Raw genomic sequence first — 113,754 nt, 5'->3', positions numbered from 1 at the left:
TGCATTCCAAAAGGATTCGCTTCGGCTATTGCGGGCGCGCCAGCCAATGACCCGATCACCACCGCCCCCAAGGCTGATGAAATAGCGGTTGTTTTTACATTTTTCATATTTAATTCCTCAAGGGTGAATAAATAAGGTGATCGTGCTCACCTATTTATCAAGACCCTCAATCGACATATATAATTTCAGGCTAATGTAAAAAACATTAATAAATGTAAATATTAATATCGCCAACAATATAATCGAGCGGTTGTTAGCTATTGAGGCGTGAAGAAAAAATATAGTGTTGAATGGCTGTTGCACAGCGAATCGAATCTGCAGGTAAGTGCCCTCATAGACCATCATCTGCCGGTTTTTGTTGAAAAAGGCCAATTGCACTGTGGTTGTTTTTCTACCTGGCCGCTTTATGACCATCAAAATAGTGTCTGGCATTAACTTCCGATGCTTAACTACCGCTGTTGAAGTTACCCAGTTATGGCTAGTTTACGGACGTCAAAAAGCGTCTAAAAGTGACTGTCCATTACTACCCTGGTCCATTACTACCCTGGTGAAGTTACCCAGCACTGGCTGGTTAACGGACATCAAAAAGTGACTGTCTTTACTCAAGGGAAGAACTGCTTTTAGAATGGGCGCTTCTCGCAACAAGTTGTAGTGATTCACTATGTGACGAGAGCTATTTCTGGCAACCACGTTGTGACTTGGGCTTGAACCCACACTGGGTCAAGAATGGTGAGCGTAGCGAGCGAAGGGTGTCAGTGGCACGCCAAGGGTGATGAACGCGAGGCATGGGTGAACACGGTTAAAAGTAAATGAATAGTTTCCTTTGCAGCGTGCGAACGTCCAGAGCTCTGCAAGGGGCTGGACCAGCTTGCTGGCCGAGCTGGACATTACACCAGGAATGGGTGAGGCTCCGGTTTGCAACGCAAATTTAAGGTGACTTAACGTCACCTTAAAAGGCACGAACGCGAGCATAGGAAGTGCGAGCTGGCACTACGCCACATGGAAGTGTACGCCTGCATCAGCCCCAGCTAGAGTAAAGTATCAACACTATTTAGGATGGGGCGCATATACGAAAAAAGCCCACTCAAATGAGTGGGCTTTTTCGTGTAATGAGGAGCTTGGCGGTGTGCTACTCTCACATGGGGGTAAATCACGCCAGGGCGAGGATTAAGTATCCTCGTCAGTGATTTACGGCTCGCCAGGGAGGGCGAGACTGGTGGCAGCACCAGGGATGGGTTGTTACCCCTGCGCCAATGCAGTGCTTGCCGCTTCGTTCCCCACGATGGGTTGGGTTACCGTTGAAGTAGCATCGAAAGATGCTGCTTCTTAAAACAAAAAACCCCGCATGCGCGGGGTTCTTTGTTTTCGAATGAGGAGCTTGGCGGTGTGCTACTCTCACATGGGGAATCCCCACACTACCATCGCCGCTAACGTGTTTCACTTCTGAGTTCGGAATGGGATCAGGTGGTGCCACGTCGCTATGGCCGCCAAGCAAAAAACTATCGTGCAGAATATCTTTTCATATTCTGCGCAAGGAGGACTATCAGTACGCTCAGTTGCGCGTCAAGTCAGCCTTACTTTAATAACATAACAATTTGGGAAATCTGATATTCAATCAATCAATGAGTAACATGCTACTCTGACTTACACTTTCAATATTTAGCTTGTCTTCTTTACAACCCTGAGCTCTACCTCCTCTTTAGCGAGGATAAGATTTGTCAGCAAGCTCGCAGCTTGCGATAAAACAAATCTTCACGACCACTTGCAACGCAAGTGTCTGTAGGTAAAAAGCCGCTTCGGGCTGTATGGTTAAGCCTTTCGGGCAATTAGTACAGGTTAGCTTAACGCCTTACAACGCTTCCACACCCTGCCTATCAACGTTGTCGTCTTCAACAACCCTTCCAGACCTTAAAGGTCAGGGATGACTCATCTTGGGTTCGGCTTCCCGCTTAGATGCTTTCAGCGGTTATCCGTTCCGAACGTAGCTACCGGGCAATGCTATTGGCATAACAACCCGAACACCAGCGGTTCGTCCACTCCGGTCCTCTCGTACTAGGAGCAGCTCCCCTCAATCATCCAACGCCCACACCAGATAGGGACCGAACTGTCTCACGACGTTCTAAACCCAGCTCGCGTACCACTTTAAATGGCGAACAGCCATACCCTTGGGACCGACTTCAGCCCCAGGATGTGATGAGCCGACATCGAGGTGCCAAACACCGCCGTCGATATGAACTCTTGGGCGGTATCAGCCTGTTATCCCCGGAGTACCTTTTATCCGTTGAGCGATGGCCCTTCCATACAGAACCACCGGATCACTATGACCTACTTTCGTACCTGCTCGACGTGTCTGTCTCGCAGTTAAGCTAGCTTATGCCATTGCACTAACCTCACGATGTCCGACCGTGATTAGCTAACCTTCGTGCTCCTCCGTTACTATTTGGGAGGAGACCGCCCCAGTCAAACTACCCACCAGACACTGTCCACAATCCCGATAAGGGACCTATGTTAGAACATCAAACATACCAGGGTGGTATTTCAAGGTCGGCTCCACGCAAACTGGCGTCTGCGATTCAAAGCCTCCCACCTATCCTACACAAGTAGGTTCAATGTTCAGTGCCAAGCTGTAGTAAAGGTTCACGGGGTCTTTCCGTCTAGGTGCGGGTACACAGCATCTTCACTGCGATTTCAATTTCACTGAGTCTCGGGTGGAGACAGCGTGGCCATGGTTACACCATTCGTGCAGGTCGGAACTTACCCGACAAGGAATTTCGCTACCTTAGGACCGTTATAGTTACGGCCGCCGTTTACCGGGGCTTCGATCAAGAGCTTCGCTTACGCTAACCCCATCAATTAACCTTCCGGCACCGGGCAGGTGTCACACCCTATACGTCCTCTTTCGAGTTTGCAGAGTGCTGTGTTTTTAATAAACAGTCCCAGCCACCTGGTCACTGCGGCCCTCATCAGCTCAAGAAGCAAGTTCTATCACCAACAAGGGCGTACCTTCTCCCGAAGTTACGGTACTATTTTGCCGAGTTCCTTCACCCGAGTTCTCTCAAGCGCCTTAGTATTCTCTACCTGACCACCTGTGTCGGTTTGGGGTACGGTTCACATAATCATACGTTTAGAAGCTTTTCCTGGAAGCATGGCATCAACAACTTCACTCCCTTGGGAGCTCGTCTCGTGTCTCGGCCTTGAAGAACCGGATTTACCTAATTCTTCAGCCTACTCACTTTCACCTGGGCTACCAACGCCAGGCTTGCTTAGCCTTCTCCGTCCCTCCATCACTGATTATACAAGTACGGGAATATTAACCCGTTTCCCATCGACTACGCGTTTCCGCCTCGCCTTAGGGGCCGACTTACCCTGCCCTGATTAGCATGGGACAGGAAACCTTGGTCTTCCGGCGTGGGGGTTTTTCACCCCCATTATCGTTACTCATGTCAGCATTCGCACTTGTGATATGTCCAGCAAACCTCTCGGTTCACCTTCATCCACTTACACAACGCTCCCCTACCCAGAGGACATCCTGAATGCTACTTCTTCGTTCTTTATCTTCACCACCTTGTGATGAACGCTTTACCAGCGGCTGGCTTTGCCAGGTCGCTGTTAGCTTAAATAGCATTGAGTGATGTCCTCTGCCGCAGCTTCGGTATATTGCTTAGCCCCGTTACATCTTCCGCGCAGGCCGACTCGACTAGTGAGCTATTACGCTTTCTTTAAAGGATGGCTGCTTCTAAGCCAACCTCCTAGCTGTCTGTGCCTTCCCACATCGTTTCCCACTTAGCAATATTTAGGGACCTTAGCTGGCGGTCTGGGTTGTTTCCCTCTCCACGACGGACGTTAGCACCCGCCGTGTGTCTCCCGGATAGTTCTCATCGGTATTCGGAGTTTGCAAAGGGTTGGTAAGTCGGGATGACCCCCTAGCCTTAACAGTGCTCTACCCCAATGGAATTCGTCCGAGGCTCTACCTAAATAGATTTCGGGGAGAACCAGCTATCTCCCGGTTTGATTGGCCTTTCACCCCCAGCCACAAGTCATCCCCTGACTTTTCAACGTCAGTGGGTTCGGTCCTCCAGTTGATGTTACTCAACCTTCAACCTGCTCATGGCTAGATCACCGGGTTTCGGGTCTATACCTGGCAACTCAACGCGCAGTTAACACTCGCTTTCGCTACGGCTCCGCTATTCGCTTAACCTTGCTACCAAATATAAGTCGCTGACCCATTATACAAAAGGTACGCAGTCACCCCATCACTAAGCACCCTGCTTGATTGGTGGCGGTTTACCGTTGGCTGCTTCGCAGGTCAACGTTAATCGTCATATCAAGGGTTAGCACTTTGTGAGTCACATCACTAAAGGCACTTAGTGATGGGGCTCCCACTGCTTGTACGTATACGGTTTCAGGTTCTATTTCACTCCCCTCACAGGGGTTCTTTTCGCCTTTCCCTCACGGTACTGGTTCACTATCGGTCAGTTAGGAGTATTTAGCCTTGGAGGATGGTCCCCCATATTCAGTCAAGATAACACGTGTCCCGACCTACTCGATTTCACATTTAATTCGTTGTCGTGTACGGGGCTATCACCCGGTATCGCGCCACTTCCCAGAGGCTTCCACTAACTTATAAAATGCTTAAGGGCTAATCCCCGTTCGCTCGCCGCTACTAGGGGAATCTCGGTTGATTTCTTTTCCTAAGGGTACTTAGATGTTTCAGTTCCCCTCGTTCGCCTCGTTACACTATGTATTCATGTAACGATACCTGTACCTCTAACTTACCTTTTCGACCTACAACACGTTATGTCATTGTGGGCTTTTACCGTTACCTTCGGTAACGTTATTAAAGTAGGTTAGAGGTACAGGTGGGTTTCCCCATTCGGACATCTGTGGCTCAAATGCGTTTTGTCAGCTCACCACAGCTTTTCGCAGACTTACACGTCCTTCATCGCCTCTAACTGCCAAGGCATCCACCGTATACGCTTTGTCACTTAACCATACAACCCCAAGCAGCCTTTTGACTTCTGCGTTAGGCGGTGAGTTAACACCTGCTGTATGATGACAAGCTAATCGATAAATTGCCTTGCTATCTCATTGACAATCGGACTTGCCGATTGGCACGCTTTTCAGCGCTTTTCGATAACAAGTAATTTAAGTCAAGTAGAGTAGCTTACTTGAAAGAACATCTTTCGATATTCAATCTCAGTTACTCAATTTTGATTGATTACTAATTAATATCAGCTTTCCAAATTGTTAAAGAACATATCGTGGTTGTATCAACCACTTCTAAAGACACTTTATAAAATGTGCTTAGAAGTGGTGGAGCTAAGCAGGATCGAACTGCTGACCTCCTGAATGCAAATCAGGCGCTCTCCCAGCTGAGCTATAGCCCCAAAACCATCTATTGCGCTTATTAGCGCATTTCTTTCTCAGGCAAGGCGGTGGCGCGCGTAGTGTGCGAAAAGCACATAAGCGTGACACTAACGAAGCATAAGGAAGAAATTGGTAGGCTTGGGCAGACTTGAACTGCCGACCTCACCCTTATCAGGGGTGCGCTCTAACCAGCTGAGCTACAAGCCTATTGCTTGGTCTTTATCGCTCATGCTGCCTTGCTGCGAAATTTGCTTGGTCACAATCAGACGATTGCTCCCTACGACAAATTTCTCGCAGCGTTGCCTGACCGACAAATCCGCTACGCAATACCCGGTTTAGTCCGCGCATTACGCTAAACGTTCTTTTAATATAACAAGACTATCTGTGTGGACACTACGCTAAGAGTGCTCGTCGATTCTTTTGGTAAGGAGGTGATCCAACCGCAGGTTCCCCTACGGTTACCTTGTTACGACTTCACCCCAGTCATGAAACACAAAGTGGTGATCGCACTCCCGAAGGTTATGCTAACCACTTCTTTTGCATCCCACTCCCATGGTGTGACGGGCGGTGTGTACAAGGCCCGGGAACGTATTCACCGCAGTATTCTGACCTGCGATTACTAGCGATTCCGACTTCACGGAGTCGAGTTGCAGACTCCGATCCGGACTACGACATTCTTTAAGGGGTCCGCTCCACATCACTGTCTCGCTTCCCTCTGTAAATGCCATTGTAGCACGTGTGTAGCCCTACACGTAAGGGCCATGATGACTTGACGTCGTCCCCACCTTCCTCCGGTTTGTCACCGGCAGTCTCCTTAGAGTGCCCAACTAAATGATGGCAACTAAGGACAAGGGTTGCGCTCGTTGCGGGACTTAACCCAACATCTCACGACACGAGCTGACGACAGCCATGCAGCACCTGTGTCTGAGTTCCCGAAGGCACGAAACCATCTCTGGTAACTTCTCAGCATGTCAAGTGTAGGTAAGGTTCTTCGCGTTGCATCGAATTAAACCACATGCTCCACCGCTTGTGCGGGCCCCCGTCAATTCATTTGAGTTTTAACCTTGCGGCCGTACTCCCCAGGCGGTCTACTTATCGCGTTAGCTTCGCTACTCACAACTTAAAGTCGCAAACAGCTAGTAGACAGCGTTTACGGTGTGGACTACCAGGGTATCTAATCCTGTTCGCTACCCACACTTTCGCACATGAGCGTCAGTCTTTGGCCAGGGAGTCGCCTTCGCCACTGATGTTCCTCCAGATATCTACGCATTTCACCGCTACACCTGGAATTCCACTCCCCTCTCCAAGACTCTAGTCTGCCAGTTCTAAATGACCGTCCCAGGTTGAGCCCAGGGCTTTCACATCTAGCTTAACAAACCGCCTGCGTGCGCTTTACGCCCAGTAATTCCGATTAACGCTTGCACCCTCCGTATTACCGCGGCTGCTGGCACGGAGTTAGCCGGTGCTTCTTCTGTGGGTAACGTCACAGCTAACGGGTATTAACCGTTAACCTTTCCTCCCCACTGAAAGTGCTTTACAACCCGAAGGCCTTCTTCACACACGCGGCATGGCTGGATCAGGGTTGCCCCCATTGTCCAATATTCCCCACTGCTGCCTCCCGTAGGAGTCTGGGCCGTGTCTCAGTCCCAGTGTGGCTGATCTTCCTCTCAGAACAGCTAGAGATCGTTGCCTTGGTGAGCCTTTACCCCACCAACTAGCTAATCTCACTTGGGCCTCTCTTTGCGCAAGAGCCCGAAAGCCCTCGTTTGGTCCGTAGACATTATGCGGTATTAGCCACCGTTTCCAGTGGTTATCCCCTCGCAAAGGCAAGTTCCCAAGCATTACTCACCCGTCCGCCACTCGTCATCACCTAGCAAGCTAGACATGTTACCGTTCGACTTGCATGTGTTAGGCCTGCCGCCAGCGTTCAATCTGAGCCATGATCAAACTCTTCAATTAAATATATCGAAAACTTTTTATGAATCGTCGGTTGACACTCTTAACGAGTGCCCACACAGATTGTCTTGTTATAAATTGTTAAAGAACATTTTGACAGCCGGCATGCCGGCTGGCACGCTTTTCGAAGTAAACTTATGTTTATTCCTACTTCACGCTTTGCTTCGTTTCTCCCCGAAGCGGGATGCGCATTCTACGCGTTTCGTTTTTTGCGTCAACCCTTTTTTGAAAGTTTTTTTCTAAAAGCGGTTGAGGCTTAAAACCGTTACCAGCGTTGCTCTGTAGCCTGACTGATAACCCTTCTTCAGTGTTGCCGTTTGGCCTGTCCCGTCGAAGTGGAGCGCATTCTACAAACCTCAGAATTATTGGCAAGCTTTTTTTTGAAAAAACATAAAAAAAGCGACCTTTCGGTCGCTTTTTAAACGAAACGCCTATATTAGCTGTTTTTATGTTCAGCTTCAGGGTCATTTTTATGGGGTTGAGAAGCATCGGATGCTTTTGGAGCTTCGTCTTCCTCTTTAAAGTCGGCATCGTTTTCTTCGTGATCACCCACGACATCATCTAAGGTTACCTTGTCCACGGTGCGGAAGGTATTGACCGGGCCAGCCAGAGCATACAAAGCAAATACAATGAACAGAACCAATGCGGGTTCAGTTGCCACGATAACAAATACCATCAATATAATAAGTATGGCGACAAAGGGCACTTTGCCATGCCAGTTCACTTCTTTAAAGGAGTTGTATTTGAAGTTACTTACCATGAGTAATCCCGCTGCTGATGTTATTATAGCTACCAACCAGCCATAATCATCACCGTTAGCACCGTATTCTACACCTACCCATACCAGGCCAGCTACCAACGCAGCGGCTGAAGGACTTGCCAGTCCCTGGAAAAACCGTTTGTCGGCAATGCCGATTTGGGTATTAAAACGCGCCAAACGTAATGCTGAGCCTGCTACATATATGAAGGCTGCTAACCATCCAAGCTTCCCAAGTTCGGTCAACCCCCAGTTATAGGCCACTAACGCGGGCGCCATACCGAAAGAAACCATGTCGGCCATTGAGTCGTACTCGGCGCCAAAATCACTTTGGGTATCAGTCATTCGCGCTACCCGTCCATCCAGTCCATCAAACACCATAGCTACGAATATTGCGATGGCGGCAGCCTCGAAGCGACCGTTCATCGACGACACTACGGCAAAAAAACCGGAGAACAGACCCGCTGTGGTCAGCAGGTTAGGTAAAAGATAAATACCTTTTCGCTTACTTTTAGACATAGTTCCTCATTTGTCAGATACGCTTACAATCGTAGTATTTCATAAACTCGCATACGCAGCATAGTGAAAAATGGGGCAATAGCCCGTTATAACAGGGTATTGCCACATATACGCGCTCACAAATTAAACTACGCTATAATAATTGTCCCCGTTTCAGCTAGTTACATTGTCGATTTTTTTTACACACCCTTTCTTTCACACACTGTAAAAATTACAAGTCACTGAAAAGGTTATATTATCAACATTGGCACTTATCTTGAATAGCCTAACTTTGACTTGGCTTGGGTATTTAGGAAGATAATCATGAAAGCACTATTAAAAACATTAAGCATCGTTGGCGTGCTAGCTACAGGGATCACCGGCGCGCAAGCAGCGGATACGACCTGGACTTTTGACGGTTCTAATATGACAACCACTGGTTGGCATTACGGGAACACATTAACAAAGACTGTCAACGGCTCTACAGTGACGATTAACTCTTTTTCTGATAGTTTATGGGGCGCAGGCGGCCCTGTCCATTTGGCTAAGGCCGCTAGGTATAGCGGCGGTTTGGGAGTAACTGGGATTGGTGATTCTCAACATACCACAGATAACTATAGTGGAACCGACATGTTGCTGTTTGATTTCGGAAGCGCGGTTAACCTCGCAGGGATAGATATAGGCTATGTCAGTTCAGGTTATAACTCAGATGTGTCGGTAGCCGCATTTGATAGTTTAGCAGGTACAGATAATAGTTCATGGGGAACTGTATTAAATAACGCTATATTTAAAACAAGCTTTGCTGATGTTGAAAATAACCCTATAACCACGATAGCCACAGAAGCTCGTTATTGGTTAATAGGAGCTTATAATAGCGTGTTTGGTGGCGACAGCGAGTCTGGATTCGACAAATTCAAAATCTTAGCTTTGCACACCAATGACCCTGTCGACGTTCCCGCACCGGCTACCGCCTTATTAATGCTATTAGGTTTGGGTCTGGTTGGTTTGCGTCGCCGTCAGAAGTAAGTCTTAACATATATACCTAAAGCCTCGCTCTGTGCGGGGCTTTTTTGTGTAAACTGATTTTATAGCATGATGAACCAGGAGAGCACGCCGTGCGCAGTCAAATAAAAGGATGTCTGTTAGGCTTAATGTTAACAGGTAGCAGTGTAGCATTTGCTGATGAAGCGCAAACCTATGATGAAGCGTTAACCGCTTACACACAGGGTCAATATCAAGACTCGTACATGCTGTTGAAGCAGGTGTTAAACACCAACCCTGATCATCTTCCTTCTAAGCTATTGATGGGCCGGGTGTTGCTGCTTGATGGGTATGTGCGCGAAGCCATCGATGAATTTGAAGAAGTGTTATTAGCTGGCGGTGATGAAAATCTGGTGCTTCCTTACCTATCCAGAGCCTATTTGTACGCGGGCAAATTCAATAAAATATTTGCGATGCTCAGTCAATATGAGCTTGATGAGGATGCCCGCCTGACGGTCACCCTGATGGCCGGCAATGCTCATATTCGGTTAAACGAAAGGCAGGAAGCGGCGCGTTTATATCAACGTACCTTGAATGACTTTCCTCATTCCGTAGCTCTGCTTATCGCCCAGACCAATTTGCTTATAGATTTAAATCAGCTGGAAAAAGCCCAACAATTGCTGGACCGCGCCATTCAGTTGCACGGCCAGGCCCCGTTCACACTGCTGGCAAGCGGCAAGCTGGCTGATGCCCGCGGGCAGCAAAGCCTCACCCATTATGAACAAGCGTATTTGATGGCCCCGGACAACCCGGCCACCATGCGGGCCTATGCTGGTGCCCTTGCCGAAGCTGGCCAGTATGCCAAAGCCGAAGAGCTGGTTAAAGCTATCGAACGTCAGTCTCCGAACGATGTACAGAATCAGTTGTTAAAAGCTCGTCTGTTGGCGCTTACGCAAAACCAGCTTGAAGCAGATAAAATTTTACGGGAGCTGACCGAACGTCTGAGCTTATTATCCGATGAACAGCTTAATGAGCAAATTGAGCTTAGCCTGATAGCCGGCATTGTGGCCTATCTGAATAAAAACTACGAGATGGCCAGCACCGAACTGAGCCGCTATCTGGGCCAGCGTGATGCCACCCCGGAACAACTAGGCATGTTAGCCGACTCGCTGCTACGCACCGGTTCTTATAAAGATGCGGTAAAGCTATTGGAAAAACATGAAGCGCTGGTTGTACAAAACCTCAGTCTGGCAAGACTTAACTGTGAGCTGTTTATCACCCTGAATCGTTCATTCAAATGTGAACAGTTGCTCCCGGAGCTAACCCGGCGCTACGAAGGTGACCCTCAGTTTGCGATATTAAAAACCAAGCTCTACATGAATATTCGCAAACTGGATAAGGCAAAGGCACTGCTTAATTCACAACTGCGCGACTCTGAAGATGAAGAAGTCATAAAGCTGAAGATCGCACTTTTAAGCGATGAAGAAAATTTTTCCCAAGCACTGACTTTAGCCCAGCAGCTACTCACTGCGAATGAAGCAAACCCGGATTATCAGGCGCTTAACGCTGACTTGCTTATCCGCACCAGTCAGCTCGACCAGGCCGATGAACTGGTGGGGAAATTGTTAAACAACAACCCCCAGTCGGTAGCCGGTCTGGTGGCCAAATCACGAATTGCGTATTACCAGAAAAATCTGGAGCAGGCCCGGCTTGCCATCGATGAGGCCCTCAAGCACGATAAAACCAGTGTGGCCGCGCGCATCCTGGCCGCCCAGATATATCTGGCCGATGAGCGCAATGAAAGCGCCATAGAGCATCTGGTGTCAGCCAAAACCCTGGATAAAAAAGATACCCTTTCGCGAGAATTACTGGTGAAAGTGTACCGGGAGGAAGGCGATCTCAAAGCTGCGCTGAGCGAAGTAAATGCGTTGTTAGGACTAGACCGGCTGTCAGCAGATTACCATATTCAAAAAGCGGCGATTTTGTATGATATGCAGGATCATAAAGGGGCTAAAACGCAGCTGAATATGGTGTATGGTCTATGGGCCAATGATGCTCAGAAGCTGGTTTCTCTGGCTGACCTACAGTATAAGTCCGAAGATATTGCAGGAGCTGAAAAGTCATACCGGGCTGCGATTAAACTGGCACCAGACAGTCTTCTGCCCTATTTGGAGCTCACTTCTTTTTTAATCAATCAAAATCAGCTCAGCGCGGCGGCTCAAACCATCGAGACTATCCACCAGCGTTTTGGCGCATCATCCAACCTGGTGATGTTGCAAGGGGATTTGGCGGTGGCTAAAGATAACCCTCAACAGGGTTTTGCGTTGTACCTTGAGGCCTTACGGGCCGATCCAAACTTTGGTGCGCCGTTATTCAAAGCATTCGAGTTGGCGCGCAAAAATATCCAGCGCCCGGCCATGATGACCTATCTGCAACAGGCCGTTAAAACCCATCCCGGGGATACACTCAAACAGCATTTGCTGGCCGACCTGTATTATCTCAATAATGACCTTTCACAGGCGACTACTCTGTATCAGGCTTTACTGGAAATGCCAGAGCTGCCCCGACGCGCCTTTGTACTCAACAATCTGGCCAATATCTATGCCCACACCAACAGTGAACAAGCCATGACGCTTATTGAGGAAGCATTAGCTCTTGCGCCTCGTTCAGCGGCGCTACTGGATACCAAAGGCTGGATTTTAGCATTAAATAAGGACTATCAGGGCGGGCTGGGTGTATTGCGACAAGCCTATACCCTGGATGCGTCGGACCCTTCTGTGCAATATCATATCGCCTATACACTCGCCCAGCTCGAACGGACTGAAGAGGCAAAAGCGCTGCTGTCTAAACACAATACATTGTCCAAACAGTTTCGCGAAAAGCCCCGGGCAGAAGCTTTGGCGGCCACCCTATAAAAACTATAAAAAAGGAGGCAAGTCGCCTCCTTTTTATTTTCAGGGCATTAACTTCAGATAGCGGCCCTTAGCGAATTACAATCTGGCCATTTTCCGCGTCAATGCGCACGGTCGTATCGGGCATCAGGTTTCCCGACAACAGCTGTTGAGCTAAGGGATTTTCTATCTGTGTTTGTATCGCCCGCTTCAATGGTCGGGCACCAAATACCGGATCAAATCCGGCCTCGGCCAGTTTATCCATAGCCGCAGCAGACAATTCCAGTTTAAATCCCTTCTCAGCCAGCCGCGCACGTAACGCAGCCAGTTGGATTTTAGCAATGGATTTAATCTCTTCACGGCCCAGGGGATGAAACACCACCATATCATCAACCCGATTAATAAACTCCGGCCGGAAATGCTGACCTACCACCCCCATCACCCGTGCTTTCATTTCCTCGTACTGACTTTGCTGGTGTTGGTCCTGAATAATATCCGAGCCCAGGTTCGAGGTCATTATGACCACGGTATTCTTAAAATCCACCGTTCTGCCGTGCCCATCGGTTAAGCGTCCGTCATCTAAAACCTGCAGCAGAATATTGAACACGTCAGGGTGGGCTTTTTCTACTTCATCGAGCAGGATGACAGAATAAGGCTTTCTGCGCACCGCTTCGGTAAGATAACCGCCTTCTTCGTAACCGACATATCCTGGTGGTGCGCCCACCAATCGGGATACTGAATGTTTTTCCATAAACTCTGACATATCAATGCGAACCATGGCGTCTTCAGTATCAAACATAAATCCGGCCAGAGTTTTGCACAGCTCCGTTTTACCCACTCCGGTGGGACCTAAGAATAAAAATGAACCGATAGGCCGGTTGGGATCGGCCAGGCCCGCTCGAGAACGACGAATCGCATTAGAAACCGCTGTAACCGCTTCTGACTGCCCCACAACCCGTTTCTGCAGCACCTCTTCCATACGCATCAGTTTATCTCGCTCACCTTCAAGCATTTTATTAACCGGAATGCCAGTCCAGCGAGATAGCACCTCGGCTATTTCGGTCTCTGTCACATTGTTTTTAAGCAGGACCGTTTCCCGGGTTTCATTTTCCGCAGCCTTTTCAAGCTTCATTTCCAGTTCCGGGATACGACCGTACTGTAGCTCAGACATCCGGTTAAGATCAGAGGCCCGCCGGGCAATGTCCAAATCAAGCCGAGCCTGCTCTAATTCTGACTTAATGGTTTGGGTGCCCTGCATCGCAGCTTTTTCTTCACGCCAGATGGTTTCAAGCCCAGAATACTTTTGCTCGGCCTGTTCGCGTTCAAGCTCAATCATTTCAAGCCGCTTATGGCTGGCCTCGTCGGTCTCCTTTGCCAATGCCTGCTCTTCAAGTTTCAGCTGAATTATCCGACGCTCAAGTCTGTCCATATCTTCAGGCTTTGAATCGATCTGCAGGCGAATACTGGAGGCAGCCTCATCTATCAGGTCTATGGCTTTATCTGGCAATTGCCGATCACTGATGTAGCGATGGGATAATGTTGCCGCAGCAACAATGGCGGGGTCGGTAATATCAACCGAATGATGCAATTCATAGCGTTCTTTGAGTCCGCGCAAGATAGCAATCGTGTCTTCTACTGAAGGCTCTTCCACCAGCACTTTTTGAAAGCGGCGCTCCAGGGCGGCATCTTTTTCAATGTACTGACGATATTCATTAAGCGTAGTCGCTCCCACGCAATGCAGCTCACCACGGGCCAGGGCGGGTTTAAGCATGTTCCCGGCGTCCATGGCACCTTCGCCCTTGCCCGCACCCACCATAGTATGCAGCTCGTCAATAAACAGAATTACCCGACCTTCTTCTTTGGACAGTTCTGTCAATACCGCTTTTAAGCGTTCTTCAAATTCGCCCCGGTATTTAGCGCCAGCCACGAGGGCGCCCATATCCAAAGACAAAACCCGCTTATTTTTTAAGCCTTCGGGTACTTCTCCATTTACAATCCGTTGCGCAAGCCCTTCTACGATGGCGGTTTTACCCACTCCGGGTTCGCCAATCAATACCGGGTTGTTTTTGGTTCGGCGCTGAAGAACCTGAACCGCGCGACGGATTTCCTCGTCCCGGCCAATGACGGGATCCAGCTTGCCCTGCTCTGCTCGTTCGGTTAAATCTGTCGTGTATTTTTCCAACGCCTGGCGGACATCCTCGGCATTGGGATCGGTGACTTTTTGTCCGCCACGCATCTTATTGATAGCATCTTCGATTGCCTGACGGGAAATATTCAGCTCACGAAAAATCTCACCCAGCCGTCCCTTATCTTCGAACGCGGCCAACAAAAAAATTTCTGAAGTTATGTATTCGTCTTTGCGCTGCTGAGTAATCTTGTCACACAGGTTGAGCATAATACTGCTGGCCTTGCTCAGCTGTACATCGCCACCAATTCCTTCTACCTGTGGCAACCGTTCAATGGCCTGGCTTAACGCCGAGCGCAAGGCATTAACATTAATACCGGCCTGGTCCAGCACTGGCCGCACCGAACCGCCCTGCTGATTCAGCAGCGCCGTCATTAAATGTACAGGTTCAATAAACTGATGATCGCGGCCCAGAGCCAGCGATTGTGCATCAGAGATAGCAATTTGAAATTTACTGGTAAATCGGTCTAATCGCATTTCCGTGTCCTCACCTCATCAATACTTATTTTATGGGTGCACCGCGGGCTTTATTCAAGTCAGACAAAAGACTAATGCGCGTAAAAATGGATTCAGATCAACGAAGTCCGATAACCGAAACCATACGGCCCGTGGGCAGTGCTTGCTGATGCTGGGCAAATCGGTGGGAATAAAAACGATTGGGATCTGCATAAGTACACAATCGGCTGTGATAGATCGCATTGATCCCAGCCTTTTTGAGCTGATGTTGTGCAACAGCAGGAAGATCCAATAAAAACTTTCCGGCGATGGTATCCGGTACTACCGCCCCGTCCACATATTCAAAACGCGCCGCCAGATTGGCATCGACCTGATAATGTTGCTGGCAAATCGCCGGCCCAACCCACGCCATCACATCCGCCGGTTGTGCGCGCAGTTCGGTTACCGTACGGGCAATGACCTGTTGTTCCAGCCCCTGCCAGCCAGCATGAATCGCCGCCACCTCACTCCCCTGCCTATCGCACAGTAGTACCGGTACACAGTCAGCGGTCATCACCGCACACCACCACAACCGATTGCAACTGGTACTGGCATCTGCCTGCCGTGACTCCGCAGGCAACCGTACACAACGATTTTTGTGAACCTGTTCGAGCCAGGCAATACGCTGCGCCTCAGGCAGCAAGGCTCGGTTCGCCGCCACGGCCTCAGGGTCGTCGTTGACGTGCATACCCACATTTAAGCCGGCGTAGCGTCCCTGACTAAAGCCGGCTTCCCGGGTGGTGGTAAAAGCCACCACCGAAGACGGAGCGGGCCAGTCTGGCTTAATTAACTGAGCTTCAAAGCTCGTCAAAACCATGTTCCTGGGTATCTTTTCGAACCACGTCGATAAGTTGCTGCATATCCTCAGGCAATGGCGCCTGCCAGCTCATCCATTCTTCGGTTTCCGGATGAAACAGGGATAACTGTACCGCGTGCAAGGCCTGGCGACGAAAATTACGCAAGGTTTGCACAAACTCATCGCTGGCCCCTTTCGGCAAGCGTGGCCGTCCGCCATAAACCGGATCCCCGGCCAGTGGGTGCTTGATATGCGTCATGTGAACACGAATCTGATGCGTACGCCCAGACTCCAGTTTCAGGCGGATGTAAGTGTGGGCCCGAAACTTTTCTTTGACCCGAAAATGGGTGGTGGCCGGCTTGCCGTTTTCGCGCACCGCCATCAGGGTGCGTTTAGTGGCATGACGCCCGATAGGTTCATCCACCTTGCCGCCACCGACCATGGTCCCCATAGCCAGCGCTTCATACTCGCGGCTCATGGTGCGCTCCTGCAACTGCGCCACCAAATGGGTTTGAGCGGGTAAGGTCTTGGCTACTACCATCAGGCCGGTGGTGTCTTTATCCAGACGATGCACAATACCCGCCCGGGGGACTTTATCAATATTCGGCACATGCGCTAAAAGCGCATTAAGCATGGTGCCGTCACTGTTACCTGCCCCTGGATGTACCACCATATCGGCCGGTTTATTAATGATCAGAATATGTTCATCTTCATAAAGAATATCCAGCTCAATGTCCTGTGGCTCACTACGGGTCTGAATTTCCATTTCGGCTTCAACCCGAACCACTTCTTCCAGTTGCATTTTATGGCGCGGGGTGGTGTTAACTTCCCCATTCACCGTAACGTTGCCGTCTAAAATCCAGCTTTTTAACTTAGAACGTGAATATTCAGGGAACAAATCTGCAAGAACCTGATCTAACCGCTGACCAAAATGCTGAGATTCAGTAACCGCCTCAAGTTTCACGGTATTGGATGTTTGGGTCATAAGTACTATTTTATTGTCTTAAAACCGTCATTATAACAAGCTTTGCCGCTGGTTCAGTCAAACTTTGAGGATTTCTATGGTGTTTGTCTGAATGAGTACGTTAGAATGCGGTGTATACAATGCATAGAAACAACACCAAAGACGAATTTGGGGAATGAGTAAAGTATTATGAAGTCATTTCGTTATATGGCGCCACTGGTAGTTGGCGCTATGATCTCTCTGGCTGGCTGCAGCTCTTCAGAAGATACTGAAGAAAAAGCCGCACTGGCCAACATGGGCGCGCAACAAATGTATGAGCGTGCAAAAGAAAATATGGAAACGGGTAATTTCACCGCTGCGGCGAATACCCTGAGTGCGTTGGACTCCCGCTATCCTTTTGGGCCCTTGTCGCACCAGGTTCAGCTGGATCTGATCTACAGCTATTATAAGTCTGGCAAGATTGATGAGACCATCGCCACCATCGATCGGTTTATCCGGTTAAACCCTAACCATTCGGATGTCGACTATGCCTTTTATATGCGCGGGCTGGTGAACATGGAAGCCGATAGCAATTTATTCCAGGAACTGATGAACATCGACCGGGCTGATCGCGATCCGGCGAAGTCCAGACAGGCGTTTGATGACTTTCGGCGACTCATCCAGCAATATCCTGACAGCAAATACGCAGCTGACGCCCGCAAGCGTATGATTTTCATAAAAAATCGTTTGGCGCGTTATGAGATTGCCATCGCCCGATTTTATATGCGCCGGGAAGCTTTTGTCGCGGCAGCAAATCGCGGACGCTATGTGATTGAGCATTACCCCGACTCAGATCAGGTCCAGCATGCACTGGAAATTATGGTTTCAAGCTATGAACAACTTGGTCTGGATGAACTTCGTGATAATGCCATGAAAACCCTGAAGCTGAATTATCCCAATAGCGAATATATTGGTTAACTCATAGCCTGGATATCTTAATCACGACAAAAACCTGAATCATTGATTCGGGTTTTTTTGTATCTATAGGGAGAGTTTATAGTGTCTGGTAAGGTTTACCGAAAAAACACATGACTGAAGGGGTTCAGTAATCGGGCAATACCCGCGGTAAAATGCAGTGGCTGATCAAGGACACTGAAAACCAGACAACCATTTACATCATCTGATTTGGGGGCATGCACATTAGACTCATTCATTTGAATAAAATCCCCGGTCCGGTAATGATCAATGCCATCATGAAATTCGCCATTTATCACCAGCGTGAACTCCGTGCCCCGGTGGGTATGTTCGGGCACACTGCCGCCGTGACCCATATAGATAAAATTCGCCACTCCGGAAGAGCCTATGTCTACCGGTGCCTGCCAAAGTTTACCAACAAGGCTCGACCAGTTCCCCATATAGGGCACATATTTTCGTAACGTTCGTGGGATGGTGAACACCCGTCCGTCCAGCTCGATAATTTTACGAGCGGTGGAGCGCACAGACTTTGAAGGAGCCGCCCGGGGAAGACGGGTGATAGCATCAAGCATTGCGTCAAGCTCAAAACTACCAGAATCAGACGCTTCTGTAGACGTATCGACAAGCGCATGCTCAGCCTGTAACACAGTCTGCTGTGCTACAACCTGCTGACATCTGGCGCACATATCGCAATGTGCTGAAACCATTATAGATTCCACAGACGTCAGTGCACCTTGAGCAAACTGTAACAGCTGCTCAGGTGCAGGATGAAACTTAATCATGGTCCTGAAGCATACCCTTTAATCTTTGTAGTGCTAACCGTGTACGGGATTTCACTGTGCCAAGAGGAATACTCAACTCGTCAGCAACTTCTTGCTGCGACTTGCCATCAATATAAATGGCTTCAATAACCGCTTTTTGTTTGACCGGTAATGACTCAAACATAAAGCCGATTTGTTCTAAAGTAATCTGTTCATCCAGCGAGGTTTCGTTGGCATCGGCTGTCTGTTCACACAGCACTGGCCACAAATCATCGGAGCAGACATCTTCTTTACGATTTTGCAATTTGCGTAGCATATCAAAACGGATATTACGGGCGATGGTGAATATCCAGGTAGAGGGACTACCTTTTTCAGCATTAAATAAGTGCGCTTTTTGCCAGACATTAGACATAGTGTCTTGAACCAGCTCCATTGCCAGCGCTTCATTACCCATTTGTTTTAATGCGTACGAGCGTAAGCGTGGGGCAAAGTAGCTAAAGACTCTGGCGAAAGAACGTTTGCAACGCCCTTCAGCAACGGCCACGATGTATTCTGACATCTCTGTGGCACAATCTTTGGGCTTGATTACACTATTGCTTTGTTCCAATGGAATTCCAACTAACATAAGCTTCGTCCGCGTTCTTGTCTCGTGATAATTATCTATAGGAAAAAGGTCAGCGAGTGTCAAAGAATTCTGCAATATGATCTTTATGCTCAGTTCGAATGTAAACTTTACATTGTGGCTAAACCAGTGCACTTAAATAATTGAATAACGCAGTACAATCTTGCTGAGCCAGAAAATATTGCTTTTGACGTGCATCCACCGGAAGTAACTCAAGCCAGCGCATCAATACCCAGTAAGGGTTATCAAATTCAGGCTGCGCATAAAGCGAGTGAAGCTCCGGGTAACGCTCAAATATCTCGTGTAACTTTTCCACCATAGGTGAAATTTGTTCGGCGGGGATATCGCACTGCCATGACTCCATGGTGTGACATTCACCAACCCTTAATCCATCAGATTCGGTGGTAATATCCTTAACCTCTACACTAGATAAGCCAGCAACCTTTATGCCAAGCAATCCATCTTCGAGTAATTCGAAGTCAATAACTTCTGCGTACGTACCGATTTTATAAATATGCTGGTTATTATTTTTATCGCCCTGGGCATCTAACATACACACCACAAAACCAGAATTGTTAGCGCACGCTTCCTTCACCATCCTTATATAACGGGGCTCAAAGATACGCAGCGCCATATTACCACCAGGTAGTAAATGTGCAGATAAAGGAAATAGTGGACAGTGTTGCAGCGACATTGCACGATAAAAATTAACGGGATAATGACCGTGGTTACGCCGGGTAATATAAATTGGATCGTAGATAAACATTAAGATGAAGTGGGTAAATTTTCTACAATGCTGATCTTATGTGTGAAAAATTGGGTAACGCTTTTATACATTTTACAAAAAGCCACTTATGCTACTTATCGATTCGTTTTGCTCTGCGTTTCGCGACCTTACAAATACTTCATCTGAAGATTTAGCCCAAATATACACCGCAGATGTAGAATTCATTGATCCTATTGATCATCATCGCGGGTTATCAGAGGTTCAGGCTTATTTTGCAAAGTTAACCAAACATGCGCAGGCCTGTGAATTTGATATTCATCATGTCGCGCCCTGTGCAGATAACTCCGGTGATATTAGCTATGTGTTGATCTGGACCATGACACTGACCCTGAAACAGGGTAATCGCGTTATCCACACCCAGGGCACCACCTTATTGAAACAAAACGATAGCGGCTTTTATTATCATCGCGACTATTATGATTTGGGCGAGATGGTATATGAACATATTCCGGTTCTGGGCTGGGTTATCGCTAAGATAAAAAGGAAACTGCGCTCATGACAACCATGCTTATTACCGGAGCAACGTCGGGCATTGGCTATGCACTGGCCCAACGAGCGGTCGAAGATGGCTACCAGGTTATTGCCTGCGGCCGCAATCAGGACAAGCTTGATGAATTGAGCAGCCACAGTCAGATTACGGCCTTGCAATTCGATGTGTCTGATGCCGAAGCCACAGCCGCCGCCTTGAAAGACGCTAACTACGATATCGCCGTATTAAATGCAGGCACCTGTGAATATGTGGATATTGACGACTATGAGCCTGAGATGTTCCGCCGGGTCTTCGAAGCGAATTTCTTTGGGGTGGTGAATTGCGTCAATGGCTTGCTGCCATCCTTGCGCAAAGGAAAAAAGCTGGTCATTGTTGATAGTATGGCAAGATTGTTTCCGTTTACCCGCAGCGAAGCCTATGGGTCCAGTAAAGCCGCCCTGCACTATTTTACCAAGTCTTTGGAAGTGGATTTGTGGGATCGCGGGGTTAAGGTACAAAGTGTTTCGCCAGGCTTTGTCGAAACCCCGCTTACCAAGCAGAACGACTTTGATATGCCAATGATGATCAAAGTAGAAAAAGCCGCTGAGGAGCTGCTGCACGGAATTAAAAAGAATCGGCAGAGTATTTTTTTCCCAACCCGGTTTGGCCTGATTATGCGCTTTTTGCATATTTTACCGGTGCCGTTACAAAGAAAACTGTCGCTATCAATGCGTAACAAGCAGTAAGAGAAATTTGAATGAAAAAACAGAAGGTTGCTATTATCGGAACAGGAATTTCCGGTTTAACCTGTGCACATTTGCTGCACCCCCATCATGCCATCACCGTTTTCGAGGCTAATGATTATATCGGCGGCCATACTGCTACCAAAACTGTTGAAGTCAACAACAAGCCATATCAGATTGACACCGGCTTTATTGTATTCAATGACTGGACCTATCCTAACTTCATCAAGTTGATGGATAAGCTGCAGGTTGAACGCCAGGCTACGGAAATGAGCTTTTCGGTGCACGCGAAACAATCTGATATCGAGTACAACGGCAATAACTTAAATACCCTGTTCGCTCAGCGCCGAAATATTTTTCGCCCCCGTTTCTGGCGCATTGTTAAAGACATTCTCACCTTTAATAAAGCTTGTAAAAAACTGGCTGCCAGCAATGCCGAGGTGGCCGGTAAAACTTTGTACGGCTATATTCAGGAGCTGGGACTGAGCGATGATTTTGCTAACTTTTATATATTACCCATGTGCGCGGCCATCTGGTCTGCCAGTATTGAGCAAACCCGCCAGTTTCCGCTGCAGTTTTTTCTGAAATTTTTCAATAATCACGGCTTGCTAAATGTGAATAACCGGCCTCAGTGGTTCACCCTCAATGGTGGTTCCTCTTCTTATATTGGGCCGCTTATCAAAAATTTTGAATCTCGTATTCACACCAACACGCCGGTTATCCGGGTGGCACGGATCAATTCAGGGTGGCTGGTCGACTCTGCGCGCGGCGAAGAACAATTTGATGCTGTGATCTTCGCCTGCCATAGCGATCAGGCACTGGCTTTGCTCCAGGCACCCACCGCTGCTCAAGAGGAAATCCTGTCTTCGATTCCGTATGCGCAAAATGAAGTCGTGATGCATACCGACACCCGCCAGCTACCTGAGCGTCGCTTAGCGTGGGCCAGCTGGAATTATGAATTAAGTGAAGCTCAGGACGAAGACCAGGCGCCAGCGGCAGTAACCTATAATATGAACATATTACAATGTTTGGAAAATGCGCCGGCGACATTCTGTGTGACGCTGAACAATAGCGCCAACATCGATAAAGCCAGTATTCTGGGTACCTACCATTACGCTCATCCTCAATATAGCCATAACATGGTCGATGCCCAGCAACGACGTGCAGAAATATGTGGGGTCAACAATCTGCACTTTTGTGGGGCGTACTGGTATAACGGCTTTCATGAAGACGGGGTAAACAGTGCCCTGGATGTTACCCGGCGCTTCGGGATTGAATTGTGACCAGCAGTGCAATTTACCATGGCAAGGTGTATCACGAGCGATTTCGGCCGACTCGGCATGCATTTGCTTATCAGATATACCTGTTCTGGCTTAATCTGGACGAACTGTCTGATCTAGATGAAAAAATTAAACATTTTTCATCCACTCATCGGTCTTTTATAGAGTATCGTAGAACAGATTATGTAGGTGATAAAAACAGTTCGTTAAAACAGGCAGTGCTGGATAAAGTAGAACAACTACAAGGGATTTCGATTCCTGCAGCCGAGGTTTTTTTGCTTAGCCAGCTGCGGACGCTGGGGTTGCATTTTAACCCGGTCAATTTCTACTTTATCAGGCCCCATAAGCTGTCGGCTTTTACCTATATGCTGGCAGAGGTATCTAACACGCCGTGGAACGAGCGTCATTACTATGCGGTCGACTTAGCGATGCAGACTGATACCGATAAGGCCTTTCATGTTTCGCCATTTAATCCGATGGATATGGTCTATAAATGGCGTATTCAACAGCCGGGGCCATCTTTATCACTGGCGATGGAATGTCACCAGCAACAAAAGCATTTCACTGCAGGATTGCAGTTAAGCAGAGAACCGCTGACCAGTAAAAATGTACGGCAGGCTCTTATAAAAATACCCAGTATGACGGTGAAAACCGTTTGCGGTATTTATTGGCAAGCGCTCAGGTTATGGCTTAAACGCACGCCAATTTATACGCACCCGAATAGTTAGGAAAATGTTATGTCACATGGTGAAACATTAGCATCGGTCACCGATTCAGGTTCAGTTGTCGATAAGACTTGCCGTACCGCCTTTTTAAAACTGATGTCGTTACTGCCCCAGGGGATCATGGAAATTCGTGAGAACGGGGTACAGGTGGCGAGCTATGGTAAGACCGACGAGGATTTGCATGCCATCATCGACATCCAGCATATTAAAGCGTATCGCCAGCTATTACTGGGTGGCAGCATTGCAGCCGGTGAAACCTACATGGATAAGTTATGGACCACCCCGGATCTTACCTCAGTAATACGCATTTTTGCCCGGAACCTGAATTTTTTAGATACCTGGGAAGACAAGTTTAAATGGATTAGCCTGCCCGTGCATAAGATACAACACTTCTTGCGGCGCAATACCTCGGATCAGGCGAAAAAGAATATTGAAGCCCACTATGATCTGGGAAACCGGTTATACACCCGTTTTTTAGATCGCAGTATGATGTACTCATCGGCCATTTATCCTGATCCCAATACGACTTTGGCCCAGGCGCAGCAGCACAAGCTACGAACGCTTTGTAATAAACTTCAGCTGACCGAGCACGATCACCTTATTGAAATCGGGACCGGCTGGGGCGGCCTGGCAGTGTTTGCGGCTAAGCATTATGGCTGTCGGGTTACCACCACCACCATTTCTGAAGAACAGTATGCCTATGCCCAACAATGGGTGGCCGAAGAAAATCTGCAGGATAAAATCACGCTGTTGAAAAAAGACTATCGGGATCTGACCGGCACCTACGATAAACTTGTTTCCATTGAAATGATTGAAGCGGTAGGCAAACGGTATCTGGGTAACTTTTTTCAAAAGTGCAGCGCCCTGCTAAAAGACGATGGGTTAATGGTGTTGCAGTCCATTACCATTGATGACCGGCGTTATGAGGGCTACGCCAACAGCGTCGATTTTATTCAAAAATACATTTTCCCGGGTGGCTTTTTACCCTCGCAACTGGTGATCAATCAACAGTTGAAACAGCACAGTGATTTAGCCATCCGCGATAGCCAGGATATCGGCCTTGATTATGCCAAAACCCTGGATGACTGGTACCAGGCCTTTATGCACGCCAAAGAGATGCTTTTGAATGATGGTTACGACGAACGGTTCGTAAGAATGTGGACCTATTATCTTAAGTATTGTGAAGGTGGTTTTCTGGAACGCGCTATCAGCACGGTGCAGCTGGTAATGACCAAGCCTGCCTGTCTGAGTCCCATCGTCAGAGGCTAAGTATTAAGGCGGTTAAGACTAAATCGTCTAGCGTATCTTGCTCTATAAACACAGCTAAATTGTTAAGCCCTTCCTAATAGCCGGGCTTAGCATACCAATAACGCCGCAGTAATGCGGCGTTATTGGTTCGGCTTAGTTGTCAATCACCGAGATTGGTTTGGACAGCATCGGCTTGCCCTGATTGATATTTATTTCTACCCGGCGGTTTCTGGCGCGCTCCTGCGGCGTTTTGGCTTCTTTGACCAGGGGGCTGGTATCGGCTTTACCCACCACCGACATTCGACTTTCGTCGAACCCGGGCGCCCGTCTCATCTCTTCGGCCACCGCCACCGCTCGCTGAGAGGATAAGTCCCAGTTTGAACGATAGAGTTCGTTGGCAATATGCTGACCGTCACTGTGTCCTGCAATTTCTATTTCCCCCGGCATATCCGCCAGTAAGGTACCAATTTTTTTAACAATAGGCTTAAATTGCGGCTGTAAGAATGCCGAGCCTGCTGAAAATGAGCCATTTTCACGAATCCGGATTGTCAGCTGCTGGCCAAGGCTTTCCAATTCTACAGAGCCATCCAGAATTTGTTTTTGTAGCTGTTCAGCCACTTTTTTCATCATCTCTTCCATTTCAGCATGCTCGGCACTTTGGGCCGCCGATGATGCCTGGTCGCTGGAAGTTTGCTGGGCTTGGCCACCGCGCTGATCACCGCGTTGTTTTTGGCGGCCCCCGGCATCATCCTCATCTCCGGCCTGAAATTCCAGCATCTGCTGCGTCATATCGATGGTTTGTTGCTGAATGGTTTCAATGGGAGTGGGTTCAGGTTTGCCGGGTCTGAATTCCATGGCGATGACACTGGTGCCTTTTGGAATGTCCTTCACTTCTATTTTGTTTTGCACCCCGAAGGCATATTTCATTGAACCGGCTATCTGCTTAAACTTCAGGACATCCATTTCCGAAAACGCCAACAGCAAAACAAAAAAGCACATCAACAGCGACATCAAATCTGCAAAAGTACCCATCCAGGCCGGTAAGCCTTCGGGTGGACACTTCGGACATTCTTCCTGCTGCGCCATAATGGGTTACTCCTCGTCGGCGCTGCCGCGCTTGCTGGAGGCCAGATAATTTTTCAGAATACCTTCTATGACTCTGGGGTTCTGGCCATCGGCGATGCCCACAATCCCATCTAAAATAAGCTTCTGGTTGAGTTTTTCTTCTTCAACACGATTCGTCAGTTTGGAGGCAATGGGTAAGCAGATAACGTTGGCAAAAAACGCCCCATACAGCGTGGTTAACAACGCCACGGCCATGGCCGGGCCAATGGCTTTAGGGTCATCCATGTTCGACAACATGGCGACCAGACCTATCAGAGTACCAATCATGCCCATCGCCGGCGCCACATCACCCATCCCTTTGAAAATTGAGGCGCCGAACTCGTGCCGCTCGGTCGTCATGGAAATATCTTTTGCCAGTGTTTCGCGAACCACATCAATATCGTGGCCGTCTACCAGCATGTCTACGCCCTTTTGCATAAACGGGTTGCCTATTTCGGCTTCTTCCAATGCCAAAAAGCCACCTTTTCGGGCGGCATCTGCCATTTCCACAATTTTTTCTATCAGTTCGTCAGGGGTATCAATTTTGAACATGAAGGCTTTGCCCGCCACTTTTCCAGCTCCGAAAAACTGGACAAGCGTAAACTGCGACAAAACGACAAATAATGTACCGCCAAATACAATAAGTACCGACGGAACGTCGAAGAACATGCCTAGTTCACCACCCAGGATCATAGCCATCACTATGAACCCGATACCTCCTAACATGCCTATGACGGTTGCTAAATCCACACGTAAATCCTCGTTATACGAAATCGTTGCTGGTGTTCAGTCTTGATTATTGTTTGCTTTGTAAATGCACAGCCTGTGCTGCAACTTCTTTGACGACACTTATACTATCGGCTTCGTAGTAGAATTCTATAACCAAATTACTGCTTCGCCAGTTTGTTTTTCCATAGTCAGGTATTTTTAGGTAAACTTAACCCCTCCCGATAATGTTATGCGCTGATGAACTGGACAAACCATTTGACCGGCTCAGACCTGTCGGTTAATGTGCGCCTATCTGAAACAACCGTGGATATACGATTGTGACTGACACCAAATCTGCACCGTCCTTTGAAGAAAGCTTGTCAGAACTTGAAGCGATTGTAACGCAAATGGAAAGTGGTGACCTGCCTCTTGCCGATGCCTTGCAAAAATTTGAGCGCGGGATTGCGTTATCTCGTCAAAGTCAGCAGGCCCTGGAACAGGCCGAACAAAAAGTAAAAGTATTACTCACTGAACAAGGTGAGGACAAGCTGGTTGATCTGGACGACACCCAGACCAGCTGAATCCGGTAAATATTCACCTGGCACCCTATTACGCCGCTGTGTAACCTCAAACAGGCATTGTTATGAATTTTGACGCGCTTCGTCAGCAAATAAAACAACAAACTGATGAACATCTGCTTGGGCTGATTTCACAGCTACCGGATCACGCCGAGCATTTAAAAGCGGCCATGCAACATGCCTTACTGGTAGGCGGTAAGCGCATGCGCCCGGTATTAACACATTTGGTAGGTAACAGCTTAGATATTCCGCGTCAGGATCAACTGACCATCAGCATGGCCATTGAATGTATTCATGCTTATTCGCTGGTACATGATGATTTGCCGGCCATGGATGATGACGCCCTGCGACGTGGCCAGCCGACCTGTCATATTGCTTTTGATGAAGCCACCGCCATTCTTGCCGGGGATGCGTTACAAACCCTGGCGTTTAGCATTCTGGCCGATCAGCCAATGTCAGATTATGGTGCCTCCTGTCGGGCCCAGCTGGTTTCCATACTGGCCCGGGCGTCTGGTTTTAATGGGATGTGCGGAGGTCAGGCAATAGATTTACAAACTACCGGGGAGGCCATTGATATCGCCACCCTGACCCGCCTTCATCGTCTCAAAACCGGTGCCTTATTAAGTGCCTGTGTGCAAATGATTACGATGGTAAGCGCCAACATCAGCGACTCTGATCGTCAACAGTTCATTCATTTTGCCGATATTGTGGGCCTGGCATTTCAGGTGCAGGATGATATTTTGGATGTTGAAGGCGAAGCCAGCCAAATTGGCAAACCGCAGGGCTCAGATGCTGCGCAAGGTAAAAATACCTTTCCTGCCTTATTAGGTATGGACGCTGCCAAACAAGAATTGGCAAGGCTACATCAGGAGGCGCTTCAAGCGCTCGCGACTTTGCCCTACAATACAGACTATCTGACGGCATTTACTGATCTGATGGTAAACCGCAATCATTAGTATTGCCGCCCTTTTAAAAGACATAGAATAATAATCAATGAGTTTAGATTTAACCCATTACCCGACACTGGCCACGGCCCAAACGCCCGAGCAGTTGCGTAAGTTGCCCCAGGACAAACTTAAGACACTGGCTGATGAACTTCGCCAGTATCTGCTCACCTGCGTAAGCCAAAGCAGTGGGCATTTTGCTTCTGGCCTGGGCACTGTAGAACTGACCGTGGCACTGCATTATGTATACAACACGCCCTTTGACCGGCTGGTCTGGGATGTGGGCCATCAGGCTTATCCGCATAAAATCATTACCGGCCGTGCCGGACGGATGTCGACCATTCGTCAGAAAAACGGGCTGCATCCCTTTCCGTGGCCGGGTGAGAGTGAATACGACACCTTTGCGGTAGGCCACTCCTCTACCAGCATCAGTGCGGGTCTGGGAATGGCGGTGGCAGCCGATAAAGAAGGCCGAGGCCGTAAGGTGGTGTCGGTTATCGGCGATGGTGCGATGACCGCAGGCATGGCGTTTGAAGCCATGAACCATGCCGGGGATATTAAAAAAGACATGGTGGTTATTCTGAATGATAACGAAATGTCGATCTCTGAGAATGTGGGGGCCCTGAATTCCCATTTAGCCCGTCTGCTCACCGGTAATTTTTTCAATAAGATCCGCGACGGCGGTAAAAAGCTGCTCAGCAATATGCCACCCATCAAAGAATTTGCCAGCCGCGCCGAAGAGCACCTTAAAGGCATGGTGGTACCGGGCACTATCTTTGAGGAGCTGGGTTTCAACTATATTGGCCCCATCGATGGCCATGATGTCGATACGGTGGTCGATACATTGCGCAATATGCGTAACTTTGACGGACCGCAGCTGCTGCATGTGGTCACCCGCAAAGGCAAGGGCTACCCCCAGGCTGAAAAAGATCCGATCAAATTTCATGCGGTGCCTAAATTTAATCCCGCTGACCATGCCTTACCGGCAGCTAAAGCCAGTGCTCCGTCTTTTTCTGCTATTTTTGGGCAGTGGTTGTGTGACATGGCCGCCGAGGATCCAAAGCTTATGGCAATCACCCCGGCTATGCGTGAAGGCTCAGGGATGGTGGCATTTTCGCAAAGATACCCGGACCAGTATTGTGATGTGGCTATAGCCGAACAGCATGCGGTGACCTTTGCTGCCGGGCTCGCCAAAGATGGTATGAATGCGGTGGTGGCAATCTATTCCACCTTTTTACAACGTGGCTACGATCAGCTTATCCACGACGTGGTACTGCAGGAACTTCCGGTGTTATTTGCAATCGACCGGGCCGGCATTGTGGGGGCCGATGGTCAGACCCACCAAGGCGCCTTTGATTTGGCCTATCTGCGCTGTCTGCCGAATCTGATTATCATGGCCCCTGCGGATGAAAATGAGTGCCGACAAATGCTCTATACCGGCCACCTCAGCAACAGACCGGCGGCGGTGCGTTATCCCCGTGGTGCGGGTAAAGGCGTAGCGCCCCAGACCACCATGCGTGCCCTCGAGATAGGTAAAGCGCGAATGATTCGCGAAGGCAGTAAGGTAGCCATTTTGAACTTTGGCACCCTGATGCCGTTTGCCGAAGAGGCCGCCGAACAGCTTGATGCCACCCTGGTGGATATGCGCTTTGTAAAACCGCTGGATGCCGAGATGCTTAAGCACGTCAGCAGTAATCATGAGGTACTGGTAACGCTGGAAGATGGTTGTATCGCCGGCGGTGCGGGCTCCGGTGTGGTTGAGTTTTTACAACAGCAAAAAATACTGGTGCACACCCTACAGCTGGGTCTGCCTGATCGCTTTATTGAGCAAGGCACGCAGCAGGAGATGTATACCGAATTGGGACTGGATGCAGAAGGTATTGTGCAGCAGATAAACACCTATCTGAAGCAGTAGCAAAGCCCGTTTCAATTAAAAAAGCCTGTCAATCGACAGGCTTTTTTATTGGCTACGTGTCTGTTTGTAAAACCAACGGCAGCGAAGCCAAGCTTACAGTGTGTAAATCGCCTTTAAAAAGGCCACAGCAGCAAAATAGCATGCAGGCTAACACAGGCCATCAAACCTGCGACTACATCATCGAGCATGATGCCTGTGCCGCCGTGCCAGCGTTTATCGATAATATAGATAGGCCAGGGCTTGAGGATATCGAAAAAGCGAAATAGGACAAGCCCGGCAACCAGATGCGCAGGGGTAAGGGGAATAAGTAGAAAGGTACAAAACATGCCTGCCACTTCGTCCCACACAATAGAGCCATGATCATGGACCTGCATGTCTTTCGCGGTTTGGCCGCAAAAATAGATACCGGCTACTGCCACCAGCAGGGTAATACTGACATACATCCACAGCGGCGCGCTCCAGGTCATCAGTAATAAGGGGATGGCAGCCAGGGAGCCAAACGTACCCGGCATTACCGGCACCAAGCCGCTACCAAAACCCAGCGCACAAAAATGCACCGGATTTTTTAGCGAGACCCGTTCACGATACTGACGTTGCATTAAAACTGATGCTCATAGCCACGCCCATCAAACTCAAACGGTTTATTGTGGCATTTAAGTTCCAGCTTGTCGGTATGGCCGGTAACCTGCCCTACGCAGGTCACCTTAACACCGGTACTGGCCAGGGCGGTGTCCAGATTGCCCTTTTGCTCTTCGTTGACCGTAAAAATAAGCTCGTAATCATCGCCGCCTGCAAGGGCGTAATGATAAGCCTGTTCCAGGCTTACGGTATCGGTCAGCTGACTCGACAGGGGCAGACGGTCTACCTGAATATTCGCGCCACAACCTGAACTACGCAGAATGTGGCCCAAATCCGAAATAAAACCATCCGATACATCGATACAGGCACTGGCCACCCGCCGTAAGGCGGTGCCGGTGGCGACTCTTGGCGTAGGATACCAGTGACGGTCCACCAGGTAGTCACGCACGCCTTCAGCCACCTCCAGTTCATTGTTTAAGATTGCCAGCCCGGCAGCGGCATCGCCTAACGAACCGGTCACAAAAATCCAGTCGCCAGGCCTGGCCGTGCTGCGTTTCAATTCGTTACCAGCCGGAATAAATCCCTGGGCGGTAATCGTCATTGACAGCGGCCCCCTCACGGTATCACCGCCAATCAGCTGCACCGAATAATAACGAGTGAGGTCATACATGCCTTCAGCAAAATCTGCCATCCAGGCTTCATCAATTTCTGACATCGACAACGACAGGCTGATCCATGAAGGCTCAGCGCCCATGGCCGCCAAATCACTCAGGTTAACGGCTACTGCCTTGTACGCCACTGAGCGGGCCGGGGCATTTTCTAAAAAATGGACGCCCCCGACCAGAGTGTCGGTCGTTACCGCCAGCTGTTGATTAGAAGGGACAGTGGTCACGGCGCAGTCATCGCCAATGCCTACCACAACATCCTTGCGTTGGTAGCCGCCATCCTGAAAATAGCGGCCTATCACATCAAACTCTTTCACAATAATCTACAATGTCTGAACCATGTCAGACAGCCTGGGTCCAGGCTGCCACCGGGGGTTAGCGTTCGCTTTCGCGAAGTTTTCGCACCGCTTTATCTAACGCACCATTGATAAACTTATGGCTGTCTTCGGCACCGAATACTTTCGCCAGTTCAATGGCTTCATTGATGATTACCCGATACGGTACATCCATGCGTTCAACCAGCTCATAGGTTGCCACCCGGATAATCGCTTTTTCGATTGGATCCAGCTCTTCGGGTAACCGGCCTAAATAGGGTTTAATTGCGGCATCCAGCCTTGAGGCATCATGGGCAACGCCACGCAACAGAGCCTGAAAATAGACCATATCGACCTGATGCATATTGTTACTGGTGGCCAGTGACAGCTCTACCTGAGCGATGTCATTTTTGCTCATCTGCCAGGAGTAAACTCCCTGCACGGCGAGTTCACGGGCTTTGCGTCTTGCTGAAACTTTCACAAAAAATCCTTAATTAAAGGCTATCCAGAGCACTAACTACATTCACCATTTCCAGCGCGCCAAGGGCAGCTTCTGCACCTTTGTTTCCGGCTTTGGTTCCTGAACGCTCGATGGCTTGTTCGATTGAATCGGTGGTGATAACACCAAATGACACAGGAATATTATATTCTAAAGAAACCTGGGCCAGACCTTTGTTGCATTCACCAGCAACAAAATCAAAATGCGGTGTTCCGCCGCGAATTACTGCCCCTAAGGCAATAATGGCGTCGAATTTTCCTTTCTCAGCGATTTTCTTCGCCGCTACCGGCAGCTCATAAGCCCGGGTACACGTACCAGCGTGATGTCGCTGTCGCTGACTTCGCCATGGCGTTCCAAAGTATCCAGCGCCCCTTCCAGCAAGCTTTCAACAACAAAACTGTTGAATCGGGAAACAACAATTGCAAACTTTTTACCTGTGGCGCGGATATTACCTTCAATAACCTGCATGGTTTTAAACCCCTGAGAAAAAACGGCGCGCAGTATAGCACAACTGCGCGTAAACTAAATGGAATGATTGTACGGTTTATAGCCGGGCAATACGTAGATGATTAACTTATGGGTGCACGTATTCCACTACTTCCAGACCATAGCCCGATAGTGCGTGATACTTAATCGGCTTGCTCAGCAAGCGCATCTTCTGTACGCCCAGTGATGCCAGAATCTGCGAGCCGACCCCAATCGTACGCGAGGATCCCTGCCACTCTTTACCGGCAGCGCGCTGGCCGGCATCTTCAGCTTCAAAACGTTTTATCTGACTGATTAGATCTTCTTCTTTGCCTAACACCACCAGCACCCCACCATGCTCGGCAATCTCCTGCATGCCTTCAGGCAGGGTCAGCGACCGATTAATTGACCGGGTAGAGCCCAGTAAATCGCTTAACGTGTTATGCAAATGCACCCGAACCAGGGTCGGAGAATCTGGGTTTATCTCGCCTTTTTTAAGCGCAAAATGAACCTGATTATCAATAACATCTTTAAATGTGTGCAGCTCAAAATCCCCATATTCGGTAGGCAAATGACATTGCGCCACTTTTTCTATGGTGGTTTCATTCAGGTTGCGATACTCAATAAGATCGGCAATGGTGCCAATTTTCAGATTATGCTTTTGGGCAAACTTTTCAAGTTGCGGCCGGCGGGCCATGGTGCCATCTTCGTTCAATATCTCGACGATAACAGCAGCAGGCTCGCAGCCGGCCAGTCTGGCCAAATCAACACCCGCTTCGGTATGCCCGGCACGGTTAAGCACTCCACCTTCTTTGGCAATAAGCGGAAAAATATGACCCGGCTGGACTATATCTTCGGCGCGGGCATTCGGGTTTGAGGCGGCGCGGACGGTGGCCGCCCGATCGGCTGCAGAAATGCCGGTGGTCACGCCTTCTGCCGCTTCTATAGAAACCGTAAAGTTGGTAGTAAACTGCGCACCATTTTTGTCTACCATTAATGGCAGGTTCAGGCGCTTACACCGCTCCTGAGTCATCGGTAAGCATACCAGCCCGCGAGCATGGGTGACCATAAAGTTAATGGCTTCAGGGGTGATATGTTCGGCGGCCATAATAATGTCGCCTTCGTTTTCTCGGTCTTCATCATCCATCAGGATAACCATCTTGCCCTGACGGATATCTTCGATGATGTCTTTGGTATTATCTAAGGCCATAAATATTCTTTTGTAGGGTAAGTTATTTTCGTAAAAAGCCGTTTTCGGCTAAAAATGCCATATCGATATTGCCGGCTTTAGGCTCTGCCGCCTGGTCGCCTAGCATCAGGCGTTCAAGATACCGTGCTACCACATCTACCTCCAGATTCACCTGGGTACCCTTTTGATAGGTACCGATGACCGTTTCCTGTAGCGTGTGAGGAATGATCCACAGCATAAATTCTGCGCCGTTAACCTCGTTTACTGTAAGGCTTACACCATCTACAGTAATACTGCCTTTATGGGCGATATAACGGGCTAATTCGGCCGGTGCCCTGACCCAGATTTCAACATAGTCAGTGTGACGATTGATGGCAGAGATGGTACCCATACCATCCACATGGCCCGACACGATATGACCGCCAAAACGATCAGTGGGGCGCATGGCTTTTTCCAGGTTCACTGAAGAACCATTGCCATAGTGTGCAAATCCGGTATAGCGGATGGTTTCGGCCGACACATCTGCACAATAATAATCCGCGCCGAATTCTACCACAGTAAGACAGACGCCGTTGGTAGAGATACTGTCACCCAGCGCGACATCGGACATGTCTAACTGGCCTGCTTTAACGGTCAGACGAATGTCTTCACCGCGTCGGTCAAGCTTACTTATAGTGCCCAGTGCCTGCACAATGCCTGTAAACATAGTCTTGTTGTTTCCGTTATTAAAATGCTTTGATCTTAAAGGTCTGTTTTAGATCCTGCCCCAGTTGTACCTGTTCCACAAGCACCAGATCAATAGCTTGGGATAATTCGCTAAAGGCGGGCAGCGTTACCATGCTTTGGGCGGTGTTTCCCAAAAGTTTGGGTGCCTGATAGACAATAAGCTCATCCACTTCGCCGCTCATCAACAGCGCACCGGCAAGTGCCGGGCCGGCTTCTACCCAGACTTCGTTGAGGTTACGGGCGCCCAACACCAGCATCAGTTCAGTTAAATTAATATGCTTGCCGCTGGTTGCCACCGGCAGCTGGCCCGACTGAACCGGCAGGTCATCACCCACCACCTGGATGGTCGGATGCTGGTCAGTAAACAGCTGTAAGGCAGGATCGAGCTTATTGCTGCGATCTACAACCACCCGTAAGGGCTGGCGTATATCTGGCAGCGGGTAATGGTCAAACTGAGCCTCTTCAGGCCGCACCAGCAGACTCGGATTATCGGTGCGCGCGGTGCCGGTGCCGGTTAACACCGCGCAGCTGGCAGCCCGGTGCCGTTGCACATTTTTACGTGCCTGGGGGCCGGTGATCCACTGGCTAACCCCATTGCCCAGGGCAATTTTACCATCCAGGCTTACCGCCAGTTTTACCGTCACATAGGGCTTGTTCGTTACCATGCGTTTGATAAAACCACGGTTCAGCTTTGCCGCTTCAGCCGCCAAAATGTCACAACTTACCTGAATCCCCGCTTGTTGCAGCTTAGCAATCCCGCGTCCACTTACCTGCGGATTAGGATCAGTCATAGCAATAACAACCCGGCGCACACCGGCATTTACCAGCGCGTCAGCGCAAGGCGGGGTCCGGCCGTAATGACTACAAGGCTCCAGGGTGACATAAGCGGTGCCATTTCTGGCCTTTTCTGCGGCCATGGCCAGGGCATGAACCTCGGCGTGGGGGGTGCCGGCCTGGACATGATAGCCCTCGCCAACTTTCGCCTGGTTTTCATCCACTATCACACACCCTACCCGTGGATTGGGAGAGGTAGTGTAGAGTCCCCGTCTGGCCAGGGCTATCGCCTGAGCCATCCAGCGGTAGTCATCGGCAAGTGATTCGGTCAGGGTTGCGCAGGTTTTCATGTGCTATTAATCGCCCAGCCTCGCAATTTCTTCGCCAAACTCCCGTATATCCTCAAACGAGCGATACACCGAAGCAAAACGAACATAAGCCACTTTATCTAATTCTTTTAATGCATCCATTATAAGATTACCAAGGAATTCACTGGAGACCTCTCGTTCGCCTGTAGCGCGAAGCTGTGATTTAAGCGATAGGATACATTGTTCGATTTTTTCAGTACTGACCGGGCGTTTTTCCAGCGCCCGCTGAAGCCCGGCCCGTAATTTGTCTTCATTGAAAGGTTCCCGCGAGCCATCGCGTTTGATGACCCGCGGCATGACCAGCTCAGCGCTTTCAAAGGTTGTAAAGCGCTCGTGGCAAACCAGACACTCACGACGGCGGCGTACCTGTTGCCCTTCTGTGACCAGGCGAGAATCGATGACTTTTGTTTCCTGCTCTGAACAAAACGGGCAAAACATGGGTACTCCTTAGCCTTGGTAGCGCTGCCCCCACGATATTGAGTACAGCACTACAGTGTGGTTTATGCGTAAACCGGAAATTGTTTACACAAGTCGGTCACTTCCTGCTTCACCCGGGCAGCAACACTGTCATCATTCAGGTTGTCCAGGATGTCACACATCCAGGTGGCCACCTGACGCGCTTGTTCTTCTTTGAAGCCACGACGGGTAATGGCCGGGCTACCAATGCGCAAACCACTGGTAACAAAGGGTGAACGCGGATCATTAGGAACCGAGTTTTTGTTTACGGTGATGTTGGCATTACCCAGGGCCGCATCGGCTTCTTTACCGGTAATGTCTTTATCGATAAGGTCAAGCAGGAACAAATGGTTATCGGTGCCGTTAGACACAATCTTGTAACCACGATCTTGCATCACCGCCACCATGGCTTTGGCGTTGGTGACGACCTGTTGCTGGTATTGTTTGAACTCAGGCTGCAACGCTTCTTTAAAGGCTACTGCTTTGGCGGCAATCACATGACACAGCGGGCCACCCTGCATACCAGGGAAAACAGCGCTGTTCAGTTTTTTGTAAATCGTTTCATCGCCACAAGATGACAAAATCAGACCGCTGCGCGGGCCCGCCAGGGTTTTGTGCGTGGTGGTAGTAACCACATGAGCATGGGGCAACGGATTTGGATAAACACCGGCAGCAATCAGACCGGCCACATGGGCCATATCGACCAGCAGGTACGCGCCTACCTTGTCGGCAATCTCACGAAAACGGGCCCAGTCCACAATGCCTGAATAAGCCGAAAAACCACCAATGATCATCTTTGGTTTGTGTTCTTCAGCCAGCGCCTCAACCTGAGCATAATCAATCTCGCCGGTCTCATCACTTAAACCATATTGCACGGCATTATAGGTTTTGCCCGAAAAGTTGACATGCGACCCGTGAGTCAGGTGACCGCCATCGGACAGGCTCATACCCAGTACGGTATCGCCGGCATCTAATAATGCCATAAATGCTGCTGCATTAGCCTGAGAACCTGAATGGGGCTGCACATTGGCAAAGTCAGCACCAAATAGCTGTTTGGCGCGATCAATGGCCAGTTGCTCCACCACATCTACATGTTCGCAACCACCGTAATAACGCTTGCCAGGATAGCCTTCAGCATACTTGTTGGTCAGTTGCGAACCTTGTGCTTCCATCACACGTGGGCTGCAATAGTTTTCAGAAGCGATCAGTTCGATATGATGCTCCTGTCGGGTGGTTTCGTTGTCCATGGCTTCTGCCAGCTCTGGATCAAAATCCGCAATCGTCATTTCGCGAGGTAACATTAAGGCTCCTTAACAGCGTTAGAAATGGCAATAAAGTAAACGCTTATTCTAGTCAATTTGGGCAGCATGTATACTGCTTTGTCCGAGATTCCACAGAATCCCGCATGGTACGATGTGTTGCTTATGTATCGGTGTTTTCACGGGCTGCTTTCTCCAGCGCCTTGACCCGATCGAACAGGCTGCCAATCTGATTCAGACGCACCGTATTTTTGCGCCATACCAGATTTTTCATCGCCGGCTGTCCCGACGAATACAGCCCGGGCTCAGTGATATCCTGCACAATCATGGTGTAGCCGGTGACCTGCACCTTATCACAAATGCTGATATGACCATTGATGCCAACCCCGCCACCAATCACAACATATTTTCCAATATTCACCGACCCGGCAATGCCGGTAGCGCCGCAAATGCAGGAGTGATCATCGATAATACAGTTATGCCCTATCTGCACCTGATTATCGATAATCACATTTTTACCAATTATGGTATCTTCCATCGCGCCGCGATCAATGCTGCTGGATGCGCCAATCTGGCTATCATCGCCAATTTGGACCGAGCCGGTCTGGGGAATCGGTAACCAGGTTCCTTTATCATTGGCATAGCCAAAGCCTGCCGCCCCAATCACGGTCTGGCTGTGGATGGTGATACGCTGGCCAATATTAACACCGTGATAAATCGTAACATTGGGGTAGATTGTGGTGTCTTTACCAATACGCGTATCTTTACCAATAACGGTATTTGCTCCCACCACCACGTTGTCTTCTAATACCGCCCCGGACTCAATAATAACATGATGACCCAGACTCACATTAGTGCCCAGCTGAGCATCGGTGGCGATTTGGGCAGTACTGGCAATACCGGTGGCCAGCGTCGGGGTGGTATCAAATAACTGCGCAATCCGCGCAAAGGCGGCATGGGGGTTATCATGCAGTAGCGCCGGCCCGGGGGCATCAGCCGCCGCCTTGGGATGTACAATCACCGCGCCGGCCGCGGTATCTGCCAGTTGCGGTTTGTATTTAGTATTGGTCAAAAAGGAAATGTGCCCGGCAGTGGCATTGGCCAGCGTCCCTACCCCAGTGATACAGACACTCTCGTCACCTTGCACGGTGGCGCCAGCATGACTGGCAAGTTCGGCCAGCGTATAGTGTTTTTTTGGGGCAGTGGTGGTCATACAGTCCTCTAAGTGAATTACCTGCTTTACCCCATTATGCTACTGCAAAAACCGGCTGGAGTCGTTACCCGGCCTTCACTATTTGTAACTGTTCATTGACATACGCTGCTTTTTTAGTCAAAAGCAGATATTCCGGCCCAGTTTCCTGATGAAAATTTTTCGAAAAGGCTTACAATGGCTTCCTTTCTTCAGGGCAAGGACTAAGCATGTCACAGTACGTTTATTCTATGCATCGGGTAGGCAAAATTGTTCCGCCTAACCGTCACATTCTTAAAGATATTTCACTTAGCTTTTTTCCGGGCGCTAAAATCGGCGTACTGGGTCTCAACGGCGCGGGTAAATCTACGCTGCTGCGGATCATGGCCGGTCTGGATACCGAGATTGAAGGTGAAGCACGACCCCAGCCTGGGATCAACATAGGTTATTTGCCCCAGGAGCCACAACTGGATGAGTCTAAAGATGTGCGCGGTAATATCGAAGAAGCCGTCGCCGATGTGGCCCATGCACTAACCCGGCTGGATGAAGTGTATGCCGCCTATGCCGAAGCCGATGCCGATTTTGATGCGCTGGCAAAAGAACAGGGCGAACTGGAAGCGATTATTCAGGCCAAAGACGGCCACAACCTGGAAAATGCCCTTGAACGCGCGGCCGATGCCCTGCGCCTGCCGCCCTGGGATGCTGATGTGTCAAAGCTGTCAGGGGGTGAACGTCGCCGCGTCGCCTTATGCCGTTTGCTGTTAGAAAAGCCTGATATGTTGCTGCTTGATGAGCCCACTAACCACCTTGATGCCGAATCCGTAGCCTGGCTTGAACGCTTCCTGCACGATTATGAAGGTACCGTGGTAGCCATCACCCACGATCGTTATTTTCTGGATAACGTGGCCGGCTGGATCCTGGAGCTTGACCGTGGTGAAGGCATTCCCTGGGAAGGCAACTACTCTTCCTGGCTGGAACAAAAAGAACAGCGTCTGGCGCAGGAAGAGCGCACCGAAAACGCCCGCCAGAAATCCATCAAGCAGGAACTGGAATGGGTGCGTTCAAATCCAAAAGGCCGTCATGCTAAATCCAAGGCCCGGATGAACCGGTTTGAAGAGCTATCGACCTCAGATTATCAAAAGCGCAATGAAACTAACGAACTGTTTATTCCACCCGGCGAACGGTTGGGCGATAAGGTCATCGATGTAGAGCATCTGAGCAAATCTTATGGTGAACGGTTACTGATTGATGATTTAACTTTCTCGGTGCCCAAAGGCGCGATTGTTGGTATTGTCGGTCCTAACGGCGCGGGTAAATCTACCCTGTTTAAAATGCTGACCGGCAGCGAACAGCCCGATAGCGGCGAGATTGATTTAGGCGAAACTGTGCAGATTGCCAGTGTTGATCAGTTCCGAGATCATATGGATGAAAACAATACCGTCTATAAAGAGATATCAGGCGATCAGGATATTATCCGCATTGGTAATTTTGAAATTAACAGCCGCGCTTATTGCAGCCGGTTCAATTTCAAAGGCAATACTCAGCAAAAATACATCAAAGATTTATCCGGTGGTGAGCGCAACCGGGTGCATCTGGCTAAGCTGCTGAAAGCCGGCGGAAATGTGTTGCTGCTCGATGAGCCAACCAATGATTTGGATGTTGAAACCCTGCGGGCCCTGGAAGATGCGTTACTGGAATTTCCGGGCTGTGCGCTGGTTATCTCGCACGATCGCTGGTTCCTTGACCGTGTCGCTACCCACATCCTGGATTATCGTGACGAAGGTAAAATCAACTTCTTCGAAGGCAACTACACCGATTACGATACCTGGATGAAAGAAACCTATGGTCAGGATGTGGTCGAGCCGCACCGCCTGAAGTACAAACGCATGACTAAAAAGTAAGATTAACAATAATTGAAAATACCCCCTCCTCGCAGGGGGTATTTTTTTTGTCATCACAGCCTGATCAAAAAACAGATAACTGCTCATTGCTTTTTTCTGCATGAATTGGCATGGTCATCAAACAAACAGCCCTCACCGCCCTTACCGGAGCGAACCATGTCAGATAAACGGCAGTTTCAGCGCGTGGCGCTTAACATCCCCGGGACCTTAGCCCACGGCCCACCTCTATTGATGTTGTTATTGAAGATGTCTCGCTACAGGGGTTACGGCTAAGTGCCGAGGAACAGGCACTTGATACACTGCCCTTCGACTCCCATGACCCTTACAAAATTGCGTTTTTAGCGGATGAACAAGCCCCGCGCATCGAGGCCTGGGTCGAACAGCTTTATCGCCATAACCACCGGCGTAAACCGGCCGTGGCCATGGGCTGCAAAGTGGATCATATTGATGTCCATAGCCTGGCGGCGCTGCGTCAGCTTATCCTGTTTAATAGCGGCGATGAAAAACTGTCGCAGGACGATCTTGATGCCCTGACCGAGGCAATTTACGGCAAGGCATCCAAAGCCTCACTAAGCTGAGCTACCGGTACAATTTCTATGCCTTCAAGGCGGGCTTTGGGCGCGTTGGCTTTAGGCACGATGGCGCGCCTGAAGCCATGTTTGGCCGCTTCGGTGATGCGCTCAGAGCCATTGGGCACCGGGCGAATCTCGCCGGCCAGACCAACCTCTCCAAATACAATCAAATCGCGGGGCAACGCCCGGTTCCTGAAACTTGAAATCATGGCCAGCAATAACGCCAGATCGGCGGCAGTTTCACTTACCTTCACGCCACCCACCACGTTTACAAAGACATCCTGGTCATTCATTTGCACATTGCCATGGCGATGCAAAACCGCCAGCAGCATGGCCAGTCGGTTTTGCTCCAGCCCCACGGCCACCCGGCGCGGATTCGCCATTTGCGAATAATCTACCAGCGCCTGAATCTCCACCAATAGCGGACGGGTGCCTTCCCAGATTACCATTACCGAGGAACCGGGAGCCTGATTTTCACCCCGGCTTAAAAAGATAGCCGAAGGATTACTGACCTCTTTCAGACCTTTCTCGGTCATGCCAAACACACCCAGTTCATTGACTGCACCGAACCGGTTTTTATGGCTGCGCAGGGTGCGAAACCGTCCGTCACTTTCGCCTTCAAGCATCATTGAACAGTCGATACAATGCTCAAGCACTTTAGGTCCGGCCAGATTGCCGTCTTTGGTGACATGCCCCACCACGAACATGGCAATGTGGTGTTGTTTGGCGAAGCGGGTCAGATAGGCGGCGCTTTCACGAACCTGAGACACACTGCCTGGCGCCGACTGCACATCCGCCACATGCATGACCTGGATAGAGTCAATAACCATAATTTTGGGAGCCTGAGCCAGCGCCAGCTCACAAATAGTTTCGACACTGGTTTCTGCCAGCATCATCAGCTTGTCATCGGGCAAGCCCAGGCGTCGGGCGCGCATCGCCACCTGCTGTAACGATTCTTCGCCGGTAACATACAGTGCATTTTGGTGTCGCGCCAGCGTACACATAACCTGCAATAACAGCGTAGATTTGCCGGCCCCCGGCGAACCGCCAATGAGCATAGCCGCACCCGGGACGATACCGCCACCCAATACCCTGTCGAGTTCTTTAAACCCCGATGAAAAACGGGGCAAGGCTTCCAAATCGATGGCATTCAGGGTTTCAATTTTTGCTTGGGTCTGCCCGGCATAACCGCTGGTGGTCTGGCGGGGCGAACTGGCTGGGCTAACCACAAATTCGGTTATGCTGTTCCATTCTTTACACTCGCTACACTGGCCCTGCCAGCGGGGAAACTGCGCTCCACACTGGGAGCAGACATACGCGGTTTTTCGTTTTGCCATAAACTATTTTCACTTCTCACAATTCAGGGTATTCTACATGGTTCCGACTATGCCTGCATACTGAACTCAGGTTTTCAGGTCACAACTAATTTAGAGTTTGCATGCGCTGCCGATAACTACTATTAGCACGCCTGCCCGACACCATAATAATAATTGCCTATGAATGATGATTTGCGCCAGTACGCTGAGATAATCAATCAGCTAAAGCCTTATGTGGCCCGGCCCGACTTTAGCCAAAAGCTTAATGGACTTACTGCGAACCTGCCTAATGAGCGCCGTTTTTTGATAAAAATGGAAGTAAAGCGCCTGGCCCGGCCGTGTGTTCGGTCTATTGATTTGCGAGGTCATGTTCAGGGCAAATGCCGCCTGTATGAGTTTGGTGGGATTAAACACTACCTTGATGATGTTGCGATTAAAGAGTTTGAAAAACAGGTTTCGGTATACGGCAGTTTTACCTTTGGCGTCTACGAGTCAGTCATGGAAACCGAAAACAATTTTCGGGTAATGCGCGAAAAAGCCAGCGACAGCACTAAGGGACAAGCACGCACGTATCAGGCGATGCCTATAGAACGCTACAACGTGCCGGTGGTCAATTTGCTTTCCTATGCCCGACGTCAGCATGAACGCATGAACTTTGCCGTCACCGTGGAAGTTAATACCGCCGATGGCTATTCCTGGCGCGGCAACAGTATTGATATTTCTGCAGATGGTTTACAAATAAAATTGCCACCGGAGTCGCATGTCCGGGCCGGGGCTTTTATTGATGTGTATTTTCGGGGGCTGGAGGAAGAGTTCTCGCTGGATAAGAATCATGGTATCAGTTATGAGGTGTTAAAAACGCTGCATAAAAATGAGTTTTTGTATCTGATGCTCAAGCGCAGTAGCGACGCCCCGACCACACCATTTGACGAGTTTTTAGAAAACTTTATTCACGGCAATAAACGCCGTTATAAAGTCAATATGAACAACACCATTGATGCCATTTTCAATAAAACGGTTGAGCAGTTTTTATCGCCTCGCAGCCCTTCTTTGCCGGTCTTTGTGGCGGTTGAGAATAGTAAACCGGTACCCCGGTATGCCATGAGTAATGAGGTTAACACCGATATTCTGGAGTACTGGACAAACGAACAAGATTCACTGCAGGTAGGCTATCTGGTAAACCCCGCGCGCTTGTCGCGGCTGGTCAGGCTGCCAAAAAATGAGCGTGAGTTATATGTGTTTGCTTTCACCCACCTGCAAAATGATCGGGTCTACTTTTATTCTGCTTCCAGCGATGAGCTGGATAAGCACCCCGAACTAAAATCGGTGTACCTGGGCTTTGGGGCTCGCAAGGCCAGCTGGCGGGTGTTTAAGCTGACCATGACCGATATGTCACCGGAACAGGCGCATGCCCCGCTTTCGCTTCCGGACAATGTCAGCAGCAAGATTAAACAACAAAATCAGGCGCCCTCGCCGCGTTTGATGGCCCGCTTGCAAACCTTACGTTTTATTGTTCATATCACCGATATCACCTCAGAGAGCGGACAGCGTCATTACAGCGAATACAAGTTCAGCCGTAGTAATTTGTCCCATTTAAAAGTGTTCGCGCATCCTCGCAACCGGGTGCCTGCGCCGGTCACCACATACCGTTATCGCTATCACGAAAAGCGCATGGAAAAACGCTATCTGATGCGCTCTCATCTGCAGTTATCAATCCCCATGGCCAGCGAACAGTGGCAAGGGGTCAGCGAAGATATTTCGGTACGCGGTTTACGCATCGAACTGGCCAATGAGTTTAGTGCAAGCATAGATTCCGTAGTGGAAGTCGCATTTCCCAAATTGCAGTCATTAACCCATAACTACGATGTCATGCATCTTAGTTACAAGGTTATCAATATCAATGAAGATAAAAATATTCTTCATCTTAAAGCCATCGACGGTGAAGCTGGGGCAATGGCACGGGATTTTTTCGAAAATCTTATTAAAAAGAACAAAAACGCGTTAAAAACCTATCCGGAAGAAGAAGATATTCCGGGGATTGGGCACGCGTTACGGTGCATCAACGCCAAGAATATCCCGTCTTTGGCATTTGTGATGGCCAAAGAAGGCTCCCGTTATTTGCCGCAGGCAGCGGTAATTAGCCAGTGCAACGAAAGTATCAATCAGATAGCCGAACACTTTGCTCCTGATCGGCAGCTCAATTTTGAGTTTATGTTTCGGGATCGCAATTTAGAAGCGCCGTTCATCCAACATGGCATCAAACAAATTAAGGTCGAACAGCTTCCGCTGCGTCAGGAGTTATACATTGCGTTTGATCCCGCCCGCAAAGAGAACAAACTGGCGGTTATTCCTCGCTTTGACACCCGTTTCATTCATGACGAAACCCGGCTTAACTTTATTAACGAAGCCATGGCCCGGGGCCAGTTTCTCGCTTTGCATGTGCTGTTAACCACGACCGGCAAACCTGATATGGATATGCTTCAGGCTGAGATGAACTATGTCAGTATGTACGCCATTCACCGGGCCAGAGAACTGGAAGAAAGGATCTGGGATATCGCTGCCTGTGTGCATTTGGTGGATATTACTGATGAAGTACTGGGACGCTATAATATTGATGCTGAGCGCATTCGTCAGAACCGGCGTGGGGGCTCGGCGCTCTTAACACCGGCCCAATAACCCTTAGCATTACACGTCAAGATAATACAGCATCGCATGCAGGCCGCAGTGACGAATACTCACTCCGGCCTGGTCGTTGACCGTGGGCTTAGCATGACAAGCCACGCCTAGTGAGGCGGCGTGCATCATCGGCAGATCATTGGCGCCATCCCCTGCGGCAATCGTCTGCCTGTGGGGCACATCATATGCTTTAGCCAGACGCTCAATGGTTTCGGCTTTGGTCTGACCGTTGACTATGGCGCCACTGACTCTGCCGGTTAGTTTGCCATCACTGGCTTCCAGTTGATTGGCTACCGCGTCATCCAGGCCCAGTCGCTGGCATAGATAATCAGCAAAAAAGGTAAACCCGCCCGAGGCGATGGCCAACCGCCAGTTACGCATTTTAAGTTCTTTTATCAGAATCTGAATCCCCGCGGTTAACGGCAGACGATTGCGAATTTGTTCAAGCCGGGCCACCTCGACCCCTTTAAGACAGGAAACCCGCTGAACCAGACTCCGGTCAAAATCCAGTTTGCCCTGCATGGCTTGTTCGGTGACCTTTGCCACTTCTTCTTTGCGATCAGCCAACGCCGCAATCTCATCGATGCATTCGATCTGAATGACCGTGCTATCCATGTCCATTACCAGTAAGCCTGGTTCTTTTAACCTTGGTTGCTGACGCTGTATGCCCGCATCCAGATGAAACGCTTCACTGGCCTGCCCCATGCGGGCTTTTAACCGGGCTTCATCCTGAATGCTCACATCTGCCCGTAACACCGTATCGCCATAGACATTACACAGCGAGTGGCGTTTAATCCGATGGAGTATCAGACTATCGCCTAAATGATCCAGCATGCCCTCAAGCTGATGAAAATTGATGGCCTGCCCGAAGATGGTCAGCACGGCGTCACCGCAATCCTGGGTCGGAGTAACCTGTTTTTTCCACTGTTGCCCACTATAATTAAGATAAGTACGCGTTTGAAAACTTTCTAAAAGAAATTGATGCGCAAAACGTTGGTAGTCGGACATCGGTAGCACAGTCACAATTTTTCCTGTTACTGTCGGCAATAAGTGCTTCCATCCTACCTTATACCGTGGGTAAGCGAAATATACGATGGTGGATAATTTTTACCTTTACGCGCACTAACTTGTTACTATAACCCTATGATATTTATTACTATCCCTGCAGGTGTTGATGAGAACAAAGGATAGCCGGCGTAATCAGCGTGAGGCACCAGAACGATTTTTTGCCGCACGGCGGCTGATTCATACCGTGGTACTGCTGTTGACCTGCGCGCTGGCCGTCATGGCCTGGCATAAGTATCAGCAACAACAGGCCGCATGGCTGGCCCATGAAGTTAATCAGCCCTCGGCCGTGCTGGCCCGCCACTATGCCCGGCTATTAGCGCAACCGATGCAAAACGAAGATACTCAAACCATTGAACAGTCTTTAGCACTCATTACCCAGGAGCAAGGGGTGCTCAGCGCCAAAGTCTTCGATGCTCAGGGACAAATGCTGTTTAGCCGGCGCCAAGACCGTAGCAGCAAATCTGAGCGGAACTGGCCGCCGGTGGTGCATGTGGCTGACATTGTCAACCAGGCTGAGCGGGTAATTGGGTATGTGCAAATTAACAATGATGCGGCCCGGCAGTTGCGCAAACCCTATGAACTGGCGGCCATGCGTTTTGAAAGTGCGGTGATGCTGGCGATTATTGTTTTTATCGCCGGGGCGTATTGTGCGCGAATCTATTATCAGCTGAGACCGCGGCTTAGCCGCAAGCTTTACCAGTGGTTTTCAGCCAAAGAATAGTCGCTGGTAATTCGCGGTGGTTTGTCTTACCACCTGTTCCTGAGACGTTTTTAGCAACGTGGAGAGCGCCTCGGCAATTAAAGGCAACCGTTCCGGGGTATTTCGCTGACCCTGATAGCCTGCCACCGGCATGTCCGGCGCGTCGGTTTCCAGCACCATATTTTCCAGCGCTACAGCACTTAAGGCCTGCCGGGTTTTGCTGGCCCGCGGGTAAGTTATGGTACCGCCTACACCGAGTAAAAATCCTCGCTCGATATAGCTTTCGGCAACCTGCTGACTGCCCGAAAAAGCATGGATAATGCCGCCGTAGCTAAAGTTGTGCTGTTTTAGCGCCTGCTGCAGCAAATGGTGCGACTTCCGGTGATGCAGAATCACCGGGAGCTGGTACTCGGTGGCCAGTTCCAATTGCTGCGCCAGTATATCCTGCTGGACCTTCAAGGGCGTTGACACCGTGGCGTCCAGACCAATCTCACCCACCGCCACAATACTTTGATGGTGCTGTTGCAGGCAGTGTGTTAACGCGGAAAGTGCATCAGGTTGCATCGATGTATCAAAATACGGGTGCAGGCCAAAAGCCAGGTCAATATGCTCATATTGCTGCTGCAACTGGCGCTGACGCTGCCAGCCAGAAGGGGTGGTACCGGGGATCAGAAAGCGGCTGACTCCGGTGTGTTCGCTGCGCCTGATTACTGTTGCTATATCGTCGTCAAACGCCGCTAAATCCAGATGGCAATGACTATCAATCATCAGGGCATTAAACGCTGGGCGTTCCAGCCATGCTCATCATCCAGCGAGTACTCAAATCGGTCATGTAATCGGTCTTTCCCGCCCTGCCAGAATTCAATCTGCGAGGGTTTAACCAGGAAACCACCCCAGAACTCCGGCGCCGGCAGCTCGCCCTCTTTGTATTGCTGCTTTAGCTGGGCAAAACGTGCCAGTAATGCTTCTTTGTTTTCAATGGGCTGACTTTGACGAGAGGCATAGGCGGCTAGCTGACTGTCCAGGGGTCTGGAAAAAAAATACGCCGCATTATGGGTGGCCGGTAATTTTTCGGCGCGACCCCGAACACTGATCTGGCGCTCCATAAAAAACCAGGGGAAATGCAGCGACACTTGCGCATTTCCCGCCAGGTCCTGAGCTTTGCGGCTACCAAAGTTGGTATAAAACACAAAGCCTTCTGCGGTGAGTTCTTTTAACAGAACAATTCGCTGAGAAGGCTGGCCGCTGGCATCAACGGTGGCCACGGTCATGGCAGTGGGATCGGGAATATCAGCCGCAATGGCTTCATCCAGCCATTGTTTGAACAGATCCAGCGGATTGTCTGTTAATGCTTTGTTGGTCAGCGTCCCCATTGAATACTGGCGACGCATATCAGAAATAGCCATTGCCCTTCCCCTTTCACCTGCTCAGGTGGCGATGCCGCCTGCGGATTAATCTTCGCCATACCCCAGTGAACGTAACGCCCGTTCATCATCGGCCCAGCCTTGCTTAACTTTAACCCACATCTCTAAAAAGACTTTGGTATCAAACAAGTTTTCCATATCCAGGCGCGCCTGTTCGCCGATGGTTTTAATGTGTTTACCGCCTTTACCAATGACCATTCGTTTCTGGCTTTCACGCTCTACCAGAATCAAGCCATTGATTCGATACACACCATTTTCTGTCATCTTAAACTGCTCGATCTCTACCGTGGTCGAATAGGGCAACTCATCCCCGGTATAGCGCATCAACTTTTCACGAATAATTTCGGCTGCCATAAAGCGGCTGGAACGATCGGTAATGTAATCTTCAGGGAAGAAAAATTCACTTTCTGGCAAGCTCTTTTGCACCAATTCGCGCAAACCATCCACCTGCTTACCCTGCTTGGCGCTTACCGGCACAATGTGCTCAAAGCTGAATTTAGCTGACAACTTCTGCAGCTGTTCCATCAGGGCTTCTTTGTCTTCCACTTTATCAACTTTGTTGACCACCAGGTAAACCGGCAAGCCGGTCTGACGCACTTTCGTCAGTACCATTTCGTCATCATCGGTCCAGCGAGTGCCTTCCACCACCATCAGGATCAAACCGACTTCGGCCAGTGAGCTGGAGGCTGCCCGGTTCATATACCGGTTAATGGCGCGTTTTTCTTCTTTATGCAACCCCGGGGTGTCAACATAGATGGTCTGACACTGTTCTTCGGTATCAATACCTAAAATACGGTGACGGGTTGTTTGTGGTTTACGCGAGGTAATACTGACCTTTTGCCCCAGTAGCCGGTTTAACAGCGTCGATTTGCCGACGTTGGGGCGTCCCACAATCGCGACCAGCCCACAGCGGGTTTGAATATCATCTTGCTGCATTTTCTAATCTCTCAAGCATAAGTTTCGCCGCTTCCTGTTCGGCTTTACGACGACTGTTACCCGAGGCCAGCACCGGGGGATGAGCTTCAGAAATAGTGCAACTCACTTCAAAAGTCTGATCATGGTCTTTGCCGGTTATATTCACTACGGCATACACCGGCAGTGGCTGGCGACGGGACTGCAAAAATTCCTGCAGCCGGGTTTTATTATCTTTAGGGTGTTCATGGGGGTTGAGTGCTTTAATACGTTCTTCCCACAGGTTCAGTATGACCCGGCGCACGGTGTCTAACCCGGCATCCAGGTAAATCGCCCCCAACACGGCTTCAACGGCATCGGCCAGAATAGAGCTTCGGCGATGGCCACCGCTTTTAAGTTCACCCTGCCCCAGCTTAAGTAACTCACCGAGCCGGGCTTCTATAGCCAATTCTGCCAGGGTTTCGCCTTTGACCAGGGTCGAACGCATCCGCGTCAGCTTGCCTTCAGGCACATCCTCAAAAGTCTGGTACAGCGCATCTGCGATCACCATGCCCAGCACGGCATCGCCCAAAAACTCCAGCCGTTCATTATGTTGCTTAGCCGCGCTGCGGTGCGTTAGCGCCTGCTCCAGTAAACTGACATCTTCAAAGCGATAATTCAGTACGCGAGACAAATGCGCAAATTTATCGATACCCTGCATCAGTCAATGCCACCAATACGGTTAAAGCGAATGCCGGTTGGAACCCAGGTCGGAATCAGGTCTTCTGCGTTTCGCTCAAATTCAAAACTAATCCAGATCGCCACCGCCTGGCCTACCAGGTTGGCATCTGGCACAAATCCCCAAAAGCGACTATCACGACTGTTGTCTCGGTTGTCGCCCATTACAAAATACTGATCCTCGGGCACCAGCCACTGACCGCTGCGGTTACCCGGCTGAGCATAGTAACGGTCGGTTCTATCAGTACGGGTAGGATGACGTAAAATATCATGGGGTGTGGCGCCCAGGTCTTCGGTAAAACGTAGCAACGGGGCCATCCGCTGTACAAACTCGCCCCGACTCTTAAACTCCAGGGGAACCGGGCGCAGCTTGTTGCATTGTGTTTGGTTATCGCCGTTACATTTGGGTTTGATAAATAATTGTTTGTCCTGATACACCACGGTATCGCCGGGCAGTCCCACCACACGCTTAATATAGTCAATATTAGGACTTTCAGGATATTTAAACACCACAATGTCACCACGTTCAGGGGTGCCGGTTTCTAAAAATTTGTGGCGCGCTACCGGATCTTTTAATCCATAGCTGTATTTTTCTACCAAAATAAAATCGCCTACCAACAAGGTTGGCATCATCGACCCCGAAGGGATCTGAAAGGGTTCATACAAAAATGAACGCAATACCAGCACAAAGGCGATAACCGGAAATAGCTGTTGGGACGTATCGACCCAATACGGTAATTCAGGTGATTGCGTACCGGTGGCGGCGGCCTTACGTTTGGGCGCCCAGAATAATGCGTCAAGCAACCACACCAGCCCTGTCACTACCGTTAGTATAACCAGCAGGATAGAAAAATAATTGGCCATTACTTACCTACCTTCAGAACCGCAAGGAAAGCATCCTGAGGCAACTCAACATTACCTACCTGCTTCATCCGTTTTTTACCTTCCTTCTGTTTTTGCAAAAGTTTTTTCTTACGGCTCACATCACCTCCGTAACATTTTGCAATAACATTCTTACGTAGCTGCTTCACCGTACTGCGGGCAATAACATGGTTACCAATAGCCGCCTGAATAGCAATATCAAACATCTGTCTTGGGATCAGCTCACGTAATTTATCTACCAATGCCCGGCCCCGGGCCTGGCTATTATCTTTGTGGGTGATGACAGCCAGCGCATCAACACGCTCACCATTGATCATGATATCTACCCGGGCCATGTCAGAAGCCACGAATTTTTTGAAGTTGTAATCCAGTGAGGCAAAACCACGACTGGTCGATTTCAGCCTGTCAAAGAAATCCAGCACCACTTCTGCCATCGGAATTTCATAGGTAAGCGCCACCTGATTACCGTGATAGGCCATATTTGTTTGCATACCCCGTTTTTCGACACACAGGGTGATGACATTGCCCAGGTACTCCTGAGGTACCAGAATATTCGCCTCCACAATAGGTTCGCGAATTTCCTCTATATCATTTACCGGTGGCAACTTGGCCGGGCTATCCACAACGACCAACTCACCTTTGGTGTTCAGCACTTCATAAATAACGGTTGGCGCGGTGGTGATAAGATCCAGATCGTATTCGCGCTCCAGACGCTCCTGCACAATTTCCATATGCAGCATGCCCAAAAAGCCAATCCGGAAACCAAAGCCTAACGCGGCTGAACTCTCAGGTTCAAAAAACAGGGAAGCATCGTTAAGGCTGAGCTTAGATAGGGCGTCACGAAAATCTTCATAATCGTCTGAACTTACCGGAAAAACGCCGGCATAAACCTGGGGTTTAACCTTTTTAAACCCTTCCAGCATTTTATCCGCTGGATTCTTGGCCGTGGTAATGGTGTCGCCTACCGGCGCCCCCAGGATATCTTTGATACCGGCGATGACATAACCTACTTCACCCGCGCGCAGCACCCCGGTGTCTTTTTGCTTAGGGGTAAAGATACCTACTTTATCAGCCTGATGAACCTGGCCATTAGACATGATTTGAAGTTTGTCTTTGACATGCATCTCACCTTCAACGATTTTAACCAACGAGACCACACCCTGATAATTATCGAACCAGGAGTCAACAATCAGCGCCTTTAACGGTTTGTTGCGATCGCCCACCGGCGGTGGTATCCGTTTAACAATCTCTTCCAGAACATCTTCCACGCCAATGCCGGTTTTGGCCGAGCAGCGCACTGCGTCAACAGCATCAATCCCAACAATATCTTCAATTTCTTCGGCCACCCGATCAGGCTCGGCCTGGGGCAGATCGATTTTATTAAGAATAGGTACTACTTCCAGATCCATTTCAATAGCCGTATAGCAGTTGGCGAGGGTCTGGGCCTCAACGCCCTGACCGGCGTCCACCACCAGCAACGCCCCTTCACAGGCTTTTAGCGAGCGGGATACTTCATACGAGAAGTCAACGTGCCCGGGGGTATCGATAAAGTTCAGCTGATAAGTTTCACCGTTTTTGGCGGTGTAATTCAGGGTCACACTCTGGGCCTTGATGGTGATGCCACGCTCACGCTCCAGGTCCATGGAATCCAGCACCTGCTCGGCCATTTCGCGTTCGGTTAATCCTCCACAAACCTGAATAATACGGTCTGAAAGCGTGGATTTACCATGATCTATATGAGCGATAATACTAAAATTTCGTATAGCGTTGATATCGTAGGACTTTTTATCTGTCATTAAATGTCTTTTCTCAATTCGGGGACCTACTGGGGGACCTAATTGTAATTCGTTGGACTGCGCGGATTCGCATACCCAATGAGTAATGGCATGATTATATAGAAAAGGCACAAACAAAAACAGGGCGGTGAATTCGCCCTGTCGATTAATTAATTATCCCTGGTATCGCGCCTGGTGTTTTCGGTTTGGCTTTCGCCGTTCCCACTTGGCCGATTTGACACCCAGATGTTGGGCTAGTTCCCTGGCCGCTTTTGCCACGTCCGGATTATATTCACCGCTGGCCAACTTGATCACCGATTCCCCTGTTAAGCCACCGGACAACAAAAACCGGAATACTTCGTGGCCGTTCTGGTCGTGAACACGCACGGGTACCGAATCAAATTCATACGATAAACTAAAACCATTTGTAGCAAGGAAGGTTTGCACGTTGTCAGCGGTCATACATTACGAATCCAGCAACGTCAAATCTGCATCGGTCAGCGTGTATTTACCATTACCGCCGTATGCTTCTGGAATCGCCAGGGTACCCGTGGCAATAAAGGTGGTACCAGACCAAAACGCGGCATGGGTTATGGTCGTGCCGGCTGGTACGTCAAAGGTGGGTAACGTGGTGGCGTTACGGTTGCCCGATGTTGCTGCAGCAAAGGTAATACCCTTGCGAGCATACCCGCCGCCCGATACTTCGTTAAGTGTTCCAGCTGCACCAGGATCCGCGGTATGCAATGACGCGGTAACGTTGCTGATAGCATCCAGCATAATGGCTTTGCCAGCATTGGTAAAAATCATAAGGAAACCCTCGTTGTTTTCATTATTGTGGTGGTTTGTAAAATGGTGGATTGGTTGCCGGCCACATCAGCCACGCGCATTTCGTGGAATGTTTGGCCCACGTAATCAATGGCAGGTGTGCGGATCCTAAATTCCCCGTCTTCTACCGTGATCCCATTTAATAGGGTGGCTTCGTACAAAGGCTTCATCGTGCCGGCTTCAAAAATGGTATAGGCCGCCTGGCTGAATATGGCGGCATCGGTTGGCGTCCCCCGGCTATCCATTACCGGCACTTCAATCAGGTTATGGTCATTTCTAAATAACATTTAAAACCCCGTTTATTCTTGTAATGGGTGGCTGGGCGTTAAATCGTTCAGCACCAGGTAACATGGCCAGGATCCTGGTAAACACTGCTTGGCCAGCAAATCGGTATGCCTGGTACGCCAGCGGTACCGCATCGCTGTACGCCTTATAAGACAACAACGCTTTGGCCGCCGCTACCCGTGATCCGGTCGCATCTTTTCGGGCGGTATAGGTGAAGCCCCCCAGGCTGATACCAGCCAGGATCCCGTCCATTTGCTTGGTGGATAGCAGCGTGGTTTGTCCCAGGCTAATTGTTTGCAGGGTATTGGTAGATTGCTTGGTGGCGCTTGCGTTGGTCACGACCACGCCATTAACAGCCAGGGCGCCCAGGTGAATTTCAATACTGGACGCGGTGAACGTGGTAACGGCATAAGCGCTGGCATTGCCTGGGCCGCCTGTGCTTTTTTGGCCTGGGTGCCAGGTCGTGGAATAGCTCAAAACGCCCAGGCTGGCGGTGGTGGTTTTTGTGCCTGGTCCAGTGGTCGTGCCCTGGGCAAACGTGGCCATGGTGGCGTTACCCGTTTTCGTTCCTGGTGCCGTGGCCATGCCCTGGGCTGGTGTTACCAGTTTGGCGGTCCCCGTCTTGGTGCCTGGGCCAGTGACCGAACCCTGGGCGGGGGTGGCCAGCGTAGCGGTACCTGTTTTTGTACCTGGTGCCGTGGCCATTGCCTGGGCTGGTGCGGTGGCGGTAGCTTCGCTGGCTTTACGCCCTGCGGTTGCTGTGTTCCCTACTCCAACGGCGAATCCATCGCCCCCGGTGGTTTTGGTTGCGTCGGTATAATAGGCGCTGATAGCGTGTGAAATGGCCAGGGCCAGGGCGATTTTGCTGCCTTGCGTACCAGGGAAAGCCGCCCCGGTTGCCAGCAACGCCCCGGCGTATTCTTCCGGGCCCGCTGCCAGGTCTTCGTAATAAACCCACTGGCTGTTATCGGACGGGAACCCAATCAACGTGCCATGATTGCCGCTTACTTCTTCGTGTAATATCGTGCCAGTACCGTTTGATAAGCTCGGGTTAAAGCTTAATGTCGGTATGCCGTTTACGGTTAACGAAAGGCTTTTTATATCAAAGTTAGATTGGGTGTTACTGTCGTACCGCCCGATCTGGTCAATGGTAAAGCTTCGGGTATGGCTGGTTGTGCCTTTGCTTACAAAGCCCAGACCTTGATCCACAAAGGCTTCAAAAACACCAGAAACGCGCACCATTCGGATTTTGAGCCATTCCCCCGTTGGTAGGTTAGGGCTGAAGGATACGCCCCCGCCCGCCGCCGAAATATAGTTTTGACGCATCCACATTTGGTGGCCGTTAGTGCCGCTGTAGTTAAAAAACGTGTTCTTCCACCCATTGCTATGGTTCGACCTGAAAAAGAAATCAACGTTTAATTCAAAGTCGTCATTTGAAGCAACGTCAACCCGACTTGTAAGATCGACTTGTTGGTTTGGGAATGAAAGGTAATACGCCACTATTGAATCACCCCGTAAGGATCATCAACCAGCAAAGTGGCATAGTCACGGGGTACCTGGGCAACGTATGTACCCGCCGCGCTGATTACATCAAAGCCCGCTACACGCTGTTTTACGGTTTCAAATTCAACGTACACCTGGGGCCGGTGTGGCTCTGTAACCGCCGTGGTCGTGACTTGTAGCCACCCTTTACTAACGGGCACCTTCTTAACTGGGCACGTCCCGGTTGCTTTCAGGAAGTCGTACAGCGTGGCGTTTTCGTAGGGCAAATAGGTGGTATTGCTGTAATTGATGCATTCATCAGCAAATGCCTGGTTAACTGCGCCCACCGATACCAGCAACGAAAGCAAGCCCTGTTGCAGCAATCCCACTGGGTGGGAATTCATTAAATTGAATTCTTCCACGCCCGATAGCACCGCCAGGTAAAAACCTTTTGCTTTTTCGTCGGTTGAACTTTGCAGCGTGGTTACGCAATCATGCTTAGTTAAGAAGGTAACAACCATATCGTGCGATATCATGCGTTCGCGTGGTGCCTGGTAAAGCTTGGCGTCTTCGAGCGTGGCAAACTCTGCTAGTTTCATCATCGCTTATACCACTGGCACAAGTTCAGGGAACCGGATCCGCAAATCTTCGTAAGCGGCCAGGATCAGTTCATCGCCGGCAATCTCTGCCGGGGGACTCATCCGCATATAAAAGCTGCGCCCCTCGGGGATATAGCAAATCATGGGGCTGCCATTGTTAAAGTGTTCAACGCTGGCAAATACACACGCTGAGTAAGAGCAATCACGGGCACCACCCACCATGCGGCGTTTACGCTCCATACGTTCTTCGCCGTTGTCGTTCACCAGTTGCGCGTCCACGGTTAGTTCCGTACGCGATGAATCCATGACAGATTCCACGTACACCACGCAATCATCCATCTTTAAACCGTTTTGAAGCACTAAAGAGCCGCGTAATAATTCCATCAATATTTACCCCTGTTGGATGGTCGGAATTTCTGCCAAAGATATCAGTTGCCCTTCCAGTCTAATTACCCGGAAAATGGCCTCGTCTGCACATTCGGCAAGAAACCCGGTCATGGTTTCGGTGCCCTCTGCCAGTGCGGACGTGGCCAGGCTTTCAACTTTGCCCACGGTTTTAACTGGCTTTGCGCCTACCATGAGTGGTTCGCCGGTGGTGCGGTCCACAATGGATGAAGTGGCTTTAACGTTTATCTGGTCTATCGTCCCGTCCTGGTTCAAATCTTCTTCAAACTGCGCCAGGCTAACGCGGATAACCTTCCCGGTATGGCGGCCCGCTTCGATTTCAAAAACCCGGTCTATGGCCGTTTTCCACGGGGCTTGTTCTTGAGTCAAAGGAAAATACAATAATTCACTCATTGGTCTGGCTCTCTGCTGTTATTTCTTCTGCATGGCGTTATGCGTCACCATGCGTTTGTTTTTATCATCGCCGCCCAGGAACGAGATCCCGCCCAGGCTCAGACGTACCACTGGCTGTTCTGGAATTAGCACCAAATCTTTTACCGGGGACCATGACAGCTGCCCGTCAATCTCCACCTGAATAACTTCGCCCATGGCGTTGATGGCTGAGTATGTCGAACCGTCTTCGCGGTCAATAGGGGTAAAACAGGAAACGGTTTTACTGTGGCCACTTTCGGTGGTGATTTTTACAACGTCCTGGATATGATGGGAAACGGCGGTAACTGTGGCTTTGTGGCCGCGGTTGGCGGTGATACCGTCTATCACATCACCCACTTTTACGTCCCTGGCCTGTAGCGTGTCAGTTAGCCAAACATCAGCATGGGGGCATTCGTTAATTGGCGGGGTTGTCGTGCCACCACCATCAGACGGGGTGCGTATAGAGCCGATATAACGGCGGCCCGTGGAACGAACAATGTTATTAAAACCGGATGCTGTAACCTGCTTATAGGACACGCTGCCACCCAGGTAAAAGGGATCATCGCAATAAACGTAATACGTGGTGGTAAATGACAACCCGGTAATTGATCCCGAATTGTAAGAAATATCATCCTCGGCCATGTAAATGGTGTGCGCGGCAACTGAGATTTTTGCCGATGTACCGTTATCACTGGCCGATAGGGGGTTATCGTCAATAGCCGCCGATGCCCCGGCGGTATTCACCATGGGCAATAATCGTTGCTGTATCAGGCGTCCGGTAGTTAACGGCGGTACGTACGGGCTGGGGTAATCGTTGCCGTTCTCGGTTGCCAGCTCCACCATCAAATCTGAAATGACCAGGGCCCGGCCCGCGCCCGTGTCGATATCAATCCGTAAACAGGCTGTGGTTGACTGGTCGCTGCTGCTGATTTGAATTGAAGTCCACACGCGGCCATACGATTGGGCGCCTGGTGATTTCCAGGTACCCGCGTAATGGTTGCCGGCGCTGGTCTTGATGTAAAACGCACAATCAAACGCGGCGTAATCGGAATTGTTCTTAACCAGGGCGCTTACAATATAGCGTTTGCAGGGGTCGATCTGCATATTGTAATCGGTGCTACTTTTAGCAAAATAAACGTATGCATCTGCGCCCGTGGCCACCAATGAAACGTGGTTGCCCCCACCAAACCCGCCGTACTTATAGCCGGTAATGCCGGTGGTCATTCTTGAAGACGTACCCAATGGCACACCACTTGGTGGATCGTAATACTGGGGCGGTAGGAAGTTTAAGCCACCACCACTGAAATTACGGTAATCATCGTCCGGGCGCATTGATGTAATGCGGTTGTTGGCCCGCCCGTCTATGGTCGAATCAGAAATGTACCTGGCGTTGGTATCGCCGGTGAATCCCAGGCCGCCCAGGCTCACAGAACCGCCTCCGGCGTTGTTAATGTTACCGTTTGAACTAATGGTAATCTGGCTGTTTTTATAGGTCGTATCAGGGCGCAACGCGGTTACACGGTTATTGGCCCGCCCGTCTATGGTTGCATCAGATATGTACCTGGCATTTGAATCACCACTAAAGCCAATACCGGATAAACTGACCTGGCCACCGCCGGCGTTAGCTAATAAGCCGTTGGAACCGATAGTAATTCTACTGTTTTTATATGTTGTATCAGGCCGTAATGAAGACACCCGCCCATCAGATCGGCCATCCAGATAAACGTCCGATAAATACCTGGCGTTAGAATCCCCACTAAACCCAATGCCCGATAAGCTAACCTGGCCGCCGCCGGCATTGGCCAACAGGCCATTGGATCCGATACTGATTTGGTTATTGCGCCAACCTGCTTCTGGCCGCAATGATGTTACCCGCGTATCCGATCGCCCATCCAGGTAAAAGTCCGATAGGTACCGGGCGTTAGTGTCACCACTGAAACCCAGGCCGCCAAGTGTAGCCTGGCCACCGCCCGCGCCCATTAGGGTACCATTGCTGTTGATTGTTACCGCGGTGTTGGCAATCGCGTTATCACTGTAATCTGTTTGGTCTGCTGAACCAAAGAACCCGATCACCACACCATCAATTTGGTATTGCTTGCCCGTGGCGCCACTGTTAGCAAAGTCTAACCGGATCTTGTATACCGTGCCGTTTAACCAATCGTCTGCCTGGTCCGCGTCCCGTAGATCAAATACAAGGTAGGTCCATTCGCCTTGCTTGTAGCGGTGGGACCTAGACATTTTATAACTTTCTGTAAAGGATTTACGGGCCGTGGTCTGCCAGTAAATGGCCACGCTGGTATTGTGGCTAGGGCTTTGGCAACGAACCCGAACCCTGATTGCATAGCTGGTTGCGCCTGGCACACTGATAACGGGGCTTTGCATGTACGGATCGTCTGTGGTGGCCACAAACGTAACCTTTGCAGTGCCCGCCGAATAAGCCGAATAGTTGTAAAGTGTCCAGCCCTGCAAGCCAGAACTAAACCCCCACATTTGGCCCTTTTTGCCGGCGATATCACCAGGGGTTAATCCTTCTTCCCCGCGTTTTGCCTTGCTGATGTTCCACTCTTTTACCAGGCTGGTGTACCCGCTCCTGGTCGCGGTAACAGTTACGATCCCTTCATCAATACTCATTGCCGTTACGGATATTACGCCGCTGTCCAGGGTCGTGGTTATACCTGTGGTGGCGCTTCTGATAATGGTCCATTGGCTGGTTTCATCGTTACCGCCGCGAAGCACTTTTACCGTGCTGCGGTAAGGATACGCGCCCCCGTCCCCATACATATCTGTGGGTATGCTGGTGTTTTCGTTGGATAGGAAGATATTCAGCCCGTCTTCACCATCAACACCAATCTGGGTGGCAATGGCCGGGGTAGACCAGGCCGATTTTGTATAGTTTGAACTGGCGCTGGTCTTGTAATAGCGGACCGTGGATTTGTATTCGATGCCCACGCCCATGTACGTGCTTTTGTCGGTCCAGCCCGTGGGTACCGTTTCAGTGGTACCGTTAAAGCTTCCGCCTGTGGGCGCTGCTGGTGCCCCGCCAGACGTAACCACTTTAAAGATGGTTGAAACGTAAGCCCCGTCTGTACCATCAAAGTAATCGGTATTCTTCTGGGGCGTGTAACCGTCCGCGCCATCGTAAACCGTCACCACGTCACCGGCGTTGTTGTTGATGGTATAGGTACCATTGCCATTGTCGGTAATGGTTGGGATCGGCTGGCCGGTTTTGTCATAGAACGTTACCTGGCTGGCGCCGTTGTTTACGGTAAATGTGCCGTTGCCGTTATCGGTAATCGTTACGCCGGCGCCCACGTTAAACACATCGGTAACGGTAAAGGTTACAAACTTCTCATTGGACCATCGGCCATTGATGCCGCGGGCTTTGATGTACGCACCATAGGATCCGGTTGCCAGTCCTTGTAAGTTAATCTCATTGGTGTTGCCGTTTAACTTAATATTGTACCGGGTGGTACCAGACGCACTGGCCAGCTGTACGGTATAGGTGGCCAGCTGCGCGGGGCTTTCTGACTCAATCGTCAGTACACCAATACGCCAGGAATCATCCGGGGTGCCGGTGAACGTAGCCCCTAGAATATCGCCTGGTTTGCTGTTGTCAGGTTTTACAAACGTGGGTTTTGCCACTGCCTGGTAAATGTTATCCGTCCAGATTTCGGGATAATCCACCAATAGCGTTAACTGGGTGGTCTTCTTAGCCGGGTTAAACCGCCAATCCTGGACAACAAACACCTGGTTTAAATTCTCATTGTCCAGGGTCACGCGAACGGGTGCGCCAGGGTGAAGCATAAGGCCCACGGCGCCCACTTCCATTTCAATGACAAAGGCGGCCCGCTTGCGTTCCAGGTAGTTTTTTTGCAGCCGTTGGGCGGCGGTAACTGACGTGGTAAACGGCATTTTTACTTCTGATTCCAGGTAAATACCGTCTTCTGCCTGATAGGCGGGTACCGTTACAATCGGGCTTTCCGACATAGCGTAACCGGCATCCGGTGAACAAAAGGATCCCCGTACCGCGTTGCACTTCTCCCGTGTTGGCGGGTTTGGTCTGAACGTCACCTGGCCCACCAGGTCTTTTTCGGTAAGCGTGAGTGTTGGGATCCCGGCATAGCCGCCGGCCACCAGGGAAACCAAACCGCCCGCCCGGTAAACCCGACCACTACAGGCGTTTAATATCGTCTGTAAAACCTCTGCCCCGCCTTCGTCATATTCAAACGTGCCATTGCAGGTGTACCGCTTTTCGTACTGAGTAACGCCGGCATCATCTAAGAACGGCACCAGTTCATCACACCGTTCCGCCTGGCGCATGATTTCAATGATATTAAACCGGCTCAGTGGTACCGGCTTGTAACCGAAAAACCGCATGTAATCCAGGGCGCACAATATCGGGTTATCTGACCAGGCCCAGGTTGATTCTGTATCCGCTCGCTGGGTACCGTTGCCACCCATGGTGGTGTCCTTGCGGGGTCGTATACCTTGCGGCCCTTAACGGTAAAGGTAACTTTGCGTAAACCCTGGGCCAAAGTTTCTGGGTCAATAGGTACCTTTACTGCAGCGTACGTAATGCCATGGCCAATGTGATTGGCCCCAAAGCCTGTAATTGTGCTGGTTAATAGCGAATTGGCCGTGGTCTGTCCGCCCAGGTGAAAGCCGCTAGTGGCATTGGCCAGGCTTGCCGGCTTGCCGTTTACTTCGTACAGGGCCGCCGATTCGCATTTATGCCCAGCCAGGGCCACGCCCATAACGTGGTATTGCTTGGCATCATCCCCGAACCCGTCTTTAGCCTTACCATAGGCAAACAGGGTACCGCCCACCACCACGGTACCGTAAATACCCCGGCGTGGTGAAATGGCGCTGGTGATAAGTGACTGGGCGCGTTCCACATCATCCCCAGGGTTCGGGATCTCGGGCTTCATGGCATTAGTTAACGCAATGGTACCCAACCCCACGGCTAGACCAATTACCACGGATGAAGCCGTGATACCGGCAACGATCCCCGACGCTACTGCTATGGCTACTGGTGGCATCTTCTTATAATCTCCAAACTGCTTTTGGTGGGGTGTGGATAGGTAGCAATCCCGTTGGGCCTGGTGTCCAGATTGCGTTTGATTGGAATATGGCGGCGGTATCGCCCTGGTCTGTTTCTACCAGGCACAAATCACCATCAGACAAATAGCCCACTTCATGGGGTGGCCCTAGTTGGGCGTTTAACGTGGCTTGGATAGTGCCGGCGCCGTAACGTTTTAAAGACCTGGCGGCCCCCAGCTGCGTGGTGTAGGTGCCGCGAAATGGGGCGGCGTAGTCCTGGCCGGTTATCAGCTGCACCGCATCCGCGGCAAACAGACAGCAATCGAATTTACCCCATTCAAAGGGGCGGTCCATGTTGTCCAGGATCAGGCGTGTTAAGGCCGTGGCCCAGTTTATTTTACGCACCTGGGTTATCTCCTTAACATCATGTTGCCGCCGCCTGAACGGCCAGCACCGCCGATACGGGCGTTACCGATATATCGCCCGCTGATGGAATCATCAATACCCTGGGCCAGCTGGTCTACCTGGCTAAAAATCTCATCGCCTGGGTGTAACGCTTGCTGGCTGGCGTCTGTGTACTTGGCGGCAAACGCGGGGCGGCCCCAGGTTTCAAACCAGTCAGACAACGCCACGGAAATGAAATTGGGCTTACCTTTTTTCAGGTTGTAGTCTGCAATATCCCCAGCAAAAAGCAGAGCCGTAGCGCTGATACGCCGGTTTTCATCCAGTGAAGCCAGGAACAATTCGCCCTCGTAACCTATGGGGTTATCATTCATTGCTGCAGCAAACGCGGCGTAATCATCTACCTGGATCCCCAGGGAAAGCCGTTTGGCGGACGTGCTGCCATCTTCGGACAGTGTGGAAATACTGCCCAGGCTACCCACGCCCAGGTATGTTTCGCCGTTGTATGTCTTCTCACCGATGCCTGAATGGATCCGAATCGGTCCGCTGGGAAATGCCAGGCGCAATAAATAAATCAGGCGCTTGGGATCCGTATTCGTAAGCATGGTGGTTAAAGTGGTGTCGGAAAATCTCATGGCCTTAAAGCCTCTACAAAGGACAGGGACATATCACGCGCACCCAGGCGGGTACGCGAAAAGGTCGGTATTGAAGCCGGGGTTTTGAGCATAAATGTACCGTAGGGGTCTGACTTAATCAGGGCGGTACCGCTTACTGGTCGGGTTCGTAGCTCTGGGGTAAATTTCAGCGTGGCTTTGCCGCTGCTGTTGGCGGTGGCGTCCTCGGTCAGTTCATACAAGAAACCATCCAGGGTGAAGCGGTCCCCGGCTGGGGCAATGGCCTTGCTTGCGGTGGCATTCTTGATAGCCAGGATTCGCCCGTCCTGGTTGGCACCATCCACCTGAATGGTACCGCCCCAGGATCCTAAGTTTTCATGCGCTGAATCACGTAGGTAAAACCGGCCATAGTTAACGTGTTTGTTTAGAAACGTTCTAAAATCCCGGCTCTCTGCCTGGGTCAAAAAGAACCATTCCAGATCCGCTTCCCACTTCTCGCCGGGTTCTTCATAAACGGTTTCAACGTTATTAAATGGGTTATAGGTAATCTGTGCCATGGGCACCACCCGAAACCCACTACGGCTGGGGGTGGTGCTGGGAAAGTGTAGAAACATTACGCGGCCATACCTCGGTTGTTTAGCTGTCTATACAGTGGGCCCCCGTTTGCAAAATCATCGGCAAGCTCCAAACGCATACGCTGGGTGGCGGCGTCCATCACATCACTAATGGATTGTTCGGTACCTTCGCTCGCGCCCCGTGCATCTATCGTTATTTTGTTCTGGATCGTTACCTGAGTTGTACCCGCGTTTTGTGCATTCCCGGCGCCCTTGGCGTAGTCCACCATGTATTCAAAGTTGTCTGCCTGTTTGGGGTTTAACACCGTTTCACCCCGTTTCAGCATCCAGGTACCTTCATTGCTGCCTGGTATCTGGCGGATACCATCGTGGGCCTGGCCCTGGAAGTTGGTACCCCGAAGCGTTGACATCACACTGGCACCCTGGGCAACCGTGGTGGCAATTACCGGAATGTTTTGTGGAAAGCCCAGGGAAATGGCTTGGCTAATACCGTTTTGAATGGCAATGATTGATGATGCAATGCTAAAAGCTTTGGATACCGCAAACATGGCCTTAAACGCGGTGGATTGCTCCCCGCCAAAGGTCTTGGCCATATCAGCAAGGCCACCAAATAACATGCCGTAGTTGTTCAGGGTGCCCATGGTTTGGGCTGCTTCCAGCTGGCGTATTTGGTCGTTATAGCTGTTGGTGATCAGCTGCTTGTTGCGTTGATATTCTTCCTCGGCTATCAGCTTCTGGTCATACGCGCCCTGGTTGAGTATTGACAGTTCATTGTGGTGGGCCAGGATTTGTTCACGCTCGGTACGTAATGCGCTGCGTAACTGCTCCACGTTTGATTCGGTGACTTTGGGCCCACTGCCCCCGGCGTTTGCTGCAGGATCCTTTTTAACGCCGGCATCGCCCAAATCAAACTGTTTGCGGGCGGCTTGCACCGACTCCCACTTTTGGCGTAATTCTTCTGCCTTGGCGCTCTCCTGTTCGTACGCTTCCAGCTTCACGTCCCTGGCGTCCATAATGTCGGTAATGGTGGCCATACGGGCTTGGCGGGATGCGGCGATCTGGTCCTCGGCTGCTTTAAAGTAGGCATCGGTCATTTGCTGCGCGGCTTGGTCTGCTGCCTTATAGGCGGCATCGGCGTTGTATTCCTCGTCTGACCAAAACACCATGGCGCTGGCCATTTCCTTGGACCAGATTTTGGTTTTCTCGACCAGCTGCGCCAACTTTACGGCCACCACTTTCACAATGGCCCCGCCCACGGCTGCGCCCACGTCTATCAGGCTGGCAAACTCCACCGTTGCCAGTTCGATAAACGTTTTAATGTTGGTTGGCAGATAACGAAACGCATCAATAATTGATTGGGTCCACTCACTGGATGAATCCGAAATGGCATCGGTAAACATGCCTGTGTATTCGGTTATAAAGTCCAGGGCTTGGATCCAGGCATCGGCCACATAATCAAACTGACTTACCCAGGCGGATAATTCTTGCTGGATTTCGCCGCTGCTTATCATGGCGGTTAATTCGTCTAGGGCCACCTGGGCGGCACCTAAGCTGCTGGTAATAGCTTCACCCACGCCGGCATCACTGATGGAATACCAGAACTGGTCCCATGATATGGCGGTACGGTTTATTTGGGCTTCCAGGGTTTTAGCCTGGTTGGCCATGGCGTTGCCAAATTCATTCTGGCCCATTGCCTGTAGATAGCTTTCAATGGCGGCGGCATCGTTTTGGATCGTGGTTTTCACGCCCCGAAAGGTAAAGGTTACTTTGTCCCCTTCGGCGCTCGACTTAATACCAAACTCTTTTAAACGCTCAAATTCCCCGGTTGCGGCATCGGCCACCGCTTCCACAAAATCAATGGTGCTTTTGCCTGTCGCGGCGGCAACGTTGCCATAGGCGGTTAACGCTTCTTTGGATGGATTCAGGCCCAGGTTAACCAGGCGGGTAAAGGCGGTGGTTACGTCCCCCACGTCCTGGCCAGTGGCTTTGGCATAGTCAGTTAGCACGGCAAACGCGGCTTGCTGGCGCTCCATCGTGCCTGTGGCGGTTAATAGTTGCGCTTCCAGCTTTTGGTATCGCTTGGTAACGTCCACAAGCTTGGCGGCGGCTTGTTGTCCGCCATACGCTGCAGCCAGGAAACCCGCGGCCCGTTTGGCTGATGCGCCCAATTTATCCAGGCTGCTTTCTGCTTTTTTGGCTTCGCCTGAAAGTTTCGATGCGTCACCGCCAAAGATTACGCGAAAATTAAACGCCATGGTGTGAACCTCATTTGTTATTATTTTTCTTGTTCAGTTCGGCGGCTGCGGTCTTGCCCAGGATCCGCAATTTCGCGTAATCGTCTGGGGTGTAACTGCGCCCACTCATCTGGGCATCGTAGTAAATCGCCTTGATATCCAGGCCCTTAAACCAGTGGCCATGCACATCAAATAAATCGTCTACGTCTAAGAACCACCCCACGGCGGCCCAGTTTTCGGCCAATACTTCAAAGTGGTCAGGGGTTGAATCAATCAGGTATTCATCAATCTGGGCGGGGGTGAAACCAAAGGCGGCATATTCCGCCCTTAGTTCCTTTTCATCTTCTGCGCTGATAGGGGTCCCGTTAGCCCAGTAACGGGCGGCGCTGATTAGTTTTTTGACGCTACTCCGCTGGCTGCTTCACCGTAGGCGCGGAAAATGGCCGTACGGATAAACGGGTATTGGCAAAGCTCCTTGATCACGTCCAGGGAATATTCCAGTTCTTCGCCGGCTTCATCCGTCAGGCCGTGCCAGCCTTGCACCAACTCGCCTAACATCGCCGCGTCGTCTTCTGCCGTTCTCAGCAACTTGTCGTATTCAGCCTGGGGCAACAGTTTAAATACCGCGGTGAATTCGTGGGTATCGGTCTTGCCACCGTCAGCGGGGACCTGAACCTTTACCGGCCATTCCAGGCGGTTGATTGTTTTAACCATCTTAAACATGGGGATCCCCTTACTTCGTGGCCATGGTGTAATCAGAACCGATAACCCAGAATTCCAGGCTGTACGTGTCGCGTCCGTCTTTGCTGTCGTATGCCGGGCGTTTCAGCTGGATTTTAGGTAATTTCAATTCCAGGATTTTGCCGGCCGTGGTGCCATGGGTCAGCGTAATGGCCAAATCGGTATGGTTCAGGGCTTGCGTGAATGGATCCAGTTCGCCCAGGCTTGGCGCTTCAATCACCACCTTACCTTCGGGGGTAAAATCAGTGATATAAACCCGTTCTTCCTTGGTGTTCTCGTCATAGGAAACGGCCACGTTATCGGACATTTCCAGCGATAACATTTTGTATTCGGTGTTACCGATTTTAAACGTGGTGTAGGTCGAACCGACTTTTAACGGTTCCTGGAAGCCTGAGAAATCCGGGCTTGATGGCATGGCAGACGATACGATACCGCCATACAAACCGGTGATTTCGGTTTCAATGGTAGGGATCTGGTTTACTTCTGCCTTAAATGAAGTGGTTGCACGGGCACCGGTGATTTTGTGTAAGGCACCATCTTTGTAAACGTAAAAGGTTACGTCTTTTTCGCTGTTGTCCGTGATCTTAGAATAGATGGCACCGCCCGCGCTGGCTGTAGCATTCCAACCGCCGGCAACTAATACCGGATCGTACGCCGGTTTGTTTGCAGCAATGCCCGCCGCGGTCCATTCCACGCTAGCGGTAACTTTAACCCGGTTGCCCACTAACAAACGCTTACTGTTCCCCAGGTCCGGGGTGTCCAATTCGCGGTCTAGGTCTTCACCTTCAATTGGGGTGATTGTCAGGCCCTTGGTTCGCATGTAAAGCGCTGTCCCTGCTGCGATGGCATCCACGCCATAAGCGCCGGTGTTTATTGCAGCGGCCAATAGTTTTTTTCTTGTAAGGCGGCTCATGTGTATTACTCCGTTGTTTCTCGATAGCTGGTTGTGTAGGTTTCCATCCAGAATGCCCCGCCCTGGCCAAAGGTGATTAATTCACCTTCAACAAAAGCGATTTCGTCCGTGCTGGGGTCTGGCGTCCATCCGATCAGGTTGCGGCGTACCGTCCGGTAAATGGTCTGTAGGCGCTCGTTTACATTGCGCCCCAGGGGATCGTTTAACGCTCGCACGGCCACAATCACCCCAAACGCAACCACCACGGTTTGGTCCGCGGCGGTGGTGTAGATAAATTCGCCGTTGCCTTGCTCGCTCATCGGCACGACAAAAGCGGTATCCTGGCGTACCAGGCCATTAGCAATAACGGTTTCCTGGTCCACTGCAGTAATGACCTGGCGGAATAGGGTTTGGCCCTTGTGGGTCAGTGTGGCCAGGTGATTTTCAATATCTGAGTAATTCATTTGTTCCCCGTCTGCTGTTTCAGGTAGGCCATGTAAATGTTGTAAATCATCTGCTTTTGCGGGGCTTCGATACCCATGAATGGGCGGGGATGAATGTTTACCGTTTTCTTGTGGCTTTTCACGTTGGCCCAAACCGGGTATTTAAGCTTCTTGCCCCAGGCTTTATTCACCAACTTGGTATGGGCGGGAACCGTCACGGTCATGGTGCCGCCAAACTGGTGGCGCTTGGCGTATTTAACATTGGTGCCCACTTCCACCGCGGAATTGCCCACCATTTTCATGGTTAGGCTGGACCGTAGGCGGCCCGTTAACACCAGGGGTTTACCTGGTCGGTGTGATAGGGGTTTCCAGCTGCTACCGTCTGGGGCTCGGGATAACTTAAATCCCATGCGAAAATCGTTTAACAGGCGGTTGCCCACCCGTTTATAAAAGTCTGGCCCTGCCTTAACGTTTTTAATGGCTTTCATTACCTTCTGGTAATCAGTCTCAATAACCTTAATTGGCGGCGTGGCCATGCGTTAGAATCCCGTTAAAGTGTCACGGGTAAAAAGGCGGCTGCCGCGTCCTGCGACTACGGCAACCTTTAAAGATGAACCCGCGCCGGCTTCATCAGCACCCAGGCTGGCTTTATTATTGGCAATGTCTTTTAGCCAGCTTATACGCTGGTTATAACGTCCTTTTACTTCGTCTGTTGCCTGGTGTGCGTACAAGTAATACCTGGCCATATCGCAAACCGCCGCTGTAAGCACCGCTGGCACGTTTTGAATGGGTAAACCGTACCGTTGACCTAAGTAGCTGTTAACCTCTGCGTGGGCATCGTCCAGGGCGGCGATAACGCGGATTTCATCAACTAACCCGGCTAGCTCTCCCGGTGCGACTTGCTCCAATTCATAAACGCCGTAACGCTCAATCAAATTCTGGCTGGTTGCGTATGTCATGCATTACCCTTTTGCAGTGGTCTTTTTGGTTGCCACTTTCACTGTGGCGGCGGCCACGGTTTCTTCTGCCTGGTCTGCGTGTGCAATTGCATCAGCGGCCACCAGGTCTTTGTAAACTTCGGCTGATACGTCAACAGTGGCGCCTACTTCCAGGCGCTTGTTATCAATGCGTACCGCTCGGGTAATCGTTACTTTTTGCATGGTCTTATCTCAATGGGTGAAGGAAATCAGGGCGCGGGGTGCGCCCTGGCTATGGCTTAAACAACACCCTGCAGGAAGAAACCAGCTTCTTTGCTGATCAGCACTTCCTTAACAGAATCACCCACGGTCACACGCACACCACCACGGATCCCGACTTCGCCGGCGCCCAGTTCTTGACGTGCTGCTACTTTGCCGCCCCACTCTGCTGTAAGCATGAATGTCAGATCATCGCGTAGCTGTGCCATTGGCTTTTGGTAAATCAGTGAAGCACCGCCAGACCATAACTGTGTCAGGGTCATAGGCTGCCCCTTGCGGGCTGCGTTGAACTTGCTTTCACCGACCACGATTTTTTCCAGGCCGAATAATTCGCGGATAAAGTTCAGTGGTACCAAACCTTCATCACCTAGCGAGCCGTTGTACGCTTTGATGATTTGCGGGTTTTGACGCAATGCCCACGCTTCGGCGCGGCCCAGTACCATGATGTTTGGTGTAACTAACATCGAATTCATGGCGTCAACGATTTGGGCAATCGGTTTAGACGTTGAAGCGGTCCACTTATCGCCAGCGGTGATTACTTCGCTGTTGGCGTAGTTGGCGGCACTCATCACGCGATCAGCAACACGCTTTTCACGGTCCAGGGCTACCAGTTCAGACAGCTTGGAAGTGGCCATACCTTCTGGGTCAAAGGCTGGGTGGTTTTGCGCTTTCATCACGTCTTCGTATGGGATTAGATCAGACAAGCCGTAATCTTCTACCGCGTCATTTTTCTGGGTCGCGGTGAATTCCACATCATTGGTGCGCGAACGGCGGCCGACTAATGTGTTAGGAATGGTAAAGGTTTCTTCTGGGTTGTATTCGGTCCACTTAAATTCTGCGGTACCGCCAGTGTCTGCCCGTGGTGCTACTTCGTCAGCGATGAAAGCGCTGTTTCTCACACCAATAGCAATAGCCGTTAGGCGTGATTCAGGTACAAATGGGGTCATTTACTTAACCTTCTTATTATTGTTTGATGATTTCAATTTCGATGATATCGCCCGCGGCATTTGCCGCTTGCAACGCCCGTCCGATCCGCTCGTCAGATTCGACGCCAGAGGTAACAACCTCGCCCTGGGCATTCACTGTTAGCCATGCCATTTTGGCGATAGCTGCACCGGCTTTAACTTCCACAATACCGCTGAAAGCCACATCAACACGGGCGCCCACCGGAACGTCTGCTGGTTCTACTGAAACGCCAATTAGTGGATCGGTAACGGCGTTGGCCATTTCCACTTGGTTATCACCCGCGGACGTGCAAACCACGGTAAAGCGTGGGATTGCGGTTGCGGCGATAAAGGTTTTTACCAGTCCTGCATTGCTCATTAATGGATTACTCCGCTTGTTCTAGTTGTTGTTTTTGGACAGCATTCACCGCCTGGGAAATGTGAATTACCCGGCCCTGTGCTTTCTCTGCTTCCTGAAATTCAAGGGCCTTGGCTGCCAGCTCTTGCGCGGTGAATGGTTTGGCTGGGATACGTTCGCCGGCGGATTGCTCTTTGAAATCAACCGCGGACTGGGTACCCAAAAAGGTGATCAGGGCATCGGCGCCAGTGGCCTGGGTTTTCTCGTCACCTTCGCCAAATTCAAACATTTGTGCGCCGGCTTCCATCGCTTCGCAAAATGCCAGGGCCTGGGCTTTGTTGCCGCTGGCCAGCTTTCCGTCTGCAATCAATTTATCTAGGCCGGCTTCAATTGCCTGGGTGCGAATCGCTTTTTTCTGCTCTGCAAAATTGGCGTTGTCAGTTGTCAGCTGGGCATTGGTTGCGGTTAAAGTTGCGTTGTCTGCTTGCAGCTGGGCAACCTGGGCCTGTAGTTCTTCAAGTGTCATTGGCTCACCTGTTTGGTTTTCGTTGTAGTTGTGGGGTAAGAATGGTTCGGCGTTTACCGCCTTGTGTTTGGCGGCGTCTTGTAGATCCTGGATCACGTAATCCGGTACCACGGCGTCTGCTTCTTCACGGCTGAACTTATCAATTAGGAATTCACGCAAGCGCTTAAACACGCCGCCGATCCCGTCCAGGGTGATTGCATCCGCCAGGCTTTCTTCAAAGTTCACGATCAGGCTGTCGTGATCTTCATCTTCGGCAAACTCGGCACCGCGCAACCCTTTAATGGCTGGCGGTTGTGCGCCCAGGAAACCTACGTGGCGCAAATACATTGCACCAGGCTTGGGGTTTCCTGGGTGGTCTGGCATGTACCAGCTGGCCGATACTTTCTTGAAAGCTCCGTCTTTGACCATTTCGGCAAAGTCAGCGTTTACCTGGTGGGGTACCGCGTCCACATGGCCGTTAACCACGTCTAAAGATTTCACCCAACCAAACGCGGGGGCATTGTCTTTAGGGTGGCCAATTACCAGGGGGCTTCGTGTAGGGCGGGGTCGTACACCTCGGCGGCATTTGCAAGGTCATTCTCAGTAAAGGAGTGTTCGTGCCCTGATGCGCTGGTGTGCGTCCCCATTTTGAAAATGTTAATTCTTTTCATGCGGTGGCTTTAATGTTCTGCCTGGTTTTCGCATGTTTTACAGCAACGCAAATACTTTGATTACCCGTGAAAAAAGCTATAGGGGGCCGTGGTGCGACTTTGCGGTGTCGGGGGTGTGTTGGTGTGGGTAAAACAAAGAACCGCCCATGGTGGGCGGCTCCGGCTGTAATTTGGGGGCTATACGCGGTTGAAGAATGCACCCGGCGTTTTGATGCCCAGGGCAAGGGACCACAAACAATCCTGTTTGGTATCGGTCCCGCCAATTGAAATTACTTTCATTGTGCTTGAGCATTCGCGGTATTCGTAGCGGTATTTGGCCCCGTAGCGAATATTGCGTAATGTTCCAGACGCCTTTACTTTGTTTATTTTCAACGCTTCGGCCAGCTCGTTGGTGGTCCAAAATCTGCCAGACTCAAGCATCATCTGGGCGGCGATTTCAGTAATATTGGTTGTTGGTTTTGCTGTTTTCATTCCGGGGTACCTCTAATGGTTCCTATGTCTGGTTGTATCAGTTAAAAGGGCAAATCTTCATCAAAATCAAAATCAGGTTCGGCCATTGGTGGCGCGGGCTGGCGCTGATTCAACCGGCTTTGCGGTACCCCGGTTTGCTGTTGTCGTGCATCCGGGTTGCTGGGGCGTGGTGTGCCATTACCGCTACCCTCGCCTTTGCCGCCTAACATTTGCATGGTATCCACCACGATTTCCGTGCTGTAACGTTCCTGGCCTTGCTGGTCCTGCCATTTACGGGTCTGCAATTTGCCCTCTACGTAAATTTGCGAACCTTTCGCCAGGTATTCGCCGGCCACTTCTGCCAGGCGTTTGTACATTACCAGGCGGTGCCATTCGGTACGCTCCTGGACCTGGCCCTGTTGGTCTTTCCAGCTTTCGCTTGTAGCCAGGGAAAGGTTGGCCACGGCATTGCCATTAGGCATGTATCGCACCTCTGGATCCGTACCCAGATTACCCACCAAAATCACTTTATTAACGCCGCGTGACGCCATGTATTTATTCCTTGGTAATGGGAACCGTTAAAGGTTCCCGTCTTTAACTGCGGCACATGCCATCAGCTTGTCGTATTCGTTTTTCCCCACTTCCAGGGTGTGCGTTAACACCACCTTTTGGCCCCGGCTGTTTATGTCTGCCAGGTAGGACGCCGGGGACTTCCCTTTGAATTTCACGTTAAATTTCAGCGGTCCGGTTTGTACCGTTAACAGCCAGAACTTATTAAGCATTTTCCACCCCGATTTCGTCCGCGTACCAATCCGTAAAGTTCTGGCTTACCGGTGGTAATTGATTGTCGATTTTTGCCGGCGGGTAATCCTCGCTGTAAATTCTGGCGGATGGCTCGTAATAGCCGAATTTAAAATCATTCATGGTTTGCCACACTTCCCCACATGCTAGGCGGTACCCGTTAAAGCTGGGGTCTTTGGGGATGCTGCCTTTAAAGTCCGGGTATTGGATCCGGTCTATCTGCAGTAACACCAGGCGTTTGAATTCAATTTCATGGATTTCTGCGCGGTGGTTATAATCGCATCGGTCCAGGAAGAAATAAGCATGTTCGTTATTCACCCCGATAAATTCCAGAATATGGTCTTTCTGCCGGGCGCGTACCAAAATGGTGCTGGGCTTTTTGTTGTGTCGTACGCAAGAAACCATTCCTTTACTTGTAAAAATCCACATAGCATTCCCCTTAGTGCGCGACTTTGCGCGGCATGTTGTAAACGTTTGTTTCTACCTGGGCACCGCTTCCGATGCTGTTCAGGTGGTGGTCAATCGTCTGTGTTAGCTGTTCTGAGATCTTTCTAACCATATCGTTGCCCTCGCTGATGATCCCGTTTTTAGTAACGGTAATGATTCCATCCGGGGGCTCTTGCTGTCCGCTTTTTGGCCCACTACAATCACGCGGGAACCATCGGCAACCGTGGTTAGCATGTAATCAACGTCTGCCTTTTCTAATACTGAAATCAGCGAAATCATCCCTAGAAAATGCTTTGCTTGTTGTCCTGTCATCATTGCGGCGTGTCCTGTCTTTTCTTCAATTGGTTAATAAAATTCTGTACTTGTGTCCGTGTCCCCTGGGGGATAAAGAACGAGGCCCGGACCAGGCCCCGTTCGCGCTGTCGTTCCAGATGATCCTGAAACCGTTCTGGACCACTTCTGGCCATGGCGATTACCCTAAAAACAAATGAATTTCGGCCCGCTCTGGGTGGTTGTCGATAATCTCCACCAACAGGGTGGCGTTGTGCAACAATGCGCGGGCTTCTTCCCCACGGCTTTGTCTGGCCAGGTAATACATGGTCCGGTAATTGGCAATTAGGTTTAACGCTTCTACAGATACCAGGGCGGTGCCGCTGAACCATTTAATCGGCAATAACTCTGCTTCAAACCGTTCTGGCTGTCCCATAGCGTGCATGACTGCGCCGTTATGGGCTTGGCACCAAAACGCGGGCGCCCCGGCGTACTGACTGAAAAGCTGAACTTTGAAAAAATACGATAACCGTTCAACCATTCGGATGGTGTCCTCATCGCCGCCTAATGCGGGGACTAGAACGGTTTTGGTTTGGCCCCAGGTAAGTGGGAAAAACATTTTGGTTCTGGCTTGCATGTTTATTTCCTAGTTGGCTTCGTTCGTGTTGAGCTAACATAATCATACGCGTTGCGCTAACCGTCAAGCGTTATTTGTTCGCTTTACGAAACTACTTCATATGTACTTGGCGAACAAGGAAAACAAAATATTAGTGTTGGGGGGTATTGCATTCATTCGGGCGGGTAACGATACTTGCGGTGTTCCTCCCAGAACTTCCACATAGCAAAAGCCCGCCCAACTTAGGCGGGTTTTTTATTGTCTAAAACTGGGGTAAGCTTGGCGCTAGATACTGAATTAAAAGGATTTTAGCGTGAGTGACAAAATACGATTTAGTGATAGCGGGTTCATGAAATGGAAAGAAGCGATTTTAACGGCCGTAACAGGTGCTAGCTTTGCTTACTTTCTTGCCTTATTTAGCGGCTTCGAGCAACTGAAAGAGTCCGATTTTTTACACTTTGCGACAATTTGTATGGCTATGAGCCTAGCGCTTTCTACAGCCGCATTACTCACACTGTTGAATATCAAAGTCAGAGAAGAAACCGACTCTGCGGCTCGTCAAGTTTTTACAAGATATAGCTGGATTGGTTTTGTTGTCTCGGGGCCTATTGCTTTTGTGCTAGGGTTTGAGTTTTTAATACTGCATTTTTCGGTCGCTGCAGGAGTTGTCTTCCTTGTCGTCGGGGCATGGGCTGGTTGGGCTATGAATACTTTCGAAGAGCAATTTCTAGAAAAATTAAAAAGCGAACAACGCCGGGATTAACCCCGGCGCGGCTTGTCCTTTGGCTTCACTACATCGTAAGCCGGTACAAAGGTAAATTTATCTTCCAGGTCCGGGTTGGTGCCTTTCAATGGCTCCCCCTTGGTGCGTTCCCAGCTTTCCTCTGACCGGGCCACCATCTGTTCCACTTCTTCGCGGGTCTTGCCTGTTTCCTTTAAAAACTGCTCTATCACTTCCGGACTCTGGTCCAGGATTGTTATATTAAAATCTTCCATCATTCCCCCTATTCGCTAAATTCAAATTGTTCTGGTACCTGGGCATCGGCTGGGGCATCGGTTAGTTTGATTAACAACTTGGTGCCCTGCTTCTTAATATGAGTCACGTAAAACAAACTACCCGCCTGAAATAACACCTCATTTTCACGCCCTGCATTGCGGCTGATGGGGTTTACATGTACGCCGCGCTCACTCTCAAACTGTATGATAACGTTGCCAGTAAATGCCGCGTTTTCGCCCTTGGTGCTGCTTTGAAAGTTCAGGTACCGTACTGGCTGCTTATTGATTAACGCGTGTTTATGGTCTGCTATCCACCGCTTAAAGTCGTCCTCACCTAACCTTAATCCCCTGGACGATATGCCCTTATATTTGTCGGACAGTTCCAGGGCTTCGTTTAACAAATCAACGTAACCCTGGTGGCGGTCATTCACCTTGCGTTTAAACAGGGCTTTGTTCACCTCTGAATAATGCGAACCCGTATAGGTTGCAATAGCCAGCTTATGTGCCTTGTGCAACCGTTCAAACGCGGCGTGGCTGCCAGCATTGGGAATATTCCCGTTACGCTCATGGGGCCCGGCGTAGGCCACCAGTAAATCCAATCCATCTTCCTCGGATATGCCCACTTTGGCAAACATGGTTGCTGCATAGTCTTCGATAGCATCTTGTCGAATCGTTGCGCTGCCCTGCCAGCCTTTGAACCATTCGCCGGACATTACCGAAGATTCCGCCAGGGCTGCTTCCAATTGCAGGATCCAGGGCTCGTAATGCTGTACCAGGTCTTTATACGTTTGAATGGTAATTGCCGGGTGTGCAATCAGATTTTCATACGTGGCCTTTGCTTCGGTGAATCGCTCCTTATCCACTGCCCGGTAAGTATTCCCATTCTCTGCGTAATAGCGCTGCATTCCTTTAACGGTACGGGTTAATTCATCGTCCAGCCGGGTTACGGCGCTGGCCACCCGTTCTTTTAATCGCGTTTCCGCCCTTTTCAGCTGCTCTTTGGTCACGGCTTTGGCTGGCAGGAATCGCCCTACCAGGTCCGCTTTACGTGCCAGCATTGTGGCCAGTAAATCGTCCACCAGGTCCGCCGGTGCATAGTCGCGTATAACACTGGCCAGCTGGGCATCAGTAATGGCATCTATTCGGGCAACGCCCTGGCGTATGTCGTTATCGGTCACGCTGGCAAATACTTTGGCTGCCTGGGGATTGGTGCCCGGATCGCGTAACGTGTCGATCTCCGGTACCTTGTGGCCAAATGCGCTGCCCTTGTTGGCGCCCATAGCCCGGTAATATAACGCCCCGCCCGTATCCAGGCGTATGGCCTTGTTCCCGGCAATTTTCATATTATCAAAGGACAGGCCCACCACGTCCCAGTTGGCCAGCCAGGCATCCACGGCGAACCCTTCGTTAATGTTCTGGATCTTGCCGCTGGTCAGCTTGGCCCCGCTTTCCTGCAGGTCTTCAATAATCTGTGAAGCCACCCGTAATTCACCACCAGGGCCAACCATCAGCTGGACGTTGGGCACGTCTACGCCGGCCAATTCATACAGGCGCGTGGCCAGCACTTCATTACGCGCATGGGCATCGCTTGGCGGGCGCTTGATATACCACTGTTTCCCGGTTTCCTGGTCGTAATAAAGCCCGCCCTGGTTGCTGCCTTTCTGGCCCCCTATCTGTTTCATATTGGCCCACTGTAGCTGGGTATCCACGCCGGCCACTTTGGGTTTAATCGGTGCCTGGGGTGGTGGTACCGGAATATCATCAATAGCCTGGGCAACGGGCACGGCGATATCTTCGGCCAGCTGGGCTTTTTTCGCATCAATGGCGGCCAGTACCTTGCCCTGGTCCGCTTCATCCAATGAATCAAATACCTGTTGTTGCTTGGCGGTGGGTAGCTTTCCGTCCAGGATCTTGGTTTTAAAGCCGTTCAACGCCTTGGTTTTCTCTTTCTGGGCCTGAACCTTGGCGGCTTCTTCCACCACTTTGGCCAACAGTTCTTCGGGGTTGTCCTTCAACGCCTTACTGGTACCGTTCTTGTCCCACTTGGCCAGGATGGTTTTTTTAATGCTGGCTTGCTTGGTCGCTTGTCCCAGGGCAATGATGGTTAATTCGTGCAAGGCATCGGCTTTGGCTTTGGCGGCGGCTTTTGCCTGGGCCCGGGCATCTGGTCCTATATCGCCCATGGTGGCGTTTTTCTTTGTGGCCTTATCATCGGTTGCCTTAATCCCCTTTTTCGCGGCTGTCTGGCTCTTGGTGTCCATTTTCCCCAGCTTCGTGGCCTGGGTTTCTTTGAGTTTCGCCAGGTACGATTTGCCAGAGTTATGATTAAAGCCTGGGCCCACGCCAACCGGGATCGAATGCGTCTTACCCGATAGCGGGCTCACCCAGGGGTAATATTCCATTTTGTGTTTACCGATTTTCAGGCCCATGGCGGCTACCTCGTCCGCGTCCATCTGGATAACACCACACCGGCAATTGTAATCATTTGGCGGGTAGTAAGTTTCCCAGAATGGGTGGCCAATGGGGTAAACCACCTGGTCTAGCTTCTTGTGTGTATCCCTGGTCGCGTAGTCGTCCACCGCGTCATACATCAAATACGGCTGATCGTCTGCGTTGGCCATGATGCTGTCCCAATGCCCGGCCGCGTAGGCGCTTTGCAGGTTGGTACGAAAGATGGTTTCAAGCCGTGAAGCACTGCCCAGCTGGACGGTATTCACCACCCCGCCAGGCCCGATAATATCCTGTTGACCCCACCACCCCTTTTTCTGCAGAAACGGGATCAGGTTTTCTTTGAATTCGTCCAGGGTGCCGCCCGTGGCAATCACCTTATCCAGCTGCCCTTTAACCGTGTTCAACAGGTCCAGGTCCATCATTTTGGCCACGGTAAAAGCCGTATCATGCTGCTGGCCCAGCATTTGGTACCAGTTCCAGGTTGGGGCCAGCCCCTTTGCCGTAAAATGGTTTATGGCATCCTGGGGCGGCATATCGAAACTGGTTACGTTTTCAAAGAAATTGAGAATCATCTTTTACCCTTAACCATACCCATAAGCCGTGCGGTCCAGCTGGCGTTCGTTACCGCGCTGGTCATGCTCTCGGGGGCCGGTTCGGCCATCATTTCAAACAGGTGTTGTTTAAATTGCTCCGGGTCGCTTGAGTCTTCCAGGTAGGCCAGTAATTGGTCCACACGCTTGCCATAAACAGCCTGGTACTGGGTGGCCAGGTAGGCGGCGGCATCAACTAACGATTGCTGATCACGGCGATGGTTCACGCGCTTTTCGGTCAGCGGGGAAACCTCGGCAAACTCAGGCCCCATTTGTGCCACGGGATCCAGTGGTAGGGCTGGCTCGGCGGCTTTTTTACGCCAGCCTGGGCCGTAGGTATCGGCCACGTATTCTTCGGTGGGCTCAAATCCCAGGCTCATTATTTTGGTGTCACGCTCGGCCAGCTGCACCAGGTCCGCTTCGGGCTCAGTCTTGCGCCATACGGTGGGATACTCTGCACCAGGGTAATTAATATCAATCAGCTGTTTAATCACCTGCTCGTTAAAACTCTGGCAAATCAGATCGGCATCGCTTTTAACCACTTCATCTTTTACGCCCTTGTGTACCGTTGCCTGGGACTGGCTGCTGCCATTATCGGTGGTCATGGTCTGCGATAGAATAATTTTGGCAATGCTGGCATCCATCGCCTGGCGTAACATGTTGTAATCCGCGGTTCCACTGCGGCTGGCTTCGAGCAGTTCCACCATGAAGTCTTCCGGGATCACCACGCCACTGTCCGCCTGGATAGCGTCAAGCACCGACAAGGCAAGCGAAACCTGGTGGGGGTCATTCATTTGTGCCTGGCTAAGTTTCGCGGCTGCAGTAGGCATCCCGAATTTTTCCAGGTAAATCATCCAGAACTTAATCCCGTTACGCTTGAAGAATACCGGCCAGTACAACGCGGCGGCGAGTCCTTCACCATAGGGGTTATCGTCATTGTCGGAACCCACATCAAATACCCAGAATTTCTTCGCTGGCATCAGTTCGGCTTTTACGCCAGGCTTCAACAAATACAGCTCGCCATTGGTTCCAAAGCGAAAACGCGAACGGTCACGAACCTTGATAGTATCCACCACCACGGCTTTTAACTTATCACTGTAGGCCCAAATGATTTCGCCCACCGCGTACCCATAGTGGATGGCGTACAGCATACGATCAGTAATCCGGTCCAGGCGCATGATGCGAAGGTTCGCCCGGACAAACTCGGCAACCTTCTCGTCTTTAGGGCTGTCTGATGCGGGGTTACTTCCCATTCGCTGGTGACAACGGCGCGGCGGCGTTGCTGAAAACAGCTTGCCACCTGGTCATCGCGTAACAGGTCCTTGTAAACGTCCAGCTGGCCACCACCCTGGCCCCGTAGAATCTTATCGGGGTTCTGGATCATGCCCTCAATCAATGCGGCGGCCATCAGTTTGCCATGGTCGGCGCGGCTTAATTCTTGTTTTTGTTGCTTCTTCAACTCTGGCATTTAGTAACCTCTGTAATTGGTGCGGCTGCGGTTTGATACTCGAACGGCGGGCGCTTCTTCGTGTTGCGTTTCCTGGCGTGAACGGCCACCTGTGCTGGCGTGTTTAATGTTGACCGTGCGCTGGCTTACCCATCGTAAAAACTGGCTGGTACTGTCCACCTGGTCGTCATGCGGTGCCAGGGGAAACGTGGTTAACTCAATTTCAAAATCCAACAACCAGGGCGCGTGGTAGGGCAAATGCACCAGGCCCGCTTCAAACTGAGTGGATACCGCAATCAGGCGATCCAGTTTGTTACCCTCTGGTTCGATTGGGATAACGGGCAGATTCAACAGACGCGGCAATCCTTCAACCTTGATGCCGGCCCGGGCTTCCTGGATTAATGACTGGCCACTGGCCTTGTCTTCAATCAGTATTGCGTCCGCTTTCCAGGTCAAATACAGACTAGCCAGGATCCGTTTTAGCTCGGGAAATTCCACCCTATCCCGCCACACGTACAACAGGTAATACCCATCGTCCGCCTGGCCCCATACAGTAGCCACGCTGGGGTCATTGTGTTGACCAGGTTTGTAAGCTGTATCCAGAGAAATAACCACCCGTAAAAAGGACTGGGGCGGCTTGTCGTACTTTTGAAACCATTTAGCTTTGATAAGCCCACCCTCGGGCGTGGCGTTCCAATCACCTTTCAACCAGGCTTGTACCAACCAGCTGGGACCTGATGCCATGATCCGGTTGCGGTACGTGGGGTCGGTTTCCATCAGTATTTTGTTGTCTTCCAGGCGCGATGGTATGTATATCCTGGGCTCGCCGGTCACTTCATCAATGATTGGGGTAAACCCGTCCGGGGCTGGGTCAAAGTAACGCTTTTTCAGCCATTCATGCCCAGGCCCGCCAGGGTTAGCGGACAGATTGAAACTGGCGGGGATGCCGTGCGGGTTTCGTAGGGTAGCGCGTAGTTTGTTGATTGGACCAGGATCAGGAAAGTTCCCGGCTTCATCCACGTAAACGTCCGTGTAACTGTGGCCCTGGTACTTTGCTGCGTCTGTGTCACGTTCCAGGGATCGCATTTTAAGCCGTGCGCCACCAGGGAAATACCAGGTACGGCGCTGCTGTTTCCAATCGCCCCCAATGGCTGGGTATATTTCCAGGCTGCGGGCCACCACTTCGTCTAGTTCGTCATAGGTACGGCGCACAAAGATACCCCGCAATCCCCCGCCGTATAGCTTATAGCGCTGGCCCCACTTACCCAGAAATCCGTCAGTTTTACCCCCGCCCCGGCTGCCGCCATAAAGAATATCTTCAAGCGGGCAAGCCAGTAACGCTTCCTGTGGCCCCGGTTGGGGGCGCCAGGCTATGGGTTGTTGCTTTTCGGCGCGTACTGCTGCAGCCATTCATCCACCGATCCTGCTACCGCTGGCACAACGATAATTCCGCCTGGTGCTGCTTCTTCCCCGTCTGGGGTGGTGGCGGCAATCTTGGTGGGGGCGTTGGCGCCGGTAACTTGTGAAAGACTATCAATAATTCGTCTGGCCTTATCAATGGCGTTTAAATCGCCTGTGGTGGCCAGTTCCATGGAAACGCGCAATAACTTTTCCAGCCGTTCAATCTGCAGCTGGCGGTATTCCATCGTCTTTTCCTGGGTCATTTCGGCCAGTTTTGTAAGTTCCTGGGCGATGTACTTATGGGCGGTGGAAGTCCCGATTTTTAACTTGTTGCCAATTTCCCGGTAGCTGTACCCCTTCTTTTTCAAATCCAGGGCTTTGTCTGCCAGGTCGGCTCGTTGGGCTTGCTGGGTGGTTAACGTTTTAGTGGCCGTTTTCTTTTTGGCGGCGGTTTTACGTGCTGGCATGGTTGCCCCCTTAAAGGGATTGAGCCCCAAAAGGGGCCCGTATTACTTGGCTGGCAGGTCGGTGTATTCGGTGTCGATTACGTCCAGCCCTTTGCCCCGCAAGCTGTTTATAATGTCGGTTATGGTGTCGTCCAATACCTGGTTAGTTGACCAGCTGCGTAACTTTGCCAGGCCCCATAAGACCAGGCGGGTAACGAAGCGCTCGGCCAGGGTTTGCCAGGCAAGTTTTAACACCATGGCCAATAGGATTTCTTTTAGTGCTTTGAGTAGTAACGCTGGCATGGGTGCCCCTTTGTTGTTGGTATAAAAGGCGTTCGGCGCTGGCCAGGTAGTGTTCAGTGGTTCCCTTGCCCGCGGCGGTGTTGTAATAGCGTTTCCAGTAAACGGCACGGCTTAACAGGTCCGCCGGGATTTCCTCGGGTACCAGTTTGTATTTAAGCCGGCAAAGGATGGTTGATACCAGGGGGTCATTGGCTACCTGGTCGGGGGTGATTCGTTCCAGGCTGATGCCAAAGCAATTGCGTACGGTGTCGTAATCCTTGCGGCGGGTCCGCTCTATGGTGTCGCGGATCCCGATGCGATCTAGCTGGTGAAGGCCAAAACCATTGTTTGGGGTGGTATCCATATAGGTACCCAGCTGCGATTCAGCACAGGCGGTTTCAATGACCAGGTGGTGGGCGGTTTGATTTACCCCATGGCCCAGGGCGCTACACACGCGCCAGGATAGGGTTTTGGCTTGGTTCTCATCGACCAGGCCATAGTAATACTTAGAATGTTTGCGTTTCATTTGCGCGGGTTCTGCGTTCCAGGGATATGGCAAGCTTTTGGACGTTCAGGTTGGTTTCTCGAATTTCTTCTAAAACCAGGCGGTTGGCCTGTTCCTGCTCTACTCGGCGGGCTTCGATAATGGACGATAAATTGTCCATCGTTTCTTTTAGTTCTGCCTTGCTCACGTAATTTTTATTAATCGTGTACTGACGTTCGTCAATCTTCATCATCCAGGCTGATAGGCCCCCGATACTTAGCGTTAACAGGGGCATACCGATGCCGATAATGGATTGAACCCACTTACTGTTCAGGTCTGCGTTTTGTCCGTGCATGTTCTCCGCGCTCTTTTAGAATTGTTATTATTCGCTTGGATTTGATGCTGAATTGTGCGGCTAATTCGTGAACAGTTTTACCCGCGTTTTTGCCTTCTTCTAAATGGTCATTGCGGATCTGGCGTAAAACCACCCTTGGTACGTAAATATCCTCACCGCCAAAGATGCGGGTTAGCTTGGTGGCGGCTTCCTGGCCGATAGCGGCCACCAGGTCAGGCTTGGGTTGCTGTAGCGTGATATACAGGTACCGGGCACCAAACGCCTTTTCCAGTGCCACCAGGCCATCAATGCCGATCACCTCGGCAATGTCTTTTTCCCAAACCGAAGACGGGGTGTATTTTTCGTAGCTCATGCTTTGCCCACCAGGTAATTACAAATAATGTCTTTTGCTTCCAGCCAGCCGTAACACACGGCAACCGCAAACCCCGCCACGCTCATTTTGTCGAGCCATTCGCGCTGGTCTTTGCTAGGGTAATTCTTGTCTTTTGAATCAATAAACGGGGCCTTCAATTCCACCCACAAACCGCTGAAACTGTGAAGCGGTACGGGTAGGAACAGATCGGATACACCAGCTTTAACGCCCATCCGCTTAAAGCGCACTGCTTCAAGCTTTCCGCGCTTGCCGCCGTTGGGTATGTGAAACAGGTAATCCGACACAAACGCCCCTTTTTTAACGGTGGGCGAAGTGGGTAATTTTTGACGGTGTGACCAGTCGATTAATGCGATCTGGTGTTGATCTTCAAGCTGGCTTGCCATGGCTGTAAAAAGCTCCTGAAAGTGACAAAATAAGTTAACCGCGTTTCGGCCCCAGGCACGGTTCCTCCTGGTATGTCTTCGGCCTAATTGCTTATTCCCGCTGGTTCCAAATCAATTGACTGGGACCGACCACAACCCATCGCTGGATCCGGTTTGTCCTGCTCTGCTCCTTGCAATCTTTGGGCGGCTACCGCGAACAATCACGCGGCCCCGTGTTGGGCTCTGCTCTGTGTAAATCGGTGGTACGTTCACGCTATTGGCGTTCATGTAGGACGGGTGCATGGCCAGGTATTTGTCCAGGCGTTGGCACATATCCTTGTATTTGTTTAAACCCAGCTTTGCCAGGCTTGTGGTAACGGCTGCCCTCGTGGTCTTTCCGGTAGCAATTTTCCATGCCATCAAAGATGCCTTTAAATCGCGCTGTAAGGGTTTTTGTTCATCTAGGGGCAACAGGTGTACTAATCGCATTACTTTTCATCACCACGGCGATCCTGGGCCGCTTCTCGCAGACTTTTTAAACGTCTAGACAGTGGCGTATCATCATCAAGGGCTTTTACGTTCTTCAAATGGGCCGGTAATTCATTTTCAATCGTGTGGCCAATCGCCAATCGTTCAGGGGGTAACTGGCCGGCCATGGCTACGCTTACCCAGTGGGTATATTCAGGCTTGGCCATCGCCAGGAAATCTTTTCGGCTTGGCGCGGTATAAAGGTTTGCACCAATGCGGGCGTCCATCAGGCGGACGATTCGGTGGGTGTACTCCACTTGCTTGCCCTGGCGGCTGGCTATCCGGGCCCGTTCGATTTCAATCACCGCATTGTCAAAACTGGGTATGCCCAGGTCTTCGGGTTGCAAGATACACATGCGGGCGAATTCTTCCGGGTTAGGCGTCCACTTGTTTGCCCCGTGGCATTGTTTTTTGAAGCGCTCAATACCACGCGCCATGGCTTCACGATTTACACGGTGTACCACCAGTCTGGTGGCGTATTCAGCGGCCATGGTTTCAAAGTGGTCAGAATACTTACCAGCAAAATCATTGGTGTATGCGACAAACACAGGGATAAGGTCCGTCAACACTGCCTGTTTAATCTTAGAAGTCTGGATATTCATCGCCGGCACAGGCAGCGGCATAGCGCTGGGTGAACTCAAGGATCTTGGCTGTCTTGCTCTGATTTTGTTTTCCATAGCCGTTGTTAAACTGGCCAGGCTGTTGGTATTGGTATGCATGGTTGTTGGTTCCTGCTGTGAAAACTTTGTGCTTTGCACACCATCCGCGAAAATCTGCAAGCCAGTCGGCCCGTGATTGTGCTAGGTGGCGTTTGTTCTTGTGGCTGGTCATTCCCACAAACACCGCGTTAACGTGTTCATGGTCTAGGTTGGTTAGTCCTACCAGCTTGGCCATGCCCATGAATTCATCATCAAACTGAATCTGACTAGCTGGGATTGGCTCACCTGTAAAATTTTTCGCGGGCGTGTTTATATATATATTTTCTTTTCTTTTACTCTGATACTTAATGTGCCCATCTTCGTGCCCATCTTCGTGCCCATCTTCGCTCTGCAGCCCGCGTGGTTGCTGGATTGTCTGGTGCCCATCTCCGTGACCATCTCCGTGCCCATCATGTGCCCATCTCCCGTGCCCATCTCCGTGCCTATCTTCGGTCTGTAGCCCGCGCCCTGCTTGACTTGTTCCGTGCCCATCTCCATGCCCATCTCCCGTGCCCATCTCGTTTTTGATAAATGGAAGAGAAAAAACAGGCGGAATTCCCTTTTTTATGTCTCCTGCAGAGACTTTTTGAAGTAACTTTCTTTGCTCCAAAATCACAAGCCATTGGCGCACTTGTTTAAGAGTTGGATTACTCACTTTTGCTTTGGATCGATAAGGTGCTTCATAGGCCAATAGTTCCACCAGAACCGGCAGAATCACTTTTACTTTGCCAGTCTTGTAGCTAACCATTGACCTAAGCGTCATGTATAAAAGCCGCGCCATGGGGTGTAATCGCTTATCTAAAGCCAGCTTGTATTCGGGCGCTCTCATTACTGCAGCTCTATCGGTGTTTGCATGGATGCCAGGCCCAGACGCGCCAGGTAATTAAGAGATATAAAAAGTTCTCTCTCTATCGTGATAGAGGTTTCAGCTATGGGGGCCAGTTCTAACCCTACGCCGGCAATAAGCTGGGCGAATTCATCCAGGGTTAAACTTTTCTCTCCGGTTTTTAAACGAGAAACGAAAGCGGCATCTTTGCCAATCAGGTTGCCAGTAGGTGTATTGCCGGTTTCGACAATTGCAGACAAAAGTAACGCCATATTTATTGCTGCGCCTTTGCTGTTGGTTTTGTTCGACATTGATTAAGATCCTAAGTGTTGGTTTTGAAAGTTTGGTTGTTGGTAAAATTCGGGGTCAGCCATTAACTGGCCCTGGGTTTTAACCTGGATTTCAAACTGCACACCACGGGGCAAGATCTCCGAATAGTTAGAAACCGTTGATTTTGCTTTTCCGATAGCTTCGCCAAGTGCTTTTTGAGATCGAAAAAAGGTTATTGCCTGGGTCTTTGTCATGCGTCTGCCTCCGTTCGTTTTGATAGCGTTCGGTTTTGTTTTTGAAACTTTATATTCGTTTTGGAAACCCGTCAACAAGTAATGCGTATTCGTAATAAAGTGGTAGATTAGCGTTGCCAGAAATGCCCTGAATTTTTTGAGACTAGATAGGCGCGACAAGGATGCATAACTCGCCTGGCAATGGGGCATATAAGGGAGTCGGAAAAGCAGTTTTGGAAATCAATATTTTGAAAATCGAATTTTGAAAATCGATTTTTGAAAATCTATTTCGGAAGTGTTTTTTCAAAATATATAACAAGTTGGGGCGGCGATATCCGCTCTCTATACGGTGTATATAAAGGTTAGGTATTGTAAAAATGGAATTGGAATTTAATGTACAAGTGGCCAAGCGAATAGAAAAGCGGGCTGCTGAATTGGAATACTCACAGGCGGATATTGCAAGGAAGACAGGCGCCGCAAAATCAACGGTTAATGCCTGGTTTGTGGGTCGAGCCTTACCGCGTGGGGCTTACGTTAATAAGTTATGTAAACTTCTCAACTGTACCCAGGATTGGCTTATGGATGGCCGTGGATCCCCGGTAAGCTCGGATGAAGCAGAACTGTTGGCGGCGATTCCTGGTGTGTGGGATTTTGAAAGCCCTAGTGAATTCACATCACCACTTGTACAAGTCCCATTGCTGTTACCTGATGGTGAAACGGATACAAACGAAGGACTGTTGATTGATGCCCGGATGCTGGCCAATCACCCGAAACCAAAGAACCTGGCCTGGTTTGAAACCAACAGCCGTGCGTCCGCGCCCAATGTGAATATTGGGGACCGGGTTATTGTGGATACGGCGGATAATGCGGTAACAGAATCAGGGGCATTCTATTGTATTTCCCAGGTTGGTACCTTTGCGGTCCACCAGATATTCGTTGAAGTTGATGGAACCTGGACGGTGATAGATGCCTACCGGGACACCAAGCAAGCAATCTCAAAAGAGCATCAGAGTAAGATCCCCATCTGCGGGAAAGTTTACTACCGATATGGGCCTGTATAGGCCCTTTCTTTTTGGTAGTCATACCCACAAGTGATTTGGTTCCACTAACGAAACATTAAATTAGTTCGTGTACCGCCAATTTATTGATCTAAATTTGTTCTGTTTATAAAACTTCCGTTGTATACTCATTGCGCGGTCGGATTGTGACCGTTTTAGAATGCAGTCAAGGAACAAAACAGCGAATGCAATTCCCATCAATCAAGCTCGTTGCAGTGCATGATAATAGCGTTGGCGGAACGTCCGGCCAAGTATTCAGAAGCATGACAGTTTTAGATATAACAGATGCCGGGACTTTAATAGACCAGCTCGCCACGATATGCAAAGAGTACGGGGATTCCACAACCATACGACTCGTTCAAATGGTTGACTAGCAATACACACCCTACCCAATGAAAAGCCCGAAAGGGCTTTTTTTATCCCTGGCGTTTGCCCAAACCTGCACACATGGTCACTTTTTGATCTGCCTGGGAACTATTAGTATCCCATCCCCACATTTAGTACCCGATTAGAAGAAAACGTTATATTCGTGAAATGAACACACCAAGTTCGTTTTGCAAAGCCACTTCACTTCAAACAAAACTTTTTACTTGCCAATCGTTCGTTTAACGAATACATTTAATGCGCAGTCAAACGCAAACCTGCGCCAAAGGCGAACAAGCAAAGGTGTAAGAAAGCGTAAACCGGCTAGCCGTGTTCTGTTGTTACCAGGTTGTACCAAACAACAGGCACAAAAAAACCCGCCTGGCGTGGCGGGTTCTTGAATGTAGGGCGCAACCAACGCCCAAAACCAACAGGGAAATTTACCATGTTTGAGATAGTAAACACAACAAAATTAGGCGTTTCAAATAAGCTTATCGAACAACAGTTAATGCTAAAGGTGCGCTTCGCGGTGTTGATGTATCAGACGATGCCCAGCGAACGGTCTAAGTCCCGGTTACTGCAAGCTATGACAGCATTGAACCACCAGTTAAATGTATTCGGTCCCTCTGACTGGCTGAAAGACAACTACACAGAAATATCATCCTTATATGCGGGGTTCTTCTGGTTGGTAGTTGGCCGCCCAGGTCAATACCGGATCCTGATGGACGATAAGCCAGAAACCAGCACCAAATCCTATGCCACCAATTTGTCATTAGTTAAGTAAGGGTCCAGCCATGAAAGCATCAATTATAAAAGGTCAGATTACCCGGCTAAATAAGAAACTGGCCACCCTCGCCCCTGGTGAAACCCTGATTAAAGAAAACCTTCATTCGGACGTTTACCACTGCTGTACTGGGGTTAGTACGTCAAAGCTTAAAGTCTTTATCGAATGCCCACGCAAATACCAGGCGCTATACCTGACCGGCGAAATGGAGCGAAAAGAATCAAAGGCGTTTGATATTGGTAAGGCGGCCCATGGTTTGATTTTGGAGCCCCACAAATTTGAAAGTGAATTCGTTGTACAACCGGCTGATATAAAACTACGCCGGGGCAAAGCCTGGGATGCGTTCGTGGCTGAGAATAGCCAGAAAACCATCATCACCCAGGATGATTGGGACCACTGCTTTGGTATGCGTGATTCAGTCGAGCGTCACCCGTTCGGTGCCAAGTTGCTGGCCGGGGGCAAAGCCGAAGTGTCCTATTTCAAGCGTGATATTGAAACGGGCCTTATCGTGAAATGCCGCCCCGATATGCGCGTGGGTAATCGGGTGGTTGATGTTAAATCTGCTGCGTCTGCGAGCCCCGAAGAATTTGGACGGGTTGCCAAGCGGCTGATGTACCACATGCAAGATGCGCTTTATCTGGACGTTACAGGGGCCGAAGAATTCGCCTTCCTGGCGGTTGAAAAAGAGAAACCATACGTGTGTACCGCGCCAATTGTTTTTGATGATGAAAGCCGCCGCCTGGGGCATTTGAAATACCGTAAAGCGCTGCACGATTTAGCGGACGCAATGACATTTAACCACTTTACCGGGTATTCGGATCAGCCAGTTGTACTGTCACTGAAACCCTGGGAATTAAAAGAATTAACCGATATGGAGCAAGCCGCATAATGAACCTTTCAATCGCACAATCAAATGACCAAGCCAGCCCAATGGGCGGTGATTTATCGCTGGCCAATCCAATGGCTAACATGATGATGAATGCCCAGTATATGAGCATGGTAGAAAAGTACGCCGATTACATGGCCAGTGGTGTATCCACGGTACCAAACCATCTACGCGGCAATAAGGCGGATTGCTTCGCTATCACCATGCAAGCTTTGCGGTGGGGCCTGGATCCTTTCGTGGTAGGCCAAAAAACCTGTTTGATTAATGGCGTGTTGGGTTACGAAGCCCAGCTGGTAACAGCGGTACTTCAGACCTCTGGCCGCATTACCGGGTCATTTCATTATGACTGGTTCGGGGCATGGGAAAAGATCCTGGGCAAGTTCACTACCAAGACCAACCAAAGCGGCAAGCCTTACAAGGTGCCGGCATGGTCTGATAAAGACGAAGACGGGCTGGGTATCACCATATCAGCCACGCTACGTGGTGAAAGTGAGCCGCGGGAATTAACCCTGTTACTGACTCAGGCCCAGGTGCGTAATTCAACCCTGTGGGCGGCGGATCCGAAACAACAGCTGGCATACCTGGCCAGTAAACGTTTTGCCCGTCTGTACTGCCCCGAAGCAATCCTGGGCGTTTACACTGCAGACGAATTGGAGCCGGCCGGTATCAAAGATATCAACCCGGCCCCGTCCAAAGCTACCAAAAAGGCGGCGGCAAAAGCGGTGGTGGAAAAGTACACCGAAGAAGTGGCCAGCGAAGAATTATCAGGGCTGGCGGTGGATTTTCTCAGTGCCATTGAAGGAACCGAAAGCCTGATGGAATTGGAAAAAGTAACGGGTGAAGTCACCGGCGCAATTGAAACCGGGGCGGTGTCAGACTTTGAACGTTCGCATCTGTTGGACGCCTACAAGCGGCGTAAAAAAGCGTTAACCGCTGCAGCTGCAGACACTAACGAATGATAGGCTTTGCGGGGCCTGGTGCCCCGCTCTACAAGGTAAAAGGTATGGACGCTAGACAACGCGGACTAAATGATATTGTGGTGTTACTGCTGGCCATGCGTTTGGCTCAAGTTGAAAGGCGCGATGCTGCCCAGGCTGTGCGCCGGTGTGCAAAAAGGCTGTCGTTCCGGGTGGGGTATTACCCGGAATTACAAAAGCTGGTTTACCTGCTGGCTACCGCCACCCCAAACATGGCAGTTAATACACTGACAAAGGTTGAACGTAATTTGCGCCACGGTGGCGCCCTATGAAAACGGTATCACCCTTTAAGACCAACACGCCGGACGGGATCCGCAACTTATGGCGCACCCCAGATTATGCGTTTGTGCCTTTAGATGGTGAGTTTGATTTCGGGGTTGATGTTGCAGCGTCTGTGAAAAATGCAAAGGTACCAGCGTTTATCACCCAGGAAGAAAACGCGCTAACAGTGAATTGGGCCAGCCGTTGTTTACCGTTTGCTGGTCGCGCTGCCTGGTGTAATCCGCCCTATGATGATATCGGACCCTGGCTGGTCAAGGCTGAATACGAAGCCAAAGCCAATGCACTGGTAACGGTTCTGCTGGTACCACACACGCCAGATTCAGGGTGGTGGCCCACCAGGGCATCAGAAATCAGAGTTGTAACCGGTGTGAATCGGGATGGTAAAAGAAATATATCAGGTCGGATCCAGTTTTTACGTGAAGACACCGGAAAGCCAGCTGGCAATCAGAACAAAGGATCCTGTTACATCATTTACGGCCCAGGCACATTGGGCAATATGACAACCAAATATGTGCCCATTACCTGGCTATACGAAGAAACGACCAGGATTAACGAAGAACGAAAACAATTAGAGCTATTACAGGGGATCCCAAATGCAAGCTGAAACAAACGTTATTGATTTCCAACCCGGTGGTTACATAAGCAGTAAACAACTGTGTGAACGATACGGTAATTTGAGCAAGCGCACCCTATTATACTGGCGCGAAACAAAGGGGTTTCCCCTGCCCTGCTTCACCGGCAAAATGGCCCTGTATAGCAAGGCGGACGTTATAGCCTGGGAACAACAGAACTTCCAGGTGCAACAGGTAGGTTAAGAGAAAGGCGGGCATTCCCCGCCTTTTTTTATTAGACTGGGGAAAATGAGAAAAAGGATTTTGTGATGTTTAAGTGGCTACACACCTGGATAAAAGAGCCGCCCGTATTAGAAAACTGGATAAGCGAAGAAACCACCAAATATAGAGCCAAGACTATTGGATTAAGTTTTGCTGTAATTGTAATGGAGTTGGGCGCTATCAAGCTGGAAAAGGTTACATGGTTCAGGTTTGAATCCGCTAGTTTTTTGGACGCAACCACTTTGCTGCTCATAATAGCCGTTTATATGTTGGTAAATTTTCAATTCTCTTGGAATCGCGATAAAGCTACATTCTTGAATAAAAATAATAAAACTATTATTGAAACCATTAAAGAAATACAAGAAGAAATGCGCCAGGATGTTGCTAGTTGTTATGAGCTCCTCTCTGATAAAAAGGTCACTAAAGTAGAACCTATGATGCACAAACTTGCAGATCACCAAGCAAATGTAATACATAAAAACTTCAATCAAACATTGGCCGCTTTACAGGAAGCCAATGACGTGCATTCCAGTTTAACTAACTCTAGCGAGAAATTTTCTACGTTCTGGTTGAAAGCGTTTCCTTTTGCTACTTTTTTCTTGGCCCTGCTGAATTACCTTTTGTAACCTATCTTTATAAAGGGCATCAAGCCCGCTTAAGCTGCGCCACATTTGGACGATATTAGATCCCCATACGCGTTCGTATGGTCCCCTATAGGGATGCTTGTTTAATTCGCTATAAAGGAATAAAAATGATTGGATGGAAAGTGCTTAGTGAAGTTGATGGAAAGGAAGTGGTTTGTGAAGTTATTGGGCAAGCTGTAGCTGATGAAACCGGCTTTGGTATCCCTTTGTATTATAATGGCCATATTATGATGGTGTGGTATGAGGATAACGAAAAAATAAAAGTGATTGACCGCAATTGACGTATAACGAGTGGCTGATAAGGGAAAAGGTACTTAACGAGGGTCTGATTACCCTCATTTGAGCCAAATTTTCAAACTGCACCAATTGGGGTCCACTGGGCCGTTTTTTAAGTGTGCCCCTCACCTAGCAGACTTCGGTGAGCGAAGAGCAAACGTTGTGCTTCAAGGTAACAATTACGGCCTTCAGGCATTACTTATTGTGCGAGCGTTATACGAAAAGGATTTTCCAGTCTTGAAAAAATTTCTAGCAAATAATGAAAATATAATCCAATGGTTAGCTGGTTTCGGTTTACCGATAGCATTAATAATCTCGAGTTGGCTAGTGTCAACTTCGATTGAGAATACAAAAGTGGACACGGAATATGTGAAGATTGCCGTTAGCATCTTGAGCAAAGACACTAATACATCAGGTACCTTACGCACACTCCAGGCTACTACTGATAAAGAGGCAATGCGTTTATGGGCGATTAGAGTTTTGGATGCTAAATCTCCAGTAAAATTAACTCGGCAAGAAAAGCACGCCTTTGTTAAAGAAGGTATTGATTTAAATGATTTTAAATCAATATCAATGGAAAATTCTGAACGTACTTTATTGAAAATGAAAAATTTGATAAGAGAAAAAAATGATGAAATACCAGTTCAACCCAAAGACTAGAGAACTTTATATACAAACCTGGTAATTACCCAATTTTGGGTCGTTATGCTTACAAGGAAGTCTGACAAAATGAGTCACGTTCAAAATAAAACAAAAGATGAAATTCTAACAGAAATGGCTGGGACAGCTCAGCCAGGTTCACAGGTTTATGAGCAGCAAAAAGCTGCAATAATTGTCCGCAGTACAGAGGACATTCAGGTTGCTCTAGGAAAACAGACAAGCGCGATTCGAAAAGTAAATACAGCAATGGAGGAACTAAACAAACGAATTTGCAGCCTGGAAAATACGTTTGAAGAGTCTTCGAAATCGTCCGGACGAGTAGCATTTTCCCTTAACATACTCACTGCAGTGCTCGTTCTAGTCGGCATTGCACAAGTTGTCGTTGCCTACATCAAATAGACCCATAACAAGCGCATACACTCGCAGGGACAAAATCACGGAGACTCCTCGCGCTTCATTTGGTATTGTAACCTGCGTATTTTTGCTTTTTACGGTAAGTTATATAATTTAAGGAATAATTATGAAAAAAGGTATTTTTGCTATAGCACTGTCACTTACCACTTTATTTGGCTGCGCCACATCAACGTATTCAGTTGGAACGGACTTTCCTATCGAAAAAGCATCTGAGATTCAGAAGGGTAAGACTACTGCGTCAGAACTGTCTCAGATTTTTGGTGAGCCATATTCAAAAAGTGTTATTTCTCAAAATGAAGAAAAATGGCTCTACTTCTATTCAGCTGGCACTGCCAAAGCCCAGAGCTACATAGTTACTATGGATGTTAAAACGACTGGAAATCAAAAAACTCTAGATATTTTGCTAAAGAATGGAGTTGTAGCTAATTACACAATTACGCAAAACAACAACCCATCATCAATGCAAGTCAATTGATCACATACATAACAATTGCGTTGAAACGTTAGGATGCTCGCTGGGATAGTAACACGTAAATCAGTTGCTTATAATATAGCCACCGTCCTAATGTCCCTTATCTTTGAGTTGGCCATCAGACAGAAAATGTATAGGATTTACATTTAAATGAATATTAAAGAAAAAGAAATAGAACTACTGGAAGATAACTTAAAAAACATTAGGATACTAAGAAATAAATTAGACAAAACTTCTGCAAGTATATTTTTGCTATCTTTATTTATATACAACACAACTGAAATGAACACCTCAATAAAACTGGCTATGATTGGCTTTGAAGTAAAATCAATCTACGCCATTTTCATCTTATATATTGTATCGCTGGCATTTGCTATAAATTACACTATTAGCACCATTAGAGAAATGTTATTATTTATAAGGTATGAAAAGTTATTGATAGATGTATATGGCTCAACTCCTGAATCATTGTCGTTAATGTTTGAAACAGATTCTGAGTTTCGATATCGAGTATTCACTGGAAAGTGGAACAGAATTAATACAATCTACAACTTGAGCATATTACTTCCTTTCATTATAGGTTATTTCTGGATGTCATATGAACTTGTAACAATCACCTCAGAGTTAAAGTTCATTAATTTCGCTAGTTTTATTGTATTTATACTGACAATTTATTTTTCACTTATTTTTTCTCGAATGTTATATCTTGATTGGAAAACCGGAAAAATGAGGAGTACTGAGGGAAAAGTAGCCAATGGTGGTTAAAAATAGATTTAAATACTTAGGTTGTTTTTCATTTTAAACACTAGCTTTTTCAAACTGTACCACATTAGTTTCGCCGGCGTATTCCTGGATCTGGTTCCACCACTGGCGATAGATAGCCCGCATTTGCCCCATGTACTGGTTATGGTCGTATACGTCCGCCTCACCAGGTAATGAGTGGCCCAGCATCTTTTCACACACTGCCCAATCGCCAAACTCGGACCAATGGGATCGAGCCGTACGCCGCAAATCGTGATTGGTCCAATGTTCCCAGGTGATTGGTTCGCCCTGGGCGTCTTTGAAGTGCCCCACCGCATGATTGATAATCTGCCCGGCAATTGACCGTAACGCATTGGCGCTCATTTGCTTGTCGGTCTTCTTGTTCTTGCTGGCCATAAGAGTACACACATACTGGCTATCACCACTGAAAGCCAACAGGATTTCCCACAAATGCTTCATTTCATCCAAGATTGGACGTACCAGGGGCTTGCCCGTCTTTCCACCCGTTTTATGAAACTCTGGTGGTACCGTCCAGGTCATGGTTTCAAAATTCAGCCAGTCTTTGCGTGTTTCCCGGATCTCTGCGCCCCGGCACCCATAGAAAAGCATCAGATTAACTATGGCCAGATTCTTTTCATTCATGTCCATGCTATCCAGGGTTTTATACATAAGGCGCAATTCTTCCCCGGATAACACCCGCTTACCTATGGATCTTGAGATCCCCAGGGAACGACTGGTAAATATCTGAAAGACATTTTCCGCATCAGTGAGCCCGTGAATTTTGGCGTAATTTATACAGGCTTTCATATCCGAAATAATGCGTAATGCAATATGGGGCACCTCATTGGCTTTTTGCACTAGGTATTTGCCCACCACGACCCTGGGCAAATCTACGTAGTTCATATTGCCGAATTCTTTTTTAAGGTGTAATTCGTAGGTGCGCAAATGCAACGCCGGGTTTTTCTTCCTGACCATGGCCTGGTTTTCATACCAGACGGTAAACAGCTCGTTTACTGTTGGCTGGGTTGCATTGGTAAAACGTGTGGCCATCAGTTTACGCCGGGGATCGTGCCCCTCGTTAACCATCCGGTTGTATTCGTCCCGTTTATCCCTGGCATCCTTTAATGACATTTTGGGGTAACTCCCCAGGGTCATTTTGATGCGCTCGCCAGATTGTAAATAAGGCCGGTAAATAAACGATATTTTGCCACCCCGTAATCGGGCAAACATGGCGCCGGTATCGCTGGTTAATTCTTCCTTAGCGGTCAGTCGGCCATTGTTTTTTCTTAGCCAAATATCCGTTAAAGCCATGGTTTAAATTCCCTGTGTTGGTTTTGGGATCCCAGGTTGGTTACTCCCTGGTGCCGTAGGTCCCCGAAGATAAATCGGGGGACCTATGAAATTGAAAAAGCACCCCTGGCCGTTTTTCGCTAACGCTCTGCAGGCTAGATTTTACAGGACTTGCAGGGCCGACAGGTCCCCAAAAGTGGTTTTACAGGTCCCCAATAGGTCCCCCAGATTTCGGGACCTATTGGGGGACCTAAATTCATTGTGTTGATTATATAATGTCTGCGCGTGATTGCGTAGTGAAAAGTGGAGAAAGACAGTATTTACGGGGTCTGCAGCTGTTCGCTTTTCGCTAAGTTACTATATTTGTTAAGCGAATTTTTTATAAGGATTATCTATATGAGCAATAATACTAAAGTTACGAATGTGCGAATGTTGCATAATGCTGGAGGTTACCTGCAATAAGTCAAAACGTTATAAATACTTTGCCGCAGCAAAGACTCAGGGCCGCTGTCGCTTTGTGGAATAAAACAAAGCCAAAAAAACAGCGAGAAGCGTGCGGATTTTACCTATTTCTGCGCATAAAAGCGAATTAGTTCACTGTGGAGGCAGCAAAGCCCTGTCGTTAGGTTTTATAGCGCGGGCCTGGGAGCAGAAGAGGACTTGTTAACGGCAAGAAGCACGGGACGAAAGCGGCTTTTATCGATTTTCTTGAGATGGCCTGAGACCCCCACAAAAGCTGCCAGGGTTATCCCTGCGGCGCCCGCCACTACCAACAGCTCGTGACCGGTGTTTAACCAGGCCTGGAGTTGAGTAAGACCAGCCGCAGAAAGTAAAAACACCAACAGCGGTACCAGGTAAAGCCATACTGAAGCGCTTAACAGGCCGGCTTCAGGAATACCTACCTGCACCGTATCACCCACCTTCACCGACATCGGTGTTTCAATTTCAAGGTGTTGTACTTTTGGCGCCATAGCACGGGAGATTACCCCTGAGCCACAGTCAGACTGCGCCTGGCAGGATGAACAGGTAGATTTTATTGCTGCTTCTACGGTTACCCTGTCCTGGTCTACAGCAACCACGGTGGCGGTTTCGGTAATCATTGATTTTCTTTGCTCAAGGTTAAAGACTGGGCCATGGCGTTGGCGGTCTTTAATGGAATTTCGCCGACGACGGTAACCTGCGCAGCGCCGCTGGTAAAGGTTAAAAAGGTATTCAAATCGTGGCGCAGCGCTAAATCACTGCCGATTGCCTGCTTCGCTGATTGCACGTAGACCGACACGTCCACCAATCCGTCACTAAACAATTTGTGTTCCACTGCCTGTCCGGTCAGGGCAAGACGGCGCACATTCTGGCTTACTTCTACCATGCCCTTGGGCAAAAAGCCTACCTGCCAGTTATGTTGCTGAGATTGCCCCCGCCGGCCGGCCATAGGCTGTGGTAAAGAAGACTGGTTCACTTTGGAAAAGTAATCATGGGGCTTGTCGGTTACCTCAAATGAGGTTACCTGAATTTGTTCCAGCACATTGCCCTGTAAATCCACTGTATCAAGTTTGAGCAGCATTCCGGTGGTCTCATCCAGCCATAGCTGGTAAGAAAAACGGGTGTTATCGCGACTAATGATGCGCAGCTGCTGCGCGGTGCGTCCGGAAATACGGGCCCGCCCTACTGTTACAAACTTATAGGCTTGCTCCAGTCTGGCGGGCTGGTTCAGTAACATTGCCGGTATAGGACCATGAATAGCACCAGACCGCACGCTATAAGGGGGTACATCAGGTTCAAACACGCTTACCACCTGTCCCACCCGAATTTGCTCCTGGCCGGGGCCATTTTGCAGATTCAGTTGCTCCATCACGGTACCATCAGCCATTACCCCATGACGCCATAACCAGGGGATGGTTTCCTGCCCGGCACGAGCCTGGACAAATGCGACATGAAAATTCTGAGTAGCGACCATCTGAGCAAGTTTTTGCAACCAGCTCCGGGCATCAGCGACTTTTGCAGTTGGCCCGGGTTCATCCCCGGTCTGAGACGACGGGTTGGGCTGGGATGCTGATGTGGTTTGAGGCGTTGCGTAGGCGGCGCTCACTGTTACACACGCAAGTAAGACGGTGGCCGCCAACCTTTTGCTTAAATGGGCAAAAGTACAGCCTGGTAAAAGCCGATGAGTATTTGCGGCGCTGCTCATCCTGCAATAGGCAGCTGCCTCACCTTTATAAACATTTATTGGCAACAAGGCATGTTGCACACCATTACTGTTCAGGTTGCAGCTCCTGCGACTCTGTGGTTTTTTCGGTGGTCTGTTTAAGCTTAATCTGCTGCTCATGATCGGCAATCAACGCATTAATTTTACGTTTTTTCTCCATCATCACCGCCATATCATTACGTGGTACAGAGCGGGTTTGCTCTAAGCTAACCGGCGCTAATCCGCCCGGTGTACCAATCAATGGGGCTGCCGAGCCAGACGGGGTTTGTACCGGGGCTGGCTGATTCATCTGCTGCACCCCCATAATTACCGCTAGCGCCACCGACGCGGCTACCGCCAATTGTCCCGTGTGCTTGGCAAACGGGGTGACGGTACCAGTCTGGGTCAGGCGCTTCCACATCGACGGTTTAGGCGCCATAATCGTGGGTTCATCGGCCAACGCTGCTGCAACCTGAGCTGTTATATCCAGCTCCGGCGCCACCGCGCCCTCTTTACGAAGACCGCTTCTGATTACATGATAACGCCGCCATTTTTCCTGTAGCTGCGGATCCTGCTTGATTGATGGCAGGATTTCACTGCTACCAAGTTCGCCATCCATAAAGGCTGACAATTTTTCTCGCTGTTGCGTCATATAAACAAATCCTGATCAATTCTGATCGAACAACACTTAATCACAGCTGGTTAGTCCGACTCATTACAGAAAAGTTCAATTTTCTAGCAAAGGCTGCAAAACTTTATCAATTGCTTCCCTCGCCCGAAAAATACGAGAGCGCACGGTACCTACCGGACACTCCATTACATTCGCTATTTCTTCATAACTGAGCCCTTCGATTTCACGCAGGGTAATAGCCATGCGTAAATCATCGGGGAGTTTGTCCACAACCCGAAACAAAGTCGCTTCAATCTCACTGGATAACAGGCTTCGCTCGGGAGTCGAGTGCTCTTTGAGCGCATCGCTTCCTTCGTAATAATCTGCTTCTTCAGCATCCACATCACTGGCAGGTGGCTTGCGCCCCTGCGATACCAGGTAGTTTTTTGCACTGTTTACCGCGATACGGTAGAGCCACGTATAAAATGCGCTGTCCCCGCGAAAGTTGGGTAGTGCCCGATAGGCCTTGATAAAGGCATCCTGGGTGACATCCGCTACATCGCCACTGTTTTTGACATAGCGTGATACCAAATGCATAACTTTATGCTGATACTTTGTTACTAGCAGATTGAACGCGTTTTTGTCACCATTTTGTACTTTTTCAACAAGTTGTTGATCGGTCATCTGCTCGCTCATCCGAGCCACCACTCCTATACTTCTACTTCCTAACAGCCCACATAAGCATTGAAGTAGACTGCCACAAATTTAAAAAGTTCGTGCTTTTATTGATAAATAATCAAATTTCCGCGGAACATTACTTACAAGCCCATTGAGTTTTACTGCCTATCCATTAGACTTGCCGGACCTTAGCTTAATGAATACCTGCTAAAATACATGAATTCAGTGTCATCTTCACCCTCTTCTGCGCACCCACAGCCTATCGAGCACAGCTGTGATGTTCTTATCATCGGCAGTGGGGCGGCGGGTCTCAGCCTGGCGTTAAAATTAGCAGACCACTGCAAAGTGATAGTACTTAGCAAAAGCGATCGCAATGAGGGGTCTACTCGCTATGCTCAGGGCGGTATCGCTGCGGTGTTTGATGAAAAGGACTCCATCGATGCCCATGTGCAGGATACGTTGCAGGCCGGCGCAGGATTGTGTGATGAACATGCGGTTCGTTATACCGCTCAACGTGCCAAAGAAGCCCTGACCTGGCTGATTGGTTATGGGGTGCCCTTTGATAAAGAGCAGAACGAACAAGGTGAAGAACGCTATCACCTTACCCGCGAAGGCGGCCATAGCCATCGCCGCATTCTGCACGCCGCCGATGCCACCGGCGAAGCGTTACAAATCACCTTAAATGATGCGGTGGCCAAACACCCTAACATTCATTTTTTTGAACGTTACAATGCCATCGATTTAATTCAGTCAAAACAGCATCCGGGGAGCTGCTCAGGCGTCTATGTGTGGAGTCGCAAGCGCGAGCATGTCGAGGTGATCCGCTCTCGGTTCATTACGCTGGCCACTGGCGGTGGCAGTAAGGTATATCAGTATACCTCCAACCCTGATGTGTCCAGCGGTGATGGCATTGCCATGGCCTGGCGCGCCGGCTGCCGGGTGGCCAACATGGAATTTAATCAGTTCCATCCCACCTGCTTGTATCACCCTGAAGCACGCAACTTTCTGATCTCCGAAGCGCTGCGTGGCGAAGGGGCCCAGTTGTGTCATGCTGACGGCACCCGCTTTATGCAGAATTTCGACAAACGCGGGGATTTAGCCCCCCGTGATATCGTGGCCCGGGCCATTGATTATGAAATGAAACGGCTGGGTGCAGATTGTATGTATCTGGATATCAGCCATAAACCTGCCGAATTTATCGAAAAGCATTTTCCAAATATCCAGAAACGCTGTTTGGATCTGGGCATAGATATTACCCAACAACCAATCCCGGTGGTTCCGGCAGCCCACTATAGTTGTGGTGGGGTTATTACCGACACCAATGCCCGCACCGACCTGGATAATGTGTATGCGGTGGGCGAAGTCGCCTATACCGGCTTACACGGGGCGAACCGCATGGCCTCGAATTCGTTACTTGAATGTGTGGTTTATGCCACCTCCGCAGCGGAGCATATTCTTAGTCGTTTGCAAGACCCTTACGAAGATGAAGCCATTCCTGCCTGGGATGAAAGCCAGGTTACCAACTCTGATGAGGAAGTTATCATTCAGCATAACTGGCATGAATTGCGGCTGTTTATGTGGGACTATGTGGGGATTGTGCGCACTAATAAACGCCTGGAGCGGGCTCTGCGTCGGATTAATCTGCTGGAACAGGAAATTCAGGAATACTACGCGCACTTCAGGGTTTCGAACAATCTGCTGGAACTGCGTAACTTAGTGATGGTGGCAGAGCTGATTGTGCGCTGCGCGATGCAGCGTAAAGAAAGCCGGGGTCTGCACTTTAATCTGGATTATCCAGAGGCCCAGGATAACCCTGAACCTTCGATTTTAGTGCCCTCTGCCAGTCGTATTCAAAATACCCCCGGGGTGCTGGGCCCCTGATTCTAGCGGCCGGACGTCAGCGTAAGCTCACCCAGCAAATGCGGGGCGTCCACGGTGTCGTTGGTTAACCAGAATTTACACTTGCCCTGCTCTGCAACGCTAAAGCTTCGCGCGGTAGCCGGCAGTTTTATGGGCTTGATAAACTCACAGGACAATACAATTTCTGCCCCCTCGCTGTCTTCTTCCGAAGGCGGTATTTTCTGGCGGTCAGCCAGATCCGGTAAACCGGCGCACAGCCGCGCTAAACTCCACATACCATGGGCAATAGGTTGCCTGAACCCAAAAAATGAAGCACTGAAACGGCTTAAATGAATAGGATTGTAATCTTTGGACAATCTTGCATAACCACGCCCAGTGGCTTTGGTTGCCACCAGCACGGTGTGTTCCTGAACAGCCTCAGGTAACACTAACGGCTGCGGCTCGCGCCGGTATTTTTTAGGAGCAACATGAGGGGCCCGGGTTTTAACCAGATAAGAGGCCACCGCCCGATAGACGGTGCGCTGATGTTGCGAAGCACTGACCTCAATATCCACCACCCAACCTTTGTAATGGGGCCGGATGGCCCGATACCGGGCGTAAAGCATGAACGGCGCATCAGGGTCGATACAAAGCTGCTGGTTTATCTGATTAGACTTGTGGATCAGACCCATCACCGGAAACGGACTGTTGATGGTTGTTAAACACTGTAATTGCAGCGATAAACTCATCATCTGCAGATAGCATGGATGCAATACATTGTGCACCGGCCAGTTCATCTGCTCACAATATTGCTGATAATGTGATTTATCGATATGCAGGGACTGAGAATACTGACAGCTTGGTAATGCCGGTGGCTTAAATTGAACCAGCCGGGCTTTGTCGGCGCGTTGAGTAGCCGCACGAAAAATTAGTTTCAGTGATTTCATACACATTTAAAGAGTCGGTGCCGTAGCACGTTGAAGATGAAGAATCGCCCGTGACAAGCGCCGATAATGCAGTTCATCGCATTCACTACGCCATATCCAGTGGTAACCGCAAGGCTGCTGGTTACAGGAAAAGTGAAGATACAAACCCAGCGGCGTTATCCGGGATCGCCGGGTAAGCCACCAAATCGGCGCCTCTGCCAATGAAGCCGGGACGCTGGCTTGCTGCCAGCGAGACGCCCCGTCAAACCCCACCAACCATGGTGGACGAACCGCACAATGATGATAGCCATAAAGCGCATATATGGCTAACCCGGCAACGATTGCCAGCACCAGTGGATAACTGGCATAGCTGTACACCGGTTCAGGCAAACATACGCCGACCACGCCTACCGCCACCAGCGGCACTACCCACTGCCACCGGCGAAGCGGATGCGAGCGGAGCGTAAATTTATACTTTAACACGACCCAGAATGTGCTTAACCATGGCGGCCAGTTCGGGATCCTGACATTGCTGATGACCCATAAACCAGGCAAACAAATCGGGATCGTCGCTGGTCAGTAATCGTTCGAACACTTCTTGTTGTTCAAAGCTCATATCTTTGAAGCCGGTCTCGACAAACGGCAAAAACAATACATCGAGTTCCAGCATGCCCCGGCGACACGCCCACTTAAGACGTGCATATCTTTTGGGTGAAAACATAAACCACACAACCTGTCGTTAATATGGGTCACATCATAACACGTTGAATCAGGCCGAATCACTGACCTTTTTGCCGATTTTTCCCGGGCCATCCCTTGCTTCTTAGTGGTTCACCCCAACACTTAGGCTATCGTTTTTATTTAATGGTGTGTGTTGTTTATGAATTTGCCGGCCAGACTCAGTGAACTTTCTGATAATTTTATGATACCGCTAACGCATTACGGCGTGCTTGCGGTCGGCGGCGCGGACAGAGACAGTTATCTTCAGGGCCAGCTAACCGTAGATATCAATGCGCTCAAGTCGAACCAGGCCAGACATTCTGCTCACTGTGATGTTAAAGGCAAAACCTGGTCGCTTCAGACGGTCACCCGCCATCAGGACGATGTGTTGTTAAGCATCGAAAAAAGCGCATTGGAAATTACCCAGGCTCAGCTTAATAAGTACGGGGTATTTTCAAAAGTAGATATTCGCGATGTCAGCGACCAGTACACCCAGATTGCGCTACGAGGACAGACCGTCCTGGACTGGTTTGAGGATCAGGATATTGCGGTGCCGGAAGCCGCCATGCAGGTACAGGGCTTTGAAACTGGCGTTTTAGTCAAACTGGATTATCCTGAAAATGTGTACTTATTGATCGCTGAGCAGGATTTTTGTCAGCAGCTGGTTGAATTTGCGACAGACAACCCAATAACGCAGTACAGCCATGATGTTTATGAAGCATTGGCCGTGCAACATGGGGTGCCCCATGTAGATGCAGCGCACAGTAATGAATATGTGCCTCAGATGATGAATGTTCAGGCATTAGCAGGTATCGACTTTAGCAAAGGCTGTTATATGGGCCAGGAAGTGGTTGCCCGCACCCGATATCTGGGACGCAATAAACGCGCGGCTTTTGTGTTTAAGATTGACACCGCAGTGGCCATTGATGCAGACACCGTTGTTGAAAAACAGCTTGGTGAAAACTGGCGTCGTGGTGGTGCAGTCATTCGTCATGCGGTGTTAGGTGAGCAAACCTGGTTGTTGGCGGTGCTCAACAACGATACTACGTCCGAGGATGTATTTCGGTTAGCAAAATCAGAACACCCTACATTTTCAATAGAACCATTACCTTATTCTATTGATGATGGGAAAAAGTAACGAGCGTATTAGCGATAATCGTAAACACGCAAAACTCACGGCAGTAAGACTGCCAGGCAAAACTCAGGATTTTTTATGACAATTACTTCAGACAGTGTCGTCACCCTTCACTATACCGTATCTGCACAGGATGGCACTCAGCTGGATTCTTCTGTAGATAAAGAGCCACTGACTGTCTTATTAGGCAAGCGCTTTTTGATTGAAGGGCTGGAAGAAGCGCTGGAAGGCAAAGAAAAAGGTGAACAGTTTTCGGTATCAGTAGAACCTGACAAGGCGTATGGTCAGCGCGCTGATGAGCTGGTACAACAGGTACCACGCAGCATGTTCGACGGTATGGATGTAGAAGTTGGCATGTCATTTCGTGCCACGACTGATCAGGGCGAACAATCGGTAATGGTTATCGATACATCAGAAGAGCATGTGGTAATCGATGGTAACCACCCCTTAGCCGGCGTTCCGCTGTCATTTGAAGTGGAAGTGGTAGATGTACGCGAACCTACCGCAGAAGAGCTTGAACACGGCCATGCCCATGGTCCGGGTAGCGGCAACGATCACTAACTCGTTGCAATGCTAATAAATGGCATATTGCTGCCATTTATTATCGTGTTAAAAAAGGGGCCGGTCGGCCCCTTTTTAGTTTTCTGATCTGACTATATTTACCTGTTACAAGGCTTCTTCATTGGTTTCGCCGGTACGAATCCGCAACGCACTTTCCACATTGTAAACAAAGATTTTACCATCGCCAATTTTACCGGTATTAGCCGCTTCCTGGATGGCTTCTACTGCCTGCTCTACCAGTTCATCGCCAATAATGATTTCCAGTTTAATTTTTGGTAAAAAGTCGACCTGATATTCGGCACCACGATACAACTCAGTATGGCCTTTTTGTCGACCAAACCCTTTTACCTCGGTTACCGTCATGCCAGCGATGCCTACATCTGCCAGGGCTTCACGTACATCGTCCATTTTAAAGGGTTTGATTATTGCTTCGATCTTCTTCATGTCACCATTACTCTTTATCGTAGATAGTCGGTATTGCAACGCGCTTGTGCTGCGTGCGGGTATAAATAGCCAGCAGCTTTTCATCTACCTCAGGATCGGTATTTTTTCCTTCCAGAAAATCATCAATCTGATCGTAGGATAAGCCCAAAGCTTCTTCGTCTGCCTTTTGCGGAGTAAGAGACTCCAAATCGGCCGTCGGGGCCTTTTCAATAACCTTCGCCGGTGCTTTCAAATAAGCAGCCACCTGCCGCACCTGACGTTTGTTCAGACCAAACAGCGGCGCCAGATCACAAGCCCCATCGCCGTATTTGGTATAAAACCCGGTAATATTCTCAGCAGAGTGATCACTGCCAAGAACCAGCCCATCTACCATACCGGCAATTTCATATTGCACAATCATACGGGCCCGGGCTTTGACATTCCCTTTTACAAAGTCCTGTTTCGCCGGATTTTCGGGCAATAAATCCGCATGGCTCAGGGCCGCGGCGGTGGCCTCATGCAGTCCATCGGTGCCTGGCTGAATATTCACGCTTACACTCTTAGTGGGTTTAATAAACTCAATGGATTGCATAGCATCTGCTTCATCAGCCTGAGTATTATAAGGCAGTCTTACCGCGACAAACTGATAGGCGTTATCTTCTGTGTCCTGGTTAAGCTCATCTACCGCAAGTTGCGCCAGGCGGCCTAAAGTACATGAGTCGATACCCCCAGAGATGCCCAGCACCAGCGCATGCAGGCCTGAACGGATGAGCTGTTGTTTGATGAACTCAACGCGCCGGGACACTTCATATTCCGGATCTATTTCAGGAAGCACCTTCATTTCATCAATAACGGCTTGTGTGTGCATGTTTTATTGTCCACGTAATCTAATGCTATTTTGTTAGCTAAGTTTACTGTAAAGGAAAAAGACTGTCAGTAGTCTGGCTCTGTTTCGCAAAAGGTCTTTAGCATGTACGGCTGTGCTGGCCGTGAGTTTACTTTTGTTCAGATTCTCTTTGAGGTATCAAATCTTAGGGTGATGCAAATAAAAGTATACCCAAAAATGCGCGAATTTGGTTAGGCTATAACCAAGGTACTCTACGAACATCTTATTTATGTTGAAACAACATGGCCTGACCCTGGTGGAGCTGATGATAACCGTTGCCATTGCATCGATACTCATCACGGTGGGGGCGCCGGGCATTTCATCTATATTACAGCAAAATCAGGTCATCGCAGATATTAATAATATCAGCTCGGTGGCCCGGGTTGCTCGCTTTACTGCCGTTGATGAAAGCGCCTCAGTGGTCATGTGTCCCACCAATAATTACACCAAGTGCGAAAGCGACTGGAGTCTTGCCAAGATGGTGTTTTTAGACGCGGATAACGACGGTCAGTTAGGGGGCGCAGAGACGCTACTGGTAGCGACTGATCCGGTTTCATCTTCCAATACCATTTCCGGGGTTACCGGTTCGCTGGTTTTTCGTGCTGATGGTTCGGTAAGTCAGCAAGCTTCAATCCAGATTTGCCCGGCTTCGGGTAACAACAAGTACGCTTCTGCTTTGCTTATCTCGTTATGGGGACGGTTAGCCATTGCGACCGATGACGATGATAACGGCATTCGAGAAGATATTTCCGGCACCGATTTAAGTTGTAGCTAACCCCTGATGCACGGCTACCGTTACCAGCATTCTTCGGGTTGCTTTTGTAATTTCTGGGTTAAGGTCAGCTGGGCGCAGCGTCCCCCGGGCTTTCGGCTGCGCGCTGACAACTGATAGTAGTTTTTGTCCACTGCGGTGATTGCGAATATATAATGCTTTGAATGTGGTACCGGCAATTCATGGGCTTCTGCATAGCGCTCAAATTTCAGATAAAAGCTTTCCTGGGCAGACTGTAGTGCTAGCAAGTGTAATCTGGCATTGTTCAGGTTGGCTTGCTCAATGATATGCTGATAGCCCGGCACCGCCACGATAGCCAGAATAGCGCTGATGGCAAGTGCTATCATCAGCTCCAATAATGTAAACCCGAAAGACCTCGTCATCTTATAAAATTCCTTACCTCAGTACAGCTTTTGTGGCTGTGATTTTCTCCTATCATGGAAAACCATAATTACTTGTCACAAGCGAATAAAACACTGTGCCTGAGAACAGAAAATGCTCCGCCGCTGGTTTTAGCCTGCCAGAGCTACTTATCACCCTGATGGTGCTGGTGCTTATTACGCAACTGGCCATGCCGCCATTAACACGCTGGCAGCAGGAAAATGCCTTACGAACCCAGGCCCAGCGACTGTCACTGTTTTTACGCGATGCCCAACAATTAGCCATCACTCTCAATAAACCGGTGTATGTGATTAGCCGCGCTGGTAACGGTCCCGCCTGTCTGGTGATAGCTTATGCAGCTAACTGCCCCTGCACTACTCAGGCTCCCTGCTCGGTGCGCCATAGCCAGGAGGCACAGTTATTTAGAGGACGCGTAGCATTGCTGGGCAGTACCTATACACCGGTTAAACCTTTGCTGTTCCAGGCTCTCAGCGGCCTGAGCTTTGGTCATGCCGGCTCCTTTGTTATCGGTAATGGTTCGATGCAAATCAAGCTGATACTCAATAACTTAGGACGTATTCGCCTATGTACCCCAGCCGACCCGGTTACGGCGATTGTCTCATGTTGAAACAGCACGGTTATAGCCTGATAAGTCTCATGATAAGTCTCACGCTAGGCTCGGTGTTGTTAGGCGCGGCGTTTTACTGGGCGCAGATCACCCTTAAGCGTCATCAGTTGGTATTACAGACTATGGCGATGGAAGATGAAATGAGCCGGGTGCTGCAGCTGATGCGTTTGCAATTGCGTCGGGCTGGGTACGATGGGCTTGCCGTGGAACGGCTACTGGCAGGGGAAGACCGTACAGACAGTCCATTTTTTCCGGCCCTGCAGGTTTCCTCTCATGCGGGTGAGACGGACCATAGCTGTGTGGTATTTCGCTATGACAAAAACCACAATGGCAGACTGGATTCAGCTCAACCGGTTGAGACGTTGGGTTTTCGATTGCACAATCAGGCTATTGAGTACCGGGTGGGTGGTCGCTCCTGCCAGGCCTCGGGGTGGCATGATTTAACGTCTTCGTCGGTGTTGATGATAAATCATTTAGCGTTTGAGGTAGCGCGTTTACCTGCGAAGAATAACAGCGCAATGATTCGCATTACATTTGAGGCGGCCCTTAGTCAGGATCCGGATATAGCCCGTCAGGTGGTCAGTACCCTATGGGTAAGGAATTTTTGAACGTGCGCACCGCCGGTGGATTTATTATTATCGTGCCGCTGGTTATCCTGTTGCTGATGGTGAGCGCGGGCGCCATGCTTATTGTCGACTCGGTAACACAGCACAGCCGGTTTGGTTCGCAAATCACCACACAGCAACGCCTCATAACGGACACCGAACAGCAACTAGACATGGCGATTGCCGCCAGTCCGTATGCTTTACGCCAGCCCCAGCCGCCGACCACCATCGGGGGACACACCACCCTGCTTGCTGGTTTCAGCGCCTCGCTGAACGATGCTCAGATTAGTTCTTTTGAGCTACTGACCAGCGATAATATGAATAAAAACATAGAATTGCGGCAGCAACTTATCCGGTTTCCGCTGTTACAGGCTATTCCTGAAGCGGCCTTGATGTTTAATCAGCCGTTGCCCGGCAGTGTCAGCTTTACCGTGCACTTTTCTAAGCCGGTAGCGGCTGGCGCTCCTCTCACCGTGTGGGCGGGCGAGGACCTGACTCCGGGCCCTCATCGTCACCGCTGTATTAGCAGCCTTTTCACCGAAACCGTTTGTCACCCGGTGCTGCTTACCTTAAAGCCTGAGCCCGGGATTCTCGGCAATAGTGCCCAATACCCGGCGCAGCTATTGTCGGCGCTGTTTGGCACGTCCATAACCCGCCTTTCTCAGTTATCAGACTTTGCCCAATACCGTTCAAATTGTGAGTCCCTGGATACTGCCAGCCGGGGCTTATCATCGTGACCGGGCCTTGTGAGGTTGCGGCCGGACAGCAAATTGGCAGCAGCACCGCGCCGGTGCTGCTGATGGTGACCGGTAATCAGTTGCATCTGGCCATCTACAGTCAGCTTAATGGCCTGGTGCTAATGCCCGGGGGCGACCCCAGCAATACGGTTGATATTAATATAAGCCCCGAAGCAGTAATCACCGGCGCACTGATGGTGGAAGGCGCGCTCGAGCCGGCATCAAGGCTAACGGTTCGCTACGACAGGGCCGTACTGCGGAATTTGCAAAAGCTGAGGGAGTTACAACGGGTACAGGCTGTCATTGGCAGCTGGCGGGATTTTTAATCATGCGAATGCAAATTGTGAGGGTTCAATGAATTTATCGGAATGCCTGATTGCCGGCTTTATGCTGACCACCTCAGCAGTCGCGGTGGCCAAACTTCAGTTTCAGTGGCAGCAACAACTTTTTTTACTCAAACGCCAGCAAGCCAGCAGCTCAGAACACCACAACAGTGTATGGAATCTGTATCAGGTTGGCGCCCCTGACGCCGAAACACCGCAAAGAAATATGCTGCAGGCGGTGCAGCAACACATTATGGCAGTGGCGACAGACACAGAGTCGCCCTATGCCTTTGCATTTGATGATGCCACTCTGCAACACCAGCAGGCGATCATGGTTGGGCAGGCGCTGGATTTTGAAGTAACCGCACCTCAGCAAAGCGCCATAACCAAAGTAACCTTAGGCTATAATCCGCATCCTGAGGGCACCGAAGCGGGCGTTCAACATCAGGTCTTAGTGGCCCGCCCTGCAGCCACATTCCCACTGACACAGCTTAATTTTGACCGCTTGTACCCAGCCAGTGAATAGCTGCAGGGTTAACACGACCAGCACCACTCACCCGCATCCACCTTATTATTTTTATTCTGGTCCCAACCTTTGCGGCCGTCGCTGTAGTAAAACAGGCTGCCATCGGACTTTTGCGGCGTACTTGCCACCGGCGTCGCCTTGATGATAAAGGTCTGACTGTCGGCCTCTTCAATGGTCAACTCATAACGTTTTTTAGCCGCTTGTTCGTTTGCCGGAGAATAGTCAGCAAATGTGGCGGGCTTACCTGTATCTGCACTACTTTGCGCAGCCCCTTCATAGGTAAAGCCACCACTATGATGGCGTTCCATACTGGCGGCTAAGGCCATTAAATCGGCTTGAGCGGTGCCACGAAAGCTGCTGATCATTACATTTTGATAAGCCGGGTAACCCACGGCCGCAATAATACCGACAATCGCGACCGTGATCATAAGTTCGATAAGGGTAAAGCCCTGTGCGATGCTTTTGAGTAATCCTGGTTGCTGTTGCATCTTAATCTCGCTCAATTTCTGATTTCCAGCTTTCATGCATGACACGCTCAAAACGACCATAGATATTTTCCATCAGGCAGCTAAACGCAGACGAACACTCTTTGTCCGTACCATCATCGTTGGTCTCAATGACGGCAGAAGAACACTCTGTACCCAGACAAACCACAGGTGCAGTGATGTCTTCTATCAAAATTTTTGCCTGCGGGGCGATTCCGCTTTGGTTAAGATCTGAATAACGATCCTGGTGATCCAGCTCACTATTGTTGTTCAAATCGCCTACTGCATTGCCGTTGACCAAATTAACAAGGTAAGCCCGGCTTCTGCCCGTAGGCGGTGCACACGCACTTTGTGAACTGGAGGCAGGTATATAACTCGTAAACAAAATTTTGTAATCAATGATCAGAGGTGAGGCCAGCACTTTCTCTCCCTGGACCACCATATCCATAGACCAGCCTTGTTTACCGGCAAATGTTGAGGCTGCAAGTGCGCGAGTGCCGTCATCGGTACTGGCCAGCGTATGTGGCGTAACATCGAATAGGTCGTCTTGCGTTAAATCAGAGCCAAAACTGTATTCGCCATCTTCATCAACACTGAACACGCCTTTATCTTTTATCATATAAAACTTATCATTTACCGCCGTATCTAGCGGCGCCGCGCGCCAACCGCTTCCTACCGCCACGGCGTAATAAATTTCATCATCAAGCGCAACTTCAGAAACATCAGGTCCATAATAAAAATGGCGATTATTGGCAACCCCGGCTCCACCTAAATCAGCCAGTCGAGCACCTTTGATAAGGTCGGCACCTGACTCACCATTGTATATATCGAAGCGGAATATTTGTCCGCCGATATCTGCGGCATACATATGATCGGCTAAGCCATCACGATCTCGATCGATCACTGAAATACGGCCCGGAATACTGTATTCCATTGCACTGACGTTTAAGTCTGCATCAGCATTGCTGGCACTCCATAATAATGCACCGCTGTCAGCATCAAAAATAAATACCGCATTCCCTACGGTGTTAGGTAAACGCTCAGGATTCGTATCTGCCTGTTCATCGTAACCACCACCCACAATCATGACATTTTTAACCGTACTACCAAACTTCATTTTAGTAAGCGTGGGCCGCGACCATGTTTGACCAAGCTTTTCCAAATCTGTTTCCCCACCCTTGATACTGAATACCAACTTTGGAGAGGTTTTACTTGTTACATCAAAAACATAGTAGTTTCTTCCACCTCTGCGCATACCAACATAGAGATACTGCTTGCCCTCTACCTCGCGCCAGACTATTTCGCCATCAATACCATAAACATGGTTGAAGGTTGAATTGTTTTCATAAAAAGTAGGCAAGTTAACTAATAACTCTTTAGGGGCTATCGCGAAATTTTCTTCGCCAGTTTGCGCGTCGAAAGAATGTAGGAAACCTTGATTAGTCGCTACAAAAATTGCTGAATCGGTAGCTGAATAACTTACCACTGCCGGCTGAGAATGAATTGGATCGCCCATTTGCAAGCGCACATCAGTAACATCACCGTCGCCATCTGCATCATTAACATCCACGCCCCTTGCCCATTTTAAAACGGCATCACGTAAAGGTATGTCGAGTAGCCCGAGGCCGAGATCAGCAGTGGAGATATTCAGATTGGTTTCGCTAATTCTATTATTAGATTTTATAATAGAACCTGGGCCATCAAAGAAGTACATGTTTCGATTGCTGTCAAACAAGCTAATCACACCACCTTCTCTGACATCATTGCCATCGGTCAGCACCGACCAATAGCTGTGGGCAGTTTCGGTGAAAAATCCCGACACGCTGTCTACAGCATTGGCGCCATTTTTATCAACGATGGTATTGCCGTCAAGACGATATTTCTTCAAGTTACCGGGCCACTGAGCACCTTCGTCAGGCTTAAACAGCGCGAAATACAACTCATCCTGGTGCGTCAATCGGTTTAATTGATTCACAGCAATTCCCGGCGATACAAAGGTGGTGTTCACATCTTTAACGGTTCGCAATATAGTATCAAACGCGTCCAGTAACTCACTGCTGTCGTCTGCTTTGTAAAAATTGCCACCGCCCTGCAACGCCAATTTATTCAGGAAGTTATTGGCGCTAGTATTTGCTGAAAACCCGATGGTGTGGGTCATTACACGACGATCTATTGCCGACTTGTTTTTATCGTATAAATTTCGCACCAAATCAAGACCGCATTGTTCGCCACCGCTGCCGGTACAACTTTTACCTATCAATGCTTCAATTTTTGAGACACTGTGATTGTAGTTAGCGTCACCATCTGACAACAACACAATATGATTATTGGTCTGACATTGCAGATCCGTCACCGGCGATACGTAGGTCGCCCCAGAGGGAATAGTTTCGGTCATGCATTTGCTATCACTTAAATTAGTACCGTCGCAGCCACTCGGTTTTATTGAGTCTGAGCCAATATAGGATTTTCTATGGCTGACCCGCGTACTTCGGCGTACATTCTGACTGGTAGCGCTGGTACCACGCTGTAAGCCATAATCTACCGGCCGACCGCCGTAATATTGAGTTGCTTCGTACAAGGTATCTACAATCGGCGTATAGCCATTGGCACCCAGCTCATCAATTTTGCTCAGTAAGTGGTCCCGTACGGTGGAAACCTGGCCTGGAACAGCATTGCCTTTAAATTGAATGTACAATTTTGGCGCATAGCCTTTACTTCCTTTGTAAGTATACGCCCCCGCCTCGCCTTTAAAAGCATGCAGTAAAAAGCCCAAATCATTGCCCGACTTCCAACCATCTCGGCCCACAATTTCTTCAACAAGGTCGCTGATATCAGGGCTTACCAATTTGTCATTTTTTTTACTAGGCAACATCACCCAATCGACTTTTTTACCTTTCTTTTTATCATTAAGAACATCTTTTTGACTGTCACCGAACGCCCCAACATCATCTTCCTTGATACTGTGCACATGCATCGTGGCTGGCAGGTTATAATTAGCCGCGGAATACAACGACAGATAGGCCTTTTGAATTTCTGCATCTTGCGGAATACTGACATTAGTAAACCTGAGACCAACAAATTCATTTTGTTTTTTGTTAAAATCTAGTCGATTACCTGTACTGCCATTGCCTTTTTTAGTTTCTTCGCGGTTGTCATTCTGATTGTTGATTTGATAGTAACTTTCAGCAGCAATACAACCATTCGCGGTCGTTTGATCGTAAGTGACGACCAACTGCGCGGCTTGATCCGTGCCACTATCATAGGCGTGCGTTTTACGAGCACTCGCGACGTCTTGGCTAGTACCTTCAAAAAGAATATTTAAACGTTCGCCACCACACCAGTGCTTATCATCTACGATCTCCTGAATAATAATACTAATGTCGGGTGTGACCACCACTTCTCCGTCTAAGGGAAACTCATTGTTTGAATCCCAGATAACTTCACTGTCAGTTGTATCTCGGTCCGACAGATCTTCCTCATCATCCTTAAATCGACTGCTCTTTTTATCATCATCATCATCATCATCATCATCATCTTTGTCTTTTTCTTCACCTCTAATGATAATTTTCGTTGGTGCTGAGTTTTGCTGAGCAGAGGTAAGACGAATGTGGGCACTGGTGATGGTGGCACCCTGAGGAATATTGAGGTCGTCAAAGCTTACCCCGGAAATTACCTTTTGCTTTCCTCGACTCAGCTCAAGAACACTATTGTTTAAATAAACATCTTCATCAATTTCATGCGCATCACCATCTTTTGAGCCTACCGAAACGATCAGCTCTGGATTGACGGGCGCATCCAGATCTTCAATGGGGTAAAGTACCGGCCCCCAAAATCTGAAAAACGCATCAAGCCCGCGTTGATGTCAGTCGCCGAACCGATCGCCGAGGACAAAGCCTCCTTAACTCGCATCATTCTGGACTTTTCGGTATCGTCTTTATTGTTCATACTGCCGGAGGTGTCCATAATGAACATTACATTCGGCTTATAAGTGACAGCTGTTTCACCGGTGCCCAGGTATATGTCTAAATCGTCAGCAAACGCTGCAGATCCAATACACAGCCACAAAAAGAAAAATGTGGAGAATCTTGCTAATTTTTTCATGCTAATTCCTTAGACTAATTAGACGCAGGTGCAAGCACTGCAGCGGAAACACTATTGGCCACAATGGTAGAACGGCCGTCCACCTGACCACAGCCTTTCACGACGAATACATGGCAGTTGATATTGCTGCCGCCAATGACATTGCTTGAACCGCGACACGCCTGTTCGCGAACAAATGCTGTGCGTGACCAACTGCGGGTTTTGACTTCGGTTTGATAATCGCCCGCGGCGGTATGTACGGCATTAGTACTTAACCCCGCATTGGTCATCTGGCGATTGGTCCATTTTGCATTTTCGGTGCAGCTAAGATCTTCAACGTTGGGGTCAAGTTGCGTACCCTGGCGAGCTTGAGACAGTGGGTCAAGGAGCGCCGCATTGGTCAGCAATATTTCGTCTTCTGATTCAAAGAAAACACCGGCCAGGGCGGCTTCAG

At 49.8% G+C, this 113,754-nt stretch carries 119 protein-coding genes, 2 tRNA genes, 3 rRNA genes and 4 pseudogenes (2 of these 128 only partly in view); 39 read left to right on the top strand and 89 right to left on the bottom strand.

The genetic code is table 11. The annotated features are described in order from the left end of the window. The 7 genes from IT774_RS05460 to pssA all read right to left on the bottom strand — a co-directional run. Positions 1-107, bottom strand: the start of a protein-coding gene (locus IT774_RS05460) for an HvfA family oxazolone/thioamide-modified RiPP metallophore (RefSeq protein WP_195811690.1). Its footprint begins 337 nt before the window's first position; the window shows 107 of its 444 coding nt (coding positions 1-107); its start codon is at positions 105-107; its stop codon lies beyond the left edge, outside the window. Positions 108-1,376: 1,269 nt separating this feature from the next. Then, a 5S ribosomal RNA gene (gene rrf, locus IT774_RS05455) occupies positions 1,377-1,492 on the bottom strand. A 313-nt stretch (positions 1,493-1,805) separates the two neighbouring features. Further along, positions 1,806-4,991: ribosomal RNA gene (locus IT774_RS05450) — 23S ribosomal RNA — on the bottom strand. Positions 4,992-5,311: 320 nt separating this feature from the next. Further along, positions 5,312-5,387, bottom strand: a tRNA-Ala gene (locus IT774_RS05445). Positions 5,388-5,497: 110 nt separating this feature from the next. Next, positions 5,498-5,574: transfer RNA gene (locus tag IT774_RS05440), tRNA-Ile, on the bottom strand. Between the two features lie 217 nt (positions 5,575-5,791). Then, a 16S ribosomal RNA gene (locus IT774_RS05435) occupies positions 5,792-7,326 on the bottom strand. The 16S, 23S and 5S rRNA genes sit together here with 2 tRNA genes alongside, the layout of an rRNA operon. Positions 7,327-7,759: 433 nt before the next feature. Beyond that, entirely contained in the window at positions 7,760-8,599 is an 840-nt protein-coding gene (gene pssA / locus IT774_RS05430) for a CDP-diacylglycerol--serine O-phosphatidyltransferase (RefSeq protein WP_195811689.1), read from the bottom strand. A 303-nt stretch (positions 8,600-8,902) separates the two neighbouring features. Between pssA and xdp1 the strand changes: the two genes are divergently transcribed. Further along, positions 8,903-9,604, top strand: coding sequence for an exosortase-dependent surface protein XDP1 (gene xdp1 / locus IT774_RS05425; RefSeq protein ID WP_195811688.1), 702 nt, complete (start codon positions 8,903-8,905; stop codon positions 9,602-9,604). Positions 9,605-9,693: 89 nt separating this feature from the next. Further along, positions 9,694-12,474, top strand: coding sequence for a tetratricopeptide repeat protein (locus tag IT774_RS05420; protein ID WP_195811687.1), 2,781 nt, complete (start codon positions 9,694-9,696; stop codon positions 12,472-12,474). A gap of 67 nt (positions 12,475-12,541) precedes the next feature. Here the strand turns inward: IT774_RS05420 and clpB are convergent, their stop codons facing one another. The 3 genes from clpB to rluD form a co-directional block, all read right to left on the bottom strand. Then, complete coding sequence (gene clpB / locus IT774_RS05415; RefSeq protein WP_195811686.1) at positions 12,542-15,112, bottom strand: ATP-dependent chaperone ClpB; 2,571 nt, start codon at positions 15,110-15,112, stop codon at positions 12,542-12,544. Positions 15,113-15,209: 97 nt separating this feature from the next. Continuing rightward, positions 15,210-15,947 (bottom strand): peptidoglycan editing factor PgeF, encoded by a 738-nt coding sequence (gene pgeF / locus IT774_RS05410; RefSeq protein WP_195811685.1) that lies wholly within the window; start codon positions 15,945-15,947, stop codon positions 15,210-15,212. Further along, positions 15,928-16,911 carry a 23S rRNA pseudouridine(1911/1915/1917) synthase RluD gene (gene rluD, locus IT774_RS05405; protein WP_195811684.1) on the bottom strand — a complete coding sequence of 328 codons (984 nt, stop codon included), beginning with the start codon at positions 16,909-16,911 and terminating at the stop codon, positions 15,928-15,930. Before rluD ends, pgeF begins: the two co-directional genes overlap by 20 nt. Before the next feature lie 168 nt (positions 16,912-17,079). Here rluD and IT774_RS05400 point away from each other — a divergent pair, with 168 nt between their 5' ends. Continuing rightward, positions 17,080-17,847 (top strand): outer membrane protein assembly factor BamD, encoded by a 768-nt coding sequence (locus IT774_RS05400; RefSeq protein WP_195811683.1) that lies wholly within the window; start codon positions 17,080-17,082, stop codon positions 17,845-17,847. Between the two features lie 95 nt (positions 17,848-17,942). Here IT774_RS05400 and IT774_RS05395 read toward each other — a convergent pair whose 3' ends face one another. The 3 genes from IT774_RS05395 to IT774_RS05385 all read right to left on the bottom strand — a co-directional run bounded on the left by IT774_RS05395 (position 17,943) and on the right by IT774_RS05385 (position 19,921). Then, positions 17,943-18,626 (bottom strand): ChrR family anti-sigma-E factor, encoded by a 684-nt coding sequence (locus IT774_RS05395; RefSeq protein WP_195811682.1) that lies wholly within the window; start codon positions 18,624-18,626, stop codon positions 17,943-17,945. Further along, on the bottom strand, positions 18,619-19,230 hold the full coding sequence (locus IT774_RS05390) for a sigma-70 family RNA polymerase sigma factor (protein WP_195811681.1): 612 nt from the start codon (positions 19,228-19,230) through the stop codon (positions 18,619-18,621). The genes IT774_RS05395 and IT774_RS05390 overlap by 8 nt, the downstream gene beginning before the upstream one ends. Before the next feature lie 118 nt (positions 19,231-19,348). Further along, positions 19,349-19,921 (bottom strand): LON peptidase substrate-binding domain-containing protein, encoded by a 573-nt coding sequence (locus tag IT774_RS05385; protein WP_195812211.1) that lies wholly within the window; start codon positions 19,919-19,921, stop codon positions 19,349-19,351. A 160-nt stretch (positions 19,922-20,081) separates the two neighbouring features. Between IT774_RS05385 and IT774_RS05380 the strand changes: the two genes are divergently transcribed. The 5 genes from IT774_RS05380 to IT774_RS05360 are packed head-to-tail and all read left to right on the top strand — an operon-like array spanning position 20,082 to position 24,500. Continuing rightward, positions 20,082-20,513, top strand: a complete 432-nt coding sequence (locus IT774_RS05380) for a nuclear transport factor 2 family protein (protein WP_195811680.1) — start codon at positions 20,082-20,084, stop codon at positions 20,511-20,513. Continuing rightward, a complete protein-coding gene (locus IT774_RS05375; protein WP_195811679.1) occupies positions 20,510-21,229 on the top strand; it encodes an SDR family NAD(P)-dependent oxidoreductase in 720 nt (239 codons plus the stop codon). Before IT774_RS05380 ends, IT774_RS05375 begins: the two co-directional genes overlap by 4 nt. An 11-nt stretch (positions 21,230-21,240) precedes the next feature. Continuing rightward, positions 21,241-22,509: an NAD(P)/FAD-dependent oxidoreductase gene (locus IT774_RS05370; RefSeq protein ID WP_195811678.1), complete on the top strand. Its 1,269-nt coding sequence runs from the start codon at positions 21,241-21,243 to the stop codon at positions 22,507-22,509. Continuing rightward, positions 22,506-23,234 (top strand): DUF1365 domain-containing protein, encoded by a 729-nt coding sequence (locus tag IT774_RS05365; protein ID WP_195811677.1) that lies wholly within the window; start codon positions 22,506-22,508, stop codon positions 23,232-23,234. The genes IT774_RS05370 and IT774_RS05365 overlap by 4 nt, the downstream gene beginning before the upstream one ends. A 9-nt stretch (positions 23,235-23,243) precedes the next feature. Next, entirely contained in the window at positions 23,244-24,500 is a 1,257-nt protein-coding gene (locus IT774_RS05360; RefSeq protein WP_195811676.1) for an SAM-dependent methyltransferase, read from the top strand. Between the two features lie 132 nt (positions 24,501-24,632). On the opposite strand, the gene IT774_RS05355 is transcribed toward IT774_RS05360, so the two are convergent. Further along, positions 24,633-25,565 carry a flagellar motor protein MotB gene (locus tag IT774_RS05355; protein ID WP_195811675.1) on the bottom strand — a complete coding sequence of 311 codons (933 nt, stop codon included), beginning with the start codon at positions 25,563-25,565 and terminating at the stop codon, positions 24,633-24,635. A gap of 6 nt (positions 25,566-25,571) precedes the next feature. Continuing rightward, positions 25,572-26,333, bottom strand: a complete 762-nt coding sequence (pomA, locus tag IT774_RS05350) for a flagellar motor protein PomA (RefSeq protein ID WP_195811674.1) — start codon at positions 26,331-26,333, stop codon at positions 25,572-25,574. Positions 26,334-26,629: 296 nt separating this feature from the next. On the opposite strand from pomA, the gene xseB reads away from it, so the two are divergent. The 3 genes from xseB (at position 26,630) to dxs (ending at position 29,728) form a co-directional block, all read left to right on the top strand. Next, positions 26,630-26,872, top strand: coding sequence for an exodeoxyribonuclease VII small subunit (xseB, locus tag IT774_RS05345; protein WP_195811673.1), 243 nt, complete (start codon positions 26,630-26,632; stop codon positions 26,870-26,872). A gap of 62 nt (positions 26,873-26,934) precedes the next feature. Then, a complete protein-coding gene (locus IT774_RS05340; protein ID WP_195811672.1) occupies positions 26,935-27,825 on the top strand; it encodes a farnesyl diphosphate synthase in 891 nt (296 codons plus the stop codon). A 37-nt stretch (positions 27,826-27,862) separates the two neighbouring features. Continuing rightward, positions 27,863-29,728 (top strand): 1-deoxy-D-xylulose-5-phosphate synthase, encoded by a 1,866-nt coding sequence (gene dxs / locus IT774_RS05335; protein WP_195811671.1) that lies wholly within the window; start codon positions 27,863-27,865, stop codon positions 29,726-29,728. A gap of 113 nt (positions 29,729-29,841) precedes the next feature. Here dxs and IT774_RS05330 read toward each other — a convergent pair whose 3' ends face one another. From IT774_RS05330 to lpxD, 10 genes and pseudogenes are all read right to left on the bottom strand, one after another. Beyond that, the gene (locus IT774_RS05330) at positions 29,842-30,327 is read right to left on the bottom strand and encodes a phosphatidylglycerophosphatase A family protein (RefSeq protein ID WP_195811670.1); all 486 of its coding nucleotides are present in this window, start codon (positions 30,325-30,327) and stop codon (positions 29,842-29,844) included. Then, positions 30,327-31,289, bottom strand: a complete 963-nt coding sequence (gene thiL / locus IT774_RS05325) for a thiamine-phosphate kinase (RefSeq protein WP_195811669.1) — start codon at positions 31,287-31,289, stop codon at positions 30,327-30,329. The genes IT774_RS05330 and thiL overlap by 1 nt, the downstream gene beginning before the upstream one ends. A gap of 58 nt (positions 31,290-31,347) precedes the next feature. Further along, positions 31,348-31,767, bottom strand: a complete 420-nt coding sequence (nusB, locus tag IT774_RS05320) for a transcription antitermination factor NusB (protein WP_195811668.1) — start codon at positions 31,765-31,767, stop codon at positions 31,348-31,350. A gap of 13 nt (positions 31,768-31,780) precedes the next feature. Beyond that, positions 31,781-32,253 (bottom strand): annotated as a pseudogene (gene ribH, locus IT774_RS05315) (6,7-dimethyl-8-ribityllumazine synthase). 106 nt (positions 32,254-32,359) lie between these two features. Further along, positions 32,360-33,460, bottom strand: a complete 1,101-nt coding sequence (ribBA, locus tag IT774_RS05310; protein WP_195811667.1) for a bifunctional 3,4-dihydroxy-2-butanone-4-phosphate synthase/GTP cyclohydrolase II — start codon at positions 33,458-33,460, stop codon at positions 32,360-32,362. 22 nt (positions 33,461-33,482) lie between these two features. Beyond that, positions 33,483-34,145 (bottom strand): riboflavin synthase, encoded by a 663-nt coding sequence (locus IT774_RS05305; RefSeq protein WP_195811666.1) that lies wholly within the window; start codon positions 34,143-34,145, stop codon positions 33,483-33,485. A gap of 19 nt (positions 34,146-34,164) precedes the next feature. Then, on the bottom strand, positions 34,165-35,289 hold the full coding sequence (gene ribD, locus IT774_RS05300; protein ID WP_195811665.1) for a bifunctional diaminohydroxyphosphoribosylaminopyrimidine deaminase/5-amino-6-(5-phosphoribosylamino)uracil reductase RibD: 1,125 nt from the start codon (positions 35,287-35,289) through the stop codon (positions 34,165-34,167). A gap of 6 nt (positions 35,290-35,295) precedes the next feature. Beyond that, positions 35,296-35,745, bottom strand: a complete 450-nt coding sequence (nrdR, locus tag IT774_RS05295; RefSeq protein ID WP_195811664.1) for a transcriptional regulator NrdR — start codon at positions 35,743-35,745, stop codon at positions 35,296-35,298. A 62-nt stretch (positions 35,746-35,807) separates the two neighbouring features. Continuing rightward, the gene (gene glyA / locus IT774_RS05290; protein WP_195811663.1) at positions 35,808-37,064 is read right to left on the bottom strand and encodes a serine hydroxymethyltransferase; all 1,257 of its coding nucleotides are present in this window, start codon (positions 37,062-37,064) and stop codon (positions 35,808-35,810) included. 121 nt (positions 37,065-37,185) lie between these two features. After that, positions 37,186-38,235 carry a UDP-3-O-(3-hydroxymyristoyl)glucosamine N-acyltransferase gene (gene lpxD / locus IT774_RS05285; RefSeq protein WP_195811662.1) on the bottom strand — a complete coding sequence of 350 codons (1,050 nt, stop codon included), beginning with the start codon at positions 38,233-38,235 and terminating at the stop codon, positions 37,186-37,188. A gap of 206 nt (positions 38,236-38,441) precedes the next feature. Between lpxD and ettA the strand changes: the two genes are divergently transcribed. Next, positions 38,442-40,112 (top strand): energy-dependent translational throttle protein EttA, encoded by a 1,671-nt coding sequence (ettA, locus tag IT774_RS05280; RefSeq protein ID WP_195811661.1) that lies wholly within the window; start codon positions 38,442-38,444, stop codon positions 40,110-40,112. Between the two features lie 422 nt (positions 40,113-40,534). Next, the gene (locus IT774_RS17320; protein WP_232365132.1) at positions 40,535-40,690 is read left to right on the top strand and encodes a hypothetical protein; all 156 of its coding nucleotides are present in this window, start codon (positions 40,535-40,537) and stop codon (positions 40,688-40,690) included. Here IT774_RS17320 and radA read toward each other — a convergent pair. Then, the gene (gene radA / locus IT774_RS05270) at positions 40,657-42,021 is read right to left on the bottom strand and encodes a DNA repair protein RadA (protein ID WP_195811660.1); all 1,365 of its coding nucleotides are present in this window, start codon (positions 42,019-42,021) and stop codon (positions 40,657-40,659) included. The two genes, IT774_RS17320 and radA, sit on opposite strands and share 34 nt — an antisense overlap. A gap of 159 nt (positions 42,022-42,180) precedes the next feature. On the opposite strand from radA, the gene IT774_RS05265 reads away from it, so the two are divergent. After that, complete coding sequence (locus IT774_RS05265; RefSeq protein WP_195811659.1) at positions 42,181-44,676, top strand: PilZ domain-containing protein; 2,496 nt, start codon at positions 42,181-42,183, stop codon at positions 44,674-44,676. 9 nt (positions 44,677-44,685) lie between these two features. On the opposite strand, the gene serB is transcribed toward IT774_RS05265, so the two are convergent. Then, positions 44,686-45,699, bottom strand: a complete 1,014-nt coding sequence (serB, locus tag IT774_RS05260; RefSeq protein ID WP_232365131.1) for a phosphoserine phosphatase SerB — start codon at positions 45,697-45,699, stop codon at positions 44,686-44,688. A 151-nt stretch (positions 45,700-45,850) separates the two neighbouring features. On the opposite strand from serB, the gene IT774_RS05255 reads away from it, so the two are divergent. Then, on the top strand, positions 45,851-46,465 hold the full coding sequence (locus IT774_RS05255; protein WP_195811658.1) for a hypothetical protein: 615 nt from the start codon (positions 45,851-45,853) through the stop codon (positions 46,463-46,465). Here the strand turns inward: IT774_RS05255 and IT774_RS05250 are convergent. From IT774_RS05250 to IT774_RS05080, 35 genes are all read right to left on the bottom strand, one after another. Further along, the gene (locus tag IT774_RS05250; RefSeq protein WP_195811657.1) at positions 46,451-47,212 is read right to left on the bottom strand and encodes a TatD family hydrolase; all 762 of its coding nucleotides are present in this window, start codon (positions 47,210-47,212) and stop codon (positions 46,451-46,453) included. The two genes, IT774_RS05255 and IT774_RS05250, sit on opposite strands and share 15 nt — an antisense overlap. Then, positions 47,212-47,850: a pyridoxamine 5'-phosphate oxidase gene (gene pdxH, locus IT774_RS05245; protein WP_195811656.1), complete on the bottom strand. Its 639-nt coding sequence runs from the start codon at positions 47,848-47,850 to the stop codon at positions 47,212-47,214. Before pdxH ends, IT774_RS05250 begins: the two co-directional genes overlap by 1 nt. Positions 47,851-47,895: 45 nt before the next feature. Continuing rightward, on the bottom strand, positions 47,896-48,804 hold the full coding sequence (gene era / locus IT774_RS05240) for a GTPase Era (protein ID WP_195811655.1): 909 nt from the start codon (positions 48,802-48,804) through the stop codon (positions 47,896-47,898). Then, positions 48,791-49,480: a ribonuclease III gene (gene rnc / locus IT774_RS05235; protein ID WP_195811654.1), complete on the bottom strand. Its 690-nt coding sequence runs from the start codon at positions 49,478-49,480 to the stop codon at positions 48,791-48,793. Before rnc ends, era begins: the two co-directional genes overlap by 14 nt. Continuing rightward, positions 49,480-50,361: a signal peptidase I gene (gene lepB / locus IT774_RS05230; RefSeq protein ID WP_195811653.1), complete on the bottom strand. Its 882-nt coding sequence runs from the start codon at positions 50,359-50,361 to the stop codon at positions 49,480-49,482. The genes rnc and lepB overlap by 1 nt, the downstream gene beginning before the upstream one ends. After that, positions 50,361-52,175 (bottom strand): translation elongation factor 4, encoded by a 1,815-nt coding sequence (lepA, locus tag IT774_RS05225; protein WP_195811652.1) that lies wholly within the window; start codon positions 52,173-52,175, stop codon positions 50,361-50,363. Before lepA ends, lepB begins: the two co-directional genes overlap by 1 nt. Positions 52,176-52,328: 153 nt before the next feature. After that, on the bottom strand, positions 52,329-52,616 hold the full coding sequence (locus tag IT774_RS05220) for a hypothetical protein (protein WP_195811651.1): 288 nt from the start codon (positions 52,614-52,616) through the stop codon (positions 52,329-52,331). Between the two features lie 3 nt (positions 52,617-52,619). Further along, on the bottom strand, positions 52,620-52,961 hold the full coding sequence (locus IT774_RS05215; protein ID WP_195811650.1) for a phage tail fiber protein: 342 nt from the start codon (positions 52,959-52,961) through the stop codon (positions 52,620-52,622). Continuing rightward, positions 52,958-53,266 (bottom strand): hypothetical protein, encoded by a 309-nt coding sequence (locus tag IT774_RS05210; protein WP_195811649.1) that lies wholly within the window; start codon positions 53,264-53,266, stop codon positions 52,958-52,960. Before IT774_RS05210 ends, IT774_RS05215 begins: the two co-directional genes overlap by 4 nt. Beyond that, positions 53,256-54,596, bottom strand: a complete 1,341-nt coding sequence (locus tag IT774_RS05205) for a hypothetical protein (protein ID WP_195811648.1) — start codon at positions 54,594-54,596, stop codon at positions 53,256-53,258. The genes IT774_RS05210 and IT774_RS05205 overlap by 11 nt, the downstream gene beginning before the upstream one ends. 167 nt (positions 54,597-54,763) lie before the next feature. Further along, entirely contained in the window at positions 54,764-55,348 is a 585-nt protein-coding gene (locus tag IT774_RS05200) for a hypothetical protein (RefSeq protein ID WP_195811647.1), read from the bottom strand. Positions 55,349-55,351: 3 nt separating this feature from the next. Further along, complete coding sequence (locus IT774_RS05195; protein WP_195811646.1) at positions 55,352-55,651, bottom strand: hypothetical protein; 300 nt, start codon at positions 55,649-55,651, stop codon at positions 55,352-55,354. 84 nt (positions 55,652-55,735) lie between these two features. After that, a complete protein-coding gene (locus IT774_RS05190) occupies positions 55,736-56,143 on the bottom strand; it encodes a hypothetical protein (RefSeq protein WP_195811645.1) in 408 nt (135 codons plus the stop codon). A gap of 18 nt (positions 56,144-56,161) precedes the next feature. Next, positions 56,162-60,622, bottom strand: coding sequence for a phage tail protein (locus IT774_RS05185; protein ID WP_195811644.1), 4,461 nt, complete (start codon positions 60,620-60,622; stop codon positions 56,162-56,164). Beyond that, complete coding sequence (locus tag IT774_RS05180; RefSeq protein ID WP_195811643.1) at positions 60,505-61,200, bottom strand: hypothetical protein; 696 nt, start codon at positions 61,198-61,200, stop codon at positions 60,505-60,507. Before IT774_RS05180 ends, IT774_RS05185 begins: the two co-directional genes overlap by 118 nt. Positions 61,201-61,204: 4 nt before the next feature. Continuing rightward, positions 61,205-61,606 carry a DUF6950 family protein gene (locus IT774_RS05175; protein ID WP_195811642.1) on the bottom strand — a complete coding sequence of 134 codons (402 nt, stop codon included), beginning with the start codon at positions 61,604-61,606 and terminating at the stop codon, positions 61,205-61,207. 5 nt (positions 61,607-61,611) lie between these two features. After that, complete coding sequence (locus IT774_RS05170) at positions 61,612-62,238, bottom strand: hypothetical protein (protein WP_195811641.1); 627 nt, start codon at positions 62,236-62,238, stop codon at positions 61,612-61,614. Further along, a complete protein-coding gene (locus IT774_RS05165; protein WP_195811640.1) occupies positions 62,235-62,831 on the bottom strand; it encodes a hypothetical protein in 597 nt (198 codons plus the stop codon). The genes IT774_RS05170 and IT774_RS05165 overlap by 4 nt, the downstream gene beginning before the upstream one ends. Then, positions 62,831-65,047, bottom strand: coding sequence for a hypothetical protein (locus tag IT774_RS05160; protein WP_195811639.1), 2,217 nt, complete (start codon positions 65,045-65,047; stop codon positions 62,831-62,833). The genes IT774_RS05165 and IT774_RS05160 overlap by 1 nt, the downstream gene beginning before the upstream one ends. Positions 65,048-65,057: 10 nt before the next feature. Next, complete coding sequence (locus IT774_RS05155) at positions 65,058-65,270, bottom strand: hypothetical protein (protein ID WP_195811638.1); 213 nt, start codon at positions 65,268-65,270, stop codon at positions 65,058-65,060. A gap of 146 nt (positions 65,271-65,416) precedes the next feature. Further along, positions 65,417-65,749 carry a hypothetical protein gene (locus IT774_RS05150; RefSeq protein ID WP_195811637.1) on the bottom strand — a complete coding sequence of 111 codons (333 nt, stop codon included), beginning with the start codon at positions 65,747-65,749 and terminating at the stop codon, positions 65,417-65,419. Positions 65,750-65,759: 10 nt separating this feature from the next. Beyond that, complete coding sequence (locus IT774_RS05145) at positions 65,760-66,680, bottom strand: phage tail tube protein (RefSeq protein ID WP_195811636.1); 921 nt, start codon at positions 66,678-66,680, stop codon at positions 65,760-65,762. A 5-nt stretch (positions 66,681-66,685) separates the two neighbouring features. Next, positions 66,686-67,123: a phage tail terminator protein gene (locus IT774_RS05140; RefSeq protein WP_195811635.1), complete on the bottom strand. Its 438-nt coding sequence runs from the start codon at positions 67,121-67,123 to the stop codon at positions 66,686-66,688. Then, positions 67,120-67,590, bottom strand: a complete 471-nt coding sequence (locus IT774_RS05135) for a phage virion morphogenesis protein (RefSeq protein ID WP_195811634.1) — start codon at positions 67,588-67,590, stop codon at positions 67,120-67,122. Before IT774_RS05135 ends, IT774_RS05140 begins: the two co-directional genes overlap by 4 nt. A 51-nt stretch (positions 67,591-67,641) precedes the next feature. After that, positions 67,642-68,061 carry a gp436 family protein gene (locus IT774_RS05130; RefSeq protein WP_195811633.1) on the bottom strand — a complete coding sequence of 140 codons (420 nt, stop codon included), beginning with the start codon at positions 68,059-68,061 and terminating at the stop codon, positions 67,642-67,644. Between the two features lie 3 nt (positions 68,062-68,064). Then, a complete protein-coding gene (locus tag IT774_RS05125) occupies positions 68,065-68,262 on the bottom strand; it encodes a DUF7210 family protein (protein WP_195811632.1) in 198 nt (65 codons plus the stop codon). Positions 68,263-68,318: 56 nt separating this feature from the next. Further along, a complete protein-coding gene (locus IT774_RS05120) occupies positions 68,319-69,245 on the bottom strand; it encodes a major capsid protein (RefSeq protein WP_195811631.1) in 927 nt (308 codons plus the stop codon). A gap of 16 nt (positions 69,246-69,261) precedes the next feature. Then, positions 69,262-69,621 (bottom strand): capsid cement protein, encoded by a 360-nt coding sequence (locus IT774_RS05115; RefSeq protein WP_195811630.1) that lies wholly within the window; start codon positions 69,619-69,621, stop codon positions 69,262-69,264. A gap of 7 nt (positions 69,622-69,628) precedes the next feature. After that, positions 69,629-70,606, bottom strand: a complete 978-nt coding sequence (locus tag IT774_RS05110; RefSeq protein WP_195811629.1) for a hypothetical protein — start codon at positions 70,604-70,606, stop codon at positions 69,629-69,631. Between the two features lie 347 nt (positions 70,607-70,953). Next, complete coding sequence (locus IT774_RS05105) at positions 70,954-71,247, bottom strand: hypothetical protein (protein WP_195811628.1); 294 nt, start codon at positions 71,245-71,247, stop codon at positions 70,954-70,956. 41 nt (positions 71,248-71,288) lie between these two features. After that, on the bottom strand, positions 71,289-71,777 hold the full coding sequence (gene ssb, locus IT774_RS05100; RefSeq protein ID WP_195811627.1) for a single-stranded DNA-binding protein: 489 nt from the start codon (positions 71,775-71,777) through the stop codon (positions 71,289-71,291). 27 nt (positions 71,778-71,804) lie between these two features. Then, positions 71,805-72,008 carry a hypothetical protein gene (locus tag IT774_RS05095; RefSeq protein WP_195811626.1) on the bottom strand — a complete coding sequence of 68 codons (204 nt, stop codon included), beginning with the start codon at positions 72,006-72,008 and terminating at the stop codon, positions 71,805-71,807. Continuing rightward, the gene (locus IT774_RS05090; RefSeq protein WP_195811625.1) at positions 72,001-72,456 is read right to left on the bottom strand and encodes a hypothetical protein; all 456 of its coding nucleotides are present in this window, start codon (positions 72,454-72,456) and stop codon (positions 72,001-72,003) included. The genes IT774_RS05095 and IT774_RS05090 overlap by 8 nt, the downstream gene beginning before the upstream one ends. A 102-nt stretch (positions 72,457-72,558) precedes the next feature. Further along, positions 72,559-72,789 (bottom strand): hypothetical protein, encoded by a 231-nt coding sequence (locus tag IT774_RS05085; RefSeq protein ID WP_195811624.1) that lies wholly within the window; start codon positions 72,787-72,789, stop codon positions 72,559-72,561. A 157-nt stretch (positions 72,790-72,946) separates the two neighbouring features. Next, on the bottom strand, positions 72,947-73,381 hold the full coding sequence (locus tag IT774_RS05080; RefSeq protein ID WP_195811623.1) for a hypothetical protein: 435 nt from the start codon (positions 73,379-73,381) through the stop codon (positions 72,947-72,949). Positions 73,382-73,673: 292 nt separating this feature from the next. Here IT774_RS05080 and IT774_RS05075 point away from each other — a divergent pair, with 292 nt between their 5' ends. Continuing rightward, entirely contained in the window at positions 73,674-74,123 is a 450-nt protein-coding gene (locus IT774_RS05075) for a hypothetical protein (RefSeq protein WP_195811622.1), read from the top strand. On the opposite strand, the gene IT774_RS05070 is transcribed toward IT774_RS05075, so the two are convergent. The 13 genes and pseudogenes from IT774_RS05070 to IT774_RS05005 all read right to left on the bottom strand — a co-directional run bounded on the left by IT774_RS05070 (position 74,120) and on the right by IT774_RS05005 (position 85,123). Then, positions 74,120-74,359 carry a hypothetical protein gene (locus IT774_RS05070; RefSeq protein ID WP_195811621.1) on the bottom strand — a complete coding sequence of 80 codons (240 nt, stop codon included), beginning with the start codon at positions 74,357-74,359 and terminating at the stop codon, positions 74,120-74,122. The two genes, IT774_RS05075 and IT774_RS05070, sit on opposite strands and share 4 nt — an antisense overlap. Positions 74,360-74,364: 5 nt before the next feature. Continuing rightward, entirely contained in the window at positions 74,365-77,379 is a 3,015-nt protein-coding gene (locus tag IT774_RS05065; RefSeq protein WP_195811620.1) for a phage minor head protein, read from the bottom strand. After that, a pseudogene (locus tag IT774_RS05060) lies at positions 77,376-78,781 on the bottom strand (DUF935 domain-containing protein). Before IT774_RS05060 ends, IT774_RS05065 begins: the two are co-directional and overlap by 4 nt. 84 nt (positions 78,782-78,865) lie before the next feature. Beyond that, positions 78,866-80,254: a phage terminase large subunit gene (gene terL, locus IT774_RS05055; protein WP_195811619.1), complete on the bottom strand. Its 1,389-nt coding sequence runs from the start codon at positions 80,252-80,254 to the stop codon at positions 78,866-78,868. Then, positions 80,215-80,712: a hypothetical protein gene (locus tag IT774_RS05050; protein WP_195811618.1), complete on the bottom strand. Its 498-nt coding sequence runs from the start codon at positions 80,710-80,712 to the stop codon at positions 80,215-80,217. The genes terL and IT774_RS05050 overlap by 40 nt, the downstream gene beginning before the upstream one ends. A 142-nt stretch (positions 80,713-80,854) precedes the next feature. Further along, positions 80,855-81,499, bottom strand: a complete 645-nt coding sequence (locus IT774_RS05045; protein WP_195811617.1) for a hypothetical protein — start codon at positions 81,497-81,499, stop codon at positions 80,855-80,857. Further along, complete coding sequence (locus IT774_RS05040; protein ID WP_195811616.1) at positions 81,480-81,812, bottom strand: hypothetical protein; 333 nt, start codon at positions 81,810-81,812, stop codon at positions 81,480-81,482. Before IT774_RS05040 ends, IT774_RS05045 begins: the two co-directional genes overlap by 20 nt. Then, positions 81,781-82,164, bottom strand: a complete 384-nt coding sequence (locus IT774_RS05035; RefSeq protein ID WP_195811615.1) for a Mor transcription activator family protein — start codon at positions 82,162-82,164, stop codon at positions 81,781-81,783. The genes IT774_RS05040 and IT774_RS05035 overlap by 32 nt, the downstream gene beginning before the upstream one ends. Beyond that, positions 82,161-82,568 (bottom strand): VRR-NUC domain-containing protein, encoded by a 408-nt coding sequence (locus tag IT774_RS05030; RefSeq protein WP_195811614.1) that lies wholly within the window; start codon positions 82,566-82,568, stop codon positions 82,161-82,163. The genes IT774_RS05035 and IT774_RS05030 overlap by 4 nt, the downstream gene beginning before the upstream one ends. A 467-nt stretch (positions 82,569-83,035) precedes the next feature. After that, positions 83,036-83,623: a hypothetical protein gene (locus IT774_RS05020; protein ID WP_195811612.1), complete on the bottom strand. Its 588-nt coding sequence runs from the start codon at positions 83,621-83,623 to the stop codon at positions 83,036-83,038. 34 nt (positions 83,624-83,657) lie between these two features. Beyond that, positions 83,658-84,602 carry a hypothetical protein gene (locus tag IT774_RS05015; protein WP_195811611.1) on the bottom strand — a complete coding sequence of 315 codons (945 nt, stop codon included), beginning with the start codon at positions 84,600-84,602 and terminating at the stop codon, positions 83,658-83,660. After that, positions 84,602-84,910, bottom strand: a complete 309-nt coding sequence (locus IT774_RS05010; protein ID WP_195811610.1) for a hypothetical protein — start codon at positions 84,908-84,910, stop codon at positions 84,602-84,604. Before IT774_RS05010 ends, IT774_RS05015 begins: the two co-directional genes overlap by 1 nt. Positions 84,911-84,913: 3 nt before the next feature. Continuing rightward, positions 84,914-85,123, bottom strand: coding sequence for a Cro/CI family transcriptional regulator (locus IT774_RS05005; protein ID WP_195811609.1), 210 nt, complete (start codon positions 85,121-85,123; stop codon positions 84,914-84,916). Positions 85,124-85,479: 356 nt separating this feature from the next. Between IT774_RS05005 and IT774_RS17995 the strand changes: the two are divergent. The 14 genes and pseudogenes from IT774_RS17995 to IT774_RS04940 all read left to right on the top strand — a co-directional run. Beyond that, positions 85,480-85,668, top strand: a pseudogene (locus IT774_RS17995) (helix-turn-helix domain-containing protein); the annotation flags it as partial. Between the two features lie 12 nt (positions 85,669-85,680). Beyond that, positions 85,681-86,163 (top strand): hypothetical protein, encoded by a 483-nt coding sequence (locus IT774_RS05000; RefSeq protein ID WP_232365129.1) that lies wholly within the window; start codon positions 85,681-85,683, stop codon positions 86,161-86,163. Positions 86,164-86,968: 805 nt separating this feature from the next. Further along, the gene (locus IT774_RS04995) at positions 86,969-87,307 is read left to right on the top strand and encodes a hypothetical protein (protein ID WP_195811607.1); all 339 of its coding nucleotides are present in this window, start codon (positions 86,969-86,971) and stop codon (positions 87,305-87,307) included. Positions 87,308-87,317: 10 nt separating this feature from the next. Continuing rightward, positions 87,318-88,196, top strand: coding sequence for a PD-(D/E)XK nuclease-like domain-containing protein (locus IT774_RS04990; protein WP_195811606.1), 879 nt, complete (start codon positions 87,318-87,320; stop codon positions 88,194-88,196). Continuing rightward, positions 88,196-89,152 (top strand): RecT family recombinase, encoded by a 957-nt coding sequence (locus IT774_RS04985; protein WP_232365128.1) that lies wholly within the window; start codon positions 88,196-88,198, stop codon positions 89,150-89,152. The genes IT774_RS04990 and IT774_RS04985 overlap by 1 nt, the downstream gene beginning before the upstream one ends. A gap of 44 nt (positions 89,153-89,196) precedes the next feature. Continuing rightward, entirely contained in the window at positions 89,197-89,442 is a 246-nt protein-coding gene (locus IT774_RS04980) for a hypothetical protein (RefSeq protein WP_195811605.1), read from the top strand. Further along, positions 89,439-90,056: a DNA N-6-adenine-methyltransferase gene (locus tag IT774_RS04975; RefSeq protein WP_195811604.1), complete on the top strand. Its 618-nt coding sequence runs from the start codon at positions 89,439-89,441 to the stop codon at positions 90,054-90,056. Before IT774_RS04980 ends, IT774_RS04975 begins: the two co-directional genes overlap by 4 nt. Beyond that, a complete protein-coding gene (locus IT774_RS04970) occupies positions 90,046-90,267 on the top strand; it encodes a helix-turn-helix domain-containing protein (protein WP_195811603.1) in 222 nt (73 codons plus the stop codon). The genes IT774_RS04975 and IT774_RS04970 overlap by 11 nt, the downstream gene beginning before the upstream one ends. 65 nt (positions 90,268-90,332) lie before the next feature. After that, a complete protein-coding gene (locus IT774_RS04965; RefSeq protein ID WP_195811602.1) occupies positions 90,333-90,911 on the top strand; it encodes a hypothetical protein in 579 nt (192 codons plus the stop codon). A 125-nt stretch (positions 90,912-91,036) separates the two neighbouring features. Next, a complete protein-coding gene (locus tag IT774_RS04960) occupies positions 91,037-91,210 on the top strand; it encodes a hypothetical protein (RefSeq protein WP_195811601.1) in 174 nt (57 codons plus the stop codon). A 157-nt stretch (positions 91,211-91,367) separates the two neighbouring features. Continuing rightward, entirely contained in the window at positions 91,368-91,865 is a 498-nt protein-coding gene (locus tag IT774_RS04955; RefSeq protein ID WP_195811600.1) for a hypothetical protein, read from the top strand. 69 nt (positions 91,866-91,934) lie between these two features. Continuing rightward, positions 91,935-92,264 carry a hypothetical protein gene (locus tag IT774_RS04950; protein ID WP_195811599.1) on the top strand — a complete coding sequence of 110 codons (330 nt, stop codon included), beginning with the start codon at positions 91,935-91,937 and terminating at the stop codon, positions 92,262-92,264. 121 nt (positions 92,265-92,385) lie between these two features. Further along, on the top strand, positions 92,386-92,754 hold the full coding sequence (locus IT774_RS04945; protein WP_195811598.1) for a hypothetical protein: 369 nt from the start codon (positions 92,386-92,388) through the stop codon (positions 92,752-92,754). A gap of 147 nt (positions 92,755-92,901) precedes the next feature. Then, positions 92,902-93,516 (top strand): hypothetical protein, encoded by a 615-nt coding sequence (locus tag IT774_RS04940; protein ID WP_195811597.1) that lies wholly within the window; start codon positions 92,902-92,904, stop codon positions 93,514-93,516. A 33-nt stretch (positions 93,517-93,549) separates the two neighbouring features. On the opposite strand, the gene IT774_RS04935 is transcribed toward IT774_RS04940, so the two are convergent. The 5 genes from IT774_RS04935 to rpoE form a co-directional block, all read right to left on the bottom strand. Continuing rightward, on the bottom strand, positions 93,550-94,824 hold the full coding sequence (locus tag IT774_RS04935; protein ID WP_195811596.1) for a tyrosine-type recombinase/integrase: 1,275 nt from the start codon (positions 94,822-94,824) through the stop codon (positions 93,550-93,552). A 608-nt stretch (positions 94,825-95,432) separates the two neighbouring features. After that, a complete protein-coding gene (locus tag IT774_RS04930) occupies positions 95,433-95,903 on the bottom strand; it encodes a SoxR reducing system RseC family protein (RefSeq protein ID WP_195811595.1) in 471 nt (156 codons plus the stop codon). Next, on the bottom strand, positions 95,900-96,988 hold the full coding sequence (locus IT774_RS04925; RefSeq protein ID WP_195811594.1) for a MucB/RseB C-terminal domain-containing protein: 1,089 nt from the start codon (positions 96,986-96,988) through the stop codon (positions 95,900-95,902). Before IT774_RS04925 ends, IT774_RS04930 begins: the two co-directional genes overlap by 4 nt. A 64-nt stretch (positions 96,989-97,052) precedes the next feature. After that, a complete protein-coding gene (locus IT774_RS04920; protein WP_195811593.1) occupies positions 97,053-97,637 on the bottom strand; it encodes a sigma-E factor negative regulatory protein in 585 nt (194 codons plus the stop codon). A 75-nt stretch (positions 97,638-97,712) separates the two neighbouring features. After that, positions 97,713-98,291 (bottom strand): RNA polymerase sigma factor RpoE, encoded by a 579-nt coding sequence (rpoE, locus tag IT774_RS04915; RefSeq protein WP_195811592.1) that lies wholly within the window; start codon positions 98,289-98,291, stop codon positions 97,713-97,715. A 198-nt stretch (positions 98,292-98,489) separates the two neighbouring features. Here rpoE and nadB point away from each other — a divergent pair, with 198 nt between their 5' ends. After that, positions 98,490-100,154, top strand: coding sequence for an L-aspartate oxidase (nadB, locus tag IT774_RS04910; RefSeq protein WP_195811591.1), 1,665 nt, complete (start codon positions 98,490-98,492; stop codon positions 100,152-100,154). Positions 100,155-100,156: 2 nt separating this feature from the next. Here the strand turns inward: nadB and IT774_RS04905 are convergent, their stop codons facing one another. From IT774_RS04905 to IT774_RS04895, 3 genes are read right to left on the bottom strand one after another with little or no spacing between them, the layout of a single operon-like run. After that, on the bottom strand, positions 100,157-101,059 hold the full coding sequence (locus tag IT774_RS04905) for a MaoC/PaaZ C-terminal domain-containing protein (RefSeq protein ID WP_195811590.1): 903 nt from the start codon (positions 101,057-101,059) through the stop codon (positions 100,157-100,159). A 6-nt stretch (positions 101,060-101,065) separates the two neighbouring features. After that, positions 101,066-101,521, bottom strand: coding sequence for a protein YgfX (locus tag IT774_RS04900; protein WP_195811589.1), 456 nt, complete (start codon positions 101,519-101,521; stop codon positions 101,066-101,068). Continuing rightward, positions 101,508-101,759 (bottom strand): FAD assembly factor SdhE, encoded by a 252-nt coding sequence (locus IT774_RS04895; RefSeq protein WP_195811588.1) that lies wholly within the window; start codon positions 101,757-101,759, stop codon positions 101,508-101,510. The genes IT774_RS04900 and IT774_RS04895 overlap by 14 nt, the downstream gene beginning before the upstream one ends. A gap of 201 nt (positions 101,760-101,960) precedes the next feature. Between IT774_RS04895 and ygfZ the strand changes: the two genes are divergently transcribed. Continuing rightward, on the top strand, positions 101,961-102,896 hold the full coding sequence (gene ygfZ, locus IT774_RS04890) for a tRNA-modifying protein YgfZ (protein WP_195811587.1): 936 nt from the start codon (positions 101,961-101,963) through the stop codon (positions 102,894-102,896). 75 nt (positions 102,897-102,971) lie between these two features. Next, positions 102,972-103,454 (top strand): FKBP-type peptidyl-prolyl cis-trans isomerase, encoded by a 483-nt coding sequence (locus tag IT774_RS04885; RefSeq protein WP_195811586.1) that lies wholly within the window; start codon positions 102,972-102,974, stop codon positions 103,452-103,454. Between the two features lie 105 nt (positions 103,455-103,559). Here the strand turns inward: IT774_RS04885 and IT774_RS04880 are convergent, their stop codons facing one another. Both IT774_RS04880 and nadE read right to left on the bottom strand, forming a co-directional pair. Beyond that, positions 103,560-103,898, bottom strand: coding sequence for a P-II family nitrogen regulator (locus IT774_RS04880; protein ID WP_195811585.1), 339 nt, complete (start codon positions 103,896-103,898; stop codon positions 103,560-103,562). A 7-nt stretch (positions 103,899-103,905) separates the two neighbouring features. Then, positions 103,906-104,745 (bottom strand): ammonia-dependent NAD(+) synthetase, encoded by an 840-nt coding sequence (gene nadE, locus IT774_RS04875; protein ID WP_195811584.1) that lies wholly within the window; start codon positions 104,743-104,745, stop codon positions 103,906-103,908. A gap of 247 nt (positions 104,746-104,992) precedes the next feature. Here nadE and IT774_RS04870 point away from each other — a divergent pair, with 247 nt between their 5' ends. Further along, positions 104,993-105,538 carry a GspH/FimT family pseudopilin gene (locus IT774_RS04870; protein WP_195811583.1) on the top strand — a complete coding sequence of 182 codons (546 nt, stop codon included), beginning with the start codon at positions 104,993-104,995 and terminating at the stop codon, positions 105,536-105,538. Between the two features lie 20 nt (positions 105,539-105,558). Here the strand turns inward: IT774_RS04870 and IT774_RS04865 are convergent, their stop codons facing one another. Next, the gene (locus IT774_RS04865) at positions 105,559-105,918 is read right to left on the bottom strand and encodes a type IV pilin protein (protein WP_195811582.1); all 360 of its coding nucleotides are present in this window, start codon (positions 105,916-105,918) and stop codon (positions 105,559-105,561) included. 95 nt (positions 105,919-106,013) lie between these two features. Between IT774_RS04865 and IT774_RS04860 the strand changes: the two genes are divergently transcribed. Genes IT774_RS04860 through IT774_RS04840 form a run of 5 tightly spaced genes read left to right on the top strand, consistent with a single transcriptional unit; the run spans position 106,014 to position 108,735 of the window. Beyond that, positions 106,014-106,544: a prepilin-type N-terminal cleavage/methylation domain-containing protein gene (locus IT774_RS04860; RefSeq protein ID WP_195811581.1), complete on the top strand. Its 531-nt coding sequence runs from the start codon at positions 106,014-106,016 to the stop codon at positions 106,542-106,544. Further along, positions 106,538-107,152, top strand: coding sequence for a prepilin-type N-terminal cleavage/methylation domain-containing protein (locus tag IT774_RS04855; protein WP_195811580.1), 615 nt, complete (start codon positions 106,538-106,540; stop codon positions 107,150-107,152). Before IT774_RS04860 ends, IT774_RS04855 begins: the two co-directional genes overlap by 7 nt. Further along, positions 107,134-107,886 carry a hypothetical protein gene (locus IT774_RS04850; protein ID WP_195811579.1) on the top strand — a complete coding sequence of 251 codons (753 nt, stop codon included), beginning with the start codon at positions 107,134-107,136 and terminating at the stop codon, positions 107,884-107,886. The genes IT774_RS04855 and IT774_RS04850 overlap by 19 nt, the downstream gene beginning before the upstream one ends. Then, complete coding sequence (locus IT774_RS04845; RefSeq protein WP_195811578.1) at positions 107,883-108,212, top strand: hypothetical protein; 330 nt, start codon at positions 107,883-107,885, stop codon at positions 108,210-108,212. Before IT774_RS04850 ends, IT774_RS04845 begins: the two co-directional genes overlap by 4 nt. Before the next feature lie 28 nt (positions 108,213-108,240). Continuing rightward, entirely contained in the window at positions 108,241-108,735 is a 495-nt protein-coding gene (locus IT774_RS04840; protein ID WP_195811577.1) for a hypothetical protein, read from the top strand. Between the two features lie 8 nt (positions 108,736-108,743). Here the strand turns inward: IT774_RS04840 and IT774_RS04835 are convergent, their stop codons facing one another. The 3 genes and pseudogenes from IT774_RS04835 to IT774_RS04825 form a co-directional block, all read right to left on the bottom strand. Beyond that, positions 108,744-109,223, bottom strand: coding sequence for a type IV pilin protein (locus IT774_RS04835; protein ID WP_195812208.1), 480 nt, complete (start codon positions 109,221-109,223; stop codon positions 108,744-108,746). 1 nt (position 109,224) lies between these two features. Then, positions 109,225-113,321: pseudogene (locus IT774_RS04830) on the bottom strand (PilC/PilY family type IV pilus protein). Positions 113,322-113,335: 14 nt separating this feature from the next. Then, positions 113,336-113,754, bottom strand: partial view of a PilX N-terminal domain-containing pilus assembly protein gene (locus tag IT774_RS04825; protein ID WP_195811576.1) — the 3' portion only. 148 nt of this gene lie beyond the right edge of the window; only the last 419 of its 567 coding nucleotides appear in the window; the start codon falls outside the window, past its right edge; it ends in the stop codon at positions 113,336-113,338.

This window comes from Salinimonas marina, assembly GCF_015644725.1.
Taxonomy (GTDB): domain Bacteria; phylum Pseudomonadota; class Gammaproteobacteria; order Enterobacterales; family Alteromonadaceae; genus Alteromonas.
The sequence above is the reverse complement of the archived record's forward strand: the minus strand, read 5'-3'. Positions and strand labels throughout refer to the sequence as shown.

Excerpts from the sequence above, each read along its gene's own strand:
- IT774_RS05190 (WP_195811645.1), bottom strand. The coding sequence starts at position 56,143 with ATGAGTGAATTATTGTATTTTCCTTTGACTCAAGAACAAGCCCCGTGG.
- IT774_RS04975 (WP_195811604.1), top strand. The coding sequence starts at position 89,439 with ATGAAAACGGTATCACCCTTTAAGACCAACACGCCGGACGGGATCCGC.
- IT774_RS05210 (WP_195811649.1), bottom strand. The coding sequence starts at position 53,266 with ATGTTATTTAGAAATGACCATAACCTGATTGAAGTGCCGGTAATGGAT.
- IT774_RS05150 (WP_195811637.1), bottom strand. The coding sequence starts at position 65,749 with ATGTTTAAGATGGTTAAAACAATCAACCGCCTGGAATGGCCGGTAAAG.
- IT774_RS05170 (WP_195811641.1), bottom strand. The coding sequence starts at position 62,238 with ATGAGATTTTCCGACACCACTTTAACCACCATGCTTACGAATACGGAT.
- radA (WP_195811660.1), bottom strand. The coding sequence starts at position 42,021 with ATGGCAAAACGAAAAACCGCGTATGTCTGCTCCCAGTGTGGAGCGCAG.
- IT774_RS05390 (WP_195811681.1), bottom strand. The coding sequence starts at position 19,230 with ATGTTAGTTGGAATTCCATTGGAACAAAGCAATAGTGTAATCAAGCCC.
- IT774_RS05065 (WP_195811620.1), bottom strand. The coding sequence starts at position 77,379 with ATGATTCTCAATTTCTTTGAAAACGTAACCAGTTTCGATATGCCGCCC.
- era (WP_195811655.1), bottom strand. The coding sequence starts at position 48,804 with ATGCAGCAAGATGATATTCAAACCCGCTGTGGGCTGGTCGCGATTGTG.
- IT774_RS04885 (WP_195811586.1), top strand. The coding sequence starts at position 102,972 with ATGACAATTACTTCAGACAGTGTCGTCACCCTTCACTATACCGTATCT.
- IT774_RS04935 (WP_195811596.1), bottom strand. The coding sequence starts at position 94,824 with ATGGCTTTAACGGATATTTGGCTAAGAAAAAACAATGGCCGACTGACC.
- IT774_RS05005 (WP_195811609.1), bottom strand. The coding sequence starts at position 85,123 with ATGACAAAGACCCAGGCAATAACCTTTTTTCGATCTCAAAAAGCACTT.
- IT774_RS05215 (WP_195811650.1), bottom strand. The coding sequence starts at position 52,961 with ATGATTTTTACCAATGCTGGCAAAGCCATTATGCTGGATGCTATCAGC.
- IT774_RS05040 (WP_195811616.1), bottom strand. The coding sequence starts at position 81,812 with ATGCACGGACAAAACGCAGACCTGAACAGTAAGTGGGTTCAATCCATT.
- nadE (WP_195811584.1), bottom strand. The coding sequence starts at position 104,745 with ATGCACACACAAGCCGTTATTGATGAAATGAAGGTGCTTCCTGAAATA.
- IT774_RS04985 (WP_232365128.1), top strand. The coding sequence starts at position 88,196 with ATGAACCTTTCAATCGCACAATCAAATGACCAAGCCAGCCCAATGGGC.
- lepB (WP_195811653.1), bottom strand. The coding sequence starts at position 50,361 with ATGGCCAATTATTTTTCTATCCTGCTGGTTATACTAACGGTAGTGACA.
- IT774_RS05130 (WP_195811633.1), bottom strand. The coding sequence starts at position 68,061 with ATGACATACGCAACCAGCCAGAATTTGATTGAGCGTTACGGCGTTTAT.
- IT774_RS05395 (WP_195811682.1), bottom strand. The coding sequence starts at position 18,626 with ATGATTAAGTTTCATCCTGCACCTGAGCAGCTGTTACAGTTTGCTCAA.
- IT774_RS04855 (WP_195811580.1), top strand. The coding sequence starts at position 106,538 with ATGTTGAAACAGCACGGTTATAGCCTGATAAGTCTCATGATAAGTCTC.
- IT774_RS04870 (WP_195811583.1), top strand. The coding sequence starts at position 104,993 with ATGTTGAAACAACATGGCCTGACCCTGGTGGAGCTGATGATAACCGTT.
- IT774_RS05370 (WP_195811678.1), top strand. The coding sequence starts at position 21,241 with ATGAAAAAACAGAAGGTTGCTATTATCGGAACAGGAATTTCCGGTTTA.
- nrdR (WP_195811664.1), bottom strand. The coding sequence starts at position 35,745 with ATGTTTTGCCCGTTTTGTTCAGAGCAGGAAACAAAAGTCATCGATTCT.
- glyA (WP_195811663.1), bottom strand. The coding sequence starts at position 37,064 with ATGTTACCTCGCGAAATGACGATTGCGGATTTTGATCCAGAGCTGGCA.
- rluD (WP_195811684.1), bottom strand. The coding sequence starts at position 16,911 with ATGACCCAAACATCCAATACCGTGAAACTTGAGGCGGTTACTGAATCT.
- IT774_RS05050 (WP_195811618.1), bottom strand. The coding sequence starts at position 80,712 with ATGCCAGCACGTAAAACCGCCGCCAAAAAGAAAACGGCCACTAAAACG.
- IT774_RS05160 (WP_195811639.1), bottom strand. The coding sequence starts at position 65,047 with ATGGCGTTTAATTTTCGCGTAATCTTTGGCGGTGACGCATCGAAACTT.
- IT774_RS04930 (WP_195811595.1), bottom strand. The coding sequence starts at position 95,903 with ATGATTACCGAAACCGCCACCGTGGTTGCTGTAGACCAGGACAGGGTA.
- IT774_RS17320 (WP_232365132.1), top strand. The coding sequence starts at position 40,535 with ATGGGCTGCAAAGTGGATCATATTGATGTCCATAGCCTGGCGGCGCTG.
- xdp1 (WP_195811688.1), top strand. The coding sequence starts at position 8,903 with ATGAAAGCACTATTAAAAACATTAAGCATCGTTGGCGTGCTAGCTACA.
- IT774_RS05140 (WP_195811635.1), bottom strand. The coding sequence starts at position 67,123 with ATGAATTACTCAGATATTGAAAATCACCTGGCCACACTGACCCACAAG.
- IT774_RS04970 (WP_195811603.1), top strand. The coding sequence starts at position 90,046 with ATGCAAGCTGAAACAAACGTTATTGATTTCCAACCCGGTGGTTACATA.
- terL (WP_195811619.1), bottom strand. The coding sequence starts at position 80,254 with ATGGCTGCAGCAGTACGCGCCGAAAAGCAACAACCCATAGCCTGGCGC.
- IT774_RS05095 (WP_195811626.1), bottom strand. The coding sequence starts at position 72,008 with ATGCTTAATAAGTTCTGGCTGTTAACGGTACAAACCGGACCGCTGAAA.
- IT774_RS05385 (WP_195812211.1), bottom strand. The coding sequence starts at position 19,921 with ATGTCGCTGCAACACTGTCCACTATTTCCTTTATCTGCACATTTACTA.
- IT774_RS05200 (WP_195811647.1), bottom strand. The coding sequence starts at position 55,348 with ATGATGAAACTAGCAGAGTTTGCCACGCTCGAAGACGCCAAGCTTTAC.
- ribD (WP_195811665.1), bottom strand. The coding sequence starts at position 35,289 with ATGAAAACCTGCGCAACCCTGACCGAATCACTTGCCGATGACTACCGC.
- IT774_RS05030 (WP_195811614.1), bottom strand. The coding sequence starts at position 82,568 with ATGGCAAGCCAGCTTGAAGATCAACACCAGATCGCATTAATCGACTGG.
- IT774_RS04995 (WP_195811607.1), top strand. The coding sequence starts at position 86,969 with ATGTTTGAGATAGTAAACACAACAAAATTAGGCGTTTCAAATAAGCTT.
- IT774_RS04980 (WP_195811605.1), top strand. The coding sequence starts at position 89,197 with ATGGACGCTAGACAACGCGGACTAAATGATATTGTGGTGTTACTGCTG.
- IT774_RS05195 (WP_195811646.1), bottom strand. The coding sequence starts at position 55,651 with ATGGATTCATCGCGTACGGAACTAACCGTGGACGCGCAACTGGTGAAC.
- IT774_RS04835 (WP_195812208.1), bottom strand. The coding sequence starts at position 109,223 with ATGCAACAGCAACCAGGATTACTCAAAAGCATCGCACAGGGCTTTACC.
- IT774_RS05220 (WP_195811651.1), bottom strand. The coding sequence starts at position 52,616 with ATGACCGCTGACAACGTGCAAACCTTCCTTGCTACAAATGGTTTTAGT.
- pgeF (WP_195811685.1), bottom strand. The coding sequence starts at position 15,947 with ATGGTTTTGACGAGCTTTGAAGCTCAGTTAATTAAGCCAGACTGGCCC.
- IT774_RS05045 (WP_195811617.1), bottom strand. The coding sequence starts at position 81,499 with ATGAAACGCAAACATTCTAAGTATTACTATGGCCTGGTCGATGAGAAC.
- IT774_RS04940 (WP_195811597.1), top strand. The coding sequence starts at position 92,902 with ATGAATATTAAAGAAAAAGAAATAGAACTACTGGAAGATAACTTAAAA.
- IT774_RS05125 (WP_195811632.1), bottom strand. The coding sequence starts at position 68,262 with ATGCAAAAAGTAACGATTACCCGAGCGGTACGCATTGATAACAAGCGC.
- lepA (WP_195811652.1), bottom strand. The coding sequence starts at position 52,175 with ATGACAGATAAAAAGTCCTACGATATCAACGCTATACGAAATTTTAGT.
- ettA (WP_195811661.1), top strand. The coding sequence starts at position 38,442 with ATGTCACAGTACGTTTATTCTATGCATCGGGTAGGCAAAATTGTTCCG.
- IT774_RS05000 (WP_232365129.1), top strand. The coding sequence starts at position 85,681 with ATGGATGGCCGTGGATCCCCGGTAAGCTCGGATGAAGCAGAACTGTTG.
- IT774_RS04895 (WP_195811588.1), bottom strand. The coding sequence starts at position 101,759 with ATGTTTTCACCCAAAAGATATGCACGTCTTAAGTGGGCGTGTCGCCGG.
- IT774_RS05135 (WP_195811634.1), bottom strand. The coding sequence starts at position 67,590 with ATGAAAGCCATTAAAAACGTTAAGGCAGGGCCAGACTTTTATAAACGG.
- IT774_RS05380 (WP_195811680.1), top strand. The coding sequence starts at position 20,082 with ATGCTACTTATCGATTCGTTTTGCTCTGCGTTTCGCGACCTTACAAAT.
- IT774_RS05400 (WP_195811683.1), top strand. The coding sequence starts at position 17,080 with ATGAAGTCATTTCGTTATATGGCGCCACTGGTAGTTGGCGCTATGATC.
- rnc (WP_195811654.1), bottom strand. The coding sequence starts at position 49,480 with ATGCAGGGTATCGATAAATTTGCGCATTTGTCTCGCGTACTGAATTAT.
- IT774_RS05035 (WP_195811615.1), bottom strand. The coding sequence starts at position 82,164 with ATGAGCTACGAAAAATACACCCCGTCTTCGGTTTGGGAAAAAGACATT.
- IT774_RS05085 (WP_195811624.1), bottom strand. The coding sequence starts at position 72,789 with ATGATGACAGGACAACAAGCAAAGCATTTTCTAGGGATGATTTCGCTG.
- nadB (WP_195811591.1), top strand. The coding sequence starts at position 98,490 with ATGAATTCAGTGTCATCTTCACCCTCTTCTGCGCACCCACAGCCTATC.
- IT774_RS04960 (WP_195811601.1), top strand. The coding sequence starts at position 91,037 with ATGATTGGATGGAAAGTGCTTAGTGAAGTTGATGGAAAGGAAGTGGTT.
- IT774_RS05265 (WP_195811659.1), top strand. The coding sequence starts at position 42,181 with ATGAATGATGATTTGCGCCAGTACGCTGAGATAATCAATCAGCTAAAG.
- rpoE (WP_195811592.1), bottom strand. The coding sequence starts at position 98,291 with ATGAGCGAGCAGATGACCGATCAACAACTTGTTGAAAAAGTACAAAAT.
- IT774_RS04905 (WP_195811590.1), bottom strand. The coding sequence starts at position 101,059 with ATGAAATCACTGAAACTAATTTTTCGTGCGGCTACTCAACGCGCCGAC.
- IT774_RS04865 (WP_195811582.1), bottom strand. The coding sequence starts at position 105,918 with ATGACGAGGTCTTTCGGGTTTACATTATTGGAGCTGATGATAGCACTT.
- IT774_RS05090 (WP_195811625.1), bottom strand. The coding sequence starts at position 72,456 with ATGTGGATTTTTACAAGTAAAGGAATGGTTTCTTGCGTACGACACAAC.
- IT774_RS04925 (WP_195811594.1), bottom strand. The coding sequence starts at position 96,988 with ATGAGCAGCGCCGCAAATACTCATCGGCTTTTACCAGGCTGTACTTTT.
- IT774_RS04840 (WP_195811577.1), top strand. The coding sequence starts at position 108,241 with ATGAATTTATCGGAATGCCTGATTGCCGGCTTTATGCTGACCACCTCA.
- IT774_RS04920 (WP_195811593.1), bottom strand. The coding sequence starts at position 97,637 with ATGACGCAACAGCGAGAAAAATTGTCAGCCTTTATGGATGGCGAACTT.
- lpxD (WP_195811662.1), bottom strand. The coding sequence starts at position 38,235 with ATGACCACCACTGCCCCAAAAAAACACTATACGCTGGCCGAACTTGCC.
- IT774_RS05360 (WP_195811676.1), top strand. The coding sequence starts at position 23,244 with ATGTCACATGGTGAAACATTAGCATCGGTCACCGATTCAGGTTCAGTT.
- IT774_RS05250 (WP_195811657.1), bottom strand. The coding sequence starts at position 47,212 with ATGATTGATAGTCATTGCCATCTGGATTTAGCGGCGTTTGACGACGAT.
- IT774_RS05115 (WP_195811630.1), bottom strand. The coding sequence starts at position 69,621 with ATGAGCAATGCAGGACTGGTAAAAACCTTTATCGCCGCAACCGCAATC.
- IT774_RS05145 (WP_195811636.1), bottom strand. The coding sequence starts at position 66,680 with ATGAGCCGCCTTACAAGAAAAAAACTATTGGCCGCTGCAATAAACACC.
- IT774_RS05255 (WP_195811658.1), top strand. The coding sequence starts at position 45,851 with ATGAGAACAAAGGATAGCCGGCGTAATCAGCGTGAGGCACCAGAACGA.
- IT774_RS04950 (WP_195811599.1), top strand. The coding sequence starts at position 91,935 with ATGAGTCACGTTCAAAATAAAACAAAAGATGAAATTCTAACAGAAATG.
- IT774_RS05015 (WP_195811611.1), bottom strand. The coding sequence starts at position 84,602 with ATGAGAGCGCCCGAATACAAGCTGGCTTTAGATAAGCGATTACACCCC.
- pdxH (WP_195811656.1), bottom strand. The coding sequence starts at position 47,850 with ATGGCTATTTCTGATATGCGTCGCCAGTATTCAATGGGGACGCTGACC.
- ssb (WP_195811627.1), bottom strand. The coding sequence starts at position 71,777 with ATGGCGTCACGCGGCGTTAATAAAGTGATTTTGGTGGGTAATCTGGGT.
- IT774_RS05165 (WP_195811640.1), bottom strand. The coding sequence starts at position 62,831 with ATGTTTCTACACTTTCCCAGCACCACCCCCAGCCGTAGTGGGTTTCGG.
- IT774_RS05010 (WP_195811610.1), bottom strand. The coding sequence starts at position 84,910 with ATGTCGAACAAAACCAACAGCAAAGGCGCAGCAATAAATATGGCGTTA.
- IT774_RS05070 (WP_195811621.1), bottom strand. The coding sequence starts at position 74,359 with ATGATGGAAGATTTTAATATAACAATCCTGGACCAGAGTCCGGAAGTG.
- IT774_RS04990 (WP_195811606.1), top strand. The coding sequence starts at position 87,318 with ATGAAAGCATCAATTATAAAAGGTCAGATTACCCGGCTAAATAAGAAA.
- IT774_RS04945 (WP_195811598.1), top strand. The coding sequence starts at position 92,386 with ATGAAAAAAGGTATTTTTGCTATAGCACTGTCACTTACCACTTTATTT.
- pssA (WP_195811689.1), bottom strand. The coding sequence starts at position 8,599 with ATGTCTAAAAGTAAGCGAAAAGGTATTTATCTTTTACCTAACCTGCTG.
- clpB (WP_195811686.1), bottom strand. The coding sequence starts at position 15,112 with ATGCGATTAGACCGATTTACCAGTAAATTTCAAATTGCTATCTCTGAT.
- dxs (WP_195811671.1), top strand. The coding sequence starts at position 27,863 with ATGAGTTTAGATTTAACCCATTACCCGACACTGGCCACGGCCCAAACG.
- ribBA (WP_195811667.1), bottom strand. The coding sequence starts at position 33,460 with ATGGCCTTAGATAATACCAAAGACATCATCGAAGATATCCGTCAGGGC.
- IT774_RS05080 (WP_195811623.1), bottom strand. The coding sequence starts at position 73,381 with ATGCAAGCCAGAACCAAAATGTTTTTCCCACTTACCTGGGGCCAAACC.
- IT774_RS04880 (WP_195811585.1), bottom strand. The coding sequence starts at position 103,898 with ATGAAGAAGATCGAAGCAATAATCAAACCCTTTAAAATGGACGATGTA.
- IT774_RS05375 (WP_195811679.1), top strand. The coding sequence starts at position 20,510 with ATGACAACCATGCTTATTACCGGAGCAACGTCGGGCATTGGCTATGCA.
- ygfZ (WP_195811587.1), top strand. The coding sequence starts at position 101,961 with ATGATACCGCTAACGCATTACGGCGTGCTTGCGGTCGGCGGCGCGGAC.
- IT774_RS05180 (WP_195811643.1), bottom strand. The coding sequence starts at position 61,200 with ATGCCACCAGTAGCCATAGCAGTAGCGTCGGGGATCGTTGCCGGTATC.
- IT774_RS05205 (WP_195811648.1), bottom strand. The coding sequence starts at position 54,596 with ATGTGGATGCGTCAAAACTATATTTCGGCGGCGGGCGGGGGCGTATCC.
- IT774_RS05340 (WP_195811672.1), top strand. The coding sequence starts at position 26,935 with ATGAATTTTGACGCGCTTCGTCAGCAAATAAAACAACAAACTGATGAA.
- IT774_RS05355 (WP_195811675.1), bottom strand. The coding sequence starts at position 25,565 with ATGGCGCAGCAGGAAGAATGTCCGAAGTGTCCACCCGAAGGCTTACCG.
- IT774_RS05120 (WP_195811631.1), bottom strand. The coding sequence starts at position 69,245 with ATGACCCCATTTGTACCTGAATCACGCCTAACGGCTATTGCTATTGGT.
- IT774_RS04850 (WP_195811579.1), top strand. The coding sequence starts at position 107,134 with ATGGGTAAGGAATTTTTGAACGTGCGCACCGCCGGTGGATTTATTATT.
- IT774_RS05305 (WP_195811666.1), bottom strand. The coding sequence starts at position 34,145 with ATGTTTACAGGCATTGTGCAGGCACTGGGCACTATAAGTAAGCTTGAC.
- IT774_RS04965 (WP_195811602.1), top strand. The coding sequence starts at position 90,333 with ATGTTTAAGTGGCTACACACCTGGATAAAAGAGCCGCCCGTATTAGAA.
- IT774_RS05105 (WP_195811628.1), bottom strand. The coding sequence starts at position 71,247 with ATGAAAACAGCAAAACCAACAACCAATATTACTGAAATCGCCGCCCAG.
- IT774_RS05185 (WP_195811644.1), bottom strand. The coding sequence starts at position 60,622 with ATGGGTGGCAACGGTACCCAGCGAGCGGATACAGAATCAACCTGGGCC.
- IT774_RS05330 (WP_195811670.1), bottom strand. The coding sequence starts at position 30,327 with ATGCAACGTCAGTATCGTGAACGGGTCTCGCTAAAAAATCCGGTGCAT.